Raw genomic sequence first — 111,278 nt, forward strand, 5'->3', positions numbered from 1 at the left:
TCGGCGCCAGGCCTTACCCCGCGAATTTGCAGGTTGGCCCGATTGGTCGTCTCGATCACCCCGTTGGCGTGGGCCGTCGCGGCTTCAGCCACGGCGTGGGCCTGGACAGATGTCAGCCGGCCACAGGGCAACTTGATGCGGCAGATGCCACCATCCTGTGCTGGAACAATGCGCGATAGCCCGGGACAGGCTGACGGGCGAGGGGACGCGCTGGTGCTGGGTAAGACGTGTTTCACAGGGTCACCGAGGTTGGCGTCGCGGTGACCCGGCTGCCCCTACCCGAGGGACAACTGCGGCATCGATACACCCCGCCCGATGCGTGCACTCACGACTGGATTCACTGGCAGGTCTCCTGGCTGGCAGGTCCTCGTCCATTGCGGCCTTCCCGGTTTCCCAGTGGCCTGATCAGGCGGCGTGAAAACTGCTGCGCTCCGTCGAGCGACGTTTTCACACAACCTGATAATGCATGGACTCGCTGCTTACAGTTGCGGGGGCAGCCACGGTTCAGCCGTGTTCCCTCTTAGGCTGGAGCGCATCAAGTTCCGCTCCAGCAACCAATGAAGGGGGTATTATGCCCGCTTTGGCCAGGCGTATGAAAAGGCTCCTTGTCCAGACTGTCTGAAAACTGTTGCGCTCGGTTATGCCGTTTTGAAACCAGCCTCAAAATGCTCACTTACCACTCGTAAACTGCGTTTTTTGGCTGTTTTACTCGCTTCGCTCGCCCTGCGGGTCAGCCTTTGGCTGTTGCTCCGCTTCGCTGCGTTGCGCCTCGCCTAACCTTCGCCCGCGACGTTTTCGCACAGTCTGTGTCGGAAGCTGAACGGTGCTGGCGCTATCCATTACAGGAGCCCTACATGCAGCCCTGGCTGACAGTGATCGGAATCGGCGAAGACGGTTATGCCGGTCTCGGCAAGGCCGCGCGCCGTGCCTTGCTTGCCGCCGCAGAGGTGATCGGCGGGCCGCGCCAGCTCGATCTGCTGCCGCACTGCATCAGGGCCCTGCGCACGCCTTGGCCCTGCCCCTTCTCCCTGGGGCCGGCGCTGGCAAAACGCGGCACGCCGGTCTGCGTCCTCGCCAGCGGCGACCCCATGCTCTTCGGCGTGGGCGCCAGCCTGGCGCGTCAGCTGCCGGTCGATGAACTGCGCGTGCTGCCGGCGCCTTCTTCCTATTCTCTTGCGGCGGCGCGTCTGGGTTGGCCGCTGCAGGATGTCAGTCTCCTCTCTGTCGTTGCCCGGCCCCTGGCCGCGTTGCATGCGCAGATCCACCCTGGCGCCCGCCTGCTGGTGCTGAGCAATGACGGCAGCAGCCCGGCAGCCATTGCCGCGTTGCTTGTGGAGCGGGGCTTCGGCCCTAGCCGGCTGACGGTGCTGGAACACCTCGGCGGTGAGCGCGAGCGGCGCATCGGCGGCATCGCTGCGGAGTGGTCATTGGTCGAGGCCGCCGCGCTGAACCTGGTGGCGGTGGAGTGCGTGGCCGGCGATAACGCCCGCCGCCTTGCGCTCACCACGGGTCTCGCGGACGACGCTTACCGCCATGACGGCCAGCTCACCAAGCGCGACGTGCGCGCCGTTACCCTGGCGCGGCTGGCACCGCAGCCAGGTGAGCTGCTCTGGGACGTGGGAGCCGGCTGCGGCTCCATCGGCATCGAGTGGATGCGCGCCCATCCCAGTTGCCGCGCCATCGCCATCGAGGCGAACGAGACGCGCCAAGCGCATATCCAGCACAACCGCGACGCCCTCGGCGTTCCGGGCCTGCAATTGGTGGCCGGCGAGGCACCGGCTGCTCTGGACGGCCTGCCCGCGCCGGACGCCATCTTCATCGGCGGCGGCGTCACCGAGCCCGGCATGCTCGACACTTGTTGGGCGCAGCTCAAACCGGGTGGTCGCCTGGTGGCTAATGCCGTGACCCTGCAGAGTGAGGCGGCTCTGGTAGCTTTCCGCGAACGCCATGGCGGCGCGCTGACCCGCATCGCCATCGCCCAGGCCCAGCCGCTCGGCGGCTTCGATACCTGGCGTTCGGCGTTGCCGATTACGCTGCTGGAAATCACCAAACCATGATGCATCGGCCAAGCGGCATCTCTCATGCGTGACGAAACTGCTGAAAAACCCGCGCCACTGCGCAGCGGCTACACCACCGGCAGTTGCGCCACCGCCACCAGCCTGGCCGCGGCGCGTTTGCTGCTGGCCGGGGCGGCCATGGATGCGGTGGAAATCTGCCTGCCCAAGGGCCAGCAGGTGTTGATGCGCCTGGAGTTCTGCCGACTGAGCGAAGACGGCGCGGAAGCCGGAACGCTGAAGGATGCCGGCGATGACCCGGACGTGACCCATGGTGCGCTGATCTATTCCCAGGTCCGCCTCGTTGCCAAGCCTGGTGTGCACTTCCGCGCAGGCCCCGGCGTCGGCACCGTCACCAAACCGGGGCTGGTCCTGGCCGTTGGCGAGCCGGCAATCAACCCGGTGCCCCGGCAAATGATGACCGCGCACTTGACCCGGCTCGCCGCCGAACAGGGCTATGTGGGCGGCTTCGAGGTCACTGTCTGCGTGCAAGGCGGCGAGGCGCTGGCGCTGAAGACCATGAACCCGCGCCTGGGCATTCTCGGTGGTATTTCCATCCTTGGTACTACCGGTATCGTCCGACCGTTTTCCTGCTCGGCCTACATCGCCTCTATCCACCAGGGCATTGACGTTGCCCGCGCCAACGGCTTCACCCACTTGGCGGCCTGCACCGGCAACGCCAGCGAAGATGCCATGCGCCAGCGCTATCACATGGATGACACCGCCCTGATCGAGATGGGCGACTTCGTCGGCGCCGTACTCAAGCATTTGCGCAAGGCGCCGGTGGACAAGCTCAGCCTGTGCGGTGGCTTCGGCAAGATCAGCAAACTCGCTGCTGGCCACCTCGACCTGCACAGCCGCAGTTCCAGCATCGACCTGTCGCAACTGGCCGCCTGGGCCGGCGAGCTCGGCGCTTCGGCCGAGCTGCAACGGTCCATGCGCGAGGCCAACACCAGCCAGCAGGCACAAGCGCTGGCCAGCAAGGCAGGGATCCGCCTGGGCGATGCAGTGTGTGCCCATGCGCTGGCCTTCGCCCGCTCGATCGTGCCGGTGCAGGTGGCGCTGGAAGTCTTCGCCATCGACCGCCAGGGCAACATCGTCGGTGAGGCCGTGGAGACTCGATGAAGCGAATCCTCCTGTTGGGCGGTGTCAGCGAAGCGCTGGCCATCGCGCGCCGCCTTGGCCCTGATCACGTCTACAGCCTGGCCGGCCTTGGCAAGGTGCCGGACGACCTCGCCTGCCAGGTTCGTGTCGGCGGTTACGGCGGTGCCGAGGGACTGGCTCGCTACATGGCCGATGAGGGCATTGGCCTCCTGATCGACGCTACCCATCCTTACGCCGCGCAGATCAGCCGCAACGCCGCGCAAGCCGCGCGCTTGGCGGGTGTTCCTTGCTGGGCGCTGCGCCGTCCTGGCTGGCAGGCTGGCCCTGACGATGATTGGCGAGAAGTAACCGACTGGCCGGGGCTGATCGAGGCGCTGAGAGACTTCCGCCGGCCGCTCTTCACCCTTGGCCGCGAACCCCTGGAGCACCTGCATGAAGTTCCCGCACACCAGCATTGGACGGTGCGCTGCCTGCAAAGCCTGCCCGGGGCCGAACGCGCCGAGGTGATCGGCGCGCGCGGGCCCTTCAGTCTGGAAGGGGAGCGCGAACTATTCGCGCGGCTGGGCAGTGATGTGCTGATCAGCAAGAACAGTGGCAGCCAATCCACCGAGCCCAAACTGCAGGTGGCTCGTGAGCGGGGGTTGCCTGTGCTGATCCTCAAGCGTCCCGAGCTGCCCCCCGTTGATCGTGAATTTGATTCGACCGAAGCCCTCTGGCAGGGCCTCGCGACTTACCTGGAAATCCCATGACCCCAGCTGCATATGCCCGCGTGCTCTTCGCCGGGCCGGACCTCACCGAGGGCTCCTTCGCCGAACTTTTCCGCTGCCAACTCGTTGCACTTCGCGGTGAGGTGGCGCTGGCCGATATCATCGACACGTCCGCTGGCTATGCGTCGCTGTGGGATCGCGCTGCCGAGAGCGAGCGGCCGCTGCTGGTGATCGACCTCGACCCGCAATCCTCCGCGCAACACCTGGACTGGCTGCGCAGCGAGCTGGGCAAGCAGACGCAGCCGGACCAGCTGTTCGCCGCCAGCCTGCTGGGGCAGTTCGACGCCGACCCGGCCGCGGCTGCCTGCGCCCTGGCCGAGCGTGGCGAGTTGCACCTCGCCTGCGTCGGCGTGCCGGAGTTGCCGGAGCACCACGCCTGGTCCTGCATCCCGCCGCACCGTCAGCGCTTGCTGCTGTGCAACGGCCCACGCTGCACCCGTCGCGGCGCCCTGCCGCTGTGGAAAAGTCTGCGTGAGCAGCTCAAGGTCGCCGGCAAGCTGGAATGCGCGGGAGGTGTCCACATCACCCGCACCCAATGCCAGTTCCCGTGCGACGATGGCCCGACAGTGAGCCTCTATCCGGAAGGGGAGTGGTACCGGATTCGTAACCAGGAGGAGGTGGTGCGGCTGGTGCAGGAACGGATTGTGGAAGGGCGGGATGTGCCGGAGTTGTTGATGCGGTCTTAGGGCGTCGGAGTTAGAACCAGGGCTCCCTCACCCCCAGCCTCGTCAGTTTTGCAGGTGGGGTATCGCGTTACTCAACTCAACCTACAGGTAGGCAATCGGTCGATACTCCGCCCCCAACTCCTCTGCCAGGCGCTTCGCCCGGCCCAACCTGACCGGTCCGCCCTCGATATCGACCAACACGGTTGGGCAGGTCAGCGGCTCTAGCCTCGCCCAATCCTTCAAGCGCCCATCCGTGAGAATCAGCAGGCGCTGCTGTTCCATCGGCTTCAGCCGCTGCCGACTCTCCAGCCAGTAGCTCGCTTGCTGCAAGGCTTCGATGAGTGGCGTCCCACCGCCTGCGCCAAGCTCGCCGAGCCAATGGTGCAGGGCCGGCGAGGCTTTCTGCCCTTGCCAGAGCCAATGGGGCTGGCAGCCGGTGGCGCGGAGCACGGCGAGGCGGGCGCGTTGGCGGTAGGCGGATTCGAACACCCCGGCCAGCAGCCCCTTGGCCTGAGCCAATGCACCGTGGCGCCGGGTGGAGGAGGAGGCGTCGACGATCACCAGCCAGAGTTCATTCGGGCGCTGGCTGCGTGGGCGGCGCACGAGGTCGGCCACCTTGCGCGGGCGGCCGCGCAGCAGGGTCGGGAGCCATTGAATAGCGCCTTCGTGACCAGCGCGCAGGGTTCCGCTGCGGCCCGCGCCGAGTGCGCCGGGTCTGGGTTGGGCATCCGCGCCAGTGACCGTGCGCGGGCGGATGCTCAGGGCTTTTTTGGCCACCTCGGCAACTCGCGCGTGGCACCCATCGGCACTGCTTGTGCAGGCAGTTCACCCCATTGGCCTTCGCCAGAATCGGGTTGCGTCTCAGCAGGGCCGGAGGGTGGCGATTGCGGCGGTTGCGCCGCCTTCGGTGGCGGCGTGTGCATACGACGGTGGGCGAGGGCGAAGTGTTCGACGGCGTCGATGTCTTGCGGCTCAATGTGTCCGGCACCGCGCCAGGCGGCATGGGCACGGGCAGCGCGTAGCCAGACCAGATCGGCGCGCAGGCCATCGACTCCTGCGGCGAAGCAGCGACGGGCGATCTCGTCCAGGGCGACATCATCCAACGGAATGTTCAGCAGAAGCTGGCGGGCATCTCGGCAGCGCTGGGCCAGGGCATGTTGTTCGTTGCTCCAGCGGGCAATGAATGCCTGTGGATCGGCATCGAAGGCCAGGCGGCGGCGGACGATCTCGGCGCGTTCGGCCGGCTGCGGCTGGCCGCTGAGGCTGACCTTGAGGCCGAAGCGGTCCAGCAGTTGCGGGCGCAGCTCGCCTTCTTCGGGGTTCATGGTGCCGATCAGCACGAAGCGCGCCGGGTGGCGGTGGGAGAGGCCGTCGCGCTCAATCAGGTTGACGCCGCTTGCGGCCACATCCAGCAGCAGGTCCACCAGATGGTCGGGCAGTAGGTTGACCTCGTCGACGTAGAGCACGCCGCCGTGGGCCTTGGCCAGCACGCCGGGGGAAAACTGCGCGCGGCCTTCGCCGAGCGCGGCGTCCAGGTCCAGGGTGCCGACGATGCGCTCTTCGCTGGCGCCCAGCGGCAGGGTGACGAAGATCCCCTCCGGCAGCAGTTCGGCGATACCGCGCGCCAGGGTCGACTTGGCCATGCCGCGTGGCCCCTCGATCAGCACGCCGCCAAGGCCTGCGTCGATGGCCGCGAGATACAGCGCCAGTTTCAGCTCATCGGCGCCGACTACGGCGGCGAGGGGGAAATGAAGGTCGGTCATGGCGGCTTCCTGAAAACGCGTACCGGGCATGGTAGCGAAAGCCCGAACTCCCCGATAGAAATCAGTGATTGAACAGCAGCGAGCGATGCAGTAAGTTGGCCAGCATTCGCTTCGGAGATCGTCATGCCGCACCTCGCTTCCATCCCGTCCACCGCTTGCCAGGCCTCGGCCCCGGCGCGCGTGCGGGTGGCCGCTGCGGCCAGCTATTTCCATGGGTATTGGTTTAGCCACGGGCTGACCTGATACCCAATCAGGCGGCCCACCTCAAAGGGTCGCCTACCGAAGCACCACGAAACCCCCGGTCGGCAACCCGACCGGGGGTTTTGTTTTTTCCAGAGCCCACAAGGCCAAGCAAACGTCACACAGGATCGCACCATGATCAGCTATCGCACCTACCCGACCTATTACCGCAACTCCGACTGGCGATTTAGCCGCTTTGCCAATGCCGCCATCCATTTGAGTCGAACACCCAGTTAGCGCGCCGCGCGCGGAGCAAGCCGCGCCGGCCGAGGAAGCCAGTCATGAATTCGTCCGTATCCGTTCTGCCCATTACTGTACAGCCGCTCCACGCCATTGCGCTGGAAGCTTCCGTTCCGTCATCGCGCAGCACCCAACCGCTGCCCACCCCCGCCGAACTGCGCCAGCGCCTGCCGCTGGACATCGCCATTGCCCAGCAGATCCAGGCCCAGCGCCAGGCCGTCCGCGCCGTGCTGGATGGCGAGGACCCGCGCCTGCTCGTGGTGGTCGGGCCTTGCTCCATCCACGACGCCGATTCTGCCCTCGACTACGCTCAGCGCCTGGCGGTGCTGGCGCCACAGGTGAGCGACCAGCTCCTGCTGGTGATGCGTGCCTACGTCGAGAAACCGCGTACCACAGTGGGCTGGAAAGGCCTGGTCTACGACCCGCACCTGGATGGCAGTGGTGACATGGCCGAGGGGCTGGCGCTGAGCCGTCGGTTGATGCTGGAAATCGCCGAGCTGGGCCTGCCGTTGGCTACCGAGTTGCTGCAACCGCTGGTGGCCGGTTACTTCGATGACCTGCTGAGCTGGGCGGCCATTGGTGCGCGCACCAGCGAGTCGCAGATCCATCGCGAACTGGTGAGCGGGCTGGACCTGCCCGTGGGCTTCAAGAACGGCACCGACGGCAGCCTCGGCATCGCCACCGACGCCATGCGCTCGGCGGCTCATCCGCACCAGCACTTCGGCATCGATGGCCATGGCCGGCCGGCGCTGGTGCAAACGGCTGGCAATGCGGATACCCACCTGGTGCTACGCGGCGGCCACCAAGGACCGAACCATGATGCGGCCAGCGTGCAGTCGGCCCGTGCTGGTCTGGAGAAACTCGGCATCGCCGCGCGCATCCTGGTCGACTGCAGTCACGCCAATAGCAGCAAGGATCCCTTGCGCCAGCCAGCCGTGCTGGAAGATGTGATCAGCCAGCGCCTTTCCGGGCAGGAGGCGCTGCGCGGCGTGATGCTGGAGAGCCACCTGTTCGACGGTGCGCAAGCGTTGTCCTGCGACCTGCGCTACGGCGTGTCGATCACCGACGGCTGCCTGGGTTGGGAGGGGACCGAGCGTATCCTGCGGGACGCGGCGGAGCGGCTGCGGCAGGGCTGAGCTGCGGCTGTTGGGTATCGCTGCACTCAACCCGCATATGACAGGTTTGGCGCACTCATTCTCCTGCCTGTGGGACATTGGCGGGGCGGATGGCATAGCCAGGCGAGGCTGGTCCGGAATTGGCGATTTGCGCTACATGGCATTCAGTGGCAGCAGCCGGCTGACTCCAGATCCTTGAGGATCGGGCAATCCGGGCGGTGGTCGCCCTGGCAGGAATCGACCAGCTCTTGCAGGGTGTCCCGCAGGCTGGCCAGTTCGGCGATCTTGCGGTTGAGTTCATCGATATGATCGCGCGCCAGGGCCTTCACATCGGCGCTGGCGCGCTGGCGGTCTTGCCAGAGTTGCAGCAGCTTGCCGGCCTCCTCCAGTGAAAAGCCCAGGTCGCGGGAGCGCTTGATGAAGGCCAGGGTGTGCAGGTCCTGGCTGCTGTACTGGCGATATCCGCTGTCGGTACGACCCGCAGCGGGCAGCAGGCCGATACTCTCGTAGTAGCGGATCATCTTGGCGGTCAGCCCGCTTTTCTTCGCTGCTTGGCCGATGTTCATTTGCTGTCCCTCGGGGGCGCGCTCGTTGGGGTCATTACTTTGGCTTCCAGGTTTTCAGCAGCAGCGCGTTGCTCACCACGCTGACGCTGGACAGGGCCATGGCGGCGCCCGCCACCACCGGACTGAGCAGTCCGACGGCTGCCAGCGGGATGCCGACCAGGTTGTAGATGAACGCCCAGAACAGGTTCTGGCGGATCTTCGCATAGGTGCGTCGGGAGATATCCAGGGCCGCGGGTACCAGGCGTGGGTCGCCGCGCATCAAGGTGATGCCGGCGGCGTGCATGGCGACATCCGTGCCGCCGCCCATGGCGATGCCAACATCGGCGGCGGCCAGGGCCGGGGCGTCGTTGATGCCGTCGCCGACCATGGCCACCGTCATGCCTCGTGCCTTGAGCGCGGCCACCGTGGCAGCCTTGTCCGCCGGCAGCACTTCGGCGTGGACCGAGTCGATCCCCAGGGCCTCGGCCACCACCCGGGCGCTGCCACGGTTGTCGCCGGTGATCAGGTGGCTCTGGATATGCCGCGCGCGCAGGGCTTCCAGTGCTTCGGCAGCGCCCTCCTTGAGTGTGTCGCCGAAGGCGAACAGGCCGATGACGTGCGGCTGTGGGCCGAGGTCCAGCAGCCAGGACAGGGTACGGCCTTCGCCTTCCCAGGCGTCGGCCTTGGCGGTCAGCACCCCGGCGTCCAGGCCTTTGTCCTGCAGCAGGCGGAGGTTGCCCAGGGCCAGCAGACGGCCATCCACGCGCCCCTGGATTCCACGCCCGGCCAGTGCCATGCTCTCGTCCACTGCAGGCACCGCCAGTTGGCGTTCGGCGCAGGCGTCCAGCACCGCCTTGGCCAGCGGGTGCTCACTGCCGCGCTGCAGGGCTCCGGCCAGTTTCAGCAGTTCTGCTTCATTGCCGTTCTCGGCCGAGAGGTGGGCGATTCGCGGAGTCCCGGAGGTAAGGGTGCCCGTCTTGTCGAAGGCCACCACATTAACGCCGTGGGCCACTTCCAGTGCTTCGGCGTCCTTGATCAGGATGCCGTAACGGGCGGCGACGCCGGTGCCGGCCATGATCGCTGTCGGCGTGGCAAGGCCCAAGGCGCAAGGGCAGGCGATGACCAATACGGCCACCGCATTGATCAGTGCGATTTCCAGGGGCGCTCCCGCCAGTAGCCAGCCGGTGAGCGTGACCAGAGCGATCAGCAGTACCGCGGGTACGAAGACCTCGCTGACCTTGTCCACCAGTTTCTGGATCGGTGCCTTGGCGGCCTGTGCGTCTTCCACCAGGCGGATGATCCGCGCCAGCACGGTCTCCCCACCGAGAGCGGTGGTGCGGACCAGCAGGCGGCCTTCGCCGTTGATGGCCCCGGCGGTTACCTTGTCACCCGGCTGCTTCGCCACGGGCAGGCTTTCGCCGCTGATCAGCGCCTCGTCGGCATGGCTTTGGCCTTCGATCACTTCACCGTCGGCCGGGAAGCGCTCGCCGGGTTTGACTACCAGCACATCGTCGAGGCGCAACGCAACGATGGCGACGTCTTCCTCCTGGCCGTTGCTCAATCGGGTGGCGCGCTCCGGGCGAAGGGCTTCGAGGGCGCGGATAGCAGAACTGGTCTGGCGTTTGGCGCGGCTCTCCAGGTATTTGCCGAGCAGGACCAGGGCGATGACCACGGCGGAGGCCTCGAAATACAGGTGTGGCATGCCGCCTGCTGGTGTGGCCCACCATTGGTAGACACTCAGCCCATAGCCAGCGCTGGTGCCGATGGCTACCAGCAGGTCCATGTTGCCCGCACCAGCCCTGACCGCTTTCCAGGCTGCACGGTAGAACCGCGCGCCGAGGACGAACTGCACCGGCGTGGCGAGGGCGAACTGCACCCAAGCCGGCAACATCCAGTGGATGCCCAGCCATTCCAGCGCCATGGGCACCACCAACGGCAGGGCCAGTGCGATCGCCAGTAACACGGCCCAGCGTTCGCGATGTAGTCGGGTTTCGGCATCGTCGACGGGCGGGTGGCCTGCATCGATTAGCCTCGCCTGGTAGCCGGCCACAGCCACGGCCCGGATCAGCGCATTGCTATCGGGCTGGCCGAAGAGTTGCAGGTGGGCTCGTTCGCTGGCGAGGTTGACGGTGACATCGGCGACGCCGGGCACCTTGCGCAGGGCCCGCTCGACGCGGCCGGCGCAGCTCGCGCAGGTCATGCCCGTGATGGCCAGTTCCAGACGCTGGCTCGGCACTTCGTAACCGGCTGCTTCGACGGCTGCAATCAGTGCCGGGAGACTGTCACCCGAGGCTTCGACGCGGGCGTGTTCGGTGGTCAGGTTGACTGTTGCGGCCTGCACGCCGGGTACCTTGCCGAGCGCGCGCTCGACGCGGCCGACGCAACTGGCGCAGGTCATTCCACTGATGGGCAGGTCGATGGTGGTAAGGCTGGACATGGGACGATCCTCCTTGGATTAAGGATAGGATCAACCTTGACATGAGGTTAAGGTCAAGGGGCTTCTGCGTTCGCCGGTTGCGCGGCTGGGCTTTGCGGAGCCCAACCTACGTTTCTGCCGTTCCCGCAGGAGCGAGCTTGCTCGCGAACTTGGCCCCGCCTTCGCCAGCAAGAACTCGGCGTCCCCCTGGCTCCTACAAGGAAACACCACCGGCGATGGGCTGGGGAGCGGGAGAGCGGTGTCACTGCCGCGCCGTTGTCGGCACCAGATACAAGCCTTCCGTGCTTTGTACCAGTCGGAACTTGCGCACTTCACCGGCCACCAAGGTGACGGACTGCTGGCGCAACTGTTCGATGCCTGGTTTGCAAGGACCGGGCCCCAGCAGGCTCAGGCGGATGGAGAGCGGGCCCGGCGGCAGGTTGAAGGAGACCGCCTGGCCTTGCACCAGGCGTGCAGCCAGCTGGTCCTGGAGGTAGAGACCCACGTCACAGGCGGTGGCCAACTCGACCCGCTCGCGGGAGATGATCAACACGCCATAGTCGACCTGGGACCGCGCACCAGCCGCTTGCATGCCGGTGAGCAAGGCGAGGGCGAGCAGCAGGTTGGAACGAAAGCCAGGCATGGTGCGCTCTCCGGCAAGGCACTGTTCCTGCAGTGTAGGAGCATTTCGGTCGGTCTTGACCTTGCCATCATGGCAAGGGTGAGACTGTCAGCGTTATCCACAAACGGAGTTCGATCATGCAGGTATTCAAGGTTCAGGGAATGTCGTGCGGCCATTGTGTGCGCGCCATCACTCAGGCGGTCCAGGCTCTGGACAAGGCCGCCGAAGTCCAGGTCGATCTGGCAGCAGGCGAGGTGCGGGTCGCCAGCCGGCTGGCCGAGGAACAGGTCGTGGCGGCCATTCGCGAGGAGGGGTATCAGGTCGAGACGGCCTGAGTCCACTCGTCTGGCTGCCACTTCAGGCAGGGCGTGGGCCAACGGTGGAAGTTGCTGCGCACATCCATCATGGCCCGTGTCACTCCCAGTCACGCACCAGCCCGGCGAACAACGCATCGACCATGGGTTCGGCATCGCGCAGCGGATCGAACAGGCCGGGGTCGCGTGTCCAGTCGATGAATAGGCCGATCACCAAGGCATGCACGGCGCGCGAGGCCTGCAGCGGGGTCAGTCCGGCTCGCAGGCGCTCCAGGCAGCCAGGGCGAGCGAAGAGTTGCTCACCCAGTTGAATGAACTGATTGACGAAGTCCCGGTGGCGTTCCTCCGCTTCGCGCAGTTCTGCGGTGAATTCGCAACGGTGCAGCAGGATGTTCATCACGCGCTGGCGCTGCGGATCGCGCGCCAGGCTGACGACACCTTCCACGCAGAGGTCGCGCAGGGCTCGCAAGGGGTCCTGGTTGCCGCAGCCACTCAGGCGTTCGGTCATTTCTTCCGGAGGCAGTCGCACCTGGTTGAGCATTTCGTGGAACAGATGGGCCTTGTTCTGGAAATGCCAATAAACCGCGCCACGGGTCACCCCGGCAGCACGAGCAATCTGTTCCAGCGACGTATGGGCGACACCGTGCTCGAGGAACAACAGTTCGGCGGCAGAGAGGATGGCGCTGCGGGTTTTCTCGGCTTCTTCTTTTGTTCTGCGCATAGCAGTTGGGCTAATACTGTCTAGGCTTCTTATTTGGGGAACAGAGTGTACCGATTATTGCGCGGAAAACCCTGTTTACAAACAAAGGTGCACGTAAATGCATCGCTAGATCGCTTGCCCAACCGGCGTCGTATGGAGACACCTTATGCCGTTTGCCCGTTTATTCCCCATCAGCCTCACTCTCCTGATGGCTTTGGCAGGGGGGGCCAAAGCCGCAGATGCTCCATCGGGCGCCCCACCCGTACCGGAAGTGGTGGTGGAGATCGCCAAGGCTGGGTCCCTGCCGCTGGTACTCGAGTATTCAGGACGTACGGCGGGTTATCGCGAAGTGGAAGTTCGGGCCCAGGTGAGTGGCATCCTGCAGCAACGTACCTATCAGGAAGGTAGTCGCGTCAAGCAGGGGCAGGTGCTGTTTCGCATCGACCCGCGCACCTATGAGGCTGCGCTGGCCCGGGCCAAGGGTGCGCTGGCCCAGGAGCAGGCCCGCTACCGGCAGACCGAGCGCGACCTCAAACGTACCCGCGAACTGCAGAAGAAGGGCTATGCCAGTGAAAGCGAGCTGGACAATGCCATTTCCAATTTCGAACAGAGCAAGGCCAACGTAGAGGCCGCCCAGGCCGAGGTCAAGGCGCGGCAGATCGATGTCGACTACACCACCGTCGAAGCGCCCATCTCCGGTATGACCAGCAAGGAAACCCGCTCCGAAGGCAGCCTGGTGGTGGCCGGAGACCCCAACTCCAGCCTGCTGACCCAGCTGACCCAACTCGATCCCATCTACGTCAACTTCGCCTACCCGGACACCGAAGCCGAGCGCCTTCGTGAGGGGGTCAAGAGTGGCAAGCTGGAACTCCCGCCGGATGGCTTGTTGAGCGCCGATGTCGAGTTCGGCGATGGTTCGACCTATCCGCTGTCGGGGCGGGTGGACTTCACCGACAGTTTCGTCAACACCGGCACCGGAACCGTCAGTGCCCGCGCAGTCATCCCCAATCCGGAACAGAAGCTGTTACCCGGTATGTTCGTCCGCGTCCTGGTGAAGGGATTCAATCGCAGGGAAGTCGTCACGGTTCCGGAGCGGGCCCTGGCCCAGGGGCCACGCGGCACCTTTGTCTACGTGGTGGATACCGAAGGCGTGGCACGGGTCAGGCAGGTGAAGACCGGTGACACCCGTGATGGCCGCTGGGTCATCGAATCGGGGGTGAGCGACGGTGAGCGCGTGATCGTCGAAGGCTTGCCCAAGGTGCGTCCGGACTCGCCAGTGAAGGCCATCGAGGCCGGCACCGTCGCCGATCAGTCCACGAAGAAATCCTGAAGGAGCGCCGCCGTGATCTCGCGCTTCTTCATCGACAGGCCGGTGTTTGCCGCCGTTATCTCCATCATCGTCGTGCTGGCCGGCCTCGCTGCCATGCGCGCGTTGCCCATTGCCCAGTACCCGGAAATCCTGCCGCCGCAGGTTTCGGTGAGCGCGTCATACCCCGGCGCCAGTTCCCAGGTCATCGCGGAAACCGTCGCCGCTCCGCTGGAGCAGGAAATCAACGGTGTCGAAGGCATGATCTACCAGCTGTCGAACTCCGATAGCAGCGGTGCCATGAGCCTGACGGTTTACTTCCAGGTCGGTACCGATCCGGACCAGGCCACCATCAACGTCAACAACAAGGTTCAGGCCGCCCTGGCCAAGCTGCCGGAGGAAGTGCGGCGGCAGGGGGTGAAGGTGGAGAAGAAATCCTCCGACATCCTCCAGGTTGTTACCCTGTTCTCGCCGGATAATTCCCGCGACCCGATCTTTATCAGCAACTATGCGCTGATCAACGTGATCGACGAACTCAAGCGCATTCCCGGCGTCGGTGATGCCAGCCAGTTCGGCTCCAAGGACTATTCCATGCGCATCTGGCTGCGGCCGGACAAGCTGGCGCAGTACAACCTCACCCCGACCGATGTGGTCAACGCGATTCGCGAGCAGAACTCGCAGTTCGCCGCGGGCAACTTCGGGCAGCAGCCGCTGAACCAACCCCAGGACTTCACCTACACGGTGACGACCCAGGGCCGCTTCACCGATCCGAAAGAATTCGAGCAAGTCATCCTCCGATCCGACGCCACCGGCGCCAGCCTGTTGCTCAAAGACGTGGCGCGGGTCGAGCTGGGGGCCCAGTCCTACTCGCTGATGACTTCCCTCAACGGCCAGCAGAACGCCGCCTTCGGCATCTACCTGCAACCCGGTGCCAACGCCCTGGACACTGCGGAAGCCGTCAAGGCGACCATGGAACGACTGTCCAAACGCTTCCCCGGCGGCATCGCCTACAAGATCCCCTACGACACCACCAAATTCGTGGAGGTCTCGATCGAGGAGGTGATCCACACGTTCTTCGAAGCCCTGGTGCTGGTGGTGCTGGTGGTCTTCATTTTCCTGCAGAACTGGCGCGCCACGCTGATTCCAGTGCTCGCGATTCCGGTTTCGCTGATCGGTACTTTCGCCGGCATGTACGCTCTTGGCTTCTCGATCAACCTGCTGACCTTGTTCGGCATGGTGCTGGCGATCGGTATCGTGGTGGACGATGCCATCGTGGTGATCGAGAACGTCGAGCGGGTCATGGCGACCAAGAAGATCGGTCCGCGGGAGGCCGCCATCGAGGCTATGGAGGAGGTGACCGGTCCGATCATCGCCATCGTCCTGGTGCTCTGCGCGGTGTTCATCCCGGTGGGCTTCCTCGGCGGTCTGGCGGGGCAGATGTACAAACAGTTCGCCATCACCATCGCAGTGTCGGTGGTGATCTCCGGCATCGTCGCGTTGACGCTGTCGCCAGCGCTCTGCGCCTTGATGCTCAAGCCCGGCCATGGGCAGCCAATTGCGCCATTCCGCTGGTTCAACAGCTTGTTCGATCGTATGACGGAAGGGTACGGCGCAGGCGTGCAGTTCTTCCTCAAGCGCTCGCTGCTCGGGCTGGCGCTGTTCGGTGGAATGATCGTCCTGCTGGTCATTCTCTTCGGCCGGGTACCCGGCTCCCTGGTACCCGATGAGGACCAGGGCTATGTCCTCAACGCGTACTTCCTTCCACCTGCGGCCTCGCTGACCCGCACCGAGCAGGTCACCAGTGCCGTCACCGAGCAGTTGATGGAGCACCCGGCGGTGCAGGATGTGGTGACCTTCGCCGGCTTCGACATCCTCACCTTCGGCACGCGCAGCAATGCCGGCGTGTCCTTCATTCCGCTCAAGGACTGGAGCGAACGCACTACCCCGGAACTGGACGCGCGCAACCTGACACGCACCTTCATGGCCATGGGGGCCGGTCAGAAGGACGCTTTGGTGATGACCTTCAACCCGCCGCCGATCTCCGGCATGAGCACCACCGGCGGCTTCGAGGCCTACATCCAGGATCGCAGCGGTGGCACCACCATGCAGCTGCAGGAAGTGGTGCAGAAGTTCCTGGCGGCGGCGGCCAAGCGGCCGGAACTGGCGGGGGTCAACAGCACCTTCAACGCCAACGTGCCGCAGTACTACATCGACCTGGACCGCACCAAGGCGCGGGCCTTGGGCGTGGCGATCAACGATGTGTTCACCGCCATGCAGGCCACCTTCGGCAGCTACTACGTCAACGACTTCAACCTCTATGGCCGCACCTGGCAGGTCAGCCTGCAGTCGGAGTCGGAGTTCCGTCGCAAGCCGGAGGATCTGAGCCAGGTCTATGTGCGCTCGGCCAGCGATGATCTGGTCCCGCTGTCGTCCCTGGTTCGGGTGGAGCGCATCCTCGGGCCTGACTCCTATGCGCGGTTCAACGTCTACCCGGCCGCCAAGGTGCTGGGTGGCCCGGCGCCGGGCTACAGCTCCGGGCAGGCGCTGGCGGCCATGCAGGAGGTGGCCGATGAGGTGCTGGGTGAGGACTACAGCCTTGGATGGATCGGGTCGGCCTTCCAGGAACTGGGCACCCAGGGCTCCGGCAGTATCGCTTTCGTCTTTGGCCTGATCATGGTGTTCCTCATCCTCGCCGCCCAGTACGAGCGCTGGACGTTGCCGTTGGCGGTTGTGACTGCCGTACCTTTCGCGGTATTCGGCGCCATCCTTGCGGTGTGGTTGCGGGGCATCCAGAACGACGTGTACTTCCAGGTCGGTCTGGTGACCCTGATTGGTCTGGGGGCGAAGAATGCAATCCTCATCGTCGAATTCGCCGTGCTTTGCCGCGAGCAAGGCATGGGCCCGGCACAGGCAGCGTTGGAGGCCGCCAAGCTGCGCTTCCGTCCCATCGTCATGACCTCGCTGGCCTTCATTCTTGGCTGCGTACCGCTGGCGATCAGCTCTGGCGCGGGTTCGGCGAGCCGGCACTCCATTGGTACCGGGGTGATCGGGGGCATGCTGGCGGCGACCGTGCTGGCGACCTTCATGATTCCGATGTTCTTCATGCTCGTGGAGAAAGCATCGGACTGGATGGCGCAGAAGAAGGCGCCCAAGGCCGAGCAGGTGCATGAGGGCTAGCTAACGGTTGGCATGCGTGTCGTGGGTGCAAATTCATTGACAAAGGGGCGCGCAGCGCCCCGGGTGGGGGCGATGGCCGGGCCTGCCGGACCGGTTAGCGAATGAATTCACCCCCCACAGAAAAATGTTCTCGGCACAATGCCACTCCCAACCCCTGCTACTATCTGGCGCCTTCTCCGCAATGGATGGCGCCGGCCCTGACCATGACTTTCCGGATTCTGCTGATCCTAGGTGCATTGAGCGCCTTCGGCCCCATGGCCATCGATTTCTACCTGCCCAGTTTCCCGGCCTTGGCCGAGGCATTCGCCACCGATGTCGAACATGTCCAGCTGAGCCTGGCCTCCTACTTTATCGGCTTGGCCATCGGGCAACTGATCTACGGCCCGCTGGCGGATCGCTTCGGCCGACGCAAGCCGTTGTTGGTCGGCGTGGCGATATTCATCCTCGCGTCCATCGCCTGTGCCCTGGCACCGAGCCTGGAGTGGCTGATCGGTGCCCGCTTCGCCCAGGCCCTGGGCGGCTGTGCCGGGATGGTGGTGTCGCGGGCGGTGGTTCGTGACCTGTGCGACCCGATTTCGTCGGCCAAGGTGTTCTCGCAACTGATGCTGGTGATGGGCCTGGCGCCGATCCTGGCACCGCTGGGGGGAGGCCTCCTGCTCGACCTGTTCGGCTGGTCCTCGATCTTTTATGGGCTGACGCTGTTCAGCGCGCTGGTGCTGCTCGGCATAGCCTTCTGGTTGCCGGAAACCCTCGCCTCGGAAAGCCCGCGTGCGCCATTACGAGGCGCGGCAGGCCAGTACCTGCGCTTGTTGAAGGATGGCCAGTTCATTGCGTTCGGTCTCACCGGCGGCCTGGCAATTGCCGGGATGTTCGCCTACATCGCCGGCTCGCCCTTTGTGTTCATCCAGCTCTACGGCGTGCCGCCGGAAAATTACGGTTGGTTGTTCGGTGCCAACGCGGCGGGCTTCATCCTTGCCGCGCAGGTCAACGCGTACCTCATGCGCTGGCGTGGTCCGGCGTTCTGGATGCGTCGGATCGTGTGGTTCTACCTGGTCTGCGCGCTGGCGCTGGTGCTGGTGGCTTATCAGCGCACTGATGCGCTCTGGCCGTTGTTACTACCGCTGTTCGGTTGCATGGCCAGCCTCGGCTGCATCCTGCCCAATGCTTCGGCATGCGCCATGGCCGGCCAGGGCCAGAACGCAGGCAGCGCTTCGGCATTGATGGGCAGCTTGCAGTTCAGTGTGGCGGCGGGGGCCGCCACACTGGTTGGCGTGCTGCATGACGGCACGGCGATGCCGATGGCGATGGTCATCGGTCTATGCGGGATAGCGGCGGTTGGCTGCTCGGTATTGACCTGGCACCTGGGCCGAAACAGCCCTGTGCTTTAACCGGCAGCGCGTTGGGGCCAACTGGGAAGGACGTGGGGGGCTTTCAAACGGGCCTCCAGGACACTGACGAACTGGCGCGCTTCCGCCTCGTTGCGGAAGCTGACTGCATGCTGGTCGAGGCATACCTGCCAGGCAGTTCCTTGGGGGGTAGAGGTTGGACGAACGAGTATTTTCACCTCAGACATCTCCCAAAAATGTACGGGGGAGATCAGAGTGTAGACCTGGCCTGATGGCAGAAAATGATCCAGGTCAACCTCCCGACTGATGGTCGAAGGCAAGGTCTCGGCGCTGTCGTGCTGGTCGTCGGCGACGAGCGTTGGCGACGCGCCATACCGGCTCGCCTAAGCTTCAGCCCAGGTCGAGGGAAATGAGAACTTCTAACATTTCGCCGCGCCCTGCCAATACCGACTCGAGGGCACCATCATGCGCGCACTTCCGCTGCTCCTCCTGACCATTGCCTGCCCAATGGCGCTTGGCGGCCCACTGTGTACCAACGCCGACAAGGCCCAGTGGCAGGACCAGGCCAAGTTCCAGGAAAACCTCAAGGCCCAGGGTTACGAGATCAAGAAATTCAAGGTCACGGACGGCAACTGCTACGAGATCTACGGCCTGGACAAGGACAAGCGCAAGGTCGAGATCTATTTCGATCCCGTTAGCGGCGACGCGATGCAAGAGGAAGAGGAAGAGGAAGAGGAACAGTACTGATAGGCGCTTCCCGGCAATTGCCTGCGCTGCCGTCGCCAGGGTGAGCTGACGCCGCTGAGCCTTATCTGCATCCGGCCTGCCCCTGGCACGGGTTCGGACGGCGTCGCTGTGCGGTGTGCGCCTGCCCGATGAGCCTTGGCTGTAATGACTTGCAACGTGCCCATGCGGCGATGCCCGGTGACAGGCTCGGTGGCTTCACTTAAGCTGCGCATCCCTTTGAGTGAATGAGAAGTTCTAACATTCGCTCTCGCTGACTCAATAACAATTCGAGGTGTCACCCATGCGCAAACTTCTGCTCCTTTCTCTGGTTCTGGCCAGCCCGCTCGCTGTTGCCGGCCCCGAGTGCACCACCACTGACAAGGCCCAATGGCAGGACCAGGCCAAGTTCCAGGAGAACCTGAAGGCTCAGGGTTACGACATCAAGAAGTTCAAGGTCACCGGCGGCAACTGCTACGAGATCTATGGCTGGGACAAGGACAAGCGCAAGGTCGAGGTCTACTTCGACCCGGTCAGCGGCAAAGTGATCAAGGAAGAGATTGAGGACTGATACTTGTCGAGCGAAACCCTGCGCCTATGGGACCCGTTGGTGCGCATCTGCCACTGGATCCTGGTAGCCGCCTTCATCGGGGATTACTTCCTCAACGAAGCCGGCGACGGCTGGCACCGCTGGCTCGGCTATGCCGCACTGGCGGCGGTGCTGGTACGGCTGGTGTGGGGTTTCGTCGGCCCTCGCTCCGCGCGTTGGGTGGACTTCTGGCCGACTCCGACGCGCCTCGCCAGGCACTTGCGGGTGCTGGTCAGGGGCGGTCATATGCATCACCTCGGTCACTCGCCCCTGGGCGGTCTGGTGATGATTCTGATGCTGTTGTTGATGACCGGCCTCGGCATCAGCGGCTTCCTGATGGAAGAGATCGACTACTTCTGGGGTGAGGACCTGCCCCGGGATATCCATGTATTCATGGCTGACAGCGTGTTCGCGTTGGCCTGCCTGCATGTCTTCGCCGCCATCGTGGAAAGTTTTCGCCTGCGCGAGAACCTGCCCTGGTCGATGGTCACCGGCCAACGCCGACGCCCTGCCGAACTGGACGAGTGAGCTGAGGTTGGGCCCCGGCCAGGTCGGTCCGGGTTGTCGCAAGGTCGCAACCAGTGCATATCGGCTCCCCCTCCCTGACCATACTCGGGCTGACCTCAACAGCCGACTACGGAAGGGACTCCCATGCATGCCCCGGGCTATAGCGCCGCCGAGCGCCTCGAACGTCTACCTCTCAGCGGTTACCACCGACTGATCTTCATCATCATCGCGTTGGCGTTCTTCTTCGACTCGATGGACCTGGCGATGATGACCTTCCTGCTGGGCTCCATCAAAGCCGAGTTCGGTCTCAGCAGTGCCCAGGCGGGACTGCTGGCCAGTGCCAGCTTCTTCGGCATGGTGCTCGGCGCCTCCTCCTCGGGGATGCTCGCCGACCGCTTCGGACGCAAGCCGGTGTTCCAATGGAGCATCGTGCTCTGGGGGGTAGCCAGCTACCTGTGTTCCACCGCTCAGGATGTCGAGACCCTGACCCTGTATCGCGTCCTGCTCGGGATCGGCATGGGCATGGAGTTCCCCATCGCCCAGTCGCTGCTCTCGGAAATGATTCCGGCAAAGCGCCGTGGCCGCTACATCGCCCTGATGGACGGCTTCTGGCCGCTGGGCTTCGTCGCCGCTGGGCTGCTTTCCTACTTGCTGCTGGAGCGCATCGGTTGGCGTGACATCTTCCTGGTGCTGGCCTTCCCGGCGGTCTTCGTGCTCATGATCCGCTTCTTCATTCCCGAGTCGCCGCGCTGGCTGGAGCAGGTCGGCAAGCTCAAGGCAGCGGACGAGGTGCTGCGCGGCATCGAGAAACGCGTGATGGCGTCCCTGGGCACCTCGGAGCTGCCCGAGCCCGTGCGCATGCCGCGCCAGGCGGCTCGCGAACCGAGCCTGTTCACCGCGTTCGGCGAACTCTGGTCGCCACGTTTCCGCCAGCGCACCTTGATGATCTGGAGCGTCTGGTTCTTCGCGCTGCTGGGCTTCTACGGCCTGACCTCCTGGCTCAGCGCCCTGCTGCAGCAATCGGGCTTCGCCGTGACCCAGTCGGTGTACTACACCGTGCTGATCTCCTTGGGCGGCATCCCCGGATTCCTCGTGGCCGCCTGGCTGGTCGAGTGCTGGGGACGCAAGCCGACCTGCATCATGACTTTGCTCGGCGGCGGTATCATGGCGTTCTGCTACGGGCAGAGCGCCGTGTTCGGCGGCAACCTGGCGCTGCTGATCGGCACCGGGCTGCTGATGCAGTTCTTCCTGTTCGGCATGTGGGCGGTGCTCTACACCTACACGCCGGAGCTTTACCCCACCTCAGCCCGCGCTACCGGCTCAGGGTTCGCCTCGGCCATCGGTCGGGTCGGCTCACTGCTCGGCCCGACACTGACCGGTCTGATCTTCCCGCTCACCGGCCAGGGCGGCGTCTTCGCCCTGGGGGCGCTGTGCTTTGGCGTTGCCGCATTGGTCGTCTGGGCGTTCGGGATGGAAACCCGTGGGCGGACGTTGGAGGAGCTTTCGGGGGCCTAGGGCTAGGCATGGTGGGGACTGGTTCGGTCCCCCCTTGGATGCACTAGGGGCGGGTTGCGCCGCTTGGCGAATGAATTCGCCCTGGCGGACGTCGGGCAGCGGACAGGGTGGGGCGCGTCTTGAATCGAAGGCTATTCCTGACACGCGGGTCAAGTTAGAATGCGCGCCGTCGTGGCGACCCCGCCGCAACATGGGTTCCCTCACCCCATCGGCAAAAAGGATGCGAACCAGCATGCCCGTTGTGATCCCTGCGGTCTGGTGCCCGGCGCTGGCCGGCCTGATCGTTTTCCATATCCTCATCATCATTGCCAGCAACTACCTGGTGCAGCTACCCATGACCCTGTTCGGCTGGCAGACCACCTGGGGCGCATTCAGCTTTCCGTTCATCTTCCTGGCCACCGACCTGACCGTGCGCCTGCTCGGCAAGCAGGCGGCGCGGCAGGTCATCGCGCGAGTCATGCTGCCGGCGCTGGCGGCCTCCTACGTGGTGTCGGTGCTGTTCCAGGAGGCGGCGTTCCGCGGCCTGGATTCGTTGCTGGAGTTCAACACCTTTGTCGCACGTATCTCGCTGGCGAGTTTCCTGGCTTACGCGCTCGGCCAGGTGCTGGACATCCAGGTCTTTGACCGTCTGCGGCATATGCGTCAGTGGTGGATCGCCCCGGTGGCCTCGACCATTGCCGGCAACCTGCTGGACACCTTCACCTTCTTCTCCGTTGCTTTCTGGCACAGCGACAACGCTTTCATGGCCGAGAACTGGATGGAGATCGCCACCGTGGACTACGGCGTGAAACTTGTCGTGAGCCTGGTGCTGTTCGTACCACTGTATGGGGTGCTGCTGGGCGGCATCCTGCGGGCGATGACGCCGAAGGCGGCGCAATCGGCCTAAGGGCGTTGTGGGGGCGAATTCTTCCGCAGGCCGTTGGCCTGCCTTGCCGACTCACTCGGGGCCGCAGCGCGACCCTTTGCGAATGAATTCGCACCCACAGGTTTCTGCCCTGGGGCTCCCTACTTCACCAAGCGCGCATCCAGGCTGTTCTGTGCCAGACGCCTGGCCTGTTCCTGGGTCATGCCCAGATGCTCGTGCAGGGCGGCGAAATTTTCGGTGACGTAGCCGCCGAAGTAGGCCGGATCGTCCGAGTTCACCGTCACCTTCACGCCGCGCTCCAGCATCTCGAGGATGTTGTGGTGGCGCATGTGGTCGAACACACAGAGCTTGATGTTGGACAGTGGGCACACGGTGAGTGGGATCTGCTCGTCGATGATGCGTTGCATCAGACGCTCGTCCTCGACAGCACGCACTCCGTGGTCGATGCGTTCGATCTTGAGCAGATCCAAGGCTTCCCAGATGTATTCCGGAGGGCCTTCCTCGCCCGCATGGGCGACGGCGAGAAAGCCTTCGGCGCGGGCGCGGTCGAAGACGCGCTGGAACTTGCTCGGCGGATGACCTTTTTCCGAACTGTCGAGGCCGACGGCAATGAAGGCATCGCGGAAGGGCAGGGCCTGGTCGAGGGTCTTCTGCGCTTCCTCCTCGGAGAGGTGGCGCAGGAAACTCAGGATCAGCCCCGAGCTGATGCCCAACTGCTCGCGGCCATCTTCCAGTGCCTGGCAAATGCCGGTGAGCACCACCTCGAAGGGAATGCCCCGGTCGGTGTGGGTCTGCGGGTCGAAGAAAGGCTCGGTGTGGATGACATTCTGCGCCTTGCAGCGTTCCAGGTAAGCCCAGGTCAGGTCGTAGAAATCCTGCTCGGTGCGCAGCACGCCGGCGCCCTGGTAATAAAGGTCGAGGAACTCCTGCAGGTTGTTGAAGGCGTACGCCTTGCGCAGTGTTTCCACGTCGGCCCAGGGCAGGGCCACCTTGTTGCGTTCGGCCAGGGCAAAGAGCAACTCGGGCTCCAGGGAGCCTTCCAGGTGCAGGTGCAGTTCGGCCTTGGGTAGGGCATTCAGCCATTCATACATGGTGGTTTCTCGTAGTCAGGCACGGTTGGAGGAAAGTTTAACCGCCCGGACAGGAACTCGCCGCTCTTGATCCTGGCGGTCGCATTCCGCCTCGCCGTCACCGCGCGGGTCGTTGGTGGATGCGCTCATTGCTGGTGCGGCGTGAATCCTTGAGGGGTGGAGCGCTGGCGATTATTTGACCAGTCTTCCGCAGGCACCGTCAGTCTTGGCCTCGAGCGTCTTTCCCCAAGCTTATCCACAGTTTTTTCCCCGTGATTCGGGGGCAAATGAAGGCCCGTCATGCGCGCTTGCGAGACCACTGCCCGGGCATGGTGCAGGGCTGAATAGGCCGAAAAATCAGCTGCTTATCTTTGGTGCAGGGTTAAATCCAGTGCCGCTGAACAAAAAGTGAACAATGGCTGATAAGCCACGACAGTGGAGGGCTCCAGCAAGGAGTCCACGAGTTATCCACAAGCCGTTCAACAGATTTTGTGAGTCACCCGGCGACATCGAAGCTGCTGTTGGATCATTCCTGGGAGGAGTATCAGAGCCGCTTGAGCTCCAAACGTCCCCGGCTGATGTCTCGCAGCAGCCTTTCCAGCCCCGCGGTCTGGCCCTCAGGCAGGGCCAGCACCAGTTCGGCGCCATCGGCGTCGAAGCTTTCGCTTTCCAGCAGTGCCTCGAATTCGCCGAGGCGGGCCTTCAGTACTGGCAGTTCGGCGAAGCCCGGATGGCAGCTGACGCGGCTACGCGCCACCAGCTCAGTGCGCTGCCCAGCTTGCAGGCACTTGGCGGCGCTGCCGCCGTAGGCGCGAGCCAGGCCGCCGGTGCCGAGTTGGATGCCGCCGTACCAGCGGATCACCAGCACCGCCACCTGGTCGCAATCCTGCCCCTCGATGGCCGCGAGTATCGGGCGGCCAGCCGTACCGCCGGGCTCGCCGTCGTCGCTGAATCGGTATTGGTTGCCGACCTTCCAGGCCCAGCAATTGTGCGAGGCGCTCGCCTCGGACAGGCGCGCAATGAACGCCTGCGCCTCGGCCGCGCTGGTGACCGGCGCAGCATGGGCGATGAAGCGGCTCTTCTTGATCTCCTCGCGGTATTCGCAAGGTATGGACAAGGTGAATGGCATCAGGCGGTCGGCGGAGTCAGACCGCAACCTTTGAGGATGATGTGGATAAGATTCTGCGTGGCCGACTCGAAGTCATCCTTGGTCAGGCGCTTGCGCCCGGTGACGCGGCAGATTTGCGCGCCGAAATCGGCGTAGTGCTGCGTGCTGCCCCAGAGCAGGAAGATCAGGTGTACCGGATCGACCGGGTCCAGCTTGCCGGCGGCGATCCAGGCCTCGAACACTGCGGCGCGGCCACGGAACCAGTCGCGGTAATCCTGGTTGAAGTGCTGTTCCAGGCAACTACCGCCGCTGATCACCTCCATTGCGAAGATCTTCGAGGCCAGCGGATAGCGGCGCGAGAACTCCATCTTGGCGCGAATGTAGCGGGCCAGTGCTTCGGCCGGATCATCCTCGGCGGTAAGGGTGTTGAAGGTGCTGTCCCACAGATCGAGGATGTTGCTCAGCACCGCGATGTACAGGCCAAGCTTGTTACTGAAGTAGTAATGCAGGTTGGCCTTTGGCAGCCCGGCCCGGACTGCGATGGTATTCATGCTGGTGCCCTTGAAGCCGTGCCGGGCGAACTCTTCTTCAGCGGCGGCCAGAATCAGCTCTTCGTTCTTCTGGCGGATGCGGCCGACGGGTTTGGCGGATGGGGTCGGGCTGTGGGCGGGCACCAGTGAGGTCATCAGGCCTTCCAGATTGTGTGGGAATGGGCGAGTGCACTGATAGCGCAGTGCCCGCGCCGATACAAGCTATTACGCAAGAAAAACCGATGTGGCGGTCAGCTTTTTTGTACTGAAGGCCCTTGGTGAAAATTGGCGGTACCCATATCCCCAATAGGTTCATGCAAGGCCGAACCGGCGGTCCGGTTTGCGAATTCATTGGCTCTGTCGGCGTTAGCTGTTGCTAGCCATCAAAGGTCGGGCTGAGAGCCCTGTAGGAGCGAGGGGGGACGCCGAGTTCTTGCTCGCGAAATGAGCCCGTTCGCCTGCCAGTGACAACACTTAACTGGGACAGAGCCAATGAATTTGCCCCCACAGGTCCGGGTTGCTCCTCTGTGGGTGAGAATTCATTCGCAAAGCAGGCCAACGGCCTGCCCGTTGTACTCAACTGGTCGCCGCCAGCGCCTCCAGGAAACTCTCCAGTACCAGGTGCGGTCGCCGTCCCTTGCGCGTCACCGAGGCAAGGGACAGGTCATAGAAGCGGGCCGTCGGCTTCAGCGCCCGCAGGCGGCCCTGTTGCACCCAGAAGGTGGCGTAGTGGTCCGGCAGATAGCCGATATAGCGCCCGGTGAGGATGAGGAAGGCCATACCCTCGCGGTCCGAGGCGCTGGCGCTGCAATTGAGTACCTGGTACTGCGCCTGGATGTCCGCCGGTAGCCGGAAGGTGGGGGCGATGGCTTCCTGCTCGTTGAGCCGTGCATCGCTGAGCTGCGCGTCGTCGGCGTAGAACAGCGGGTGGCCGACCGCGCAGTAGAGCAGCGAACGCTCGTCGTACAGCGGCTGATATTCCAGGCCGGAAAGGGCGACCGTCTGCGGCACCACGCCGACGTGCAGGCGACCGTCGAGCACGCCTTGTTCCACCTCGCTCGGCGGCGTCATGCGGATATTGATCCGCACGTCTGGCCCAAGGGCCTTCAAACGCGACAAGGCGTGGGTGATGCGCATGTGCGGCAGCGTCACCAGGTTGTCGGTGAGGCCGATGTTCAGCTCGCCACGCAGGTGCTGGTGCAGGCCGTTGACCTCGGTCCGAAAGCTCTCCAGCGCCGCCAGCAGCTGCATTGACGACTGATAAACCTCGCGACCTTCCTCCGTCAGCGCGAAGCCGGCTCGTCCGCGCTGGCACAGGCGCAGACCGAGGCGCTGTTCCAGGTCACTCATCTGCTGGCTGATGGCGGAACGGCCGATACCAAGCACGCTCTCGGCGGCGGAAAAGCCGCCGCATTCCACGACGCTGCGGAAGATGCGCAACAGGCGGATATCGAAGTCGCTGACCTGCGCCAGCGGTTCGGGGCGGCGGCTGCTCATGGTTTACTAACCTCTAACCTAAAGATTTGAAAAGTTGGATTTTCGTGACTTTATTCTCGTGGCAATGTCGGCAGCAAGTAGCGCGTAGTTCCCGTTTACATCCCCTTGCCCCGGACGGGCGAGGGCAGAACAAGACAGAGGCCACTCCATGAACATGCCGCAGACCGCATCTCTCTCTCTGGCCAGCCAACTGAAGCTGGACGCCCACTGGATGCCCTTCTCCGCCAACCGTAACTTCCATCGCGATCCGCGCTTCATCGTCGGCGCCGAAGGCAGCTGGCTGATCGATGAGCAGGGGCGTCGTGTCTATGACAGCCTCTCCGGCCTGTGGACTTGCGGCGCCGGCCACTCGCGCAAGGAAATCCAGGAAGCCGTGGCCAAGCAGCTCGGCACCCTCGACTACTCCCCGGGTTTCCAGTACGGCCATCCGCTGTCCTTCCAGTTGGCCGAGAAGATCGCCAACCTCACGCCGGGTGAACTGAACCACGTGTTCTTTACCGGTTCCGGCTCCGAGTGCGCCGACACCGCGATCAAGATGGCCCGTGCCTACTGGCGCCTGAAAGGCCAGCCGGCCAAGACCAAGCTGATCGGCCGCGCCCGGGGCTACCACGGTGTGAACGTCGCCGGCACCGCGCTGGGCGGCATCGGCGGCAACCGCAAGATGTTCGGCCAGCTGATGGACGTCGACCACCTGCCGCACACCCTGCAACCGGGCCTGGCGTTCACCAAAGGCGCGGCCGAGACGGGCGGCGTCGAGCTGGCCAACGAACTGCTCAAGCTGATCGAGCTGCACGACGCGTCGAACATCGCCGCGGTGATCGTCGAGCCGATGTCCGGCTCTGCCGGCGTCATCGTGCCGCCGGCAGGCTACCTGCAGCGCCTGCGCGAGATCTGCGACCAGCACAATATCCTGCTGATCTTCGACGAAGTGATCACCGCCTTCGGCCGCATGGGCAAGATGACTGGCGCCGAATACTTCGGCGTGACCCCGGACCTGATGAACGTCGCCAAGCAGATCACCAACGGCGCCATCCCCATGGGCGCGGTGATCGCCAGCCGCGAGATCTACCAGACCTTCATGAACCAGGCGACGCCGGAATACGCCGTCGAGTTCACCCACGGCTACACCTACTCCGCCCACCCGGTGGCCTGCGCCGCTGGCCTCGCCGCCCTGGAGCTGCTGGAGAAGGAAAACCTGGTGCAGCAATCCGCCGAGCTCGCCCCGCACTTCGAGAAGGCCATCCATGGCCTGAAAGGCGCCAAGCACGTCATCGACATCCGCAACTGCGGCCTGGCCGGCGCCCTGCAACTGGCCCCGCGCGACGGCGATGCCATTGTGCGTCCGTTCGAGGCCGGCATGGCGCTGTGGAAGGCTGGCTTCTACGTGCGCTTCGGTGGCGACACCCTGCAGTTCGGGCCGACCTTCAACGCCAAGCCGGAAGAGCTGGACCGCGTGTTCGACGCCGTCGGCCAGGCTCTGCAGGGCATTGCCTGATGAGCCAGCGTCCCCAGGCCGTGCCCACCGTGCAGGTGGACAACGACGAAGTGATCGTCACCGAGTGGCGTTTCGCTCCCGGTTCCGAAACCGGCCGGCATTGCCACGGTTACGACTACGTGGTGGTGCCGATGACCAACGGCACCTTGCTGCTGGAAACTCCTGAGGGCGACAAACACGCCCCTCTGGTGGTCGGGCAGAGCTACTTCCGCAAGGCCGGTGTGGAACACAACGTGATCAACGCCAGCGACCACGAAGTGGTCTTCGTGGAAACCGAAATCAAGTAATGCACGGTCTGCGCCCTCTCCCTCCGGGAGAGGGCTGGGGTGAGGGAAGCAACCTCCCCGCGGACTCACCGAACAAAGCCCTACAAGAGAAACGACCATGAGCAGCATCCCGCACCTGATCAACGGCGAACGCATTGCCGAGCAAGGCCGCAGCACTGACGTGTTCAACCCGTCCACCGGCGAAGCCGTACACAAGGTTGGCCTGGCCAGCCGCGCGACCGTGCAGCAGGCCATCGATGCCGCCAAGGCTGCCTTTCCTGCCTGGCGCAATACCCCTCCGGCCAAGCGCGCCCAGGTGCTGTTCCGCTTCAAGCAACTGCTGGAACAGAACGAGGCGGTGATCGCCAAGCTGATCAGCGAAGAGCATGGCAAGACCCTGGAAGACGCCGCAGGTGAACTCAAGCGCGGCATCGAGAACGTCGAATACGCCTGCGCTGCCCCGGAAATCCTCAAGGGCGAGTACAGCCGCAACGTCGGTCCGAACATCGACGCCTGGAGCGACTTCCAACCGCTGGGTGTGGTCGCCGGCATCACTCCGTTCAACTTCCCGGCCATGGTGCCGCTGTGGATGTACCCGCTGGCTATTGCCTGTGGAAACACCTTCATCCTCAAGCCTTCCGAGCGCGACCCGAGCTCCACCCTGCTGATCGCCGAACTGTTCCACCAGGCTGGCCTGCCCAAGGGCGTGCTGAACGTGGTCAACGGCGACAAGGAAGCCGTGGACGCGCTGATCGAAGCGCCGGAAGTCAAAGCCATCAGCTTCGTTGGCTCGACTCCGATCGCCGAGTACATCTATAGCGAAGGCGCCAAGCGCGGCAAGCGCGTGCAGGCCCTGGGCGGCGCAAAGAACCACGCCGTGTTGATGCCCGACGCCGACCTCGACAATGCCGTCAGCGCGCTGATGGGCGCGGCCTACGGTTCCTGCGGCGAGCGCTGCATGGCCATCTCCGTGGCCGTGTGTGTGGGTGACCAGATTGCCGACGCGTTGGTCGAGAAGATCGTCCCGCAGATCAAGGCGCTGAAAATCGGCGCCGGCACCTCTTGCGGCCTGGACATGGGCCCGCTGGTCACCGGAGCGCACCTGGACAAGGTCACCGGTTACGTGGAAGACGGCGTCAAGGCCGGCGCCCAATTGGTGGTCGACGGTCGCGGCATCCAGGTCGAAGGCAATGAAAACGGCTTCTTCCTTGGCGGCTGCCTGTTCGACCGCGTGACCCCGGACATGCGCATCTACCAGGAAGAAATCTTCGGCCCGGTGCTCTGCATCGTCCGCGTCAACAGCCTCGAAGACGCCATGCAGCTGATCAATGACCACGAATACGGCAACGGCACCTGCATCTTCACTCGCGATGGTGAAGCCGCCCGCCTGTTCTGCGACGAGATCGAAGTCGGCATGGTGGGCGTCAACGTACCGCTGCCGGTTCCGGTGGCCTACCACAGCTTCGGCGGCTGGAAGCGCTCCCTGTTCGGCGACCTGCATGCCTACGGCCCGGACGGCGTGCGCTTCTACACCCGTCGCAAGGCCATCACCCAGCGCTGGCCGCAGCGCGCCACACACGAGGCAGCGCAATTCGCGTTCCCGAGCAATGGTTGATCGGGATTGAGTGGTGAAGAAAAGGCCAGTCGAGAGACTGGCCTTTTTGCTTGAGGAGTGATGACGAGCAGCCCGTAGGATGGGTTGAGCGCAGCGATACCCATCAGCTATCACCGCTCCCCCACGTCCCCCTGAAGCTCGCCAATATGTTCGGTGAGCAGGCGGCTGTCACGGCCAGCGAGATTCAGGGTGAAGAACCAGGTTGCGCCTGGGGTCTGGTCGCGACGGTAATTGGTCATTGATTGGCTTCCTTGTCATGGGGAGTGATGGGTATCGCTGCGCTCAACCACATCCTACGAGTCGACATGGCATGGGACCTGCCCCCACGGCATCCACCGCTCGCCTTGCCACTCCAGCAGCATCAGGCCCTGGCATTGCCAGCTGAGTATGACGCGGTGGGGCAACTCGCTATCCGGAGCGTGCTGGTCGCGCAGAGTGGGGATCACTTCGCGGGTCGGCCATTCATCGAGCTGGTGGTATTCGGGATGGCCGAAGCGGATCAGGGCCTTGTAGAGGCCGGCTTCGTTGATGACGTGGATGACTTCTTCATTGCCGTCGGTGTAGCGAACAGGAACACGCCGGGTCTCAAAGGGCTTCAGGAGGCGGTGCAGGGTTTGCGGGTGGTGCAGGCTGAGCTGGCGGGTGAAGTCGTAGGCGGCTAACCAGGGTTGGTTGTCGCTCATCACGCCGCGTAGGTTGCGGCTGAGCTAAGCGAAGCCCAACGTTTCGGGCGAGGCGCCGCTGTTGGGCTTCGCTGCGCTTGCGGAACGCAGCCCGGCCCAACCTACCGGTTCAAGCGGCAGGTATCGAAAGCGTCACGGGCCTGGAAGGCGGTGTAGGTCATCTGTGCGGCGAGCAAGCCGGCGAGGCCGAAGGTACGGGTCAGGCCAAAGTGGCTGAATCCCGCGGGAATGGGCGTTGATCGGGCGATGGCGTCTGCCAGGACTTCCCCGGCCACGGTGGTCGGCGCCATGCCGTGGCCGCCGAATCCGATAGCGTGCCAGATGCCGGCTTCGTTCTGGCCGATCTGTGCCATCTGGTGGCGGCCGTAGCTCATCAGGCCGCCCCAGGCGTACTGGACCTCGACATCTTCCAGCTGTGGATAAACCGATATCAGGTCCTGTTTCAGCAGGGCGGCGATGGCGTCCGGTCGACGGTCCAGGATGGAGATGCGGCCACCCCAGAGGATCCGGGAATCGGCGAGCGGCCGGTAGTAATCGAAGGCGAAGCGGGTGTCGTAGATCGCCGAGCGGCAGTCGATGGCGTCCTTGAGCCGTTCGCCCAGCGGCTCGGTAGCCATGACGTAGGTGGCGATGGGCAGCACCGCGCGCTCGATGGGGCGGTACACGCCACGCGCATAGCCGCCGCCGGAGAAGACTACATGCTCGGCATGCACCTCGCCGCCCTCGGTGTGTACCACGTAGCGGCCGGCGCGCCGCTCGATGGCCAGCGCCGCTGAACCTTCGAAGATACGCACGCCGAGCCGGGCTGCCGTGCGGGCGACGCCACAGACGTACTTGAGTGGATGGAAGTGGAAGGCGTTGCGTTCCAGCAGACCGCCGAAGTAGCGGTCGGTTTTTAGTTGCTCCCTGAGCTGGCCGGCCGGGATGGGTTCCCAGTGGACACCGTAGGCCGCCTTCATCAGCTGGCGGGGTTCCTCCAGGCGGGCCGGGTCGTTGAACCAGTTGGCGAGGATCACGCCTTCGTCCACCAGATCGCAGTCGATGTTGTATTGCCGGACACGGTGGCGAATCAGATCCACGGCGTCGATGGTCAAGCGGTAGAGGCGCCGCGCTTCCTCGGCGCCCAGGGTGGCGAGCAGGTCAGCGTTGCCCAGGCTGTAGCCACCGAAGACGAAACCACCGTTGCGCCCCGAGGCGCCATGGCCGACGCTGTGCGACTCCAGCACCACCACGTCGGTGATACCGCGTTCGGCCAGGCCCAGGGCAGTCGAGAGGCCAGCCAGCCCGCCGCCAAGGATGCAGACGCTCGTGTCGATCCGGCCGGACTGGGCGGGGAAGGTCGGTTTGTCGACCGTGGCTTCGTAGAAGGTCTGGGAAAATGGGCTTTGCATCAGTCGCTCCTGTCCGTGAGGGTTTGCCCCTGCGCCTGTCGGTTAGTTGAACGACTGTTTAGCGTCATGGGTGGGGGAGGGCAACCGAATATTCCTCCGCATGTCATTCCGTGAGGGAATGTTTTGCGAACTGGCAGCAGTTCGTAGGGCAAAAGAAAAAGGCCAGTCGCGAGACTGGCCTTTTGCTTGTTGGGTATCGCGTGGCTCAACCCAGTTCGATGCAGTCGAACTGAACCGCTGGCGATACGTCGGCGTCGTAGTCGATGTCCTTGCGCTCGAAGCCGAACAGCTTCAGGAACTCGTGCTTGTAGCCGGCGTAGTCGGTGAGCTGGAACAGGCTTTCGGTGGTCACCTGCGGCCACAGCGCCTTGCACTCGCCTTGGACGTCGTCGCGCAGTTCCCAGTCGTCCAGACGCAGGCGATGCTCACCGTCGGTCTCGGCTGCCTGGCCGTCCTCGCGATAGAGACGCTCGCGGAACAGACGGTTGAGTTGTTCGATGGTGCCCTCGTGCAGACCCTTGTCCTTCATCACCTTGTAGACCAGCGCGATGTACAGCGGCATTGCGGGGATCGCGGCGCTCGCCTGGGTCACTACGGACTTCAGCACTGCCACATTGGCGCCGCCGTTGCGTTTCTGCAGGCGCGCATCAAGGCGCAGGGCAGTGGCGTCGAGGTCGGCCTTGGCCTTGCCCAGCGCGCCGTGCCAGTAGATCGGCCAGGTGATTTCGGTGCCGATGTAGCTGAACGCTACGCTGCGAGCGCCCGGCGCCAGCGCGTCGGCACGCTCCAGGGCATCGATCCACAGTTCCCAGTCCTGGCCACCCATCACGGTGACGGTGTCTTCGATTTCCTGCTCGTTGGCCGGCTCGATCGAGGCCTGGATGATGGTGTCCTTGTTGGTGTCGATCGCGGTGGAGGTGTAGGTCTCACCGATCGGCTTCAGTGCCGAACGCTTCAGTTCGCCTGAGCCGGGCAGCTTGCGCACCGGCGAAGCCAGCGAGTAGACCACCAGGTCAACCTGGCCACCCATCTCGTTCTTGATCAGTTCAATGGTCTTTGCGCGGGCTTCGTCGGAGAAGGCGTCGCCATTGATGGAGCGGCTGTAGAGGCCTTCCGCCTTGGCGAACTTGTCGAACGCTGCAGCGTTGTACCAGCCGGCGGTGCCGGGTTTGCTCTCGGTGCTGGGCTTCTCGAAGAACACGCCCAGGGTGTCGGCACCGTAACCGAATGCGGCGGTAATCCGCGCCGCCAGGCCGTAGCCGCTGGAAGCGCCAATCACCAGGACCTTCTTCGGCCCGTCAGTGCGCACACCACGCGCGCGAGTCGCTTCGATCTGATCGCGTACGTTGAGCTCGCAGCCCAGCGGATGCGTGGTGGTACAGATGAAACCGCGTACTTTGGGATGGATGATCAACTTGTATACCTCACCAGGGAATGCGCCTGCCGTATCCGAATGCCTCTCTGGAGGCTGGTCATTCAAATGCCGACAAGCGTTGTCGCGAAATGGGTGCCCGATATTAGCGCAAGGAGTCGGGTTTATGGTTCGTTGCGGCCAGCGATTGGCGACGCACCGTGAAATGGACGCAGGTCGACGCCGATCAGACACGTCTTGATGGATATCACATCGATGTTTCCCACGCGGGTGATGGGCCGGGTGGCTCCAGATCGGCTATTTGCCGGACTTGCGATTGCGCACGTACAGCGACTCGCCGCCGCTGGCGCTGCTGCCCCTGACCTGGATCTCGAAACGTTTGTTCTGTCCCTTGACCAGGTCGCTGAGCTTCTTGAACCCATAAAGGCGGGCATCGAAGGCCGGGCGTAGCTTGCTGATGTTCTGGCCAAGGGCGCCGAGCTGGATCCAGCCGTCTTCGTCGGAGACGTCGTCAATCAGCTTGGCGATGAAGTCCACCGGCACCTTCTGCGGCTTGGGTTTCGCTTCTTCCCTGGGCTGTTCGCTAGGGGGTTCCCCCGCTACGACGGGCTGTGGTTTGTCACTGCTGCTGACCTGGGCTTCGGCGCGGAGGATTTCAGTGTAGATGAACTTGTCGCAGGCAACGACGAAGGGCTTGGGCGTTTTCTCTTCGCCGAAGCCGTAGACGCTGAGCCCTTCTTCACGCAGGCGTGCGGCGAGTCGTGTGAAGTCGCTGTCGCTGGAGACCAGGCAGAAACCGTCGAAGCGTCGTGTGTAGAGCAGGTCCATGGCGTCGATGATCAGGGCGCTGTCGGTGGCGTTCTTGCCCTTGGTGTAGGCGAACTGCTGGATAGGCTGGATGGAGTGGTCGAGCAGGACCTTCTTCCAGCTCCCAAGTTGGGGCCCGGTCCAGTCGCCGTAGATGCGTTTGACGCTGGCAACGCCGTACTTGGCGATTTCCTCGAACAGGCCTTCGATGATGGCGGCCGGTGCGTTGTCGGCATCGATCAACACCGCGAGGTGCTTCTGCTGACGCGTGGACTGCGGTTTGATGGCCATGGTTCGTCCTTGCTGGGGGAGGGCTGAACATACTGCGGTTGGGCGCCGGAGCGCCATGGGGCGGATGTACGTTCGGTCGACCGGCAGTGAAGGTGAAGCAGATTGAACCTTTGAAGCCCAGCGGCTCTGGGCACCTTGTTTCTAGTCTCGTGGAGCCAACCTGGGGCAAGGCGTTGGTGAGGGGGAGCGGGGGAGGAACTTCGAGCGGAGCCCCCCTCTCCCTGAAAGAGAGAGGGAGCCAAGCGGCGTCAGACCTTGCGGACGAACTCCGACTTCAGCTTCATGGCGCCGATGCCGTCGATCTTGCAGTCGATGTCGTGGTCGCCGTCGACCAGGCGGATGTTCTTGACCTTGGTGCCGACCTTGACCACCAGCGAGGAGCCTTTGACCTTGAGGTCCTTGATGACGGTGATGGTGTCGCCGTCCTGGAGGACATTACCAACGGAGTCCTTGATCACCTTCTCGTCGCTGGCGGTTTCGGCGGAGGCGTCAGCGGGCCATTCGTAGGCGCACTCCGGGCAGATCAGCTGGGCGCCGTCTTGGTAAGTGTATTCGGAGTTGCATTTGGGGCAGGGCGGCAGAGTGCTCACGGAAACCTCGATATCAGGCGTGGAAAAACCGCATATTGTATAGGGGATCTTGTCGAATTGGGGCGTTCTTCCTGTAGACAGGGGCATGTTGTGCAGGGACTCAGGGTGTGTCCCGGGGCTCGGGAATGCTGATCACGCCCGCGTTGGTAAAGCGACGGGTGCCCCAGAGTCCGCCGCCCAGTTTGCCACGCAACCTGTAGGGCACATGCTGCACCGGGCCATTTTCGGTGATCCCCCAGGCTTGCCGCAGTAGGGAAAAGGCGGAAATGGTCACCGGGACTTCGATCAGGCTCTCACCGAACCCATTCACAACACCGCCCCGGCTGCTGACGCCGCTGGCGAGTGGTAGGCCGTTGACGTCCAGTTCCAGTGCTACGCCGTTGTAGTTGATGGCCGCTTCATTAGGGTTCTGTATCCGCAGCTTGAGATTGAAGCGCATTTCCAGTCCCGCGCCGGGTAGCGGCTGCATGCCTGCCAGATCGACGCGCTACGGATCTCGTTGGCCAAGGCTGCCACAGCCAGCAAGCAGAAGGGCCAGAAAGGTGCCAGCGATCGGCCTGGAGAGTCTGGGATAGCGCATGCAGGCTGCCCCTTCGGGAATCTGCCTTGAGTAAAGAACAGGCTGGCGGCTGCGTCTTTGGGTGCCCACAAATTCTGTGGAGCGCACTGTGGATATCTTTTGGATACTTCGTCAGGGCGCCCGTACTTGCTGTGCCAGCGGCGGTTGCTCGGTCATTGATCGCCCGGGGTGCAACTCGTGCATGGGCGAGGCATTGTCGCCGGTGATTCGGGATACCCACGGATTCTGTGGAGCAAGTTGTGGATAAGTTCTGAATGCTTATCTGCAAGGCCCAAGTTTAAAGGCTTTGAAGCGGTTGCTTGGTTTTTGTACAGGTGGGTTGTGGTCAAGGATCTGTGGGTTGCACCGGGAAGGTCTCTGGCCTGCGTTTGCGAAAGAATTCGCTCACACACACGGGACTTTGGCGCGAGCTGGAACAAGCGGAGATGCACACAGAATCTGTGGGGCTCTCTGTGGATATCTTCGGGATAAACGTCTGGGTTGCCCATGATGGCTGGGCTGGAAGCAGTTGCTTGGTTCTTGAGCGGTTCAGTCGTATTCGGCTGCTTCGTGGTCGCCAAGCAGGCGGCGTTGACGGGGTGAGCAGGCAGCCAGGACTGTGGGGTTGAAGTGCCAGTCCAGGTAAGGGGAGAACTTCTGCGCCACCATGCGGCGTCCGTAATGCACCTGCAGCAGGTAGCGGGTGCGGTCGGGGGTGCGGTTGCGGCTGCCGGCATGCCAGAGCTCGCTTCGGAAGATGAGCACATCTCCGGCCTTGCACAGCACTGGCCGGGCAGCCTGCCCGTGCCAGCGGGTTTCGCCGGGCGCGGGTCTGCGGCCGGCGCGGTGGCTGCCGGGAATCACCAGCGTGGGGCAGAGGTCGGCGTCGATGTCGTCGAGGTAGAGGTGTGCGGTGCAGATCTGCATCGGCAGCTGGAATCCCGGGTCGGCCAGCAGCGCCTCGGGCAGTTCCATCACCAGGTAGTCCAGATGCAGGTCAGCACCGATGAAGCCTGGATGGCTGCGCCAGGCGGTCTGGCCAACGACGTGGCAGTCCAGCCCGAGCGCGGCTTCGGCCAGTTCGATGACACCCGGCAGGTCGAGGTAGGGCAGCCAGGATGGGGCACGGTTGAACACGCACTTGAAATGGTCGTCGAGCAGGCCGATGTAGTCCCAGTGGATGGGCTGGAGCTGGTCGATGGCAAGACGCAGGGCCTTGACCTGCTGGGTGTCCAGAATGCCGGGGAGGAGGGTGAAGCCCTGGGTGTGGAGGGCCTTGAGGTGTTGGGCGATATCCATGGTGAGGTCTTCCCGGTCGGGGATGACTTCAGAGTGGCACTGGTTTGCGGGCGGAGCCAGTCGGCGTTGCCCTCTCCCCATGGTGGAGAGGGCGGCAGCGCCTCACGCCTTTAACAACCCCTCCAGCCTAACCCGCAGCGGCTCGATGTCTTCCTCGACCAACCCGATCCGGAAGTCGTCAAGCAGCGTTTCGATGATCTGCTCGGCGCTCTCCAGCGTGCGGCTGTCCACTCGGCCATCGACATAGCGACGGTTGAAGGTGCCATTGGCCAAAGTGAGGCGGCTGTCGCCTTCGGTGCGGGCGATCATCAGCATCTGGCGGAAGATGCTGTCGGGATGGGTGGAGGTGTACCAGTTGCGGGCGATGTAATCGACCCAAGGGCTGGGCGTCAGGTTGAATCGGTAGACCGCCACCCAACCCTGTTCCGGCCGGTGGTTTTCCAGTTGCAGCTCGCCGCTGGCGTCATCCTGCGAGCGCAGCCGGAATGGGAAATCCGGCAGCTCGGTGCCATCCAGCGGCATGGCGCGGAAGGGCGTGGCGGAGCCGAAACCGACGTCGACGAGAAATGGGCCCTCGTCCAGCTGCACGCGCAGCGCCAGGTGAGACTGCATGGTTTGCGGGGCGTCCAGCGGCAGGCCCCAGCGTACGCGGGCGATGAGCAGTTCGACGGGATAGCCAAGACCGAGTAGCAGGCGGGCGAACAGCGAGTTGAGCTCGAAGCAGTAGCCGCCGCGTTGTCGCTCGACGACTTTGGCGAATACCGCATTGGCCTCGATGGCGATGGGCCGGTCGAGCAGGACATCGACATTCTCGAAGGCCACGCGCTGCTGGTGGGCGGCAATCAGCCGGTCGAGGGTCGCCAGGTCGGCTCGCTGTGGCGCAGGTACGTCCAGGTAGCGCAGGTAGGTTTCCATCTGCTGTGGGTTCAGCGCGTGCATGGGGAGTCAGCTCCGTGACAGTAGAGCGAGGATGCTAGCAGAACGGGTTCGATTAGCCGCTACCTCCTGCAGCGGTGTTTTTCTTAAGCAACGGTCATTGTAAAAAATAAAAAACTATCGAGTCGCAGGATGGTGGCGATATCTGCTCTATGTAGGGGCTTCCAGTCGATTTGTGGATTTTGCTCACCAGGCATTCTGTCGATTTTTATGCTCACCAGCATCGTAATTGTTTGACATATTTTACGTCTTTGGCAGACTGCGCGACCGTGGCAAGTGCCCGAGGTCCTGTAATCCAGGACTCGCCACGCCAATAACAAAAACTTCGTCCGTCGTGGTGCCCTGTGCGAGCCCCCTTCCTCGGCAGGTTTCCAGACCCCGACTGTCGTGCCTCTGGAACAAGAACAAATGCTGATCTGGTTTGTCGCGGTTTACCTGCTGATCACGGTGGGTGTCGGTTTCTACGCATCCACTCGAGTCAAAAACTCCAAGGACTTCGCGGCCGGTGGCCGGAGCATGTCCTTCCCCCTGGTTGCGGCGATGGTGTTCGCCACCTGGTTCGGTTCGGAAGCCGTGCTGGGTATCCCCGCGACTTTCATCGAGGAAGGCTTCGCCGGGATTGTCGAAGACCCCTTTGGCTCCTTCGGTTGCCTGATGCTGGTGGGCCTGATCTTCGCCCGTCCGCTCTACCGCATGAACCTGCTGACCATCGGTGACTTCTTCCGCAAGCGCTTCGGCCCGAACGTGGAAATGATCACCAGTCTGGTCATCATCGGCTCTTACCTGGGCTGGGTAGCAGCACAGCTCACTGCGCTTGGCGTGGTGTTCAACGTGCTGTCGGACGGCTCCATCACCACTACCCAAGGCATGCTGATCGGCACAGCCATCGTGCTGCTCTACACCCTGTTCGGCGGTATGTGGTCCGTGGCCCTGACCGACTTCATGCAGATGATCATCATCGTTGTCGGACTGGTCTACCTGACCTGGCTGGTCGGTGACATGGCGGGCGGTCCCGAGCCGGTGATCACGCATGCGGCATCGGAGGGCAAGTTCGCCTTCATGCACAGCTTCGAGCCGAAGGACATCGTGGCCTTCATCGCAGCGGCTGTGACCATGATGTTCGGCTCCATTCCGCAGCAGGACGTGTATGCCCGGGTGATGTCGGCCAAGACCGAGAACATCGCTGCGCGTGCATCCATGACCGGCGCGGTGTTCTACCTCTCCTTCTGCATGTTGCCAATCTTCCTGACCTACGCCGCCTCGATGATCGACCCGGCCATGGTGCAGAAGTGGCTGGCGGAGGATTCGCAGATGATCCTGCCGCACCTGATCATGGAGCGTACGCCGCTGTTCGCGCAGATCATGTTCTTCGGCGCGCTGCTGTCGGCGATCATGTCCACCGCTTCCGGTACCTTGCTGGCGCCTTCGGTGACCTTCACCGAGAACGTGCTCAAACGCTTCATCCCGGACATGAACGATCGCCAGTTCCTGCTGGCCATGCGTCTCAGCGTACTCGCCATGACCGTGGCGACCTCGGTGTTTGCGCTGTACTCCGACGCGAGCATCTACGAGATGGTCGGCAACGCCTACAAGGTGACCCTGGTTGCCGCTGTAGTGCCGCTGTTCGCCGGTCTGTTCTGGAAGCGCGCGACCACCCAGGGTGCCTTGGTGGCCATCGCCTTCGGTCTGCTGTCCTGGATCTACCTGGAAGCGACCTACCAGGAAACCGACTTCTGGCCGCCGCAGCTGGCAGGGTTGATGCTCAGCGCGCTGGGCATGCTGATCGGCTCGCTGCTGCCGCAGTTCGTAGGCACCCGCCGCGAGTCGCTGGAAGCAGCTCCGGCCAACGCCTGATTGCCGGCTTGATGAAAAGGCCCCGCCTCGTGCGTAATGCTGGTCACTTAGGCATTGGCGGCAGCGCATATGAGGAGGGGCGTGATCGGCCTTCGGAGCAGTCTGCCACCTCAAGCCCGATTTCATGAAGGCCCTGTAGGAGCGAGCTCTGCTCGCGAAGGAGGCGGGTTTGCGAGCAGAGCTCGCTCCTACGAGAGATACTTGCCCAACAGAAACAACTTCGTGATGGTGTAAAACCAAAAACGCCGCCCTCCTGCTGAAGGAAAAGCGGCGTTTTTTCTTATGTGAACAGCATTACCCGCCTCGTGCGGGGCTTTTTTGTGGACGCAATCAGCGTTCCTTTACCCTGCCTCCTCTCTATTACGGGCGAGGGGACGGGGACGCGGGGCACTCCGGATGAATCTGCCCCCCGCAAGAAGCCAAGCCTCAGGCATTCCATTCCAATTGCAGTTCTTCCTGCCAGGCCACCCGGACGAAGTGGCTGCCAACGATTTCCTGTAGGCGGTCGAGGCCCTCTTGCGTCTGGCTTTCCACGCTGAGGGTCAGACCGTCGCCTTCGGCGCGGAGCAGGCCAAGGCCAAGGTCGAATTCGATGCGGCCTCGTTGCTCGTCGAACTCCACCGTGACCCGGTGGGCGAAGTGCTTGCACAGGCGGCTGATGTAGCGCGCGGGGGTGGGGGTGGCGACGTAAGCGGATGCGGTAAGGGTCATGCTGACTCCTGGGCTCAATAGCTGACGGTAAAGCGTTGGCGGAGGTGCTGCGGTTGTTCCAGTTCGTCGACGATGGCCACCGCGAGGTCGGCCACCGAAATGCTTGCCGGGTGATCGCCACTCATCAGCAACTGGTCGCCGCCAATACGGAACTTGCCGGTGCGCTCGCCGGGCTGGAGCAAGGCCGGCGGGGAGAGAAAGGTCCAGTCCAGTGCGGTTTCTTCACGGATCAGGTTGAGGGCCTGGCGCGCGCCTTCGGCGCCTTCCTTGTATTCGGCGGGAAACTCCGGCGTGTCGATCAGTTGCAGGCCGGGCGCGACGTAGAGGCTGCCGGCTCCGCCAATCACCAGCAGGCGCTTGACGTCGGCCTGTTTTACACCGTCGAAGATCGCCCGGGTGCCCTGGATAAAGCGCTCACGGATGTCCGGGGTACCCCAGCCCGGGTTGAATGCGTGGACCACGGCATCGTGGTCGGTCACGGCCTGGGCAATGGATGCGACGTCATAGGCATCGGCTTTCTGCGGCGTCAGGTTGACGTGCTGCAGCAGCTTCTCCGGGTGGCGGACGATGGCGGTTACCTGGTGGCCACGTTGCAGGGTTTCGTTGAGAACGGCTGCGCCGACAAAGCCGCTGGCGCCGATCAGGGCGATTTTCATGGGGCATCTCTTGGGTAGGTTTTGAGGTGATGCATAATCGCTGCTGGATAATGGTTCGAAAAAGTGCCTGAAGGTGGTTTGACAATTAAGCGGAGCTTACGAATGGAGCAGCTCAAACGCATGGCGGTGTTCGCCACTGTGGTCGATAAGGGAAGCATGGTGGCCGCCGCCGAGGCCCTGGGCATGACTGCCTCGGCGGTGAGCCAGCAGATTCGCAAGCTGGAGCAGGAGACCCAGGTCAGCCTGTTGCACCGCACCACCCGCAAGCTGACCCTGACCGAGGCCGGCGCGGTGTTCTACCGCAGTTGCGCCCAGGTGCTGGAGCTGGCCCAGCAGGCCGAGCAGCGCCTGGCGGAATTGCGCGATGCCCCGGTGGGGGAGTTGCGCATCGCCGCGCCGGTGGGGTTTTCCGGCAAGCCGCTGACCGATGCGCTGGCGCCCTTGCTGGATGCGCACCCGGGGCTGAGCCTGCAATTGTTCTTCCACGACGAGCAAGTCGACCTGATCGAGCGGCGCATCGATCTGGCCATCCGCGTTGGTCGCCAGGAAGATTCCAGCCTGGTGGCGCGGCACCTCGGCGACTGGCCCACGGTACTCTGCTGTGCGCCGGCCTACCTTGCGCGCAAGGGGCCAATCCAGCGGCCCGAGCAGTTGCTGGTGCTGGACTGGATCACCCTCAACGGTGAGCGCCAGCTGCGTCAGTTGGTCCTCCAGGGGCCGGGCGGCGAGGAGCAGCGCCTGCGGATCGAAAGCCGGGTGGGTTGCAACAATATTATGTCGGTACGCAGTTTCACCCAGGCGGGGATGGGTGTGTCGCTGCAGCCGGAGCCTGAAATCCGCGAGGAACTGGCCAGCGGTCGGCTGTTGGCGCTGCTGCCGGAGTGGCAGCCGGCGGATATCGGCATCTATATCGTTACGCCGCGAAGAGACGCACAACCGGCCAAGGTGCGCTACGCCATCGAAGCCCTTCGTCACACGCTGCTGCGACGTGGATAGGCGAGCGGCCTCGCATGCCGTATAACGTCGCTCAACAATGCCCTGATCGCCCGAGGTTGCCTGTAGCACACGCATGAAGACGCCAAAACGCATTGAGCCATTGGTGGAAGATGGCCTGATCGACGAAGTCGTGAGACCGCTGATGAGCGGCAAGGAGGCTTCGGTGTACGTGGTGCGCTGCGGCGATGAGCTGCGCTGCGCCAAGGTCTACAAGGAAGCCAACAAGCGCGGCTTCCGCCAGGCCGCCGAGTACCAGGAAGGCCGCAAGGTCCGCAACAGCCGCGATGCCCGGGCCATGGCCAAGGGCTCCAAGTACGGTCGCCGCGAGCGCGAGGATGCCTGGCAGAACGCCGAAGTGGCGGCGCTCTTCCGCCTGGCCAACGCCGGGGTCAGGGTGCCTAAGCCCTACGACTACCTGGACGGCGTGCTGCTCATGGAACTGGTCTCCGATGGCGAGGGCGACGCCGCGCCGCGACTCAATGACGTCGATCTGACGCCTGAGGACGCACGCGAATTCCACGCCTTCATGATCGGCGAGATCGTCAAGATGCTCTGTGCCGGCCTGGTCCATGGCGACCTGTCCGAATTCAACGTGCTACTCGACCCCTACGGCCCGGTGATCATCGACCTGCCGCAGGCGGTGGATGCCGCCGGCAACAACCACGCCTTCCGCATGCTGGAGCGGGATGTCGGCAACATGGCTGAGTATTTCGGCCAGTTCGCTCCCGAGCTCAAGTTCACCCGCTACGCCAAGGAAATGTGGGCCCTCTATGAGGAAGGGAAGCTGACCCCGGAGACACCGCTCACCGGGCAGTTCGTCGAACCGGAAGCCGCCGCCGACATTGATTCGGTGATGCGCGAGATCAAGGCCGCCCTGGCCGATGAGGCACGGCGCAAGGCCGCCCTGGCGGAGCAGGATGCGCCCGCCGACCGAGACGAGCCGCCGCCGCCACCCTGGATGAACCACTGAGACAACGTTGCGAGCCCTTGGGGCCTCCCGGCTTGACCAGTCTGGTTCTGCGCACGATCCTTATCCGCTGTATTGATGTGGAGATGTGACATGCAAGGGCAAGCTGAAGTCGTCGAGTACCTCAAGGACCTTCTACGCGGAGAACTGGCCGCCCGCGACCAGTACTTCCTGCACTCGCGGATGTACCAGGACTGGGGCTTCACCAAGCTCTACGAGCGTATCAATCACGAGATGGAGGAGGAGACTCAGCACGCCGATGCCCTGCTGCAGCGCATCCTGTTCCTGGAAAGCTCGCCGGATATGCGCCCCAAGACCATCCATCCAGGCCAGACCGTGCCGGACATGCTGCGCGCTGACCTCAAGCTGGAGTACGACGTGCGTGCCGCGTTGAGCAAGGGCATTACCCTGTGTGAGAAGCACAAGGACTACGTCAGCCGCGACATTCTCACTGCCCAGTTAAAGGACACCGAGGAAGACCACGCGTACTGGCTTGAGCAGCAGCTCGGCCTGATCGACCGCATCGGCCTGCAGAATTACCTGCAATCGCAGGCGTCCTGATCTCACCGCTGTACCTTGGTTCGTAGGATGGGGCGGGCGGCGTTCCGTGAGTATCGGGATACCCATCGATCGCCGCACCAATGTTGGCTATCGCTGCGCTTCACCCATCCTACGCTAGAGGCCTCGGCAGCAGGTCACTGCTCCTCGATATCCAGCATCAGGTTCTCGATCGCTTCCCGGTATTCCCCCGGGTTTTCCCACAGCCCGCGTTGTTGCGCTTCTACCAATCGCTCGGCAATGTCGCGCAGTGCTTCGGGGTTGTGCTGCTGGATGAAGGACCGCGTGTCGGCGTCCAGCAGGTAGGCATCGGCCAACAATTTGTACTGGTGGTCGTCGACCAGTTCGCTGGTGGCGTCGAAGGCAAACAGGTAGTCGACGGTGGCCGCCAGTTCGAACGCGCCCTTGTAACCGTGACGCTTCATGCCGGCGATCCACTTGGGATTGGCGGCCCGTGAGCGCACCACACGACTCAGCTCCTCTTTGAGGCTGCGGATTCGCGGCAGGTCCGGCTGGCTGTGGTCGCCGTGGTAGCTGGCGACCTTCGCACCGCGCAGGGTTTCGGCTGCTGCGAGCATGCCGCCCTGGAACTGGTAGTAATCGTTGGAATCGAGGATGTCGTGCTCGCGGTTGTCCTGGTTGTGCAGCACCGCCTGCAAGCGCTCCAGGCGCTGGGCGAAGCGCTCGCGCGCCGGTGTGCCGGCATCCTGGGCGCCATAGGCGTAGCCACCCCAGTTGAGGTAGACCTCGGCCAGCTCGGCACGGTCCTGCCATTGGCGTTCTTCGATGGCCCCCTGCACGCCCGCGCCGTAGGCACCGGGCTGGGCGCCAAAGATGCGCCAACCGGCTTGCAGGCGAGCGTCTTCGGCATTCAGACCGTCCGCTGCGAGGCGCACGCTTTCCTGCTTCACGCGGGCGGCCAGGGGGTTCAAGTCTTCGGGCTCGTCCAGGCCGGCCACCGCCTGCACGGCGGCATCGAACAGACGGATGAGGTTGGCGAAGGCATCGCGGAAGAAGCCGGACACGCGCAGGGTGACGTCCACCCGCGGGCGGTCGAGTAAGGACAGCGGCAGGATCTCGAAGTCCTCCACGCGCTGGCTGCCGGCCTGCCACACTGGGCGTACGCCCATCAGGGCCAGGGCCTGGGCGATGTCGTCGCCGCCGGTGCGCATGGTGGCGGTGCCCCAGACCGAGAGGCCGAGCTGGCGCAGATGGTCGCCGTGGTCCTGCAGGTGGCGTTCCAGCAACAGGCTCGCGGACTGGAAGCCCAGGCGCCAGGCAGTGGGCGTGGGCAGGTTGCGCACGTCCACGGTGAAGAAGTTGCGCCCGGTGGGCAGCACGTCCAGGCGTCCACGGCTGGGCGCGCCGCTGGGGCCGGGCGGGACGAAGCGGCCTTCCAGCGCCGCCAGCACGCCGCCGATCTCGCCGCTGCCGCAGGCATCCAGCGTGGGCGCGATGACCGTGTGCAGGTTGTGGATGACTGCATCACTGGCGGGGCCGACGGATTCGAAATCCGCTGTCTCGATCATCCGTAGCGCAAGCAGTTCCAGGCGTTCACGGGTGTCGCCATTGCTCCGCCAGGGCTCGTTGCTCACGGCTTCCAGAACGCCGGGGCGCGGGCCTTCCCAGTCTTCGGCCCAGTTGCAGTCCAGCGGGTCACGGCCCAGTTGCAGGTCAGCGGCCAAGGCGCGCAGCAGGCTGGCGTTGGCGCCTCGGCCATCGCCACGGGGGACGCGTACCAGTGAGAGCAGTGTGTCGTCACGCAGGCGCCCACTGGGGGCTTCGCCGAACACGTGCAGGCCGTCGCGAATCTGCGATTCCTTGAGGTCGCAGAGGTAGGCATCGAGTTGTGGCAGCCAGCTTTCCGGATCGTCGCTGAGGCTGAGGTTCAGCTCGCGGTCCAGGGCAGTGGCTTTCACCAGTTCGAGGATTTCCCCGCGCAGCTGCACGGCACGGCGCGGGTCGAGCAGGGAGGCATCGTAGTACTCGTCGGCCAGGCGTTCGAGGTCACGCAGCGGGCCGTAGTTTTCGGCGCGGGTCAGCGGTGGCATCAGGTGGTCGATGATCACCGCCTGGGCGCGGCGCTTGGCCTGGGCGCCCTCGCCGGGATCGTTGACGATGAAGGGATAGATGTTGGGCAGTGGGCCCATCACCGCATCTGGCCAGCATTCTTCCGAAAGGCCGACGCCCTTGCCCGGCAGCCATTCCAGGTTGCCGTGCTTGCCGACATGGATCAGGGCATCGGCGGCGAAGACTTCGCGCAGCCAGAAGTAGAAGGCAAGGTAGCCGTGGGGCGGTACCAGGGCAGCATCATGGTAGATGGCCGCCGGGTCCAGCTGGTAGCCGCGCGCCGGCTGGATGCCGACGAAAGCGAGGCCGAAGCGCAGGCCGGCGACCATCATCCGACCATTGCGGAACATCGGGTCCTGCTGCGGTTCGCCCCAGCGTTCGCGCACCGCGCGCTGGTTGGCCTCGGGCAGGCGGGCGAAGCAGGCGAGGTAGTCGGGGAGTGCCAGGCTCTGGGCGCAAGGGCGCAGATCGAGGCTGTCGAGGTCGTTGCTGACGCCGCCGAGCAGCTTGTGGATAAGTGCTGTGCCGCTGTCCGGCAGGCCTGCCACGGGATAACCCTCGGTTTCCAGCGCACGGAGGATGTTCAGGGCGGCCGCTGGTGTGTCCAGACCCACGCCGTTGCCGATGCGGCCATCGCGAGTGGGGTAATTGGCCAGGATGAGGGCGACGCGTTTGTCGGCATTGGCCTTGCGTGCCAGCAAGCACCAGCGCCGCGCTAGTTCGGCGACGAAATCCATGCGCTCCGGTTGCGGCAGGTAGCAGACCACGTCGCTCTGGCTGCGCTCGCTGCGCCAGGCCAGGCCCTTGAAGCTGATGGGGCGTGTGATGATCCGTCCATCCAACTCCGGCAGGGCGATGTGCATGGCAAGGTCTCGGGGACCGAGGCCTTGCGGGTTGTCGCGCCAGAGCGGTTCGTTATCCAGCGAGCAAATGGCCTGCAGCACGGGGATATCGCGCCTGAATGGGCGCCGTCTGGGCGCGTCAGGGTTGGACTGGGCGAAGCCGGTGGTGTTGATGATCAGCTCGGCCTGCGCTTCGTCCAGCCAATTTTCCACAGTTTCCAGGCACGCTGCTTCCTTGAGGCTGGCGACGGCGATGGGCAGTGGATTCAGGCCCAGGGCGGCCAGGCGTTCGCAGAAAGCGTCGATAAAGGCGGTGTTCGCCGCTTGCAGGTGGGTGCGGTAGAAGAGCAGGGCGGCGACGGGCTGATCGGGGCGCCAGCCCGCCTGCCAGTGCGTCAGTTCGGCCTGCGGCTGGCGCGGGTGGTAGATCGCTACGCGGGGCAGGGCACGGGGCTCGCTCCAGGGATGGTCGCGCCCCAGCCATTGGCTGGCGATAAAGCCGAAGAGTTGCCGGGCATTGTCCAGGCCACCCTGGCGCAGGTACTGCCAGAGGCGATCCGCGTCCTCGACCGGCACGTTGCACAGGCTGGCCAGCTCTGGGTCGGGGCGGTCATCGCCGGGAACCAGGATGAGCTTTGCGCCACGCTCGGCCAGGGTCACCAGCTGTTCAATGCCGTAGCGCCAGTAACCGACGCCGCCATGCACCGAGATCAGGATCACCTTGGCGTGCTGCAGCACCTCATCGACGTAGAGGTCGACCGAGGCGTGGTTCTGCAGCTGCATTGGGTTGGCCAGGCGCAGGCTTGGATAGTCCGCCGGCAGTTCGCGGGCGGCCTCGGCCAGCAGCGCCAGATGCGAGTCGCCGCTGCAGAGGATCACCAGTTCGGCGGGCGTCTGCGCCAGATGGGCGATACCGTCGTCGGGGACGAAGCCGCCGGGCTGGGTGCGCAGGAGGTGCATGGCGGGACTCCAGATGGTGTAGGAGCGAGCGTGCTCGCGAAGGGTTTGCCGCGATTCGCGAGCACGCTCGCTCTTACGATCCGATCAGCTCGGTAGGAGGGGTTGGGCGCAGTGATCAGGCGAGTGCGGTTCTCAATTCATTGGCAATCACCGCCTGGTCAAGCTCCTGTCCAATCACCACAAGCCTTGTGCCACGGGCTTCGCCATTCAGCCACTGGCGATCGAAGTGCTTGTCGAAGCGCTTGCCGACGCCCTGGATCAGCAGGCGCATGGGTTTGCCGGGGATGGCGGCGAAACCCTTGATGCGCAGGATGTCGTGGCGCTCCACGAGTTGGCTGAGGGCGTCGAGCAGGGGCCGTTCCTCGACCTCCGGGAGGTCGACGTGGAAGGAGTCGAACTCGTCATGGTCGTGGTCTTCGTGCCCTTCGTGGTCGTGGTGGGTGGGGCGGCTGTCGATGTGCAGTTCGGCCTCTGCATTCAGGCCCAGCAGCACGGAGAGCGGCAGCTTGCCGCTGCTGGCTTCAACGATCTTCACCGCTGGCGGCAGCTCTTCGGCGACTTCGGCGCGTACGGCAGCCAGGACTTCGGCTTCCAGCAGGTCGGCCTTGTTGAGGATTACCAGGTCAGCGCTGGCGAGCTGGTCTTCGAACAGTTCGTGCAGGGGCGACTCGTGGTCGAGGTTCGGATCCTGCTTGCGCTGTTCATCCACTTGCTCGGGGTGTGCGGCGAAGGTGCCGGCGGCGACGGCGGGGCTGTCGACCACGGTGATTACCGCATCCACGGTGCAGGCGTTGCGGATTTCCGGCCACTGGAAGGCCTGTACCAGTGGCTTGGGCAGCGCCAGGCCCGAGGTTTCGATAAGAATCTGGTCGAGGTCGCCACGGCGTGCGACCAGTTCGCGCATCACTGGGAAGAACTCTTCCTGCACGGTGCAGCACAGGCAACCGTTAGCCAGTTCGAAGACGCGGCCCACGGCCTCTTCCTCGCTGCAGCCGATGGAGCACTGTTTGAGGATCTCACCATCGATGCCCAGTTCGCCGAACTCGTTGACGATGACTGCGATGCGGCGGCCTTCGGCATTGTCGAGCATGTGGCGGAGCAGGGTGGTCTTACCGGCACCGAGGAAGCCGGTGACGATGGTGACGGGGAGTTTGGCCAGGGTTTTCATGCGCGGCAGCCCTTTGCTGGGAATCGATCGGATCGGCGGGCGTGCAGGACGAAGGCGCGGGTGGTCCCGGCCTGAATTCGCCACCGGATCACCCCGCCCGGTTGTCAGAAAGCGTTGCGAGGCAGGTCTCCTGGCTCACAGCCTGGCGCGGTGCGCCGTCTTTCCGCCTTCCCGCCCAAGGGCAGTGGCTGTGGATAAGACTTCAGCTGTTCACAGTTGCGGGGGCAGCCGTGGCCTTGACCACGTTCCCTCTTAGCTCCGACGCATGGTCGGAGAACCTCGAAAGGGCAGAAGGCTACGCAGCACGCCAACGGCGGTCAATCACGGGAGTTGACGCCTTGTCGGACTCATGGTGTCCTAGCACGGTTTTTTCAGGTGCCCTGCGTCGTCGCGCGCGGGGTGAAACGGGAAGCCGGTGCGTCCATCTCGGACCAGTCCGGCGCTGCCCCCGCAACGGTAGGCGAACGTAGGGATCGGTAGGCCACTGTGTCGTTGAGACATGGGAAGGCGATCCCGCTCTGCAACATGCAGGCGTCGCAAGCCCGGAGACCGGCCTGGAAGCTCAGAGTTTGGCAAACCCGCGGTGGGCGGGCGCAAGCCGGAAGCGTGGACGCGCTTGTGTCCGCGTCCCTCGCGCATGCACCCTTCTGCCAATATCAGTCGTCATTGCAGAGGGAACTTCCATGTCCAGCAGCGCCTTGTCTCAATCCGCAGTCGCCTCGTCTTCACTGACCAAGCGCCTGGTCCTGGCCATCAGCGCCGGGCTGATTGGTCTCTCGCTCGTCTACTTCGCCGGCTTCTCTCATCTCGAGGCTGTACACAACGCTGCTCACGACACCCGCCACAGTGCCGGCTTCCCCTGCCACTGAGGAGGTTTCGATGATCAAGCGTATTGCCCAGACCGCAGGTTTTGCCGGTCTGATCGCCGCCGTGCTGCTGACCCTATTGCAGAGCTTGTGGGTCACCCCGTTGATTCTCCAGGCGGAAACCTACGAGACGGCCGAGCCCGCCGCCCAAGTGGAGCACGCCCACGAGCATGAGGCTTCCGGCGCCGTCGCCGCACATAGCCATGAGCACGATGCCGAAGCTTGGGCGCCGGAAGATGGCTGGCAGCGCGCGCTGTCTACCGGAGGTAGCAATCTGGTGGTCGCGGTCGGCTTTGCTCTGATCCTCGCCGGACTGTTCAGCCTGCGCGGCCCGAGCCGCGCGTGGCAGGGCTTGCTCTGGGGGCTGGGCGGTTTCGCCACCTTCACGCTGGCGCCTTCCATTGGATTGCCGCCCGAACTGCCGGGAACTGCCGCCGCCGATCTGGCTCAGCGCCAGGTCTGGTGGATCGGCACCGCCGCCTCCACTGCCGTCGGGCTGGCGCTGATCGCCTTTGGCCGCCACTGGATCCTGCGCGTCGCAGGTCTGGCGCTGCTGCTGATTCCTCATGTAGTGGGTGCGCCTCAGCCCGAAGTGCACTCCAGCCTGGCGCCGCAAGCCCTGACCCATGAGTTCATCGCAGCCTCGCTGATTACTAACGCGCTGTTCTGGGTTGCCCTTGGTTGGGCGGCTGCCTGGCTCTACCAGCGGCACGCTCAAGCGTGAGCCTGCGCAAGTCCAACCCCTCAGGCGGTGTTACCGCCTGCGGGGTTTTGTTTTTTTTCAGGGGGCGGCCATGAGGTTGGTGGCGGGCCTTGGCTGTCGGCGCGGCTGCTCGGCCGAAGAGCTTCGGGGTCTGTTGATGCAGTGCCTTGCCGAAGCCGACCGGCCGCTCAGCACGCTGGTTGCGTTGGCCAGCAGCGAGCACAAGGCCGGTGAACCGGGTTTGCATGACTTGGCCCAGCAACTGGGGTTGCCCCTTCATTGCCTGCCGAGCGCGCGCTTGGCGGCCTACGATGGACAACTCCAGCAAGCTTCGGACCTGGTCCTGCGTACCACCGGCAGCGCTGGTGTCGCCGAAGCTGCAGCCTTGGCCCAGGCATTTGCCTTGTCCGACGGATCAGCCGAACTGCTTATCGAGAAACGCTGCAGCGCCAGCGCGACCTGCGCCCTGGCCTGCATTGATGATGAGGCGCAGCAGCCATGACGGTCTATTTCATCGGCGCCGGTCCCGGTGATCCGGAACTCATCACGGTCAAGGGGCAGCGGCTGATCCGCACCTGCCCGGTGATTCTCTACGCCGGCTCGCTGGTGCCAGAGGCCGTACTGGAAGGACATAACGCCGAGCGGGTGGTGAACACGGCCGAACTGCACTTGGAGGAGATCGTAGCGCTCCTGGCTGAGGCCCATCGCAAGGGGCAGGATGTGGCGCGGGTGCATTCCGGCGACCCTTCTCTATATGGCGCCATCGGCGAGCAGATCCGCCATTTGCGCGAACTGGGGATTTCCTACGAAGTAGTGCCGGGGGTGACAGCCACCGCTGCCTGCGCCGCGCTGCTCGGTTGTGAGCTGACCCTGCCGGACATCTCGCAAACCCTGATCCTCACCCGCTACGCCAGCAAGACGCGAATGCCCGAAGGTGAAGCACTGGGCGACCTGGCCCGCCACCGCGCGACCATGGCCATCCACCTTGGGGTCAACCAGTTGGCGAACATCGTCGACGAATTGCTCCCGCATTACGGCTCCGCCTGCCCGATAGCGGTGATTCATCGTGCCAGCTGGCCGGACCAGGATCAGGTAACCGGCACCCTGGCCGATATCCTGCCGAAGGTCGTAGCCAAAGGATTCCGCCGGACCGCGCTGATTCTGGTCGGACGGGTGCTGGGCGCCGAGGGCTTTGCCGACTCCTCGCTCTATTGCGCTGGCCATGGCCACTTGTTCCGCCCACCGGGAGGAGCTGAGCCGCCACGCGGCTAGTGACGTCTGGCCACTAAACACGCAGAATGCGAATTTTATGCGGCGGGTTCCCACCCCACGCGATCCTTCTAACCGGCCTTGAGCGACCTGATTTCCCTATGCGAATGCGCTTGATGCTGTTGGGTGGCGGCAATGCACTTGGACAGGCGCTGATTCGCCTCGGCGCCGAAGAAGACATTGGCTTTCTCGCGCCGCGTCCGCCCGAACAGGGCTGGGACGCCGCCAGCCTGACCCAGCTGCTCGACGACACACGGCCCGACGCCGTGATCAACCTTGCCTACTACTTCGACTGGTTCCAGGCCGAAGCGGTCGATGCCGCCCGGTTGGCTGCCCAGGAACGTGGCGTCGAGCGACTTGCCGAGCTTTGTCAGCACCACGGCATCATCCTGCTGCAACCGTCGAGCTACAGGGTGTTCGACGGTTCGCGGGCCACCGCCTACAGCGAGAAGGACGAAACCGTGCCGCGCAGTCAGCGTGGCCAGGCACTCTGGCGCATGGAGCAGAGCGTGCGTGCGGTATGCCCCAAACATGTGCTGCTGCGTTTCGGATGGCTGCTGGATGACAGTCGGGAAGGTTCGGTTGGCCGCTTCCTCCAGCGTGCTGAAAAGGACGGCGAGATATCCCTGGCGGATGACCGTCGCGGCAACCCGACACCGGCAGATGATGCTGCTCGCGTTCTACTTGCCGTGCTCAAGCAGCTCGATTGCCAGGCGCCGCTCTGGGGCACCTACCACTACGGCGGCCATGAGGCCACCACGCCGCTGGCCCTGGGCCAGGCCTTGCTCAGTGAGGCGCGCAGCCTGCATCCGCTGAACGTGCAGGACATCCTGCCCCAGGCCCACGCGGCCCGTCCCGATGCGGCAGACGAGCCGCAGAATGCGGTGCTGGCCTGCAAGAAGATTCTCCATACCTTCGGCATCAAGCCGCGTGCCTGGCGCGCGGCCCTGCCGACTCTTCTGGATCGTTACTACCGTCATGGCTGACTCCCCCATCCTGATTACTGGTGGTGCCGGTTTCATTGGATCGCACCTGACCGACGCACTGCTTGCCAAAGGCCACAGCGTCCGAGTTCTGGATAACCTGTCCACGGGCCGTCGCAGCAACCTGCCGCTGGAAAACCCCCGGCTTGAACTGATCGAAGGCGATGTCGCCGATGCGGCCCTGCTGGCACGTCTCATGGCCGGCTGCAAAGCGGTCGCGCATCTGGCGGCGGTGGCTTCGGTTCAGGCTTCGGTTGACGATCCGGTGGCGACCCACCAGAGCAACTTCGTCGGCACCCTGAACGTGTGCGAAGCCATGCGCCTGCAAGGCGTGAAGCGCGTACTGTTCGCTTCCAGCGCAGCGGTTTACGGACAGAACGGCGAGGGCCAGGCGATTGATGAGGAAACCCCCAAGGCGCCCCTGACGCCCTACGCTGCCGACAAATTGGCCAGTGAGCATTACCTGGACTTCTACCGTCGGCAGCATGGGTTGGAGCCGGCGGTTTTCCGTTTTTTCAATATTTTTGGGCCGCGCCAGGACCCGTCCTCGCCTTATTCGGGTGTGATCAGCATCTTCACCGAGCGCGCTCTGGCCGGTTTGCCGATCACGGTGTTCGGCGATGGCGAGCAGACTCGCGATTTCGTCTATATCGGCGATCTGGTGCAAGTGCTGGTGCAGGCACTGGAGCAGCCTGCTGTCGAAGCCGGTGCAGTGAACGTCGGCCTCAACCAGGCCACCAGCCTCAAGCAGTTGCTGGCGGCCATCGAGGGAGTGCTGGGCGGGTTGCCTGCGATCACCTATGCCGCACCGCGCGCCGGGGATATTCGTCACTCGCGAGCTTGCAATGCCCGTTTGTTGCAGCGCTTCGACTTCCCGCAAGCGACGCCGCTGGGCGTGGGTGTTGCTCGCCTGCTGGGCCGCTGAGCCGGTATCAGGGACTTATCTTGTAGGGGCGAGTTCATTCGCCAAGGGCTGCGCGGCAGCCCCTACAAGTCCAAAGGGCAGACCTTTGCTCTGCTTGGCAAATGATTTCTTCCCTACAGTGTTTTTCCTCGCATTCGTGCCCACAAAAAAGGCGCCGGAAGGCGCCTTTGAACGGGGATATCCCCAGGGAATGCTCGGTTAGAAGCGATAGCCGACACCGACCATGTAGACCCACGGGTCCACGTCCACGTCCACTTTCACTTTGCCAACACCGGCCAGGTTGGTGGTGGCCTCGGTGTCGATGTCGAGGTACCACACCGCAGCGTTGAGCAGCACGTTCTCAGTCAGCATATAGTCCATGCCCGCCTCGAAGCCAAGGCCCCAGGAGTCATCCAGCTCCAGATTGCTGAAGCCCTGGCCTTTGCGCTGGCTGGTCAGGTCTTCATCGAAGAACATGGTGTAGTTCAGGCCTGCACCGACGTAGGGCTGGAATGCAGAGCTGGACTCCATTGGGTAGTACTGCAGGGTCAGGGTCGGCGGCAGATGCTTGATGTCGGCCAGCTTGCCGTCCAGTGCGCCAAGACCCTTGACGCCTACTTCATGCTTGAACGGAGTGGCGGCCAGCAGGCCGATGCCGACGTGGTCGGTGAACATGTAGGTGCCGGTCAGACCCAGCTGGGTGTCGCTGTCCAGAGTTGCCTTGGTGCCCGCGACCTTGGTACCGGCGATGGACAGGTCGGAGCTGTCCTCACGGGGATCGACGGTGGCTGCGCCTGCACGGACGATCACGTCGCCGGCCTTGTGGGCTTGGGCAAGAGGGGACGCGATGGCGAGAGCGAGCAGAGACGCGGTCAGAAGGTGCTTGTGCATGGATGGCTCCAGTCAGTCCTGAATTTTGGTTGGCTAGGCGCAGTTTCTTTGACAGCAGGTATCCGTGTTTTGACCCAGAGCAATGCTGGGCGGGATGCCCGGCCTAGAGCGGCGGATTGTCGCAGGGGCCCGCTGCAACTCAGTTGGTCGGCGTTTCGTACGGGTAAATCTTGCTGGCTTCCATCTGGTAGCCGGCTTCGGCCAGTTCGCTGCTGATGGGCTTGACCTGCAGCGGACCTTCAATCCAGAACGGCTGGTACAGCGCATCCATCCGTACGCCCAGTTCACTGGTCACATGGACGATCTGGTTCGATGGTGGCGGCGGTACGTGGATGCAGGCGCCGAAGTAGGGCACCAGCAGGAACTCGGTGACACGGCCCTCCTCAGTCACATCGAGCGGAACGATGTAGCCGGGTAGTTTCACTTCCTGGCTATCCAGCGCCTCGACCACAGGGGCCGCCGGCGATTGCTGGGTTGCGGCAGGGCCGGACTCCGCTGCCAGGGCGTCGGAGAGTTGCGACAGGTCGTGGATGGCGGCTGGCGGCGGAGGTGGCGGGGCGTCCGCCGGGATCATCTCGGACCAGGTCAGCTCACGCACCTCACTAGCCCAGAGTGGCGTGGTGACGATCAAGAGGAGGGCCAGCAGGTTGCGCTTCATCAGATTCTCACAGGCGGATGGATAGGCCGTCGGCCAGCGACTGCCGATAGGCTTGCCAGGCTGGCACTGCACCCATCAACAGGGCGGCCGCCAGAATAGCGCCGAGCAGCGCCCACTCATAGAGACTCGGGAACGCCAGCGGCAGGTAGAGGCCGTAACTGGCCTGCACATAGCCCTGGCTGATGCCGATACCGAGGTACAACAGGGCAACGCCGAGCGCCGCTCCTGCCAGGGCAAGGGTGACGGCTTCCAGGACCAGCAGGCTGCCGATGTGCCAGGGGCGGGCGCCCACCGAACGGAGGATGGCCATCTCCCGGCGGCGCTCATTGAGGCTCGTCAGGATGGCGGTGAGCATGCCGATCAACCCGGTCAGCACGACAAACAGAGAAACCACGAAAAGTGCTTTCTCCGCCGTGCCCATCAGGCTCCAGAGCTCCTGCAGGGCAACGCCGGGGAGGGTCGCCAGCAACGGTTCGCCGCGAAACTCGTTGATCTGCCGCTGCAAGGCGAAGGTGGCGATCTTGCTGTTGAGCCCGAGCAGGAAGGCGGTGATTGCCTTGGGCTGCAGGTCCATCGCCCGAGCCTGTTCGGCACTGACCTTGCCTTGGCCGCGTGCCGGCACGCCGTTCTGCCAGTCGACGTGCAGCGCTTCCATGCCGGCGAGGGAGATGTGCAGCGTGCGGTCCACTGGGGTGCCGGTGCGCCCGAGTATGCCGACCACGGTGAACGGCTTGTCGTCATGCTGCGTCAGGCTGACAGTGCTGACGCCGTGAGCTAGGACGATCTTGTCGCCAAGCTTGTGATGCAGGGCTTCGGCCACTTCGGCGCCCAGCACCACCTCGAACATATCGGCGAAGGGCTTGCCCCGGGCCAACTGCAGCGGTTGGCCGTGGCCGTAGCGGTAGTGCTGGAAGTAGGCAGGGCTGGTGCCCATCACCCGGTAGCCGCGGTGGGAGTCGCCGAGGGAAATGGGGATGGCCCACTTCACGCGGCGGTCCTGGGCAATGGCTTCGAAGCTGTCCCAGCGGATGTTGTTGGTGGCGTTGCCGATGCGGAATACGGAATACAGGAGCAGGTTCACCGAACCGGAGCGGGCGCCGACGATCAGGTCGGTGCCACTGATGGTGCTGGCGAAACTGGCGCGAGCTTCGGTGCGGACACGCTCCACGGCCAGCAGCAGGCAGACCGATAGTGCGATGGCAAAGACTGTCAGCAGGGCAGTGAAGCGGCGGTTGGCCAGGCTGGCCAGGGCCAGGCGCAGCAGATACATCTCAAACCTCCAGAGGGCGCGCGGCGTGATTCAGGTCGGCCAGCGACAGGCTACGGTCAAACAGGGACGCCAGGCTCTGGTCATGGCTGACGAACAGCAAGCTGGCGCCGGCTTCACGGCACTCGGCGAAGAGCAGTCGCAGGAAAGCTTCGCGGGCATCGGCATCGAGCGCCGAGGTAGGTTCGTCGGCGATCACCAGTTCCGGTTGGCCGATCAGTGCGCGGGCAGCGGCGACCCGCTGCTGCTGGCCGATGGAGAGGGCATCAGCTCGACGTCCCAGCAGATCTTCCTTGAGACCGAGGTGGCGTAGCAGTGTTGCGGCGGCCTGGTCGACACTGCCGTGGCGCTGGCGCGCGCGTTCGGTGCGCAAGCGGGAGAAGTGGCAGGGCAGCTCGACGTTCTCGCGCACCGAGAGAAACGGCAGCAGGTTGAATTGCTGGAAGATGTAACCGGTGTGGCCGACTCGAAAACGATCACGGGCGCTGGGGGAGAGCTGAGTCAACTCCTGGCCGAGCAGTCGGATGCTACCGCGATTGGGGTTCTGCACGCCGCCCAGCAGGCCGAGCAGTGTGGTTTTGCCACTGCCGCTGGGCCCCTTGAGGAACAGGCTTTCGCCTCGTTGCAGACGGAACTCGGGGATATCCAACAGTTCCGGGTGGCCGGGCCAGGCAAAGCCCAGCCCCTGGAGTTCGATCAGTGTCTGGCTCATGGATGGCCAGCCGGGTTGCTCCGGCTGGTTCTACGTTGGGTTAGAAACTGAGAGTGGTGTTGTCGCGGGTGAGTTCGGCACCTTGTTGCCCCCGCGGACCGATCAGTTGTACCTGAATTTTCTCGGTTGCAGGGAAGCGCTTGAAGAGTTGCGTGAGGTCCAGTTGCTGCAGGGCGTCGGGAGCCTGACAGGTCATCTGGTAATGGGCGTGAACGTTGCTGTGCTCACGTTCGTGACCCTTGGCATGGTCTTCATGGGGCTCACCGTCATGGTGTGGCTCGTCGCCGAACAGTGGGCTCTCCAATTCCTGGGAGGCAACCGCGCAGATTGCCGCGTTAGGAATGCCGAAGAGAACCAGTGGCTGCACCAGTTCATCATGGGCAGCGGCGGCCTTGGCCTTGTCCGATGCGCTTCGGGCCGCGTGCTCGAAACCGACCAGGTTCATCGCCGGGCTGTCCAGCTCCAGTTCCAGGGTGTTTCCGTCCAGGGCAGCATTCAAGCGCGCGATGCCATGCTCGTGAGTTTCAAGGCTGCCGTGCGCTTCTTGTTCGTGACCGTGGTCATGTCCGTAGGGCTGAGCGTGGGCGGTGGTCAGGGGTAGCAAGGCAAATGGCAGGGCGAGGAACAGGTGACGCATAGCGCTCTCCGGGAAATTTAGCGTTACGTTATAACAATTTTTGCTTGCTTGGCCAACCTGCTTGGCGCCCGATGACCGGCGTGGGAGCATTACTGACAGTCTTTTGAAGGAGTCGGACATGCTGCGTATTCGCGGGCATATCGGGGAATGGCCGGTCGATCTTACGGTGGAGATGGATGCCGAGGACTGGGACCGGCTGACCAGCCGCCTGACGGCCGAGGCGGTCGCCGTACCGCCGGGTGCGGTAGCCAGGCCGACTGAGCGTGGCGATGCGTTATGGGAGACCGCACAGCAGCTGTTGCGTGACGCCGGGCAGATGGAGGGGCCGCGGTTGTTGGCTGAGCTGGAAGCCCTGGCTGGTGGTGCGGCAGCGGGCAAGCGCCTGTTGGTGCGGCTGCGTCACAGTGAGCAGGTGCTTGTAGAGGTCGGCGAGGATGCGCCGCTATACATCTGGCGCGGTTGATAGCCAATTGGTAGCCCGGACTTCAGTCCGGGCTACGAGGGAGGGCGGAACAGTTGCTCAATAGATCGCCTGATACAGCTTGCGGCGGTAAGTGGTAACCAGTGGGTGGTCATTGCCCAGCAGGTCGAATACCTGGAGCAGGGTCTTGTGCGGCAGGCCGTCGGCATAGCTGCGGTTGCGGACGAATAGCTTGAGCAGACCATCCAGCGCCGGCTCGTATTGCTGGCGGGAGAGCTGCTGGATCGACAACTGATAGAGCGCCTCGTCGTCACCCGCGTCCTGGGCCAGGCGAGACTTCAGGCTGGCCACTTCCGGCAGATCGGCCGCCTGGCGCAGGAAGGTCAGTTGGGCGCGGGCACCGGCCAGGGCCTGTTTGTGTTCGTCGCTCTTCACTGCATTCAGCACGGCTTCCGCTTCACCCAGTTCGCCACGCTCGGCGAGGCAGCGTCCATAAAGGATCAGCGCGGCAGCGTTGGTGTTGTCTTCGGTCAGCAGTTGCTTGAGCAGGTTTTCGGCTTCGCCGATGCGACCCTCGGCAAACAGAGCCTGGGCGCTGTCCAGCAGGTTGCCTTGGGGCGTGGCCGGCTGCTGCACGTGGGGTTCAAGCATCGTGCGGATAGCCGATTCGGGCTGCGCGCCAGCGAAACCGTCGACCGGCTGACCGTCCTTGAACAGCACCACGGTGGGCAAGCTGCGGATCCCGAAGCGCATCACGATGTCCTGCTCGATATCGCAGTTGACCTTGGCCAGCAACAGCTCGCCTTGATAGGACTCGGTGATTTGTGCCAGCAGCGGCATCAGGGCTTTGCAGGGGGCGCACCAGTCAGCCCAGAAATCCACCAGTACGGGTTTCTGGAAGGAGCTCTGGATCACCGCCTGGTCGAAGTCGGCGCCGGTGGTATCGAAGATGTAAGGGCTGTCGCTCATCTGAAGTCTCGAAAGCGCAAGAGATGTGCGAACTATAAAGGTGGCAGCGGCTGGACGGATACAGCGGAATGGCTCTCTACCATGGCCGGGGCGGTTTCTTGTGGGGGCGAATTCATTCGCGAACCGGGTCGAAGACCCGGCCGTGGACGTCCAGAGGGGGCCGCTGCGCGACCCATTGCGAAGGAATTCGCACCCAAAGGCATCTGCAGCTCGCCACTGAACAGTCAGCGAATGGCGTGATACAGGCTCACGTTGCGAAATTCCGCGGGCTCGGCCAGGTCCGGCCAGGTGCAGGCGTCCAGCACCGCCAGGCGGGTGTACAGCGGGTGCTGGAAGTCGCGCACGCGCGAGTCGGCCACCAGGGCTTGGCGGCCGCGGGTGAGGAAGTGGTCGAGCAGTGGCAGGTTGGCGCGGTCGTAGAGCACATCGGCGACGATGATCAGGTCGAAGCGATCCTGCTCCCGGAAGAAGTCCGCCGAATAGCTGAGCGTCACGCCGTTCAGCTCGGCGTTGGCACGGCAGGCCTCCAGGGCCAGAGGGTCCAGGTCGCAGGCTACGACTTCAGCGGCGCCGGCCTTGGCGGCGGCGATGGCGGCAACCCCCGAGCCGGTACCAAAGTCGAGTACGCGCTTGCCGACGACCCAGTCGGGCTTTTCCGCCAGCCAGCGTGCCAGGGCTAGGCCGCTGGCCCAGCAGAAGCACCAGTAGGGCGGTTCCTCGAGTATGCGGCGGGTTTCCTCGGGGCTGAAGGCGCGATCCATGTTGTCAGCGTCGATCAGCCAGAGTTTGAGGTCGGTGCCTGGGAGGGTTTCCGCACTGAGGCGGGCGTCGCCGAGCAACTGACTGAGCGCCTGCTGCAAGTGTTGCGGGGCAATCATGGGGCCGGTACCAGTTGCAGTGTGCCGAGGGCGCGGCTTTCGGGCTGGGTGATGAGCAACGGGTTGAGCCTCTGGATCAGGCGGCCGGACTGGCTGACACGGGCGCGTAACTCTACCCGCTCGCCCCTTGGGAAGGTCTCGGGGTTGAACAGCAGGCGAAAGGGCAGGGGATCGCCGTTGCCATTCAGTAGTTGGCTGCCGAGCAGGCGTAGCGGGCGGTCACGGCCATCGACTTGCAACAGCGCGAGCTCCACTTCGCTGCCGGCTGGCGGCTGTTGCAGGACGCCGCTGAGCTCGCGCAAGTGGGCGGGTGTCGCGGCCTCGACCTTGGGGGATGGGGCCACAGGCTTGGCTGGTGCCGGCGGCTCGCTGGAACAGGCGGCCAACAGGCCGGCGAGGAGCAGGGGAATGTAGGGGCGCATGCTGGGTTCCTGAGCTGTGCGAGTCTGCCCATGGGCAACGTCCAGCGTTGGCAACCGCTGCGTCCTGCGCGCATGCGCAAGAACCTGAACAGACTCTGTGCGCGGGCCTTATAGCGCAAAGCCGGCGGCTTGTCTTGCCCTCGGGATGCGCTACCATGGTCCACCTTTTGCCAATGCCTGCTGCCACGCCATGCACTGTCCCTTCTGCGGCGCCCACGACACCAAAGTCATCGATTCACGGCTGGTTGCCGAGGGCGACCAGGTGCGCCGTCGGCGCGAGTGCCTGGCTTGCGAGGAGCGCTTTACCACCTTCGAGACCGCCGAACTGGTCATGCCCCGGCTGATCAAGCAGGACGGCAGCCGCCAGCCTTTCGACGAGGACAAGCTGCGTGCCGGCATGCAGCGTGCGCTCGAAAAGCGGCCAGTCAGCGTCGAACGCCTCGAAGCTGCCATTGCCCATATCAAGCACAAGCTGCGCGCCACCGGTGAGCGCGAAGTGAAGTCGAGGGTCCTGGGTGAACTGGTGATGGCCGAGCTGCAAAAGCTCGACGAGGTCGCCTACATTCGCTTCGCCTCGGTTTACCGCCGCTTCCAGGACCTCAACGAATTCCGCGAGGAAATCGAACGCCTGGCCCGCGAGCCATCGAAAGACTAATGGACAGCAACGACCAGGCCTACATGGCCCGCGCCCTCGAGTTGGCGCGCAAAGGCATCTATTCCACCCATCCCAACCCCCGCGTAGGTTGTGTCATCGTGCGCGGCGGGCAGATCGTGGGCGAAGGCTGGCATGTCCGTGCCGGGGAACCCCATGCCGAAGTGCATGCCCTGCGCCAGGCTGGCAACCTTGCTCGCGGTGCCACCGCCTACGTCACCTTGGAGCCTTGCAGTCACCACGGTCGCACGCCACCCTGCGCCGATGCGCTGGTGACTGCTGGTGTCGCCCGGGTGGTGGCTGCCATGCAGGACCCCAACCCGCAGGTGGCTGGCCGTGGCCTCAAGCGCCTGGCGGATGCGGGCATCGATGTGCAGAGCGGCGTGCTCGAGGCCGATGCACGGGCGCTCAACGTTGGCTTCATCAAGCGCATGGAGCAGGGCCTGCCCTTTGTGCGGGTCAAGCTGGCAATGAGCCTGGACGGTCGCACGGCCATGGCCAGCGGCGAGAGCCAGTGGATCACCGGCCCCGAAGCACGCGCTGCGGTACAGCGCCTGCGGGCTCGCTCCAGTGTGGTGCTGACGGGTGCCGATACGGTTCTGGCCGATGGCGCGCGCCTTACCGTGCGTCCGGACGAGCTGGGGCTGAATGCCGAGCTCACTGCCCTGGCGCTCAGTCGTCCGCCACTGCGGGTGCTGGTCGATGGCCGCCTGCGGGTGCCACTCGATGCTCCGTTCTTTCAGGCAGGTCCTGCGTTGGTGGCCACCTGTGCCGCAGTTGAGTCAGGTGAGCCTTTCAAGGCGGCGGGTCATGAGCTGTTGTGCGTCCCGGGTATGGATGGCCAGGTCGATCTGCGCCAACTGTTGCGGGAGCTGGCCGCGCGTGGAGCCAGCGAGGTATTGGTCGAAGCCGGACCGCGCCTGGCAGGGGCGTTCGCCAGTGCCGGGCTGGTGGATGAGTACCAGCTGTTCGTCGCCGCCAAGTTCCTCGGCTCCAGCGCGCGCCCGTTGCTGGACTGGCCGCTGGCGCGAATGGCCGAGGCCCCAGAACTGAAAATCCTCGAGATGCGTGCGGTCGGCGACGACTGGCGCGTCATCGCCGTGCCTCGCCGCGACAGCTGAACACTGGCCTGGGCGCATCGCGCGATGGGGCGATGCAACTTCCCCGTGACTGTGATAAAACGCCTGCCAGTCATGTTCAATGCATGGCTGAAACGTTCTCAGGGCGGGGTGCAAGTCCCCACCGGCGGTAATTGCGCGCAAGGCGCAGAGCCCGCGAGCGCTTGCTTGCAAGAGCCTTCTCACGATTAGGCGAGCTAGAGCGAGACAAGGTGCAACGACCAACGGGAGTAACAGCCATAGGCTGGCCCGAAGGGGGAGCGCCAGCGAATCAAACAACCGAGGAAGCGGAGTTTACGACTGTAAATGAGCATTCCGAGGCTGTTTTTAACGCCGTATCGCCGACGCGCAGCAAATCGTGGGCTGGCTCCCAGGCAGGGTCAGCAGACCTGGTGAGATCCCAGGGCCGACGGTAACAGTCCGGATGAAGAGAGAACGGGATTGCCTGCATAGGCTCAGGTACCTTCGTGCCTGCGTATATCCCATTCGATCCGAAAGCCCTGTTTTTCACGAAACAGGAGTTCCATCGATGTCACAAGCAACAGTCCAATCCCTACCGACGCCGGCGGCCTGCCTGAGCGCGGGCGAGGGGAGGGCGCCTATAATGCGTCTTCTGCCGGCCCGCGCCGGCCTGGTTCTAGCCCTGGAGGCCCCATGTTCACCGGCATAATCGAAGCCATTGGCACCATTCGCGCGCTGACCCCGAAGGGCGGTGACGTCCGCGTCCTGGTGGAAACCGGCAAGCTGGACCTGGGCGACGTCAAGCTGGGCGACAGCATCGCGGTCAATGGCGTCTGCCTGACCGCCGTCGAGCTGCCGGGCAACGGCTTCTGGGCCGATGTCAGCCGCGAGACCCTGGCCCGTTCGGCATTCGACGACCTCAAGCCAGGCAGCCGAGTCAACCTGGAAAAGGCCCTGACTCCCTCGAGCCGCCTTGGCGGCCATCTGGTCAGCGGCCATGTCGACGGCGTCGGCGAAGTCGTGGCGCGGGAAGACAACGCCCGTGCCGTTCAATTCAGGATCCGCGCACCGCGTGAACTGGCGAAATACATTGCCCTGAAAGGGTCGATCACCGTCGACGGCACGAGCCTGACGGTGAACGCGGTGAATGGTGCCGAGTTCGAGCTGACCATCGTCCCGCACACCCTGGGCGAGACCATCATGGCCGACTACCGGCCCGGGCGCCGGGTCAACCTCGAGGTGGACCTGCTGGCCCGCTACCTGGAACGCCTGCTGCTGGGCGACAAGGCTGCGGAGCCCCAGGCGTCCGGCCTGACTGAAAGCTTCCTGGCCGAACACGGCTACCTCAAACACTGAATTCATAAGGAGGGCCCATGGCTCTCAACACGATTGATGAACTGATCGAAGACATCCGCCAGGGCAAGATGGTCATCCTCATGGATGACGAGGATCGCGAGAACGAAGGCGACCTGATCATGGCCTCCGAGTGCGTGCAAGCCGAGCACATCAACTTCATGGCCAGGTTCGCTCGCGGCCTGATCTGCATGCCGATGACCCGCGAACGCTGCGAGCTGCTCAAGCTGCCGCTGATGGCACCGCGCAACGGTTCCGGCTTCGGCACAAAGTTCACCGTCTCCATCGAAGCGGCCGAGGGCGTGACTACCGGCATTTCCGCCGCTGACCGCGCCCGCACCGTGCAGGTAGCCGCCGCCAAGAGCGCCAAGGCCGAGGACATCGTCAGCCCCGGTCACATCTTCCCGCTGATGGCCCAGCCGGGCGGCGTGCTGGCCCGTGCCGGCCACACCGAAGCGGCCTGCGACCTGGCTCGTATGGCGGGCTTCGAGCCCAGCGGTGTGATCTGCGAAATCATGAATGACGACGGCACCATGTCCCGTCGCCCCGAGCTGGAGGCCTTCGCCGCCGAGCACGGGATCAAGATCGGCACCATCGCCGACCTCATCCATTACCGCCTGATCCATGAGCGCACCATCGAGCGCATCGCCGAGCAACCGTTGGACAGCGAAGTGGGCCACTTCAACCTGGTGACCTACCGCGACTCCGTCGAAGGCGACATCCACATGGCCCTGACTCTGGGTACCATCAGCCCCGATGAGCCGACCCTGGTGCGGGTGCACAACATGGACCCGCTGCGCGACCTGTTCATGGTCAACCAGGCTGGTCGCTGGAGCCTGCGGGCCGCCATGTCCGCCGTGGCCAAGGCCGGCAGCGGCGTGGTGCTGTTGCTGGGCAATCCGCTGACCGGTCCGCAGCTGCTGGCCCACCTGGAGCGTCAGCTCGGTGCGGATGCCAAGGTCACCAACCCGACGACCTATAGCACCGTGGGTGCCGGTTCGCAGATTCTGCGTGACCTCGGGGTGCGCAAGATGCGCCTGATGAGTTCGCCGATGAAGTTCAATGCGATATCCGGTTTCGACCTGGAAGTTGTAGAATACTTGCCCGCTGAATGACCCGCAGGGCCCCGGCCAAAGAATGGTCGGGGCCCTCGCTCTTTAATTGACGAGAACTCGCCCATGTCCCTGAAGACCATCGAAGGTACCTTCATCGCCCCCAAAGGCCGCTATGCCCTGGTGGTCGGCCGTTTCAACAGCTTCGTCGTCGAAAGCCTGGTGAGTGGCGCCGTAGACGCCCTGGTTCGCCACGGTGTTCGTGAAGACGACATCACCCTGATTCGCGCTCCAGGCGCCTTTGAAATCCCGCTGGTAGCCCAGAAGGTCGCCCAGCAAGGCGAGTACTCCGCCATCATCGCCCTCGGCGCGGTCATTCGTGGCGGCACCCCGCACTTCGAATACGTAGCCGGTGAATGCACCAAGGGCCTGGCCCAGGTTTCCATGGAGTTCGGCGTTCCGGTCGCCTTCGGCGTCCTCACCGTCGACTCCATCGAGCAGGCCATCGAGCGTTCCGGCACCAAAGCAGGCAACAAGGGCGCTGAAGCTGCCCTGTCCGCCCTGGAGATGGTCAGCCTGCTGGCTGCCCTGGAGGCCAAGTGAGCAACGCAGACGGTTCGGCGCCCAAGGCACCGAAAGGCAAGATCGCAGCCCGTCGCCAGGCCCGCAGCCTGGCGATGCAAGCGCTGTACTCGTGGCATATCGCCGGCCAGGCACTCAACGAGATCGAGGCGCAGTTCCGCGTCGACAACGATTTCAGCACCGTCGACGGCGCCTACTTCCACGAGATCCTGCACGGCGTGCCCCGCCTGAAGACTGAGATCGACGCAGCCTTCCTGCCCTGCCTGGATCGCGCCCTCGAGGAAGTTGATCCGGTCGAACTGGCGATCCTGCGCCTGTCCACCTACGAGCTGATGAACCGTGTCGATGTGCCTTATCGCGTGGTCATCAACGAAGGTATCGAACTGGCCAAGGTGTTCGGCGCTACCGACGGGCACAAATTCGTCAACGGCGTGCTGGACAAGCTGGCTCCGCGCCTTCGTGCAGCGGAAGTCCGTGGCGGCAAGCGCTGATCGCAGCCTGGCCTGTGGGTGAGTTCGAGCTGATCCGTCGCTTCTTCGCCTCTGCCGCCTGTGCGGCCGGAGGCGAAGGCATTGCCCTGGGCATCGGCGATGATTGTGCCTTGTTGCACCTGCCGGCCGGCGAACAGCTTGCAGTGTCTACCGACACCCTGGTGTCCGGGGTGCATTTCCCCCAGGACGCCGACCCCTATCGCCTCGGCCAGCGCGCCCTGGCAGTTTCCGCCAGTGACCTGGCCGCCATGGGCGCCACGCCCCTGGCCTTCACCCTGGCGCTCACCCTGCCCGATGCCCGGGTCGACTGGCTCGAGGAATTTGCCCTCGGCTTGTCCAGCATGGCCCGCGACTGCCACCTGAGCCTGGTTGGCGGCGACACCACCCGTGGCCCGCTGAGCCTGACCCTCACCGTCTTCGGCCGCGTGCCGGCCGGTCGCGCCCTGACCCGCGCCGGGGCACGCCCAGGTGACCTGCTTTGCGTCGGTGGCAGCCTGGGTGATGGTGCCGGCGCCTTGCCGCTGGTGCTGGGGGAGCGCGAGGACAGCAGCCCCGAGGCGCATTACCTGCTGCAGCGCTACTGGGCCCCGCAGCCCCAACTGGCCCTGGGCCAAGCCTTGCGCGGGCGAGCGACTGCCGCGCTGGATATCTCCGATGGCCTGTTGGCTGACTGTGGCCATATCGCCGCGGCGTCTTCTGTGGCGCTGTGGGTAGAGGCCGCGCGCCTGCCTCTGTCGCCAGCCCTTCAACAACTGTTCCCAAGGGATTTCGCGCTCAACTGTGCGTTGGCCGGTGGTGATGATTACCGCCTGGCCTTTACCCTTCCCGCGAACGAACTGCCTGCCGTCCAGGCCGCCTGGCCGGATGTCCGCGTGGTTGGCCGGGTCGAGGCCGGGCAGGGCGTCCATCTGCTGGACGCGGCCGGGAACGAATCACGGCCACCAGCGCTGGGTTATCAACATTTCGGGAGTCAAGGTGACTGATCGCGAATCGGCCTCTACACAGCCGATCCCCCATTCGGTATGGAGCAACCCCTGGCATTTCATCGCCTTCGGTTTCGGTTCCGGCACATTGCCCAAGGCGCCCGGCACCTGGGGCTCGATGGTGGCGCTGCCGTTCATCCCGTTGTGGCAGATGCTGCCCGACTGGGGCTACTGGCTGATGCTCGGGGTGACCATGCTGTTTGGCTTCTGGCTCTGCGGCAAGGTGGCCGATGACCTGCGCGTGCATGACCATGAAGGCATCGTCTGGGACGAGATGGTCGGCATGTGGATCACCCTCTGGCTGGTGCCGGAAGGCTGGCACTGGCTCCTGCTAGGCTTTGTAGTGTTCCGGGTGATGGATATCGTCAAGCCCTGGCCGATCCACTGGATCGACCGTCACGTCCATGGCGGCGTGGGGATCATGCTCGATGACGTGCTGGCCGGCGTGTTCGCCTGGTTGGCAATGCAGCTGATTATCTGGGGCCTGGCCTAAGGCTCCAGGGAGCATTCGTCGGGAGGGGGCCTGCGGGAGGGCGGGTGATGCGCCATTGGATACTGGGTGTTCTGATCGCCTGCCTCGTCCTGCCCGTGGCGCGGGCACAAGACCTACCGTCAAGTGAAATTCGCCTGGCCAGTGAAGTCTGGCCGCAACATACCAAGGCTGACGGCACTGGTCGCCAGTGGCGAGTTGCGTCCACTGTTCAAACGCTGGAAGCAGCCTTACCCCTTCGACAAGGACCTGGAGACGCCCCATGCCGCGCAGTGAGTCATACCTGGCAGCCCTCATCCTGCTGACCGTTGCGAACTTCGCCGGAGCGGCCCAGGTGCAGGTCGTCGGGCTTTTTCCCGGCGCCGCGGTGATCAACGTCGACGGCCAGCGCAAGCTGGTGAAGGTCGGGCAGACTGGCCCGGGCGGCGTCCAGGTGATCAGCGCCGACAGCAAGGGCGCGGTGCTGCGGGTCGACGGTGTCGAGCGCGCTTATGGGCTGTCCCGGGAATACAACGAGATGGGCAGCACCGGCTCACCGCAGAAGACGCAGCTGAGTGTCGCTCGCGGTAACGATGGCCACTTCCAGGTGGCGGGTTCGATCGATGGCCACCCGGTGCAATTTTTGATCGATACCGGCGCGACCAGTGTGGCGATGAACGAGAACCAGGCACGTCGCCTGGGCATCGATTACCGGGTGACCGGGCTGCCGATGAAGGCCAGTACCGCAGCAGGTACCGTCAACGCCTGGCGCGTGAAGTTCGACCGCGTCAAGGTCGGGGCCATCGAGGTGCTTGGCGTCGAAGGCGCAGTCATCGAGGGCGGGGCCCCGGTCGACGTGCTGCTGGGCATGAGCTTTCTCAACCGTGTCCGTTGGCGCGAAGAACAAGGTGTGCTGATGCTGGAGTCCAAATTCTAGGGGCCCGCCGTGGCCGTGATCGACCAATTCGATACTTATCCCCAACCATTCAATCTGACTCGCCGGATAGTGCTGCTGCTACAATGCCGGCCTTGCGAATCTCCAGGAGTTTCTCGGTGTCTGTCGTCTTTGTCGCCGCCTCCCAGCTGCCCACACCTTTCGGCGTGTTCACCATGCATGGCTTCCTCGATGAGGCCAATGGCAAGGAACACGTAGCCCTGACCCTTGGCGAGGTGGCCGACGGTGCGCCCGTGCTGGGCCGCCTGCACTCCGAATGCCTGACCGGCGATGCGCTCTTCAGCCTGCGCTGTGATTGCGGGTTCCAGCTGGAGGCAGCCCTGCGTGCCATCGCCAATGAAGGCCGCGGCGTGCTCCTCTACCTGCGTCAGGAAGGGCGCGGTATCGGCCTGCTGAACAAGATCCGCGCCTATGAGCTGCAGGATGGTGGGGCGGATACCGTGGAAGCGAACGAGCGCCTGGGGTTCGGCGCTGACCAGCGTGACTACGCCATGTGCCAGCCGATGCTCGAGCACCTGGGCATTACCGCCGTGAAGCTGATGACCAACAACCCGCGCAAGGTCAAGGCGCTGGAAAGCTACGGCCTCAATGTGGCCGAGCGAGTCCCGCTGCAGACCGGCCTCAATCCGCATAATCGCAAGTACCTGGCCACCAAGGCCGGCAAGCTTGGGCACATGCTCGGCAACCTGCATCAGGCGGAAGCCGAGTCTTGAGCCGGCCCGAGGTTCGCCGCCGGTTGTCCGCGGCCTGGTGGTGCCAGCTGGGCCTGACCCTGTCGCCGCTGTTCCTGGTCAGCCTGTTGTTCGGCGATCGTGAACCTCTGCTGCCCGTGCTGCAGATGCCGATGTTCATAGCCGGGCTGGCCTCGATGTTCCTCAGTCTGCGGTTGTTCAGCGGCTACAAGCGCGCCTTGGTGGCGACTGAGGCCGCACTGGACGGACCTGAAGAACCGGCAGCCTGGGAAGCCCTGGCCAACAGCCGGCGCCGCGCTTTCCTGGCCGCGGGACTGCCGGCCTGGATCGCCGCCCTGGGCGTATTCGTCGGCCTCAATGGCGTCGCCCTGTTCCTCCTTGCCTTGAGCAGCGTCGTGTTGCTCTACCTCTATCGAATTCCCCGCCAACTCGCCTGATGCGCCGGCTTACCGCTCTCCTGCTGCTCTGCCTGGCGTTGCCCGCTGCGGCCCAGTTGCGGGTGGTGAGCCTGGCGCCGTCGCTGAGCGAGGTGATGCTCGAACTCGAGGCGGGCGACATGCTGGTCGGCGTGCTCGATGCCGGAGAACGACCGGCCGCCCTGGCTGGCCTGCCCTCGGTTGGACGCTATGGCCAGCTGCAGGCAGAAAGCCTGCTGAGCCTGAAGCCCGATCTGGTGCTGCTCTGGCCCGATAGCGTTGGTGCCGCCGGCCGCGAGCAGTTGCGCAAGCTCGACGTCCCGCAGTTGGTCGTGGCTCCGCGCGACCTCGTGCAACTGGCCGGAGCCTTCGCCGAGATCGGCGCACGTATCGGTCGGCCGGAAAAGGGGCGCCAGTTGGCAGAGCGGTTCGCAGCGGGGCTCGCCGAGTTGCGCCAGCGTTACCGCCGCGCGGTGCCGCTTCCGGTTTTCTATCAAGTGTGGGATCAGCCGCTCTATACGTTGGGCGGCCAGCAGATCATCAGTGATGCGTTGCGCGTCTGCGGGGCTGAGAATGTCTTTGCCGAGCTAGCCCTGCCGGCACCGCAGGTCAGTGTCGAAGCCGTGCTGCAGCGCAATCCTCAGGTCATCCTGGTCAGCGAGCCCGCCCAGGTCAAGGCCTGGGAGGCCTGGCCGCAGTTGGCGGCGGTGCGCAACAAACAAGTCTGGCCCGTGCCCGATCGCGGCCTGGAGCGGCCGAGTTTCCAGATGCTGGGGGCGATGGAGGCGCTGTGCCAGCTACTGGCGCGCGCCCCGTAGGAGCGAGCAAGCTCGCTCCTACGGGGTCATTGGTCCAGCAAGGCCATCCGCGTGCGGATCGATGCTTCGATACCCGCGGCATCCAGACCGCATTCGGCGAGCATTTCCGCCGGCTTGGCGTGTTCGACGTAGTAGTCCGGCAGGCCAAGGTGGAGGATCGGCTTGACCAGATTTTCGCGGGCGAGGAACTCGCTCACGGCGGCGCCGGCGCCACCCATCACGCTGTTCTCTTCAATCGTCACCAGCAACTCGTGGCTCCCAGCCAGCTCGCGCACCATGGCTTCGTCCAGAGGTTTGACGAAACGCATGTCGACCACGGTGGCGTCGAGGCCTTCGGCCACCTTCAGCGCCTCGGCCAGTTGCACGCCGAACACCAGCAGGGCGGCTTTCTGGCCGCGGCGACGGACCACGCCCTTGCCGATTTCCACTGGCGCCAGGATCGGATCGATCAGCGCGTTCGGGCCACTGCCACGCGGGTAGCGGACGGCGGCGGGGCCTTCGAACTGGTAGCCGGTGGTCAGCAGCAGGCGCAGCTCGTTCTCGTCGCTGGGCGTCATCACCAGGATCCCGGGGATGCAGCGCAGGTAGGAGAGGTCAAAGCTGCCGGCATGGGTTGGGCCGTCCTCGCCGACGAGGCCGGCGCGGTCGATGGCGAACAAAACGTCGAGGTTCTGCACCGCGACATCATGGATCAGTTGGTCGTAACCGCGCTGCAGGAACGTGGAGTAGATCGCCACCACCGGCTTGGCGCCATCGCAGGCCATGCCGGCCGCCAGGGTCACGGCGTGCTGTTCGGCAATGGCGACGTCGAAGTAGCGGTCAGGGAAGCGCTGACTGAAGGCGACCAGGTCAGAGCCTTCCTTCATCGCCGGGGTGATGCCCACCAGACGAGGGTCCTGCCCGGCCATGTCGCACAGCCATTGGCCAAAGACGTTGGAGTATCGGGGACCGGAGGCTTTCTTCGGTGCGGTCGGAGCGTTGATCGGCTCCAGCTTGGTGATCGCGTGGTAGCCGATCGGGTCGGCTTCGGCCGGGGCGAAGCCCTTGCCCTTCTTGGTCACCACGTGGAGGAACTGCGGACCCTTGAGGTCACGCATGTTGCGCAGCGTGGAGACCAGGGTGGGCAGGTCGTGGCCGTCGATGGGGCCGATATAGTTCCAGCCCAGTTCCTCGAACAGGGTGCCGGGGACCAGCATGCCCTTGGCGTATTCCTCGGTGCGACGGGCGATTTCCCAGGCGCCGGGCAGGCGCGACAGCACCTTCTTGCTGCCTTCACGCATGCTCGCGTAGGTGCGACTGGAGAGGATCTTGGCCAGGTAGTTGGACAGGCCGCCGACGTTGTGCGAGATCGACATGTCGTTGTCGTTGAGGATCACGAGCATGTCGGCCTGAACGTCCGAAGCATGGTTGAGCGCCTCGAAGGCCATGCCGGCGGTCAGCGCACCGTCGCCGATGACGGCAATGGACTTGCGGCTGGAGCCTTGCATGCGCGCGGCGATGGCCATCCCCAGGGCGGCGCTGATGGAGGTGCTGGAGTGGCCGACGCCGAAGGTGTCGTACTCGCTCTCCACGCGGCGCGGGAAGGCGGCGATGCCGTCCTTCTGGCGCAGGGTACCCATCTGCTCGCGGCGCCCGGTGAGAATTTTGTGCGGGTAGGCCTGATGGCCCACGTCCCAGACCAGCCGGTCGTCGGGTGTGTCATAGACGTAATGCAGGGCGATGGTCAGCTCGACCACGCCCAGCCCGGCACCGAAATGCCCGCCGGTCTGGCCGACGGTATAGAGCAGGTACTGGCGCAGTTCGTCGGCCAGGGTTTCCAGCTCTGCCTCGCCAAGCCGGCGCAGTTGATCCGGCGTCGCCGCGCGGTCAAGCAGGGGCGTTACGGGGCGTTCGCGGGGAATCTCATGGAACGTCGTGGGCATCAGGCGAATCGTTATAGGAAAAAAAGATGCGGAAGTTTACCTGATGCACCCGGAACTGCCCAAACACCGTGTCAGCCTGTTCGCGCCGTAAGGGGTAATCGCCTACGCCGGATACTGTCGCGCGAGGAAGTCCAGCAGACGCTCATTGACCTGCGCAGGGCATTCGTTCTGGATCCAGTGGCCGCAATCGGGCAGCCGATGCTGCTCGAGGCGTGGCACCAGGTCAGCCATGCGCTTGAGCGTGTAGGCCTCCAGCCGGGCCACCGGGTCCAGGTCGCCAACCAGAAACAGCGCGGGCTGCTCGATCTGTCGACCGGCGAGGTGTTCCGTCTGCTGCCAGTTGCGGGTGAAGTTGCGGTACCAGTTGAGTGGTCCACGAAAACCGTGCTCGGCCAGAGCGCGGTGATAGATGGCGAACTCCTCGGCATCGCACCAGCCCGGCAGCGCTGGCGATTCGCTCAGGCCGTCCAGCAGGCGGGCGTCGGCGGGCTTGTCGCGCAGCATGGCGTCGCCCAGGTCGCTGAGCAGCAGGCGCAGGCTGCGGTCGAGGTCGGCGTCGAGCTCGGTTTCTGCCACGCCAGGTTCCTGGAAATAGAGGATGTAGTTGAAGCGGCCGGCATTCGCTTCACGCATGATTTCGATGGCGGGTCGTTTGGGGCGGCCGCCGAAGGGGACCGACATGGCGCCCATGGCCTTGATGCGTTGCGGCTCCAGCAGAGCCAGGTGCCAGGCGACCGGCGCCCCCCAGTCGTGACCGACCACACAGGCCTGGGCCTGGCCGAGGCTGTCCATGGCGGCCTGGATGTCCGCGCAGAGGGTCAGCAGGGCGTAGTCCTCGATCGCTTCCGGGGCGCTGCTCTGGCCATAGCCACGCATTTCTGGCACCAGGACGCGGTAGCCGGCCGCCGCCAGCGGTTCGATTTGCTGGTGCCAGGAGTACCAGCATTCGGGGAAACCGTGCAGCAGCCAGACTGGCTGCCCTTCGGTCGGGCCGGCCATATAGAGGCTGAGCGTCATGCCGTTGACGGCCAGCAGGCGGTGTTCGAGTGGGTGCATTGAAGGGCTCCGGGTTACCAGGTATCGACGAAGGGACGCTTCCTGCCGTCGCGCGGCGTGGACCGGGCGGCAGCATTGAGCCCGCGCAGCAACCAGGCGCGGGTTTCTGCCGGATCGATCACGGCGTCTATCTCCAGGAAGCTGGCCATGTTGATCGCCTTGCCGTTCTGGTAGGCCTTGGCGACCATCTTGTCGAACAGCTTCTGCCGCTCGGCGGAGTCTTCAACGGCCGCCAGTTCCTTGGCAAAGCCCAGGCGCACCGCGCCTTCCAGGCCCATGGCGCCGAACTCGCCACTGGGCCAGGCAATGGTGAACAGCGGCGAATGAAAGCTTCCCGCCGCCATGGCCTGGGCACCGAGGCCATAGCCCTTGCGCAGCACCACGGTAAAGAATGGCGCGCTGAGGCTGGCGGCGGCGACGAACATGCGCGACACATGGCGCACCGTGGCCTGCTTCTCGGATTCCGGGCCGACCATGAAGCCGGGGGTGTCGCACAGCGAAACCATGGGGATGTCGAAGGCATCGCACAGCTGCATGAAGCGCGCGGCCTTGTCGCCGGCCTGGGCGTCGATCGCGCCGCCGAGGTGGGTGGGGTTATTGGCGAGCAGGCCGAAGGGCTTGCCTTCGATGCGGATGAGTGCGGTGATCAGCCCCGGTGCGAAGGCGCGGCGAAGCTCCAGCACCGAATCCCGGTCGGCGAGGGTGTCGACCAGGGAGCGGATGTCGTAGACGCGCAGACGGTTTGCCGGGATGGCGTGGCGCAGCTGGCGCTGGTCGGCGCAGGCCCAGTCCTTGAGTGGCCCCTGGAAGTACGAGAGGTACTGCCGGGCCACGCGCACCGCTTCGGCCTCATCCTCCACCAGCACGTCGATCACCCCGTTGGGGCCCTGGATCGAGGTCGGGCCGACCTCTTCGGCCTTGAAGTTGCCGAGGCCGCCACCTTCGATCATGGCCGGGCCAGCCATGCCGATGCTGGCGTTGCGGGTAGCAATGATCACGTCGCAGCAACCCAGCAGTGCGGCGTTGCCGGCGAAGCAGCGGCCGGACACCACGCCGAGCAGCGGCACCAGGCCGGATAGCCGGGCCATGCCGACGAAGGTGTGGCAGTCCAGTCCGGCCACGCCGACGAAATCGGTATCGCCCGGTCGGCCACCGCCCCCTTCGGCGAACAGCACCAGCGGCAGGCGCCACTGCTCGGCGAGGCTGAGCATGCGGTCGGTTTTCTTGTGGTTCATCACCCCCTGGGTGCCGGCGAAGACGGTGTAGTCGTAGGCAATCGCCATGCAGCTCGCCGCCTCGGGACCGAACAGGTCGGCATTGACCGTACCCAGCCCGGCCACCAGGCCATCGGCCGGGCTTTGCTGGATCAGATCCTCCAGCGAGCGGCGGCGGCGCTGGGCGGCCAGGGCCAAGGCACCGTATTCGATGAAGCTGTCTGCATCGAGCAGGTCGTCAAGATTTTCGCGAGTGGTGCGCTGGCCGGTCTTGCGGCGCCTGGCCACAGCGTCCGGTCGGCGTTCGTCGTGGGTGATGGCCTGGCGCTCCAGCACTTCGGCCAGATCAGCACGGATGTGGTCGAGGTCGCGGCTTTCTTCGGTCGCGACGCTGGGGCCGTCCACCAAGGCGGGTTCGAGGAACAGCAGCGGTGCTCCCTCGAACAGGCTGGCACCTGGCGCGGCGGCCAGCGCGCGGACGATGCCGCTCTGGCCGGCTTTGACCACGAATTCCATCTTCATCGCCTCCAGCACGGCCACGTCCTGACCGGCGGCAACGCTGTCGCCGACCTGTACGTCGAGGCTGACCAGCACGCCCTGGCTCGGTGCGATCAGCGGCACGCAGCCGGGCGGTGCGTCGACCTGCTCCCGGCGGCTATCCACGGCGGTTCCACCGCTGAAGAACAGATGCGGATGGGCGGCCGGCTGCGCGGCCAGCAGTTCGCTGATGTGGCGTTCGATGAAGCGCGTGTCGAGGCGCTCGCTCGCCAGCTCGGGCCGGCGAAGCAGGTTCTGCAGGAAGTGGATGTTGCTGGCGACGCCTTCCAGGCGGAATTCGCAGAGTGCGCGGTAGGCGCGGCGCAGGGTTGTGGATAAGTCGTCACCCTGGACGATCGCCTTGGCCAGCAGCGAGTCGTAGCAGGGGCTGGTGGCATAGCCGGCGTAGCCGTAGCCATCGACGCGGATGCCTGGGCCGCTCGGCGGCTCATAGGCGCTGAGCACCCCGCCCGCCGGACGGGCGCTGCCGTCAGCCTGCATGCTTTCCAGATTGATCCGCAATTGCACGGCGAAGCCGCGCGGGGCCGCGGGGTCCAGCAGGCCGAGCTCGGCGAGGCTGGCGCCCGCGGCGAGGCGCAGCTGTGTCTGCACCAGATCGACGCCGGTTATGGCCTCGGTGATGGTGTGTTCCACCTGGACGCGTGGGTTGGCCTCCATGAACACGAAATCGTCACGTGCCGTATCGACGAGGAACTCGAAGGTGCCGATCCCGCGATACCCGGAGGCGCGGGCCAGGTTCAGGGCGGCGTCGAGGATGCGCTGGCGCAGTTCCGCATCGAGCAGCGGCGCGGGAGCGATCTCGATGACTTTCTGGTGGCGTCGCTGCAGGCTGCAATCACGCTCCCAGAGATGGCTGACCTGCTGGCCATCGCCGATGACCTGCACCTCGATGTGCCGGGCGTTTTCGATCAGGCGCTCGATGTAGAGGTCGCTGTTGCCGAAGGCAGTGCGGGCCTCGGACTGGCAACGCTGATAGGCCTGCTCCAGTTCGCCGGCCTCGCGTACTGCGCGCATGCCACGCCCGCCGCCGCCGGCCAGGGCCTTGAGCATGATCGGGCCGTTTTCCAAGTGGGCGCGAGCCTCTTCCAGACTGGTGGCGCGGTTGCTGCCGGCGGCCAAGGGCACGTCGTATCGAGCGGCCAGTTCGCGTGCGCGGGCCTTGTCGCCGAACAGTTCCAGCACCTCCGGCGAGGGGCCGACGAATAGGATGCCGGCCTGCTCGCAGTGCCGCGCGAACTCTGCATTCTCGCTGAGGAAACCATAGCCGGGGTGCACCGCATCGCAGCCATGGGCGCGGGCGATCTCCACCAGCTGCATCTTGTCCAAATAGGCCGAAGCACCGCTTCCGGCGAGCGGCACAGCAAAGTCGGCCTTGCGCACATGCAGTGAGGCCGCGTCGTCTTCGGCGAACACCGCCACGCTGCGGATGCCCAATTCGGCGGCGGCGCGGGCGATGCGGATGGCGATTTCGCCTCGGTTGGCAATCAACAGCGTACGGATGACAAGGCTCACGGCGGGCATTCCGGTGTGTTGGGATGGGGTCCATCTTAGGCAGCGGTCGGTGCTGGCGGCAGCCAACCGCAGCTCGACGAATACCCGGACCACATGGCGGCTGATGGACCTTGCCATCCGGTGATTCGAATTGTCCGAATCCGCCCTTGCTGGGTTGCCCCTGCGTGCAGTATCAGTGGCGGCCTTCGCCCTAGACGCTCAAGGACCGTCCATGAACGAGCTGTTGCACAACCTGGACTGGGTGCTGCCGCTGCGCAGCGATTGGCTGACCCCAACCATGCGCTTCTTCACCCTGCTGGGGTACGAGAAGTTCATCCTCTTCTTCCTGCCGCTGGGTTACTGGGCCTGGAACCGCACAGTGTTCCTGCGCCTGCTGGTGCTGGTGGCGATCACCGCGCTGGCCAATGCCTGGCTCAAGGACTTCTGGCAGGACCCGCGACCGGACGTCGCCCTGCGCATGGACCATGACGTGGGCGAGAGTTTCGGCCTGCCCAGCGGCCATGCGCAGATTGCCGTGGTGCTCTGGTGCTGGCTGGCCTACGAGGTACGTCGTGGCTGGTTCTGGTTGCTCAGCGCCGTGGTGGTGGCCGGGATCATCTTCAGTCGCCTGTACCTGGGCGCTCATGACATCGAGGACGTATTGGGCGGTGCGGCGCTCGGCATTACGACCCTCGGGGCTTTCGGCGCGCTGCATACCTGGAAGGGCTGGCGCGAAGCCCCAGCCTGGGTGCATCTGGCGCTGATCGTCGCGGTGGCAGCGCTCGCCTACGTCACCTGGTATGGCCTGCCACCGTCCTACGTGCCGCTGCTGGCGGGGCTGATGGTCGGTGTGCTCTACGGCTACCGCCATGTCCACTTTTCGGTGGAGGTAGCGGCCTGGCGTCGTTTGCTGGCGGCCGTTCTCGGTGCGCTGGCGTTCCTCGGCCTGCAATGGGCGCTCAAGCAGATCGGCGTGGCGCTTTCCTTCGAAGGCCAGGCTTGGCAGGGACTGCGTGGCCTGTTGATGGGGCTGTTCGTCGCCGCGCTGATGCCCTGGCTGCTGGTGCGGCTGGGCTTGCTGCGGGCTCAGTTGCAGGTGGCTTGAGGCGCTGTGCTGAAATCGGCATCGCCCGGGGGGAATGGGGTCAAGCGGATCTTGTCGTGAACCGCCACTGTGGCCGATGGCTACAGAGGAGAGACGCCAATGATCCAGATGACCCTCGACCAGGTACGCGAACTGGTGGAAACCATCCTGCGCCGGCATGGCTTCAGCGAGCCCCATGTGCTGGCCGTGGCCGGCACTATCCTGGCCGGTGAGCGCGATGGCTGCACCAGCCACGGGGTGTACCGGCTACCCGGCTGCGTCGCGACGCTGAAGGCAGGCAAGGTATCGCCCACAGCCGAGCCGGAGGTATTCGATTGCGCACCCTCGGTGGTGCGCGTAGATGCCCACGGAGCCTTTGCACAATGCGCTTACCTGGCCGGTCTGCCGCTGCTGGTGGAGAAGGCACGGCGCACCGGCATCGCGATCCTGGCAATCAACCGCTGCGTGCACTTCTCGGCACTCTGGCCAGAGGTGGAGCCGCTCACCGAGCAGGGCCTGGTGGCCCTGGCCTTCACACCCAGCCATGCCTGGGTGGCACCGGCGGGCGGCATCAGGCCGTTGTTTGGCACCAACCCCATCGCCTTCGGCTGGCCGCGGCCTGACAAGCCGCCATTCCTCTTCGACTTTGCCACCAGTGCCGCTGCCCGTGGGGAGATCGACCTGCATCGCCGCGCCGGCAAACCGATTCCGCTGGGTTGGGGCATCGACCAGGACGGTCAGCCCACCACCGACCCGCTCACCGCGCTCAACGGCGCCATGCTCACTTTCGGCGGGCACAAGGGCTCGGCTCTGGCTGCCATGGTCGAGTTGATCGCCGGGCCCATGATCGGTGACCTGACCAGTGCCGAATCATTGGCCTTCGACGAGGGCACCCGCTCGTCTCCCTATGGCGGCGAGCTGATCATCGCCATCGACCCGCGGCGCATCCTCGGTGCCGAAGCCGATCAGCATTTGCAGCGGGCAGAGGCGGTGTTCGAAGGCATGCTCGGGCAGGGCGCGCGGCTGCCATCGCAGCGGCGCTATGAGGCGCGGGCGCGCAGTGCAGTGGAGGGGGTGAGGATTCCCGAGGCGATGTATGCGGAGATTCAGGCGCTGCTGGCCTGACGACGTTGTTGGTGCCGCCGCACAAAGGCGGGCAGCGCCTTTGTGTGGCGGCGACTGTTGTCGCTCAGAAACGCCAGGTCATGCTGCCACTCAGGGCCTGAATCCAGGCGTCTTCGAACTCTCCGGAGACACGCTTCGGGTCGTTCGGCGGAAAAGCCTTTTCCTGGGTAATCGGCATGTCGCCCATCCACACCATCTCATAGCTCAGGTTGAAGGAGGTCTGCTTGTCCAGGGCATAAGTCACCCCGGTGCCCAGACGCCAGTTTTCGCTCATCGGTACCGTCAGGGTGCGGTTGTGGTCACTGACCGGCGAGCTGTCGTAGGCCGCGCCGAAGTTCAACAGCAATAGCGGGGTGGCCTGGTATTGGGTGCCTAGGGACAGGTGCCAGGTGTCGCGGTAGTTCGCATCCAGGGTGGTTTCGCGAGGATCGCCGGTATCCAGTTGCACACCGATTTCGCCGAAGGTCGACCAATCCTGCCAACCGACGCTGGCCAAGAGCGCCCAATCAGGATTCAGGGCATGGTAGAGGCTGACAGTCAGGGTCTGCGGAACCTGCATGTCGAGCTGGGTATTGGCGCCGAGTACACCACGATTGGCGAGCACGGTGGCAACGCCGCGGTCCAGGCCTTCAGGGTTAAGGCTGTCCTCGAAGTCGAGGTCGATTTCGCTGGTGTAGGTCACCCCGATGCGAGTACCCGGCTGCGGCTCATAGATTACCCCCAGGTTGACGCCGTAGCCCCAGTCATTGTCGCTGTATTCGAGCGAGCCATCGGGACGGTCGAGAATGTCAAAGGGGTTGTTGTCCACCGCCAGCATGCTGTCGATCATGCCGTACATGGCGCGCAGGCCGAGGCCGAACGACCAGTGATCATCGAGTCGATAGGCGAGGCTGGGCAATAACGTCATGCCGATCAGTTCGCCATCCTGCAGAAAATATCGGCCGGACCAGTCGTCGTCGTAGTCGATGTTGAGCCCGAAGTCGCCGTAGGTGGCGAAGCCGACGTACCAATGCTCGTCCAGTTGGTGGCTGACGAACAGGCTGCCGCCTGGGGCCCACTCCATGGCGTTGCCGCTGTCCCCGCCCGGGATGTTGCTGCCGGCATCCTGTGAAAACTCCAGGTTGCCGTGCAGCATCTGGGCGCCCGCTGTGATCTGTGTACCCGGCAGGTATATGAGGCCGGCGACATTGCTTGCCAGGGTGCTGGGACCTTGGGCGCGGGCGGCAGCGCCAGCATTGGCCAGGCCAACGTTGTCGGTGCCGATTTCATAAAGCATCAGGCCACCGGCCATGGCCGGCGATTGCAGCAGCAGGGCAAGGCTGCCGAGGGCACTGCGGATGGGCCACTTCGACGGGCTGGACATGGCGTTCTTCCTTGCAGGGTTCGGAGTAGAGCTGCCAGTACACCGCGGGTCGGGTGATGTGCCCGGCCCGCGAAGTTTGCCTAGTGCACCTGGACCGTGACCTTGTCGATTTGTCCGGTGAAGGCGGAACCACGTTCGGAGCCGATGGTCTCGACTACCGGTGTGCCCAGGTCGACCCCGATATCCGCCGTCTCATCCGCAGAGAACATGATCGGTTGCGTATGCTCGATTCGCCCCTCGGCCACCTTCTCATCGTTGATATAAAGGGTGCCCATCCCGCCTTTGCCCATTCCGCCACCGTCATAGGCGAAGTCGAAACGGATGACGGCCTTGCCAGAGGGCAGAGGTTTGCTGGCAGCAAGCGAATAGCGCTGCATGCCGAGGAAGTTGTAGTCATAGGCGGGCACGCCGTGCTTGACGTACAGCGACCAGCCACCGAAGCGCCCGCCCTGGGCGATGAGCGTGCCATTGACATTGTCTTGCGGTACGTCGACCTCGGCGATGATGGTCTTGGATTTGTTCTTCACATCGATGAAGACGTTCTCCATCATCCCCGTCATGCCTTCGCCCAGCACCAGCGAGGTTCGCCCTTCCATCAGGTCTGGCCGACCCACCGCCGAGGCGATGCCGCGCTCCAGCGACCGGTCGTCGATCGGCAGCACATGGTGCACCTCGGCTTCCTTGAGAAACACCGCTTGCAGTTCCTTGAGCTTGGCGGGTTGCTGGGCGGCCAGGTCCTTGGTCAGGCTGAAGTCGTTTTTCACGTCGTACAGTTCCCACGTATCGCTTTCCAGCGGGCCGCGCGGAGTTCTTTCCCAGGGCGCTCGGTGGATGGTGCGGGCGAACCAGCCATCGTGGTAGATGGCGCGGTTGCCGTTGATTTCGAAGTATTGCGTGGTGTGCCGTTCCTTCGCCTTGGAGTCATCGAAGCTGTACATCAGGCTGGTGCCTTCCATGGGAATCTGGGGGGTGCCATTGACCGACTTGGGTTCAGGTAATCCAGCCGCCTCGAGGATGGTCGGCGCCACGTCGATAACATGGCTGAATGGGGTGCGAATCTCGTTCTTCGCCTTGATGCCTTTCGGCCAGTGCACCACCATGCCGTTGCGCGTCCCGCCGAAGTCCGAGGCGACCTGTTTCATCCAGCCGAACGGGGCGTCCAGTGCCACTGCCCAGCCCGCCGCCATGTGGGGGTAGGTTTCGGGGCTGCCCCACTTGTCGATGACCTTCAGGAGGTCGGGCACCTCCTCGTGTACACCATTGAAGTAGGTGTATTCGTTGAACATGCCGTTTTCGCCACCCTCGCCGCTGGTGCCGTTGTCGCCGGCGATGTAGAAGACCAGCGTGTTATCGGCCTGGCCGGTCGCCTCGACAGCTTCCAGCATGCGGCCGATCTCGTGGTCGGTGAAGTCGAGGTAGGCGGCGAACACTTCGACCTGGTGGGCGAACAGACGCTGCTCGTCAGCGGAGAGCTTCTCCCAGTCCTTTATGGCGGCCGGTTTCGGCGCGAGCTGGGTACCCGGCGGAGCGATACCCATCTTGATCTGGCGGGCCAGCGTTTCCTCGCGCAGCTTGTCCCAGCCCATGTCGAACTTGCCCTTCCACTTGGCAATCCACTCCTTGGGAACATGGTGTGGGGCATGGGTGGCGCCCGGTGCGAAGTAGACAAAGAACGGCTTATCCGGCGTCAGGGCCTTCTGGTATTTGATCCAGGACACCGCCTTGTCCGTCATGTCCGTCATGAAGTGATAGCTGGGGTCATCCGGGAGCTCGACCTGTGTCACGCCGTCATAGAGATACGGCGCCCACTGGTTGGTTTCTCCACCGATGAAGCCATAGAACTTGTCAAAGCCCTGGTGCGTTGGCCAGCGGTCGAAGGGACCGGAAACGCTGGCTTCCCAGACGGCCGTCTCATGCCACTTGCCGAATGCAGCGGTGCTGTAGCCGTTCAGACGCAGCATTTCTGCAACCGGTGCCGTGGCATTCGGGATCTGTCCGGTGTTGCCCGGAAAGCCTGTTGCCATCTCGGTGATGAACCCCATGTTCACCGTGTGGTGGTTGCGGCCTGACTTCAGCGCCGCACGCGTTGGTGAGCAAAGCGCTGTGGTGTGGAAGTTGTTGTAGCGCAACCCGTTCTGCGCCAGGCGATCCAGCGTTGGGGTCGGTATCGGCCCGCCGAAGGTGCTGGTGGCGCCGAAGCCCAGATCGTCGACGAGGACGATGATTACGTTAGGTGCGCCTGCCGGCGCCTTGACCTGGACCTGCGGCGGGGCCTTGGCCTTGCGTACGTCCAGTTCGGTGTACAGCGGTCGTTTGGGTTCGGGGATGGGCAGGGTGGTACGGTCGAGCTTGTCATTGTCGGTCTGGGCAACAACCAAGGATGCAAAGAGCGCTGGGAGCAGGCCCAACAGTGCCACCGCCTGGCGAAGTTCCATTGCGATCACTCCTGTGGATAGCAGTAGGGTTGAACATGCGTACTTCGGACCCGGTACTGCCGATCCCCGCTCATCGGTTGAATCTAGACGAGATTTCTGCTGTTCACGCGATCGGACTTGATCTGGATCAAGTGCCAGTGATTTCCCTCGCAGGCGTCTGATGGTCTCCTGAGCGCCTGCAAGCCGCTCAACGCCTCGCCTGTTGGGCAAACGAGGGATCGCCAGGATTCAGCTGGCCAAGCTGCTCGACCAGTTCACGGGCTTGCTGCGACTGTCCCGCCTGCAGCAGGTAGTCGATCAGTGCCAGGCGCAGGCGGCGTTGCTCAGGGTGCGCTTCGACTTGCTGGTGCAGCAGGGCGATGGCTTCGGCAGGCTGGCCGGTGTCATGCAGTGCAATGGCCAGCACGTAGAGGTAGTCATGGTTGTCTGGCTGAAGCTGATGGGCCTTGCGCAGCGCTTCAAGCGCTTGTGTGTGCTGACCTTGGCGAACCAGGGTGAGGCCCAGGGCATGCGGGTAGCTCGCCTCTTTGGGGTAGCGTGCGCTGTTGTCCCGCAGCATCTGGAGTGCCTCGGTGCTCGCCCCTTGCTGTTCTCGCCACTGAGCAAGCAGCACGGTGGCCGGATGGAAGTGCGGGTCACGTTGCACAGCGGCACGTAATGTGGGCTCGACCTGTGCCGTGCGATTGCTCAGTTGATAAAGCATGGCCAGGTTGACGAGGGCCTCGGCCCGGTCACGCTGGCTCTCCTGGGCCTGCTCATACTCGGCAATCGCTGCAGGCCAACTGGCGAGGCCCTGGTGGAACTCGACGGGCAGCTGCACCAGTTGCCAGGCGGCTGCCAAACGTACTGCGCGCGTCGGGTCGCGCAACAGCACGGCCAGGGCCTGGGCTTGCAGTTGAGGACTGGCCAGGTCGGGAAGCACCTCGAGCGAGGCAATCCGCACCGCTGGTGCAGGGTGTTGCAGCAAGCGCAAGACTGCTTGCTGTGCCAGTGGCGAGGGGTAGGCGGGGAGCTCGGCTAGCAGCGTGGCCTTGCGGATGGCCGGCAAATCGGGTCGGGCCAGTTGCGTCAGAAGCGCCTCGCCGGCACCCGGCAGACCCTTGCGTGCCTTGTGCAGGGCCAGGGCATAGCCACCATCACGTGCACTGGCCTGGGGATACCAGGCCTTGAACTGTTCGACTACTTGCTCGGGTGCCTTGTCGCGGTGGCATCCCAGGCAGGCGTCCGTGTGCTGGAGTTCGAGCGCTTGCGCCGGGTTGGGCACGCTGAAACTGTGGTCATGGCGGAAGTCGTTGACCATGTAGAACTTGCCGGGCATGTGACAGCTGGTGCATTGCGCGCCGGTTGAACCTTGTGGGTGACCGTGATGTTCGGGCGAGTCGTAATCGGCGGCCTTGAGCCCGCCAACCTGGATTTCGGCGCGGATGACCGTGCCGCCAGGGTGATGGCACTGGCTGCAGACGCCGTTACCGCTGATACGCAATTGGCCGCTGTGGGGGTTGTGGCAATCCGAGCAGCGAACGCCGGCGGCATGCATGCGGCTCTGCACGAAGGAGCCGTACTCGAAGACTTCTTCCTTGATCTTGCCGTCGATTTCGTTGAGCACGGGGGACAGCGTGCTGGGGCGGTAGTCGTCGAGCAGCGTGTGCTTGTGCTGGTAACCATCATCCAGGGCGGCACGACGGCTGTGGCAGCGTGCGCAGGTTTGGACTTCACGCTGGTTACCAGCCTCCCTCAGGCTGACCTCGAAACCGTATCCGGCCGTGTTGGCAGGGGGCTCCTGCCGTGCCCATTGCAGGTGGTTGGAAGCGGGGCCGTGACAGGCCTGGCAACCGACTCCGAGGGCCTGCCAATGACTGTCAAACACCTGCTTGGCAGGATCGAAGCGACGCTGGTAGCCCGTGGTATGGCATTCGATGCACATGAAATTGGCATTCTGCTGCGCTCCGCTCCAGTGAAGCGGGTCGTGGTAGTCGATGCCTTGCTCCGGATACAGGTGGAACCAGGCTTTCTTCTCGACATCCCAGGCCGCGGGAAGGGCTTGCAGCCGGCCACCGGGGAGTTCGACCAGATACTGCTGCAGCGGCTCGAAGCCGAAGGTGTAGGCAACCTTGAAGTCAGCAGTCTTGCCGTCGGCCCCCGTGGTGTTTACCCAAAACTCGTCGCCCTTCTGCAGGAAGCTAATGCTGTCCACCTCGTTGCGCAGCGGCGGGGCGGTGAAGTCGCCTTGCACGGTCTGCGAAGAGGCGACCTGCATTGCCAGCCGATGGTGCGATTTTTGCCAGTCCTGAAACTGTGCGGTGTGGCAGCCCTGGCAACTGTTCTCTGCGACCCAGTGTGCGGGGGCAGGGGCGGCGGAGGGGGCGCGTATCACTGGCTGCGTCCACCACCAGGCCGCTGCCGCAACGCCCGCCAGAAGCAGCAGGCTGATGCTCAGCCATAGATTTTGCAGATTTCGGGACGGCGTCGGGGGCGTAGGACCTGGAGGTTGGCGCTTGGGCATTGAGGGGCCGCTCCTGGGGGCGAGCTACTGCTGCCACGTCCGACGATTCGAAAACAGTAGGAACCGCATGTCCGCCCTTTCGACCCGGACATGCGGTTGGTTGGCTCAGGGGTAGAGGCGAATGTCCTTTGCCATGTCGTTCACGATCGCCTTCAGGTCATCCAGGGTGACCTGCTGCTCGTCGTTGTCGAGCGTCTTGCCGAAGCCCTTGCGGACCACGCGGGCCATCGACATGCCGGTCGAGGCATCGATGAATTCGCCCTCCAGGTACAGCTCGGTATTCTGGTCACGGTGCCCGGTCGCTGTCATGGCTCCGGCGACGACCAGCGCAATCGGGATCACTTCATACGGCTTGAGGCCTTCGGTAGCGGTAGACACACCGGTAATGGCGCCCTTGAAGATCAGCGTGCCCGGCCCGCGGGTGGTGGTTAGTGGCAGCCGGCTCGCCAGCGCCTGGCTAATTTGCTCGTTGGTATATTGAAGGAGCGATGTCAGTGTTTCATTGCTGATCTGCTCGGTCGGCTTGGGCGGTGGGTAGAAATTGATCGGCTGGTAGATCAGGCCAGAGTAATTGCTCGGGTTGAAGTTCGGTGCCGTCCAGCGCAGCACGGTAGTGCCTGAACTTGTCTTGACCTCTTTCAGATCGTCGTAACTCGAAAGGAAGCCAGAATACTGCTCCTGGCTGGTTGTATGCGAAGTGCAGCCATTCAGGATCAAGGCTGCCGCCAGGGTTCCTCCCATTAGCCACTTGTTTGCGCGCATGCGGTAGTTCTCCGGGGAAAGGTGGTGAAACGATAGATCACTTACCCACTCCTGGCGTGGTGGCAGAAGCTATTTTTACTCGCCCAAAGTTTGCCTTGAATTGATGACCGGCATTGTCTTTTGCCGGTCGATGTCGCGTGCACCTGATTCCGGGTGTCGAAACGACGCGATGGTGTCGTTCCGCGGGAAAGCATGACGAAAGCAAAAAAAGCCCCGGCCTGAGCCAGGGCGAATCGGGATTGCCTGGGGCTTGCCGACACCACTCAGCCCAAGGCGTCCCGCGTGGTCACACCGTCCACCAGGCGGGCGATGCCCAGCGGATTGGCGTTCTTCAGGGCATCCGGCAGCAGCGCGTCCGGCAGGTTCTGGTAGCACACCGGGCGCAGGAAGCGGGCGATGGCCAGGCTGCCCACCGAGGTGCCACGGGCATCCGAGGTCGCCGGGTACGGGCCGCCGTGAACCATCGCATCGCAGACTTCCACCCCGGTCGGATAGCCGTTGAGCAGCAGGCGCCCGGCCTTCTGCTCCAGCAGCGGCAGCAGCGTGGCGGCCATCTCCAGGTCCCCCGACTCGGCGATCACGGTGGCGGTCAGCTGGCCGTGCAGGCCGCCGAGGGCTTGCTGCACTTGCACCAGATCGGCCACTTCCACCAGCACCGTGACCGGACCGAAGACTTCTTCCTGGAGCAGCTCATCGCCTTCCAGCAATAGCCCGACATCGGCCTGGAACAGCTGCGGCTGCGCCTGGTTACCCAGCTGCGGCTGGCCGGCCAGGTGGCGGATGCCAGGGTGGGCGTGCAGGCGGGTGAGACCGGCGATGTAGCTCTGCAGGGTGCCGGCGTTGAGCATGGTCTGCGCCGGCTGGTCGGCCATGCGCGCGGCGAACCGCTGGATAAAGGCGCTGAAGGCCGGCGAACGGAGACCAATGACCAGGCCGGGGTTGGTGCAGAACTGCCCGCAGCCGAGCACCACCGAGGCGGCCAGTTCCCCCGCTATCTGTTCGCCCCGCGCAGCGAGCGCCTCGGGCAGCAATATCACCGGGTTGATGCTGCTCATCTCGGCGAATACCGGGATCGGCTGCGGCCGCGCGGCGGCCATGTCGCAAAGGGCGCGGCCGCCTTTCAGCGAGCCGGTGAAGCCCACTGCCTGGATCGCCGGATGCTTGACCAGCCACTCACCGACGCCACCGCCGTAGAGCATGTTGAACACGCCGGCGGGCATGCCGGTCTGCTCCGCCGCGCGGAGGATGGCGTCGGCCACCCATTGCGAGGTGGCCATGTGACCGCTGTGGGCCTTGAACACCACCGGGCAGCCGGCGGCCAGTGCCGCAGCGGTGTCGCCGCCGGCGGTGGAGAAGGCCAGCGGGAAGTTGCTGGCACCGAACACGGCCACCGGGCCAAGGCCGAGTTGGCACTGACGCAGATCCGGGCGTGGCAGCGGCTGGCGCTGCGGCAGTGCGCGGTCGATGCGCGCGCCATGGAAGTCGCCGCGGCGCAGCACCTGGGCGAACAACCGCAGCTGGCCGCTGGTGCGGCCGCGCTCGCCCTGGATGCGCGCTGCCGGCAGTGCGGTTTCGCGGCAGACGGTGGCGATGAACGACTCGCCCAGGGCATCCAGTTCGGCGGCAATAGCGTCGAGGAACTCGGCACGGCGCAGCGCCGACAGCTGCCGGTAAGCCGGATAGGCCGCTTCGGCGGCGCGCGCGGCGGCGTCCACCTCGGCGGCGGTGGCCTGGTGGAAGGCGCCGGGCAGCGCCTCACCCGTCGTCGCGTCGAGGCTGTGCAGCCGCACCTCACCCTCGCCGCTGCGGGTGCCGCCGATGTAGTTGAAGCCGGATTGCGATGTCATGGTCATTCGTATCTCGGAGATGGCCCGTAGATCCTATGTTTTAGTGCAAGCCCGGATTCAATCCGGGCCGCAAGTCAGAGCGGCTTTTGTGTGGGGGCGAATTCATTCGCGAAGCAGGCCGAGGGTCTGCCCTGGAGGCTCCTGAGGGGCTGCTGCGCAGCCCTTTGCGAATGAATTCGCACCCACCAGGGAATCTGCCGCGTAATCACAGCGAGTGGCTTAGAGGCCGACGTCAGGCAGTTGCGGGCGGTTTGCCATGGCCTTGGCCATGATCGCCTCGACGTGGCGGCGGTCCTCGCCTTGCAGCGCCAGGCGCGGTGGGCGGGTGAGGGCGCTGCCGCGACCGGCGATCTCTTCGCAGAGCTTGATGCACTGGACCAGGTCGGGGCGGGCGTCGAGGTGCAGGATCGGCATCAGCCATTCGTAGATCGGCATGGCTTCGGCAAAGCGGCCGGCCTTGGCCAGGCGGAAGATGGTTTCGCCTTCCTTGGGGAACACGTTGGACATGCCGGAGATCCAGCCCTGGGCGCCGACGGCGATGCTCTCCAGCACCACGTCGTCGAGGCCGGCGAAGAGGATGAAGCGATCACCCACCTCGTTGCGCACGTCGATGAAGCGGCGGGTGTCGCCGGAGGAGTCCTTGAAGCAGACCACGTTCTCGCAGTCGGCCAGGGAGATCAGGATCTGCGGAGTGACGTCGTTCTTATAAATGGGCGGGTTGTTGTAGACCATCACCGGCAGGTCGGTGCTCTTGGCCACGGTGCGGAAGTGTTCGGCGGTTTCATGGGGCTTGGAGGAGTAGACCAGCGCCGGCATCACCATGATGCCGTCTACGCCGACCCGCTCCACTGCCTGGGCTACCTTGCAGGCGCCGGCGCTGGTGAATTCGGCGATCCCGCAGATTACCGGCACGCGGCCGCCTGAAGCGTCCTTGGCGACTTCGGTGACCGCCATCTTCTCTTCGATGGTCAGCGAGGTGTTCTCGCCGACGCTGCCGCACACTACCAGGCCGGACACGCCGTCGCGCACCAGGTTGGAAATGACCTTGTGGGTTTCCTCCAGGTTCACGGAGAAATCGCTGTTGAATTGGGTGGTGACCGCGGGGAACACACCGCTCCAGTTGACGCTCTTGCTCATGGGGTAACTCCATCTTGGGGCTTTGAGTGGGCGAAGCCTGCCCGCCAATCCGGCACTGTGGGACTGGCTGCTTGGGCGCACTGGATTCGCTCGGGTTATCGGGATTGCGGAGGCATCAGCTCATGGCGCTACCCTCCGGCTCCTTTGGCCAGGTATCGGACAGCCGATAGCCGCCTGGCCAGGGATCGCTGGGGTCGAGCAGATGCTGGTGGGTGCCGGTGATCCACGCGCGGCCGCTGATGCTGGGGATGATCGCCGGGTGCCCGGCGACCTCCGTCAGCGCCTCGATCCGGCAATGGAACTGCGAGCCGATGATGGACCGGCCAACGAAGGCTTCGCCCAGCTCCAGCTGGCCCTTGGCGTGCAGCACGGCCATGCGCGCGGAGCAGCCGGTGCCGCAGGGCGAGCGGTCGATCTTGCCAGGGCGGATCACCACGGCGTTGGCCGCGCCTGCGGTGCCTCTTTCTCGGCTGACGGGGGCAGCGATCTGGCAGAAGGAGATGTGGTCCCAGTCCGGGTTAAGCGGGTGGACGAAACCCAGTTGCTCATTGGCTGCGCGGGTGATTCTCAGGCCTGCTGCAGCCAGGTCTGCAGCTTCGTCGGCCGTCAGGGCAAAGCCCAGCCGCTGGGCGTCGGCGATAACGAAACTGTCGCCGCCGTAAGCGGTGTCCACCTGCAGCGAGCCGAGTCCTTCCACTTCGATCCAGGCGTCCAGCTTGTCGGCGAATGAAGGCACGTTGCGCACGGTGACGCGTTCGGCCTTGCCATCGCGGCAATCGGCGGTGACTTCGATGAGCCCACCCGGCGCCTCCAGCACCAGATGAGTTTGCGGTTCGGTCATCGGCAGGATGCCGCTGTCCAGCAGCACGGTGGAGACGCACAGCGAGTTGGAGCCGGACATGGGCGGCGTGTCCGCCGGCTCCATGATGATCCAGGCCATCTGCGCCCGTGGGTCCTTGGCTGGCACCAGCAGGTTGACGTGGCGGAACACGCCGCCGCGCGGCTCGTTGAGGACGAAGTTACGCAGGGTTTCGTCGCGGGCGATCCAGCGCGACTGTTCCCAGAGGGTGGTGCCGGGTGGTGGTGCGACACCGCCGACGATCACGTCGCCGACTTCGCCTTCGGCATGGCAGCTGACGACGTGGATGAGCTTGCTTGAGCGCATGGGTGGCTCCTGTTTGGTGGGTGCGCGGGTGAAGAACCTCCCTCACCCCCGGCCCCTCTCCCGAGGGGAGAGGGCCGGGGTGAGGGCGATAGTTCACAGCACCGATTTCAGAAATTCGGCGGTTTCCGGGCGTTGTGGTTGGCCGATGACCTGGTCCGGTGAGCCGATCTCGTGGATGTGGCCATTGCGGAAGAAGGCCACGCGATCCGATACGTCGCGGGCGAAGCGGATCTCGTGGGTGACCAGCACCATGGTCATGCCCTCGCTGGCGAGCATGCGCATGGTGTCCAGCACCTCGCCTACCAGCTGCGGGTCCAGCGCCGAGGTGGCCTCATCGAACAGCATGTAATCCGGCGACATGGCCAGTGCGCGGGCAATCGCCATGCGCTGCTGCTGGCCGCCGGAGAGTTTGTTGGGGAACACCTTGAGCTTGTCGCCGAGGCCCACATGGGTGAGCTGGCGCACGGCGATTTCCTCGGCTTCCTGGCGGCTTTTGCCGAGCACCTTGCGCGGCGCCAGCATCACGTTCTCCAGCACGGTCAGGTGGGGGAAGGCGTTCCACTGCTGGAAGACGATGCCGATCTTCTGCCGCAGTTTGTTCAGGTCGGTGCCGGCGGCGTGGACCTCGGTACCGTCGACGCGGATCTGCCCGCCCTGGATCGGCTCCAGGCCGTTGATGCACATCAGCAGGGTCGACTTCCCGGAACCGGAGCCACCGATGATCGAAACCACCTCGCCCTTGTTCACGGTCAGGCTGACGCCCTTGACCACATCGAGCGAGCCGAAGGATTTGTGCACGTTGTCGATCTCAATCATTTTCCTGCCACCTTTTTTCCAGCTGGGCGCCCAGGCGGGCGATCACCAGGCTCATGACGAAGTAGATGAGGCCGGCGATGCCGAGCACGAACAGGGGCTCCTGCAGCCGGGTGACGATGGTTTGCGAGGCGCGCAGCAGCTCTACGATGCCGATCCAGAGCACCAGCGAGGTGTCCTTCATGACCGCCAGGGTCAGGTTGATCCAGCCGGGGAAGGCGACCCGCGTGGCCATGGGCAGGACGATGTGCAGCAGGTCCTGGGAGTGGCTCATGCCCAGCGAGCGAGCGGCGCGGCGGGTGGCCTGCGGTACCGCCAGCACGCCGCCGCGGACAATCTCCGCGCAGTAGGCGGTGGCGTAGGTGCCAAGCACCACGCAGGCCACGGTGAAGGCCGTCCAGTCCAGCTCGATGATGGTCTTGAAGGCATTGAGCAGGACGAACTGGATCAGCAGCGGCACGCTGCGGAACACGTCCAGGACCCAGGCCAGTGGCAGGCTGGCGCGTGGCATCAAAGCGCGCAGCAGGCCACAGATCACGCCCAGCACGGTGCCGATGAGCATGGCCCAGGCGGTCAGCGTGAGGGTGGTCCAGGCGCCCTGGAGGAGGAACTGCATGTCGTTCCAGGTGAAGCTCGATGTGTACATGCCGGACTCCTCAGTAGCGGAACAGGCGCCAGGCCATCAGCCGCGCCCCGAGGACGATCAGCTTGGCAAGGGCGAAGTAGAGGACGGCGGCCAGGGCGAAGTACTCGAACGTGCGGAAGGTCTTCACGTTCAGCGCCTGGACCACCCCGGTGAGGTCGTTGGTCAGGCCTACCACCACACCCAGCGAAGTCATCAGCAGGGCCCAGACCATCTGATTGGTCAGTGGGTAGAACACCACGCGCAACAGCTGCGGGATCACGATCAGCCGGTAGGCCTGGAAGGCGCTCATGCCCAGCGAACGGGCCGCCCGCAGTTGTGTGTGGGGCACGGCATTGAGCCCGCCGCGGAAGGTCTCGGCCAGGTAGCCGGCGTTGTTGAAGGTGATCCCCGCCAGCAGGGCGACCCAGGAGCCCATGTGCAGGCCGAAAGCGCCTAATCCGAAGTACAGGATGTAGACCTGGAACAGCGCCGGGGTATTGCGTGCAATGGAGACCCAGCCCAAGGCGATTGCCTTGGCCGGGCGGCTGCCCGATTGCTGGCCGAGGGCGAGGCCTATGGCGATGGCGGTGCCGAGCAGCATCGACAGCACGGCGATCTCCAGGGTCACCACGGCACCGTCGAGCATGTCCGGCAGGGCCATGAAGGCGGACCGCCAATGGAAGGTGTAATCGAACATCCGAAACTCCTCTGCGCGGCCGGGCCGAAGGCGTACCCCCGGCGCCGGCCCCTCGGGTTTAGCGATACACCCCGTTGGCGGTCAGTTCCGGCGCATCGCCGCCGACCCACTGGGTGAAGAGTTCCTGGTAGCGGCCAGAGCGCACCTGATGGTTGACGAACAGGTTGAGGTAGTTGAGCAGGCCGAACTCGTTGCGCTTGGCACCCAGGGAGACGTAGTCGATGTCGTAGGGCGCAGTGCCGGCAATGGTCAGGCCCTTGTACTTGCCGGACTTGATCAGCGACGAGGCGACAGTGGAGGTGACGGTGGTGGCGTCGATCTGCCCCTGGCTCAGGGCTAGCACGGCGTCAGCCAGCGACTGGTAGGCGTGGAAGGCGCCCTTGGCATCGCCCCACTGCTTGACGTCCTTCTCCAGGGCGATGGCCTCGTAGGTTCCGGCGGGGCCACCCACGGAGCGGCCCTTGAGGTCGTCGTAGCCCTTGATGCCGGCGTTGTCACGGGTCAGCACGACCATTTGAAAGGCGAAGTAGGGGATCGTCAGGCCGACCGTCTTGGCGCGCTCCAGGGTGTCGGAAGTGGAGGCGACGATCACGTCGGCACGGCCGGAGACCAGCGCGGGAATGCGGTCGGGGAAAGGCGTTTCGACCACTTCGGCCTCAACCCCAAGGGTCTTCGCCAGGTCCTTGCAGTAGTCGACGTCGAAGCCTGCCGGGGCGTTCTGCTCGTCACGGAAACCCATCGGTGGAAAATCGAGGGTGACCGCGCAGCGCAGCTTTCCAGATTCGATGATGTCGTCGAGTTTGTCGGCCTGGGCGTTGTACGCCAGGGTCGAGCCAAGTACAGCGCTGAGGGTCAGGGCAAGGGCTTTATTGTTCTTCATCGTGGGCCTCGTGAGTGATGGGCGAAGGTGCTTCCGATTGCTGGCCAGGGGGTCGTTTTCTCCTGGCTGGGGTTTTGCGACTGAGCTCCTGGTGTGGATTCGATGGCTCAAGATTCGCGCCGGAAGGGCCTGTGCGGCTTGATGTATTTCATTCGGGCCCATGACGAAATCGGCACAGCGGCGTTTGCGGCAAGCGAGCGCGAGCGCGCACGGCGCGCAGGGCGACCGTGCGAAGGGAAGTTGGTGGGGAGGAGGGGCTAGCCGCGTTAGCGGCAGCTGTCGCGATACTGGCTGGGGGACAGGCCGGTGAGGGCCTTGAACTGGCGGCTGAAGGCGCTGTGGTCGGTGTAGCCGCAGTTCAGCGCGATGTCGGTGATCGGCATATCGCTGGCCAGCAATTGCGAGGCCGCACCCAGGCGTGCCTTGTGGATCATCTGCCGCGGGGTGAGCTGGAAGATGCGCTTGCAGTGGCGCTCCAGCTGCGCCACGGAGAGCCCGGCGATGACGGTCAGCTCGCCGAGGCTGATGGGCTGCGCATAGTGCTCGCGGATATGGGCATCCACCGCAGCCAGCTTCTGATACGCGGGGTGACTGGATTGCGGCGCCTGCAGGTCATAGGAAATACCCGCCATGCCGATCACCTGCTGGAACTGGTCGCGCAGCGCCAGCTTGTGGGTCAGACACCAACCGGGTTGACGGCCGGGGTAAAGGTGTAGCTCCAGTTGGTCGCTGAGGGGCTCGCCACCTCCCAGCACGCGGCGGTCCTGCTCGGTGTAATGCGGGCCGAAGCGCGTGGGGAAAACATCTTCGGCCGTGCGCCCGAGCAGGGCGTCCTTGCTCTTCAGGCCACAGCGCCGGGCCAGCGTCTGGTTGACCAGCACATAACGTGCCTGCGGGTCCTTGATGAAGAACACCACATCGGGCATGGCGTCCAGCAGCGGCGCGATCTGCTCCAGGCTGTCGAGCAGCGTGGGCAGGTCGCGGGTGCGGGGCAGGTGTTCGAGTTTCATGGCGCAACGTGCCTCTATTGGTGGCTCCATCCTACAGGTCGGTTCGTAGGGTGGATGGCGCTATTTACATCCACCTCCAAGCGTCCGCCAAGTCGCGAGGGTGGGTCGGTAAAGCGTTCCCCACCCTACAGGTCAGGTTTCTTCCTGTTCCAGCAAGAGCAGTGTTTCGATCCTCGTCGGCGCCAGCGGTGGGCGGGGTGCGGGTGGCGTCCAGCCAAACAGGAACTGGCTGGCGGTGCCGCACACGCGGCCCTGGCAGGCGCCCATGCCGCAGCGGCTGTGCAGCTTGGCGTCGGTCCAGTCGCGCCGGTTGGCCAGGTCGGCGTAGGGCACGTCTTCGCAACGGCACACCAGCGTATCCGCCTGCGCCAGGTTCTTGAGTTTTGGGTCGAGCTCGAAGCTTTGCGCCAGGGCGTCGGCAAACGCCTGCCAGCGGCGGCGCCTGGGCCAGAGTGCGCGGGCTTTATCCCGTCTGCCTACTGCCGCGTGGCCGGCGATGGCGCCTTCGACCATGGCCAGTTCGCTGCCGCCAAAGCCGGTGCATTCACCTGCGGCGTAGTGGTCGTCCAGGCTGCACGCCTGCCAGTCGTTCACGGCGATGGCCTGCTTCTCGATGCGACAACCCAGGGCCTGGCCAAGCTGGATGTTGGGGATCAGGCCGAAACCGCAGGCGAGGCGATCGCAGGGGACTTCCACTATCCCACTGCCCTGTTGCAGGCGCACCGCTTCCAGGCGGTCGCTGCCCAAGGCAGCAAGCACATGGCTGGATGCGCGGTAGCGGGCATCGAACAGGCCGATCGCCTGCGCGACTTTGCCTGGCCAGCGCGGCAGGCGAGCGGCGAAGCCAGCCAGGGCCGACAGCGGCGCCTGTTCGGCGACGCGTAGCACATTGGCGCCAGCGGCGCGGGCCGTGGCTGCGCTGGCCAACAGCAAGGGGCCGCTGCCGGCTACCACGATGCGCTCACCAGCCACCGGCAGACCACCCTTGATCAGTGCTTGCAGGCCACCGGCACCGGTGACGCCGGGCAACGTCCAGCCGGGGAAGGGCAGCAGCAGTTCGCGGGCGCCGGTGCAGAGGATGAGTTTGTCGTAGCCCATCAACCCGCCGCGCTCGGCGTCTTCGAGCAGAAGCCGTCTGGGCCCGGCAACGGCGACCACGCGCGTACCGCTGAGTACCTGGATGTTGCGCTCCTCCGCGAGGGCCCGACGCAAGCGCCTGGCCTTTTCGGACAAGCGCGCCTGCGGCCCATCGCGCCAGATTTGTCCGCCAGGCACCGGGTTGTCGTCAAGCACGGCAATGCTTGCGCCGCTGGGGGCGGCAGCCAGGGCTGCGGCCATGCCAGCGGGGCCAGCACCGATGATGAGGACGTCTACCTTCATGCTTGAGTCTCCACCTGCATGCCTTCGCGGCACAGGGTCTGGCAGGCAAGGCGGCGTTGGCCGTCGATGGTCACTCGGCATTCCTGGCAGATGCCCATGCCGCAAAGGGGTGCACGGCGCTGGCCGCTCACCGAAGTGCGGCTGGTGCCGTCGCCACCCCGCGCGAGGGCTGCGGCTACTGTGGTGCCGGTCGCCACCTGCAGGCTGCGGCCGTTCAAACAGAGTTCGATCATCCTTCTGCTCCAACGGCGTGGGCGGTGGTGAAGCGCCCCGGACGATAAGCGGCGCCGGACAGCGGCAGACTTTCGCCGAACAACTCGGCAGCCAGTAGCCGTGCGGTTCCCGGTGCGGTGGTCACGCCAAGGCCCTCGTGGCCGACGGCGAGCCACAGGCCCGGTTGTTCGGGGTGCTGGCCGATGATGGGCAGGCCATCTGGCGTGGTGGCGCGAAAGCCGGTCCAGCAGCGGATCGCGTTGAGGTCGCCGAGCCCGGGGAGGTATTGCCGGGCCCTGGCCAGCATGCGCGCGAGCACGGGGCCTTCGACGTGCGGATCGAGCGTGTCGAACTGGCGCGACGACCCCAGCAGGATCTGCCCTGTAGGGCGCGGCTGTGCGTTGAAGGCCACCGAGGTACCGGTGCTGGCGTGGGCACTGCTGGCATAACCCAACTCGACCAGTTGGTGATGAATCTGGCCGGGGTAGCGGTCGGTGATCAGCAGGTGACCCTTCTTCGGCTCGATCGGCAGTTCCGGACAAAGCTCCGGCGCCTGGATGCCGTTGGCCAGGATCACCGCACCAGCGTCGAGGCGGCGACCGTCTTCGAGCTGGACATGGGTGCCACTGACGGCAGTGACCCGCGCGTGCTCAAGGGTGATGGCGCTGCCACCTTGGTGCAGCAGCCACCGCGCGGCATTGGGCGCGTAGAGAATGCCGTCGCCGCTCACGCACAGGGCACCCTTGAGGCTGGGTGCCAGGTGTGGCTCCAGAGCCTGGAGCTGACGCGCACCCATCAGCTCGCAGGCGATGCCGTGCTTGCCGAGCGTGTCAGCCTTGCGTGCCGCTTCGTGCAACTCCTCTTCGTTGGCAGCGAGCCACAGGGTGCCGCAGTTACGGTACGCGCAGGCGTCGTCCAGCTGATCTGCCCATTGCCGCCAGAGATCCAGTGAATAACGGCTGAGGGCCAGTTCTGCCGGATTGTCATCCAGGGTTACCAGGTGACCCATCCCGGCTCCGGTGGCGCCAGCCTGACCGCTGTCCAGCACCCGCACGCTCAGGCCGCGCTTGGAAAGCTCATGGGCACAGGCGCTGCCGATGATGCCGGCGCCGATGACAATGACGTCAGCTGTCACAGGCGGATGCCCCAGGCGAACGGATCGTGTTCCTCCAGCAGCAAGGTGGCCTCCGCGCTGATATGGGCACGGCCGCGAATGGTGGGGATGATGCGGTCTTCGTGGCCATCGTCCTGCCACTCGAAGCGGCCCTCGAACTGGCTGCCGATCACGCTGGCCTGGCGCCAGGCCTCGCCCGCATGCAGCTTGCCGTCGGCGGCCAGACAGGCCAGCTTGGCGCTGGTGCCGGTGCCGCAGGGCGAACGGTCGTAGGCTTTGCCGGGGCAGAGCACGAAGTTGCGGCTATCGGCCTCGTGATCTTCCGTGAACAGCTCGATATGGTCGATCTCGCCGCCGTCCTCGCCCCGTATGCCCTGGGCCTCCAGGGCCTGGCGCACGGCCCAGGTATAAGTGGTGAGGGCGTCGAGGTTGTCGCCAGCGACACGTTGGTCGTGATTGGCGATCAGGAAGAACCAGTTGCCGCCCCAGGCGATGTCGCCGGCGACCTGGCCGATGCCTGGAACCTCCAGGCTGACGTCCTTGCGGTAACGGTAGGCCGGTACGTTGCGCACGCTGACCGAGCGGTCCTCGTGCAAGGTCGCTTCGACGGTTCCGACCGGGGTTTCGATGCGGTGCACGCCCGGTTGGATGCGTCCCAGATGTGCCAGCGAAGCGACCAGACCGATGGTGCCGTGGCCGCACATGCCGAGGTAGCCGGTGTTGTTGAAAAAGATGACTCCAGCACAGGCCTGCGGGTCTTGCGGCTCGCAGAGCAGGGCGCCGACCAGCACGTCGCTGCCGCGGGGTTCGAGTACGATGGCGGCGCGCCAGTCGTCGAACTTCTCGGCGAGGACTCGTCGGCGTTCGGCCATGCTGCCTTGGCCCAGGCTCGGGAAACCCTCGATCACCAGGCGGGTTGGTTCGCCGCCGGTGTGCGAATCGATGACGCGGATGCTCTTCATGGAGGCCTGCCCCTGCTGTGGAAATTTCCCAGCAAGGGTGGCGCTGCGGGTGTCAGTGCGGCTTGAGCGATTTCATGCGGGGCTGTGACGAAATCGGCATAGCCCCGAATAGATGCAATCAGTTGCGGCGTTCGACGATGTAGCGGGCCAGTGCGCGCAGCGGGTCGGCGGCATCACCGAAGGCCTGCAGCGACGCCAGTGCCTGGTCGTGCAGCTCCAGGGCGTATGCCTTGGCATTGTCGAGGCCGAGCAGGGCGGGGTAGGTAGGTTTGTCGTGGGCCTGGTCCTTGCCCTGGGTTTTGCCCAGGGTGGCGGTATCGCTTTCCACGTCGAGAATGTCGTCCTGCACCTGGAAGGCGAGGCCGATGGCCTGGGCATAGGTGTGCAGGGTTTTCAGGGACGCCTCGTCGGCCTTGCCGCTGGCCAGGGCGCCGAGGCGCACGCTGGCTTCGATCAATGCCCCGGTCTTGTGCCGATGCATGGTCTCCAGCGCTTGCTGGTCCAGCTTCATGCCGACGGAGCCAAGGTCTATGGCCTGGCCGCCGACCATGCCGGCGGGGCCGGCGGCGTGGGTCAGGCTGGTGAGCATGGCAAGGCGGGTTTGCGCATCGTGGGGATTGCGGGCCGGGTCGGCCAGCACTTCGAATGCCAGCGCTTGCAGGCCGTCGCCAGCGAGAATGGCGCAGGCTTCATCGAAGGCGATGTGTGTGGTCGGCTGGCCGCGACGCATGTCGTCGTCATCCATGGCCGGCAGGTCGTCATGGACCAGCGAATAGGCGTGGATCAGCTCCACTGCGCAGGCCGCTCCGTCCGCTTTCTCGATGTCACCGCCGAGGGCTTCGCACGCGGCATAGACCAACAGCGGGCGCACGCGTTTGCCGCCGTTGACCACGCTGTAGCGCATGGCCTGGTAGAGGCGTTGCAACTCGCTGCGCGGAGCATCGAACAGGGTGTCGAGTGCAGTATCCACTCGCTGCTGGCAGCGAGCCTGATAGGTACCGATCATGGCTGCTCGTCCGCGTCGAACGGGGCCTCTTCCAGCTGACCGTCGCGCTCCAGCAGGATTTGTACCTTTTGCTCGGCCTGGTTCAACGCGGCCTGGCATTCGCGGGTCAGGCGGATGCCTTGCTCGAAGGCACTGAGGGAATCCTCCAGCGACAGCTCGCCGCTCTCCAGGCGCTCGACCAGGGTCTGAAGGTCAGCGAGGGACTGTTCGAAATCGGGGGTGGCTTTTTTGCGGGCCATAACTGCTGTCTCGCGGGGACGAATCGGGCGCGACACTAGCAGAGCCGCACCCTGCGGGCAAATGAAGGGGGCGGATGGTGGTCAGTGGTGGGGCCTGTTGTGGGCGCGAAGTCATTCGCACCCACAGGAGCGGTGCGGATCAGCCGGTATAAAAGTAGTACAGCGTCATGCCCGTGCCGACCGCGATGACCAACATCCTTAGCCAGTGGCTGGGCAAGCGGCGGGCCAGCGCGCCGCCGGCGTAACCGCCGCAGCTGGCTGCGCCGAGCAACACGGCGAGTTCGGCCCAACTGACCCGACCGGCGATCACGAAGGTCACCACCGCCACGCTGTAGATGCAGCTCGACAGCAGGTTCTTCAGGGCGTTGGCGCGCAGCAGCGGGTGCCCTTCGATGGAGAAGGCCGCCAGTTGCAGGATGCCCATGCCGGCGCCGAAGTAGCCGCCATAAACGGCCACCAGGCCGTGGGCGAGGTTCCCCAGCGGGCCGTGAGGCGGCAGGGCGCCAGCTGCACGCTGGCGGTTGATCAGCTTGCTCAGCCAGGGGCTGGCAGCGAACAGCAGTGTGGCGGCCAACAGCAGCCAGGGAATCAGCTTGCGGAAAGTTTCGTCACCACCTGCCAGCAGCAACAGCCCACCACCCAGGCCTCCCAGCAGGGAAAGCACCACCAGCGGCACCACATAGCGGCCGAGCGGACGCAGTTGCTCCCGCGCCGCCCAGCTCGCCGCCAGGCTGGCCGGCCAGAGGGCAACGGCATTGGTTGCATTGGCGGTCACCGGTGGCAGGCCGCTGGCCAGTAGCGCGGGGAAGGAGAAGAAGGTGCCGCCCCCGGCAAGGGCGTTCATGCCGCCGGCAGCGAAGCCGGCAAGTAGCAGGAGCAGGAAGTCGGTAAGCGTCATGGTTGGAGCGTGCAAAAGCCGGAAGCTTACGCGCGGGGTCGCATCAGGGCAAAGCCGGTGGCGGTCATCGCGAATGACCGAGCGCCCCTGCGGCCGACCAAAGAGCCAAATCGCTGACCAGCGGGAAGGCACCGCATCACGTGGGCCCTATGCTTTCAAATACTCGTATGGGGCGGGGAAGTTCCAGCGCATGGAAGCTCTTGGTACGTGCCTTCCCAAGGTGTGATCGGGCAAGGCAGCAGGGTTGTGTCATCAGTGCTTCAGCTTTAGCGTCAGGCCGTGGCAGGGTTAGTACTCGTCCGCGGCCTTTTTCATTGCGGAGTCTGGCCCGGCGCTGACGAGAGTCATCGTCAACCTGCTCGGGTCTGCCGGAACGCCAAGTGCTCAGGTCTGCGCCTTACTGATCGTCTCGCTGGATCGCGAACCCATTTCTATTCTCGCTGACGATGCGGAAATGCCGGCTTTCCCCTGCGGCCAGCGGCAGCGCCAGCTCGCGGCGCAAACGGCCCTTGCTGCAGAGCGTGTCGTCCTGCTCGTCGACGCCGATGCCGACGATGCGATTGCCGGCCGGTACCTGGAAGCTGGCCTCCTCGCCAATGCCAATGCGTGCCGCCACTTGGCGGTCGATCAGCACGGCAATGTAGCAACCGGCGCCGAGGCCACCCATGTCGCGGTTCACCACGATCTGCCCGCCACCCTCGACTGGCTGCTGGTAGGCGAGCAAACGGTCGCTGGGTACCTGGGTAACCTGGTTGGGATCGGCGCGGAACGATGAACAGCCGGCCAAGGCCAGCAGAGGTAGAACGGCACAGATCATTCGCATTGGAGCCCTCCTTGGGCAGATCATCGCGGGTGCTGGTTCAACTCTAGTGGATCGGAAAGGATTTGCCGTGCCGTCTCCATCTGCCTGATCAGCCGGCTGCGGGCTTCGCGTTGGTATCGATGGCCATTCGCGTTACCGCCAAGTAGATGATTAATAAGGCCATTCATCCGCGAAAATATTTCCGGAAAAATAAACCTGTACATTCAGGAAGGACCGCGTATAGTCCGTCCCCACTGCGCTGCAATTGACACTTCGATACCTGGTTTGATGCTCTGATTGACGTCCTTCATCTCCTAGATTCGTTTTAGATTTTCGCAATTCAGTATCTTCCTGAATTTCTCAGGAACTCGTTAAATATTCTGGAGATGTAAAGATGTCCAATCGTCAAAGCGGTACCGTTAAGTGGTTCAACGATGAGAAAGGTTTCGGCTTCATTACCCCGACTGAGGGTGCCGACCTCTTCGTTCACTACCGTTCGATCGAAAGCACTGGCTTCAAGAGCCTGAGCGAAGGTCAGCAAGTTACTTTCGAAGTAGTGCGTGGCCAGAAAGGCCTGCAAGCTGACAAAGTTCAAGTCGTCTAAGACGCTTGAATAAGAAAAGCCCCGTTTAACGGGGCTTTTTTGTTTTTGGGGTGTTCATTTTTTAACGCTACAAAGCTCAATCTATTCGGGTGTCGATTCAGAAGCCCGCCCCTCCTTTGTGTCCGTGGTGTTCTGCATTCGAGCACCCTGTCCGGTCTACCCGGCGGCACTCATCATTTCTCAAGAGAGTTCCGTATGCTGGGTTATCAGGTCAAATACCAGACCGTTTCGGTCGGTGATATGGACTTTCAGATACGTTCGCTGCTGGATCACCAGCAGTATCACGATCCAGACCACGAGGCAGAAGACCGGGGCATTTTGCCGGAAAGCTGGCCACTGTTTGGCCAGGTCTGGCCTTCCAGCCTCGTGCTGGCCGAGGCGATGCGGACGATGGACCTGCAGGGCAAGCGTATCCTCGAAGTGGGTGCCGGCCTGGCGCTGGCGAGCCTGGTGGTGCATCGACGCGGCGGCAATATTACCGCCAGCGATTACCACCCGCTTATCCCGACATTCCTGGATGAGAACCTGCGCCTGAACGACCTGGGACCGCTCAAGTACCAGTCCGCCGATTGGGCGGAGATGAGTTCCGATCTGGGGCAGTTCGACATGATCATTGGCAGCGACCTCATCTACGAGCGCGACCAACCGTCAGCGCTTGCCGATTTCATCGATCGGCATTCGGCGGAAGTTGTCGACGTGCTCATCGTTGACCCCAATCGGAGCAACAAGTCGAAGTTCTGTCGGGAGATGAGGGAGTTGGAGTACGAGCAGCACATCAGCAGCGCGAACTGCCTGCTCGGAAGTGGTGAGGCTTACAAAGGGTCATTCCTGCACTTCCAGCGCGACGATGCCCTGCTCTAACAGGATGTCGAGCTGAATACTGGCGTATCGAACTCGTCGATCCGAACCAGTTTGCTCAGCGCGTCTTCCGCGGCGGCACAGGCCTCCGACAAGCGAGGAAAGTGCGAGCCCTCGTAAACGAGGTGGAAGGCAGCCTCCGCCTCCGGAACATCCTGTTTGATGGCCACGAATGCCAAGGCATGGTCCCCATTCATGCAGGCTTCACTCCAGGCCACGTGCTTCGGGAAGGTGCGACTTTTCATGAACACCTCTGATCCAGGTTGAACTCATAGTCGTGCCACTGCCCACTATCCGCTCCTTTCTTCGCTAGTGGCGCGAATCTGACCAAAGGTGGCCCGTCGAAACGGCCATAGGGCCGTGGCTCAGGCTGGCTACAGGGGAAACACGATCCCCGTGCGTGAGGCCGCATTGCGGATATGTTCCTGCATGGCTTTCTGCGCTGGGCCGGTGGAGTGACGGGCAAGGTGGCGAAGGATCTTGCGGTGCTCCTGCCAGGTTTCCATGGCCCGCTCCGGGCGAATGAAGGGGAGTTTCTGGCTTTCCAGGAAGATGTCCTGGCTGGCGGTGATGATGTGAAGCATCGCGCGGTTGCCGCCGGCGTCCAGCAGGCGCCTATGGAACTCGAAATCAAGCTGGGTTGCGGCTTCGAAGTTGCCCGCGAGCAGTTCAAGACGCATCGCCTCGACGTTTTCCTCCAACTGGTCGATGTCTTCAGCCGTGAGACTGATGGCGGCCTGGCCAGCGCAAAAGCCTTCAAGTACATAGCGCAGCTGAAAGGTGTCGGCGGCAGATACCTGTTCCGCATAGGGCCAGGAGAAGCTCCGTGTCGCACCTCCGTTGACCGCCGAACCTGCCTGTACGAACACACCCTTGCCCGGCTGCACGCTGATCTGCCCCAGCGCACTGAGCGATGACAGTGCCTCACGCAACGAGGCGCGGCTGACGCCCAGTTGTTCGGCGAGGTCGCGCTGGGAGGGCAGGGCGTCGCCGGCCTGGTAGCCACCTTCGCGGATCAGTTTCTGGATGGCCTGCAAGGCATATTCGGGTACGGCGCGGGGGGAGGTATCGAGCATGCTGTTCAGACCGGTAGGTTCAGCGAGTTGCCCTTTGTAAGGCTTTACGGGGTGGCCCGGCAAGTGCCGCCCCCTTGTGGCGCAAGGGCTGGCGGGTTGCACGAAATGGAAGCGAATCCGAATCTGACAGAGCGGACAAGTTCATTGACTGTTCAGACCAGTAAGACCTTGTCAGTGCTGGCCTAATCGATTCAGTTGGCCCTTCAATGCGGGATATGGCATGGGCTGTGCACCGGGCGTCGGCAGGAATATCGACCTGCCACGTACCCGAGGTAAGCACCATGCGCAACTTCCGCAACCTGTTCCTGGCCACATTTCTCTGCACGGGCGTGCTGACCCAACCGGCGGCCCAGGCTGACGCCCTGAGCGACATCAGCGAACGCGGCGTATTGAAAGTGGCGGTGCCACAAGACTTCCCGCCCTTCGGTTCGGTGGGGCCGGACCTCAAACCGCGTGGGTTGGATATCGATACCGCCCAACTGCTGGCCGACAAGCTCGAAGTGAAGCTGGCGCTGACGCCGGTGAACAGCACCAACCGCATTCCCTTCCTCACCACGGGCAAGGTGGACCTGGTGATCTCCAGTTTGGGCAAGAACCCCGAGCGTGAGCAGGTCATCGATTTCTCACGCCCCTACGCACCCTTCTACCTGGCGGTGTTCGGCCCAGCGGAGGCGGCCATTGGCTCGGTCGAGGCGCTGGATGACAAGACCATCAGCGTCACCCGTGGCTCGATCGAGGACATGGAGCTCAGTGCCGTCGCACCCAAGGGCGCCACGATCAAGCGCTTCGAGGACAACAATTCCACCATCGCCGCCTACCTCTCCGGCCAGGTTGACCTGATTGCCAGCGGCAGCGTGGTAATGGCGGTGATCGCCGACAAGAACCCGACGAAAGTGCCGGTGGTGAAGCTGAAACTCAAGGATTCTCCGGTCTACATCGGCCTGGCGAAGCACGAGCCGGCATTGCTGGAAAAGGTCAACGCGATCATCAACGAAGCCAAGGCGGATGGCAGCCTGAATCGCAATGCCGAGAAGTGGCTGAAGCAGCCGCTGCCTGCCGACCTCTGACCGCTGTTCGATCGGAGTTTCCTAGATGGCTTATCAATTCGACTTCGCACCGGTGCTGGGGCAGGGTGGGATGCTGCTCGAAGGGGCGTTGTTCACCCTCGAGCTGACTGCAATCGGCACCTTGCTGGGCTTGGGCATCGGCATCGTCGGTGCGGCCGTTCGCGCCTGGCGCCTGCGGCCCTTCGACTGGTTGTTCGGCATATACGTGGAGCTGATCCGCAACACACCCTTCATCGTGCAGCTGTTCTTCATCTTCTTCGGCCTGCCATCGCTGGGTGTCCGCCTGACCGAGTGGCAAGCGGCGGTGCTGGCGATGGTGATCAACCTCGGTGCCTATTCAACCGAGATCATCCGCGCCGGTATCCTGGCGATTCCCAAGGGACAGCTGGAGGCGGCCGCGGCGTTGGCAATGAGTCGCTTCGAGGCCTTCCGTCATGTGGTGATCCAGCCCGCGCTGGGCAAGGTCTGGCCGGCGCTGTCGAGCCAGATCGTCATCGTCATGCTGGGTTCGGCGGTGTGCTCGCAGATCGCCACCGAGGAGTTGTCGTTCGCCGCCAACTTCATCCAGTCCCGTAACTTCCGGGCGTTCGAGACCTATCTGCTGACGACCCTGCTCTACCTGGCAATGGCCGTCCTGCTACGCCAATTGCTGGGCTGGGTCGGCCAGCGGTTGATCGGGGGGAGGCGCTGATGGACTTCAGCTTCTGGGATATCACCCGCAACCTGCTCATCGGCCTGCAATGGACGTTGCTGCTATCGCTGGTGGCCTTCATTTGTGGCGGCATCGCCGGGTTGCTGGTGATGCTCGCGCGGATCTCCGACAACCTGACGCTGCGCGTCCTCGCTCGCGGTTACATCGAGTTGTTCCAGGGCACGCCGCTGTTGATGCAGCTGTTCATGGTGTTCTTCGGCATCGCCCTATTCGGGGTGGACGTCTCCGCCTGGCTCGCCGCAGCGACGGCGCTGACCTTGTTCACCAGCGCGTTCCTGGCGGAGATCTGGCGCGGCTGCGTCGAGTCGATCCCGCGTGGCCAGTGGGAGGCCTCGGCGAGCCTGGCCTTGGGGCGCCTGGAGCAACTGCGCCACGTGGTCCTGCCACAGGCGCTGCGCATCGCCATTGCGCCCACCGTGGGCTTCTCGGTGCAGGTGGTGAAAGGCACGGCGGTGACTTCGATCATCGGCTTCACCGAATTGACCAAGACCGGCGGCATGCTGGCCAACGCCACCTTCGAGCCCTTCATGATCTACGGCCTGGTGTCCCTGGGCTACTTCATCCTCTGCTATCCGCTCTCGCTGAGCGCACGCCATCTGGAAAGGAGGCTGCATGCCCCTGCTTAGAATCTCTGCACTGCACAAGCACTACGGCGACAACCATGTGCTCAAGGGCGTCGACCTCAGCATCGACGAAGGTGAAGTGGTCGCCATCATCGGTCGCAGCGGCTCGGGGAAGAGCACCTTGCTACGCACCCTCAATGGCCTGGAGTCGATCAACGACGGCGTGATCGAGGTGGACGGTGAATACCTCGACGCCGAACGCGCCGACTTGCGTTCGTTGCGACAAAAGGTCGGCATGGTGTTCCAGCAGTTCAACCTGTTCCCGCACCTGACCGTGGGCGAGAACGTGATGCTCGCCCCGCAGGTGGTGAAGAAGGTCTCCAAGACCGAGGCTCGTGCCCTGGCCGAGCAGATGCTGGCGCGTGTGGGGCTGGCCGAGAAGATCGATGCCTACCCCGAACGCCTGTCGGGAGGCCAGCAGCAGCGCGTGGCTATCGCCCGTGCGCTGGCCATGTCGCCCAAGGTACTGCTGTGCGACGAGATCACGTCCGCGCTGGACCCGGAGCTGGTCAACGAAGTGCTTGGCGTAGTGCGTCAGCTGGCCCGCGAAGGCATGACCCTGATCATGGTCACCCACGAAATGCGCTTCGCCCGCGAGGTGGGTGACAAGCTGGTATTCATGCACCAGGGGCGGGTGCATGAGGCGGGGCATCCGAAAGCATTGTTCAGCCAACCTCAGACGCCTGAGCTGGCGAACTTCATCGGGATGGTCGGGCAGTAGCTACGTAATACCCGGCAGGACGGAAATGCTGTTCACTTAGGCATTGGCGGCAGCGCATATGGGGAGGGGCGTGACTGGCCTTCGGAGCAGTCTGCCACCTCAAGCCCGATTTAATGAAGGTTCTTTGCGGAATCGGGGGGAAGAGCGAGTTGACAGTCGGGGAAGTGGGTAAATTGGCAATCGCCAAACATCCCAACCCCCACCCCCTGCTGTCGCCGTGCACCCTATTGATCTTGCCCCTTTCTGGCCAGGCTACGAGGTCGTCGCCTGTCGCCAATCCACTCACGACACCCTGTTGACCCACGAGCAGCAGCACATCCGCCAGGTGCGGGATCGTGACCTGCAGGATCAGCGCGTCCTGCTGCAACTGCCGGTGCGTCGCGTCGACTGCCGGTACTGCGGACGCGTATCCGAGCGGATCGACTGTCTGGCGCCGGCTTCCCGCCTTCCCCGGAAAGCAGCCTGCAACACCTCCTTGGCGGACTTGTCGGGCGGAGTGACACATCGAAGGCGCGCGAAACCTTGTAGGAGCCAGCTTGCTGGCGAATGGCGCATGTTCGCCAGCAAGCTGGCTCCTACAGAGAGAGTACCGGCTATCCGGCTGTCAACTCGCCTCTCCCCCAGATTCCGCGATGAACCTTAATGAAGGCCCTGGAGGAGCGAGCTCTGCTTGCGAAGGAGGCGGGTTCGCGAGCAGAGCTCGCTCCTACGAGAGATACCTGCCCAACAGAAACAACTTCGTGATGATGTAAAACCAAAAACGCCGCCCTCCTGCTGAAGGGAAAGCGGCGTTTTTTCTTAAGTGAACAGCATGACGGCAGGACGGGGCAGTTCCTTGGTCCTAAAAAGGCGCATGGCACGATGGGTTTCGCGAACAGTACGCGCGCGCGAACCCTGATCCTGATCCTGGCCCAGCGGGAAGAGTTCGTTGTTGGCGAGCGACGAAATTTAACCAGGTCCCAGTTTGGCGACGAGTACGGCAACCCCTGAGGCGTGGGCTGCCATACCCGACTAAGCGGTTACGAGTTTTTCGGCGGGTAGTTGCCGCGACCGCATCCCGCCGCGCGCCTCAGTGCACCGCGCGCTGGCCGGCGAGCAGGTGCCGTTCGCGTTCCAGGGCAGTGGCCAGGCCGGCCTGGCCGTCGCGCCTGGCCGCGACCAGCAGCGTCTGGTCGAGCAGGTCGCGCTGCGCGTGGCTGCCGCCGAAACCGTGTGCCTGATTGCGGATCGCCCGCAGCAGCTCTACGCAGCGGGCGTAGCGGCCGTCATGGTAGGCCAGCAACGCCTCGATGGCCGGCGCGCCGATCTCGCGGGTCATTCGCGTATTGTCGTCGTCGCGCTGTAGCGCGCACGCCTGTGCCCGCTGCACCCGTTCCAGCAGATCGCTGCGCCCGGCACTGGCGAAGGCCATGCAGGCGTGCAGGTCGTTGAAGGCGTAGTGGCCGTCGTCGGCCAGCAGCGCCCAGCGCTCGGCCAGGTTCTGCCAGCGCTCGCCCGGGTCGACGCCGCGCAGCTGCAGGCGCCAGAGCAGGGCGCTGGCGTCCACCAGCTCGAGGGCGATCTGCGAGCCGCTGGCGTCGATCGAGTTGTCGAACAGCTCGAGCACGCTGGCGCTATCGCCCAGCTCCAGGTGGTACAGCGCCAGGTGCCACCAGTTGTGTACGGCGAGCATGTTGTCCTGCTGCCAGGCGGGGTTGCCGCGCATCCAGGCGATGCCCTCCTCGCGCCGGCCCTGCATCTCCAGCACGTGCGCCACCGCGTGCTGGGCCCAGGCGTCCGCCGGCTCGCGGGATATGGCCTGGCGGCCGAGGCGCTCGGCCAGGCGGTAGTCGCCGCATTCCTCCAAGCCGAAGGCGTACATGCCTAGCAGCGCGTGGTAGCCCGGCACGTCCGCTGACCAAGCCGGCAGCACCCGGGCGATGCGGTCGCGCAACATGCGTGCGTCGCCGGTGAAGAAGTCCAGCTGGTGGCCGACCTGCAGCGCCAGCAGGTCGTGGGGGTACTCGACGCTGAGGTCTTCCAGGCTACGCCCGGCCAGCAGCCAGTGGCCGTCCACCCACTGCCCCACGGCCTGCAGGTGGCGCGCCTCGCGGTCGTTGTGCGGCAGGGCGCGGGCGCGCTCCAGGGCGGCGCGGGCCTCGGGCACGGCGCCGCCTTCGCTGCTCATGAGGTATAGCCAGGCGCGCAGCACGTGGCCCATGACCAGTTCGGGGGAGGCCGCCAGCGCCGCATCGGCGCTGGCCAGCGGATCGTTGCGCAAGCAGCGCAGTTGCGTCAGACCGCGCTCGAGCAGTGCCAGGGCCTCGGCGTTGCAGCCGGTCAGTTGGTGTCCGTGTGCATCTTTCATTGTTCTATGCTCCAAGGGTCGGGTTCGCTGGCCACGGCCAGTGCGTTCATCTTCGGCCTGCCGCGCGAACCGCACCAAGGTCATCCAGGTCAGAAAATGGGCATTTCCGCCATGTCCCGCCCCGATTCCACAAACCGCGACCGTCCCCTGAGCGTCGGCCTGCTCGCCCTGCCGGATACCACCGCCTCGACGCTGTTCGGCCTGTTCGACCTGCTGCAGGGCACCCGCCGCGACTGGCAGATGCTGCTCAACCAGACCGAGGTCGCCTCGCCGTTCCGGCCGCTGATCCTCAGTCGCGACGGTCTGCCGCTGCGAGCCGCCAACGAAGTGCTGATCCAGCCGCATGCCGGCTTGGCCGACGCGGCCCCGGTCGATGTGGTGATCGTCAGCGACCTGGCGGTCAGCCCCTGGCAGCCGCTGGGCGAGCGTTATGACATCGAGGTGCAGTGGCTGCGCGAGCGCCATGCTGCCGGCGCGACTCTGGCCTCGGCCTGCTCCGGCGCGCTGCTGCTGGCGCGCACCGGGCTGCTGGACGGCTACGAGGGCACCTCGCACTGGGGCTACTGCGAGAGCCTGCAGCGCGAACACCCGCGTGTCCGCTGGCAGCCGGGCAAGGCCCTGGTGACCTCCGGCGAGGGCCAGCGCCTGGTGATGGCCGGCAGCGGCACCAGCTGGCACGCCCTGGCGCTGTACCTGATCGCCCGTTTCGTCGGCGCCGAGGAGGCGATGCAGATGGCGCGGATCAACCTGCTGGACTGGGACTCCACCAGCCCGCTGGCCTACGCGGCGATGATGCGCACCGGGCAGCAGGCTGATCCGGTGATCGCGCGCTGCCAGGAGTGGGCCGCGCTGCACTACGAGAGCGAGGCGCCGGTGGCGGCCATGGTGCAGATGAGCGGGCTGGCCGAGCGCACCTTCCTGCGTCGATTCTCCCAGGCCACCAGCATGTCGCCGCTGGATTACGTGCACACCCTGCGCCTGGAGGATGCCAAGCAGATGCTCGAGGCGGGCGAACTGCCGGTCGAGGCCATTGCCCTGGAGGTGGGCTACCAGGACGCCGGTTTCTTCGGCCGCCTGTTTCGGCGCAAGGTCGGCCTGACCCCGGCGCAGTACCGGCGCCGCTTCGGCGTGCTGGCGCGGCGCCTGAGTGGGGTGGCTAGCGAGGACTGAGCGGTTGGCTCGCCCGCCAACCGCTCGTTGCCCGGGGCCTGCCCGGCTTGCGCTTGCGCTGCTACGGCGTCTTCGCGCAAGTGGCCGGGCGGCTGATGGTCAGGCGCAGTCGCTGCGCGGGTAGGTGATCACGTTGTGCGTCTCCGACAGCACCTGGGCGATGTCGAGGGTTTCCTGGGCGCTGAGGCCGAGCTTCTTCGAGCCCACCTCCTGCAGGGTGCCCAGATCGAACGGCAGCGTCGCCGCCTCGCGAATACTCTTGGTCTTCAGCTCGACCAGTAGGCGCTGCCGGCGCGTCGCATGGCCTCGGCGGCGTCCTGCGCCAGCTCCGGCTGCAGCCGGCGGCTTTGCTCGTCGCGGCGTCATCCGGTGCGCGCCACTGCGCGGTGAAGGGCGTTCCGCCTTGCCCCATCTGCCCGCGACTGAGTGACGAGCCTCATTCAAGGTGCCACCACAATTTCGGGGTCTTTGGTAATAAAAAAGCCGGCTTGTGGCCGGCTTATTGTGCTTATATCTATATGATTAGTAAGGAATATTTATTGCTTTTAAGATGCGTACCCTCATTTGTCCCCACACTTTTCGTGCGCGTGACCGTTTAATGAGGAGGAATTCGTCTGGTTTGGCCGGGGCGGCGACTGTGGCAATGCGATGCTGCAGTTGCCGCGCGGTGACACACATATTCCTGTCCATGGCGAATGCCCCTTACCGGTGATCCCAGCGCGTTCCCCGCGCCTGCGGGGATGAACCGCCTTTCCCATCAGCGGTGGGAAAGTCGAAAAAGGGTTCCCCGCGCCTGCGGGGATGAACCAGACTTCTGGACCGGGAAGCTGCCGCCGCGCCCGTGTTCCCCGCCCCTGCGGGGATGAACCGGTCTTCAGGTCGCCGGTGTCGCCCTTGGTGATGTGTTCCCCGCGCCCACGGGGATGAACCGACGATGTACATCTCGCCGCGGTGCGCCGGAGCGTGCTCCCCACGCCAGCGGGGACGAACCGTGGGGCGAGGCCGACCGCGTGCTCCACATCGCGTGTTCCCCGCTCCTGTGGGGATGAACCGGAGGAAGTCTATCAGCGTGGAGTCCGCACTCTCCTTGAGCGAAGCCCCTACTTGCTGGCTAGGCTTCCCAAGAACTTACTCAAGGACGCAGTGGCAAGCCATGATGCTCCAACAAGACCTATTCGAGTCCGAGGCTGCCCGCTCACTGCTGGATCAGCTGCTCGACGATGCACGCCTCTATCACAGCAGTACCGGCTACCGGGAACTGCTCGACTTCGTTGTGAAGCTCAGGAACTTCGCGCCTTTCAACGCCATGCTGCTGCATATCCAGAAGCCTGGGCTGAGCTATGCCGCATCGGCATTCGACTGGCGCGAGCGCTTCAACCGGCGTCCAAAGCGGGATGCGCGCCCCTTGCTCATCCTGTGGCCATTCGGGCCGGTGGCTTTTGTCTATGACGTGCAGGATACAGAGGGCGATGACTTGCCTAAGGACGTCAGCTTCTTCCAGGCCAGTGGGGAGATCACCGAGGAGCGCATGAAGCGCTTCCTGGTGCTGATGGAGCGCAAGCGCATCAAGTATCAATTCTTCGATGGAGGAGAGCACAGTGCCGGTTCCATCGAGGTGACGCAAAAGCCACCAACCAAAGCGGACAAGAAGAAAAAGGCCGGGAAACCCAGCGAGTACCTAATGCGAATCAATCAGAATCACGCGCCCAACGTGCAGTTCAGCACTCTGGCCCACGAACTAGGCCACCTCTTCCTTGGCCACCTCGGGCCTGACGAGCGCCTCAGCATTCCCGAACGCCCGAAGATGACCAAT

Annotated in this window: 109 protein-coding genes, 3 pseudogenes and 3 riboswitches (2 of these 115 cut by a window edge); of the genes and pseudogenes, 52 read left to right on the top strand and 60 right to left on the bottom strand. The window is 64.3% G+C overall.

The window, feature by feature from the left end; all coding sequences use genetic code 11:
• Window positions 1-236, bottom strand: partial view of a precorrin-3B synthase gene (cobG, locus tag J7302_RS17750; protein WP_215377644.1) — the start only. Its footprint begins 1,114 nt before the window's first position; 236 of the gene's 1,350 nt are visible here — the first part of the coding sequence; it begins with the start codon at window positions 234-236; its stop codon lies off the left edge, out of view.
• An 89-nt stretch (window positions 237-325) separates the two neighbouring features.
• A riboswitch (cobalamin riboswitch) is annotated at window positions 326-574 on the bottom strand.
• Between the two features lie 280 nt (window positions 575-854).
• On the opposite strand from cobG, the gene cbiE reads away from it, so the two are divergent.
• The 4 genes from cbiE to J7302_RS17770 are packed head-to-tail and all read left to right on the top strand — an operon-like array spanning window position 855 to window position 4,611.
• Window positions 855-2,057: a precorrin-6y C5,15-methyltransferase (decarboxylating) subunit CbiE gene (gene cbiE, locus J7302_RS17755; RefSeq protein WP_215377646.1), complete on the top strand. Its 1,203-nt coding sequence runs from the start codon at window positions 855-857 to the stop codon at window positions 2,055-2,057.
• A gap of 24 nt (window positions 2,058-2,081) precedes the next feature.
• Window positions 2,082-3,179, top strand: coding sequence for a cobalt-precorrin-5B (C(1))-methyltransferase (locus J7302_RS17760; protein WP_215377648.1), 1,098 nt, complete (start codon window positions 2,082-2,084; stop codon window positions 3,177-3,179).
• Complete coding sequence (locus tag J7302_RS17765) at window positions 3,176-3,907, top strand: cobalt-precorrin-6A reductase (RefSeq protein WP_215377651.1); 732 nt, start codon at window positions 3,176-3,178, stop codon at window positions 3,905-3,907. The genes J7302_RS17760 and J7302_RS17765 overlap by 4 nt, the downstream gene beginning before the upstream one ends.
• Window positions 3,904-4,611 carry a (2Fe-2S) ferredoxin domain-containing protein gene (locus J7302_RS17770; protein WP_215377653.1) on the top strand — a complete coding sequence of 236 codons (708 nt, stop codon included), beginning with the start codon at window positions 3,904-3,906 and terminating at the stop codon, window positions 4,609-4,611. The genes J7302_RS17765 and J7302_RS17770 overlap by 4 nt, the downstream gene beginning before the upstream one ends.
• Before the next feature lie 81 nt (window positions 4,612-4,692).
• Here the strand turns inward: J7302_RS17770 and J7302_RS17775 are convergent, their stop codons facing one another.
• On the bottom strand, window positions 4,693-5,367 hold the full coding sequence (locus J7302_RS17775; protein ID WP_349814460.1) for a vWA domain-containing protein: 675 nt from the start codon (window positions 5,365-5,367) through the stop codon (window positions 4,693-4,695).
• Window positions 5,349-6,353, bottom strand: coding sequence for an ATP-binding protein (locus J7302_RS17780; protein WP_215377655.1), 1,005 nt, complete (start codon window positions 6,351-6,353; stop codon window positions 5,349-5,351). Before J7302_RS17780 ends, J7302_RS17775 begins: the two co-directional genes overlap by 19 nt.
• A gap of 521 nt (window positions 6,354-6,874) precedes the next feature.
• Here J7302_RS17780 and J7302_RS17785 point away from each other — a divergent pair.
• Entirely contained in the window at window positions 6,875-7,969 is a 1,095-nt protein-coding gene (locus J7302_RS17785) for a 3-deoxy-7-phosphoheptulonate synthase (RefSeq protein WP_215377657.1), read from the top strand.
• A gap of 143 nt (window positions 7,970-8,112) precedes the next feature.
• Here J7302_RS17785 and cueR read toward each other — a convergent pair whose 3' ends face one another.
• The 3 genes from cueR to J7302_RS17800 form a co-directional block, all read right to left on the bottom strand.
• The gene (gene cueR / locus J7302_RS17790; RefSeq protein WP_215377659.1) at window positions 8,113-8,514 is read right to left on the bottom strand and encodes a Cu(I)-responsive transcriptional regulator; all 402 of its coding nucleotides are present in this window, start codon (window positions 8,512-8,514) and stop codon (window positions 8,113-8,115) included.
• Between the two features lie 34 nt (window positions 8,515-8,548).
• Window positions 8,549-10,930 carry a heavy metal translocating P-type ATPase gene (locus J7302_RS17795; RefSeq protein ID WP_215377661.1) on the bottom strand — a complete coding sequence of 794 codons (2,382 nt, stop codon included), beginning with the start codon at window positions 10,928-10,930 and terminating at the stop codon, window positions 8,549-8,551.
• Between the two features lie 241 nt (window positions 10,931-11,171).
• Window positions 11,172-11,552, bottom strand: a complete 381-nt coding sequence (locus J7302_RS17800) for a hypothetical protein (protein WP_349814461.1) — start codon at window positions 11,550-11,552, stop codon at window positions 11,172-11,174.
• Between the two features lie 116 nt (window positions 11,553-11,668).
• On the opposite strand from J7302_RS17800, the gene J7302_RS17805 reads away from it, so the two are divergent.
• Window positions 11,669-11,866 (top strand): heavy-metal-associated domain-containing protein, encoded by a 198-nt coding sequence (locus tag J7302_RS17805; protein WP_215377663.1) that lies wholly within the window; start codon window positions 11,669-11,671, stop codon window positions 11,864-11,866.
• 79 nt (window positions 11,867-11,945) lie between these two features.
• On the opposite strand, the gene J7302_RS17810 is transcribed toward J7302_RS17805, so the two are convergent.
• A complete protein-coding gene (locus J7302_RS17810) occupies window positions 11,946-12,566 on the bottom strand; it encodes a TetR family transcriptional regulator (RefSeq protein WP_215377665.1) in 621 nt (206 codons plus the stop codon).
• A gap of 145 nt (window positions 12,567-12,711) precedes the next feature.
• Here J7302_RS17810 and J7302_RS17815 point away from each other — a divergent pair, with 145 nt between their 5' ends.
• The 3 genes from J7302_RS17815 to J7302_RS17825 all read left to right on the top strand — a co-directional run bounded on the left by J7302_RS17815 (window position 12,712) and on the right by J7302_RS17825 (window position 18,416).
• Entirely contained in the window at window positions 12,712-13,875 is a 1,164-nt protein-coding gene (locus tag J7302_RS17815) for an efflux RND transporter periplasmic adaptor subunit (RefSeq protein ID WP_215377667.1), read from the top strand.
• Between the two features lie 12 nt (window positions 13,876-13,887).
• Window positions 13,888-17,028: an efflux RND transporter permease subunit gene (locus tag J7302_RS17820; RefSeq protein ID WP_215377669.1), complete on the top strand. Its 3,141-nt coding sequence runs from the start codon at window positions 13,888-13,890 to the stop codon at window positions 17,026-17,028.
• A 203-nt stretch (window positions 17,029-17,231) separates the two neighbouring features.
• Window positions 17,232-18,416 carry a multidrug effflux MFS transporter gene (locus J7302_RS17825; RefSeq protein ID WP_215377672.1) on the top strand — a complete coding sequence of 395 codons (1,185 nt, stop codon included), beginning with the start codon at window positions 17,232-17,234 and terminating at the stop codon, window positions 18,414-18,416.
• Here the strand turns inward: J7302_RS17825 and J7302_RS26595 are convergent.
• The gene (locus J7302_RS26595) at window positions 18,413-18,592 is read right to left on the bottom strand and encodes a hypothetical protein (protein WP_349814462.1); all 180 of its coding nucleotides are present in this window, start codon (window positions 18,590-18,592) and stop codon (window positions 18,413-18,415) included. The two genes, J7302_RS17825 and J7302_RS26595, sit on opposite strands and share 4 nt — an antisense overlap.
• Window positions 18,593-18,839: 247 nt before the next feature.
• On the opposite strand from J7302_RS26595, the gene J7302_RS17830 reads away from it, so the two are divergent.
• The 5 genes from J7302_RS17830 to J7302_RS17850 all read left to right on the top strand — a co-directional run bounded on the left by J7302_RS17830 (window position 18,840) and on the right by J7302_RS17850 (window position 22,594).
• On the top strand, window positions 18,840-19,121 hold the full coding sequence (locus J7302_RS17830) for a PepSY domain-containing protein (RefSeq protein ID WP_215377674.1): 282 nt from the start codon (window positions 18,840-18,842) through the stop codon (window positions 19,119-19,121).
• 280 nt (window positions 19,122-19,401) lie between these two features.
• Complete coding sequence (locus tag J7302_RS17835; protein ID WP_215377676.1) at window positions 19,402-19,668, top strand: PepSY domain-containing protein; 267 nt, start codon at window positions 19,402-19,404, stop codon at window positions 19,666-19,668.
• Window positions 19,669-19,671: 3 nt separating this feature from the next.
• Complete coding sequence (locus tag J7302_RS17840) at window positions 19,672-20,214, top strand: cytochrome b/b6 domain-containing protein (RefSeq protein WP_215377679.1); 543 nt, start codon at window positions 19,672-19,674, stop codon at window positions 20,212-20,214.
• A gap of 123 nt (window positions 20,215-20,337) precedes the next feature.
• Window positions 20,338-21,708 carry an MFS transporter gene (locus J7302_RS17845; RefSeq protein ID WP_215377681.1) on the top strand — a complete coding sequence of 457 codons (1,371 nt, stop codon included), beginning with the start codon at window positions 20,338-20,340 and terminating at the stop codon, window positions 21,706-21,708.
• A 232-nt stretch (window positions 21,709-21,940) separates the two neighbouring features.
• Complete coding sequence (locus tag J7302_RS17850; protein ID WP_215377683.1) at window positions 21,941-22,594, top strand: 7-cyano-7-deazaguanine/7-aminomethyl-7-deazaguanine transporter; 654 nt, start codon at window positions 21,941-21,943, stop codon at window positions 22,592-22,594.
• 119 nt (window positions 22,595-22,713) lie between these two features.
• Here J7302_RS17850 and J7302_RS17855 read toward each other — a convergent pair whose 3' ends face one another.
• The 4 genes from J7302_RS17855 to J7302_RS17870 all read right to left on the bottom strand — a co-directional run bounded on the left by J7302_RS17855 (window position 22,714) and on the right by J7302_RS17870 (window position 26,778).
• Window positions 22,714-23,664, bottom strand: a complete 951-nt coding sequence (locus tag J7302_RS17855; protein WP_215377685.1) for an adenosine deaminase — start codon at window positions 23,662-23,664, stop codon at window positions 22,714-22,716.
• A gap of 523 nt (window positions 23,665-24,187) precedes the next feature.
• On the bottom strand, window positions 24,188-24,772 hold the full coding sequence (locus J7302_RS17860) for an IMPACT family protein (RefSeq protein ID WP_215377687.1): 585 nt from the start codon (window positions 24,770-24,772) through the stop codon (window positions 24,188-24,190).
• The gene (locus tag J7302_RS17865) at window positions 24,772-25,437 is read right to left on the bottom strand and encodes a TetR/AcrR family transcriptional regulator (protein ID WP_215377689.1); all 666 of its coding nucleotides are present in this window, start codon (window positions 25,435-25,437) and stop codon (window positions 24,772-24,774) included. The genes J7302_RS17860 and J7302_RS17865 overlap by 1 nt, the downstream gene beginning before the upstream one ends.
• A 420-nt stretch (window positions 25,438-25,857) precedes the next feature.
• Window positions 25,858-26,778 (bottom strand): LysR family transcriptional regulator, encoded by a 921-nt coding sequence (locus J7302_RS17870; RefSeq protein ID WP_215377691.1) that lies wholly within the window; start codon window positions 26,776-26,778, stop codon window positions 25,858-25,860.
• A gap of 148 nt (window positions 26,779-26,926) precedes the next feature.
• On the opposite strand from J7302_RS17870, the gene J7302_RS17875 reads away from it, so the two are divergent.
• The 3 genes from J7302_RS17875 to J7302_RS17885 all read left to right on the top strand — a co-directional run bounded on the left by J7302_RS17875 (window position 26,927) and on the right by J7302_RS17885 (window position 30,154).
• Complete coding sequence (locus tag J7302_RS17875) at window positions 26,927-28,273, top strand: aspartate aminotransferase family protein (RefSeq protein WP_215377693.1); 1,347 nt, start codon at window positions 26,927-26,929, stop codon at window positions 28,271-28,273.
• Window positions 28,273-28,560 (top strand): cupin domain-containing protein, encoded by a 288-nt coding sequence (locus J7302_RS17880; protein ID WP_215377695.1) that lies wholly within the window; start codon window positions 28,273-28,275, stop codon window positions 28,558-28,560. The genes J7302_RS17875 and J7302_RS17880 overlap by 1 nt, the downstream gene beginning before the upstream one ends.
• Before the next feature lie 97 nt (window positions 28,561-28,657).
• Window positions 28,658-30,154 (top strand): CoA-acylating methylmalonate-semialdehyde dehydrogenase, encoded by a 1,497-nt coding sequence (locus J7302_RS17885; RefSeq protein ID WP_215377697.1) that lies wholly within the window; start codon window positions 28,658-28,660, stop codon window positions 30,152-30,154.
• A 110-nt stretch (window positions 30,155-30,264) separates the two neighbouring features.
• On the opposite strand, the gene J7302_RS26865 is transcribed toward J7302_RS17885, so the two are convergent.
• The 9 genes and pseudogenes from J7302_RS26865 to J7302_RS17930 all read right to left on the bottom strand — a co-directional run bounded on the left by J7302_RS26865 (window position 30,265) and on the right by J7302_RS17930 (window position 38,085).
• Window positions 30,265-30,393, bottom strand: coding sequence for a hypothetical protein (locus J7302_RS26865; RefSeq protein ID WP_285899557.1), 129 nt, complete (start codon window positions 30,391-30,393; stop codon window positions 30,265-30,267).
• Between the two features lie 54 nt (window positions 30,394-30,447).
• Window positions 30,448-30,837 (bottom strand): BRO family protein, encoded by a 390-nt coding sequence (locus J7302_RS17895; protein WP_215377699.1) that lies wholly within the window; start codon window positions 30,835-30,837, stop codon window positions 30,448-30,450.
• 101 nt (window positions 30,838-30,938) lie between these two features.
• Complete coding sequence (locus J7302_RS17900) at window positions 30,939-32,228, bottom strand: NAD(P)/FAD-dependent oxidoreductase (protein WP_215377702.1); 1,290 nt, start codon at window positions 32,226-32,228, stop codon at window positions 30,939-30,941.
• 205 nt (window positions 32,229-32,433) lie between these two features.
• Window positions 32,434-33,642, bottom strand: a complete 1,209-nt coding sequence (gene fabV / locus J7302_RS17905) for an enoyl-ACP reductase FabV (protein ID WP_215377704.1) — start codon at window positions 33,640-33,642, stop codon at window positions 32,434-32,436.
• Window positions 33,643-33,897: 255 nt separating this feature from the next.
• Entirely contained in the window at window positions 33,898-34,698 is an 801-nt protein-coding gene (locus J7302_RS17910) for an NYN domain-containing protein (protein WP_215377707.1), read from the bottom strand.
• Window positions 34,699-34,946: 248 nt separating this feature from the next.
• Window positions 34,947-35,288 (bottom strand): zinc ribbon domain-containing protein YjdM, encoded by a 342-nt coding sequence (locus J7302_RS17915; RefSeq protein ID WP_215377709.1) that lies wholly within the window; start codon window positions 35,286-35,288, stop codon window positions 34,947-34,949.
• A gap of 100 nt (window positions 35,289-35,388) precedes the next feature.
• Window positions 35,389-35,868, bottom strand: a pseudogene (locus J7302_RS17920) (LEA type 2 family protein).
• 528 nt (window positions 35,869-36,396) lie between these two features.
• Window positions 36,397-37,146 carry a phytanoyl-CoA dioxygenase family protein gene (locus J7302_RS17925; RefSeq protein WP_215377712.1) on the bottom strand — a complete coding sequence of 250 codons (750 nt, stop codon included), beginning with the start codon at window positions 37,144-37,146 and terminating at the stop codon, window positions 36,397-36,399.
• 102 nt (window positions 37,147-37,248) lie between these two features.
• Window positions 37,249-38,085 carry an arylamine N-acetyltransferase family protein gene (locus J7302_RS17930; protein ID WP_215377714.1) on the bottom strand — a complete coding sequence of 279 codons (837 nt, stop codon included), beginning with the start codon at window positions 38,083-38,085 and terminating at the stop codon, window positions 37,249-37,251.
• Between the two features lie 405 nt (window positions 38,086-38,490).
• On the opposite strand from J7302_RS17930, the gene J7302_RS17935 reads away from it, so the two are divergent.
• Complete coding sequence (locus J7302_RS17935; RefSeq protein WP_215377717.1) at window positions 38,491-39,936, top strand: sodium:solute symporter family protein; 1,446 nt, start codon at window positions 38,491-38,493, stop codon at window positions 39,934-39,936.
• 426 nt (window positions 39,937-40,362) lie between these two features.
• On the opposite strand, the gene J7302_RS17940 is transcribed toward J7302_RS17935, so the two are convergent.
• Complete coding sequence (locus J7302_RS17940) at window positions 40,363-40,647, bottom strand: DUF2218 domain-containing protein (protein WP_215377719.1); 285 nt, start codon at window positions 40,645-40,647, stop codon at window positions 40,363-40,365.
• Window positions 40,648-40,661: 14 nt separating this feature from the next.
• Window positions 40,662-41,303 (bottom strand): NAD(P)-dependent oxidoreductase, encoded by a 642-nt coding sequence (locus J7302_RS17945; RefSeq protein WP_215377722.1) that lies wholly within the window; start codon window positions 41,301-41,303, stop codon window positions 40,662-40,664.
• Between the two features lie 102 nt (window positions 41,304-41,405).
• Between J7302_RS17945 and J7302_RS17950 the strand changes: the two genes are divergently transcribed.
• The 3 genes from J7302_RS17950 to bfr all read left to right on the top strand — a co-directional run bounded on the left by J7302_RS17950 (window position 41,406) and on the right by bfr (window position 43,827).
• The gene (locus J7302_RS17950; RefSeq protein WP_215377724.1) at window positions 41,406-42,299 is read left to right on the top strand and encodes a LysR family transcriptional regulator; all 894 of its coding nucleotides are present in this window, start codon (window positions 41,406-41,408) and stop codon (window positions 42,297-42,299) included.
• Window positions 42,300-42,372: 73 nt separating this feature from the next.
• Entirely contained in the window at window positions 42,373-43,269 is an 897-nt protein-coding gene (locus tag J7302_RS17955) for a PA4780 family RIO1-like protein kinase (RefSeq protein ID WP_215377726.1), read from the top strand.
• 90 nt (window positions 43,270-43,359) lie between these two features.
• Window positions 43,360-43,827: a bacterioferritin gene (gene bfr / locus J7302_RS17960; protein WP_215377728.1), complete on the top strand. Its 468-nt coding sequence runs from the start codon at window positions 43,360-43,362 to the stop codon at window positions 43,825-43,827.
• Window positions 43,828-43,961: 134 nt separating this feature from the next.
• Here bfr and cobN read toward each other — a convergent pair whose 3' ends face one another.
• The gene (gene cobN / locus J7302_RS17965; protein ID WP_215377730.1) at window positions 43,962-47,696 is read right to left on the bottom strand and encodes a cobaltochelatase subunit CobN; all 3,735 of its coding nucleotides are present in this window, start codon (window positions 47,694-47,696) and stop codon (window positions 43,962-43,964) included.
• A 115-nt stretch (window positions 47,697-47,811) separates the two neighbouring features.
• Complete coding sequence (gene cobW, locus J7302_RS17970; protein WP_215377732.1) at window positions 47,812-48,864, bottom strand: cobalamin biosynthesis protein CobW; 1,053 nt, start codon at window positions 48,862-48,864, stop codon at window positions 47,812-47,814.
• Window positions 48,865-48,967: 103 nt separating this feature from the next.
• Window positions 48,968-49,161, bottom strand: a riboswitch (cobalamin riboswitch).
• Window positions 49,162-49,220: 59 nt separating this feature from the next.
• Window positions 49,221-49,436: riboswitch (cobalamin riboswitch) on the top strand.
• Between the two features lie 111 nt (window positions 49,437-49,547).
• On the opposite strand from cobW, the gene J7302_RS17975 reads away from it, so the two are divergent.
• The 6 genes from J7302_RS17975 (at window position 49,548) to J7302_RS18000 (ending at window position 53,610) form a co-directional block, all read left to right on the top strand.
• A complete protein-coding gene (locus tag J7302_RS17975) occupies window positions 49,548-49,733 on the top strand; it encodes a CbtB domain-containing protein (RefSeq protein WP_215377734.1) in 186 nt (61 codons plus the stop codon).
• Between the two features lie 10 nt (window positions 49,734-49,743).
• Window positions 49,744-50,454 carry a CbtA family protein gene (locus J7302_RS17980; protein WP_215377736.1) on the top strand — a complete coding sequence of 237 codons (711 nt, stop codon included), beginning with the start codon at window positions 49,744-49,746 and terminating at the stop codon, window positions 50,452-50,454.
• 70 nt (window positions 50,455-50,524) lie between these two features.
• Window positions 50,525-50,935 carry a cobalamin biosynthesis protein gene (locus J7302_RS17985; RefSeq protein ID WP_215377738.1) on the top strand — a complete coding sequence of 137 codons (411 nt, stop codon included), beginning with the start codon at window positions 50,525-50,527 and terminating at the stop codon, window positions 50,933-50,935.
• Window positions 50,932-51,705: a precorrin-4 C(11)-methyltransferase gene (cobM, locus tag J7302_RS17990; RefSeq protein ID WP_215377740.1), complete on the top strand. Its 774-nt coding sequence runs from the start codon at window positions 50,932-50,934 to the stop codon at window positions 51,703-51,705. Before J7302_RS17985 ends, cobM begins: the two co-directional genes overlap by 4 nt.
• Before the next feature lie 98 nt (window positions 51,706-51,803).
• Window positions 51,804-52,688, top strand: coding sequence for a sugar nucleotide-binding protein (locus tag J7302_RS17995; RefSeq protein ID WP_215377742.1), 885 nt, complete (start codon window positions 51,804-51,806; stop codon window positions 52,686-52,688).
• Window positions 52,681-53,610, top strand: coding sequence for an NAD-dependent epimerase/dehydratase family protein (locus J7302_RS18000; RefSeq protein ID WP_215377744.1), 930 nt, complete (start codon window positions 52,681-52,683; stop codon window positions 53,608-53,610). Before J7302_RS17995 ends, J7302_RS18000 begins: the two co-directional genes overlap by 8 nt.
• 198 nt (window positions 53,611-53,808) lie before the next feature.
• On the opposite strand, the gene J7302_RS18005 is transcribed toward J7302_RS18000, so the two are convergent.
• From J7302_RS18005 to J7302_RS18025, 5 genes are all read right to left on the bottom strand, one after another.
• Window positions 53,809-54,480, bottom strand: coding sequence for an OmpW/AlkL family protein (locus J7302_RS18005; protein WP_215377746.1), 672 nt, complete (start codon window positions 54,478-54,480; stop codon window positions 53,809-53,811).
• Between the two features lie 139 nt (window positions 54,481-54,619).
• Window positions 54,620-55,138 carry a DUF3299 domain-containing protein gene (locus tag J7302_RS18010; protein WP_215377748.1) on the bottom strand — a complete coding sequence of 173 codons (519 nt, stop codon included), beginning with the start codon at window positions 55,136-55,138 and terminating at the stop codon, window positions 54,620-54,622.
• A 7-nt stretch (window positions 55,139-55,145) separates the two neighbouring features.
• Window positions 55,146-56,408, bottom strand: coding sequence for an ABC transporter permease (locus J7302_RS18015; protein ID WP_215377750.1), 1,263 nt, complete (start codon window positions 56,406-56,408; stop codon window positions 55,146-55,148).
• 1 nt (window position 56,409) lies between these two features.
• A complete protein-coding gene (locus J7302_RS18020; protein WP_215377753.1) occupies window positions 56,410-57,117 on the bottom strand; it encodes an ABC transporter ATP-binding protein in 708 nt (235 codons plus the stop codon).
• Between the two features lie 40 nt (window positions 57,118-57,157).
• On the bottom strand, window positions 57,158-57,754 hold the full coding sequence (locus J7302_RS18025; RefSeq protein ID WP_215377755.1) for a DUF2796 domain-containing protein: 597 nt from the start codon (window positions 57,752-57,754) through the stop codon (window positions 57,158-57,160).
• A 118-nt stretch (window positions 57,755-57,872) separates the two neighbouring features.
• Here J7302_RS18025 and J7302_RS18030 point away from each other — a divergent pair, with 118 nt between their 5' ends.
• Window positions 57,873-58,217 carry a hypothetical protein gene (locus J7302_RS18030; RefSeq protein ID WP_215377757.1) on the top strand — a complete coding sequence of 115 codons (345 nt, stop codon included), beginning with the start codon at window positions 57,873-57,875 and terminating at the stop codon, window positions 58,215-58,217.
• A 57-nt stretch (window positions 58,218-58,274) separates the two neighbouring features.
• Here J7302_RS18030 and trxA read toward each other — a convergent pair whose 3' ends face one another.
• The 3 genes from trxA to J7302_RS18045 form a co-directional block, all read right to left on the bottom strand.
• Complete coding sequence (gene trxA, locus J7302_RS18035) at window positions 58,275-59,144, bottom strand: thioredoxin (protein ID WP_215377759.1); 870 nt, start codon at window positions 59,142-59,144, stop codon at window positions 58,275-58,277.
• Window positions 59,145-59,368: 224 nt separating this feature from the next.
• Window positions 59,369-60,022: a class I SAM-dependent methyltransferase gene (locus tag J7302_RS18040; RefSeq protein WP_215377762.1), complete on the bottom strand. Its 654-nt coding sequence runs from the start codon at window positions 60,020-60,022 to the stop codon at window positions 59,369-59,371.
• Window positions 60,019-60,444, bottom strand: a complete 426-nt coding sequence (locus tag J7302_RS18045) for a YbaY family lipoprotein (protein ID WP_215377764.1) — start codon at window positions 60,442-60,444, stop codon at window positions 60,019-60,021. Before J7302_RS18045 ends, J7302_RS18040 begins: the two co-directional genes overlap by 4 nt.
• A 190-nt stretch (window positions 60,445-60,634) precedes the next feature.
• Between J7302_RS18045 and nrdR the strand changes: the two genes are divergently transcribed.
• From nrdR to J7302_RS18110, 13 genes are all read left to right on the top strand, one after another.
• Window positions 60,635-61,099 carry a transcriptional regulator NrdR gene (nrdR, locus tag J7302_RS18050; protein ID WP_044872644.1) on the top strand — a complete coding sequence of 155 codons (465 nt, stop codon included), beginning with the start codon at window positions 60,635-60,637 and terminating at the stop codon, window positions 61,097-61,099.
• Window positions 61,099-62,217 (top strand): bifunctional diaminohydroxyphosphoribosylaminopyrimidine deaminase/5-amino-6-(5-phosphoribosylamino)uracil reductase RibD, encoded by a 1,119-nt coding sequence (gene ribD, locus J7302_RS18055; protein ID WP_215377766.1) that lies wholly within the window; start codon window positions 61,099-61,101, stop codon window positions 62,215-62,217. The genes nrdR and ribD overlap by 1 nt, the downstream gene beginning before the upstream one ends.
• Window positions 62,218-62,868: 651 nt before the next feature.
• Entirely contained in the window at window positions 62,869-63,531 is a 663-nt protein-coding gene (locus J7302_RS18060; protein ID WP_215377768.1) for a riboflavin synthase, read from the top strand.
• Between the two features lie 17 nt (window positions 63,532-63,548).
• Entirely contained in the window at window positions 63,549-64,643 is a 1,095-nt protein-coding gene (ribBA, locus tag J7302_RS18065; RefSeq protein ID WP_215377772.1) for a bifunctional 3,4-dihydroxy-2-butanone-4-phosphate synthase/GTP cyclohydrolase II, read from the top strand.
• 63 nt (window positions 64,644-64,706) lie between these two features.
• Window positions 64,707-65,183: a 6,7-dimethyl-8-ribityllumazine synthase gene (gene ribH, locus J7302_RS18070; protein WP_215377774.1), complete on the top strand. Its 477-nt coding sequence runs from the start codon at window positions 64,707-64,709 to the stop codon at window positions 65,181-65,183.
• Entirely contained in the window at window positions 65,180-65,653 is a 474-nt protein-coding gene (gene nusB / locus J7302_RS18075) for a transcription antitermination factor NusB (RefSeq protein ID WP_215377778.1), read from the top strand. The genes ribH and nusB overlap by 4 nt, the downstream gene beginning before the upstream one ends.
• A 14-nt stretch (window positions 65,654-65,667) precedes the next feature.
• Window positions 65,668-66,636 (top strand): thiamine-phosphate kinase, encoded by a 969-nt coding sequence (thiL, locus tag J7302_RS18080; RefSeq protein WP_215377780.1) that lies wholly within the window; start codon window positions 65,668-65,670, stop codon window positions 66,634-66,636.
• Complete coding sequence (locus tag J7302_RS18085; protein WP_215377782.1) at window positions 66,629-67,129, top strand: phosphatidylglycerophosphatase A family protein; 501 nt, start codon at window positions 66,629-66,631, stop codon at window positions 67,127-67,129. Before thiL ends, J7302_RS18085 begins: the two co-directional genes overlap by 8 nt.
• Window positions 67,130-67,252: 123 nt before the next feature.
• Window positions 67,253-67,402, top strand: a complete 150-nt coding sequence (locus tag J7302_RS18090) for a hypothetical protein (protein ID WP_215377784.1) — start codon at window positions 67,253-67,255, stop codon at window positions 67,400-67,402.
• Entirely contained in the window at window positions 67,389-68,042 is a 654-nt protein-coding gene (locus J7302_RS18095; RefSeq protein ID WP_215377786.1) for a retropepsin-like aspartic protease family protein, read from the top strand. Before J7302_RS18090 ends, J7302_RS18095 begins: the two co-directional genes overlap by 14 nt.
• Window positions 68,043-68,158: 116 nt before the next feature.
• Window positions 68,159-68,773 (top strand): GTP cyclohydrolase II, encoded by a 615-nt coding sequence (gene ribA / locus J7302_RS18100; protein ID WP_215377788.1) that lies wholly within the window; start codon window positions 68,159-68,161, stop codon window positions 68,771-68,773.
• Entirely contained in the window at window positions 68,770-69,189 is a 420-nt protein-coding gene (locus J7302_RS18105) for an MFS transporter (RefSeq protein ID WP_215377791.1), read from the top strand. Before ribA ends, J7302_RS18105 begins: the two co-directional genes overlap by 4 nt.
• A complete protein-coding gene (locus J7302_RS18110) occupies window positions 69,189-69,986 on the top strand; it encodes a cobalamin-binding protein (RefSeq protein WP_215377793.1) in 798 nt (265 codons plus the stop codon). Before J7302_RS18105 ends, J7302_RS18110 begins: the two co-directional genes overlap by 1 nt.
• A 26-nt stretch (window positions 69,987-70,012) precedes the next feature.
• Here the strand turns inward: J7302_RS18110 and dxs are convergent, their stop codons facing one another.
• The 3 genes from dxs to J7302_RS18125 form a co-directional block, all read right to left on the bottom strand.
• On the bottom strand, window positions 70,013-71,908 hold the full coding sequence (gene dxs / locus J7302_RS18115) for a 1-deoxy-D-xylulose-5-phosphate synthase (protein ID WP_215377795.1): 1,896 nt from the start codon (window positions 71,906-71,908) through the stop codon (window positions 70,013-70,015).
• Between the two features lie 102 nt (window positions 71,909-72,010).
• Window positions 72,011-72,964 carry an alpha/beta fold hydrolase gene (locus J7302_RS18120; RefSeq protein ID WP_215377798.1) on the bottom strand — a complete coding sequence of 318 codons (954 nt, stop codon included), beginning with the start codon at window positions 72,962-72,964 and terminating at the stop codon, window positions 72,011-72,013.
• A 14-nt stretch (window positions 72,965-72,978) separates the two neighbouring features.
• Window positions 72,979-76,248: an acetyl-CoA carboxylase family protein gene (locus J7302_RS18125; RefSeq protein WP_349814463.1), complete on the bottom strand. Its 3,270-nt coding sequence runs from the start codon at window positions 76,246-76,248 to the stop codon at window positions 72,979-72,981.
• Window positions 76,249-76,459: 211 nt separating this feature from the next.
• Here J7302_RS18125 and J7302_RS18130 point away from each other — a divergent pair, with 211 nt between their 5' ends.
• Entirely contained in the window at window positions 76,460-77,332 is an 873-nt protein-coding gene (locus J7302_RS18130; protein WP_215377800.1) for a phosphatase PAP2 family protein, read from the top strand.
• A 99-nt stretch (window positions 77,333-77,431) separates the two neighbouring features.
• Window positions 77,432-78,436 carry an Ldh family oxidoreductase gene (locus J7302_RS18135; RefSeq protein WP_215377802.1) on the top strand — a complete coding sequence of 335 codons (1,005 nt, stop codon included), beginning with the start codon at window positions 77,432-77,434 and terminating at the stop codon, window positions 78,434-78,436.
• A 64-nt stretch (window positions 78,437-78,500) separates the two neighbouring features.
• On the opposite strand, the gene J7302_RS18140 is transcribed toward J7302_RS18135, so the two are convergent.
• The 20 genes from J7302_RS18140 to J7302_RS18235 form a co-directional block, all read right to left on the bottom strand.
• A complete protein-coding gene (locus J7302_RS18140) occupies window positions 78,501-79,799 on the bottom strand; it encodes an OmpP1/FadL family transporter (RefSeq protein ID WP_285899558.1) in 1,299 nt (432 codons plus the stop codon).
• A gap of 80 nt (window positions 79,800-79,879) precedes the next feature.
• Window positions 79,880-82,234 (bottom strand): arylsulfatase, encoded by a 2,355-nt coding sequence (locus tag J7302_RS18145; RefSeq protein WP_215377804.1) that lies wholly within the window; start codon window positions 82,232-82,234, stop codon window positions 79,880-79,882.
• A gap of 187 nt (window positions 82,235-82,421) precedes the next feature.
• Window positions 82,422-84,491, bottom strand: a complete 2,070-nt coding sequence (locus J7302_RS18150; RefSeq protein ID WP_251702134.1) for a tetratricopeptide repeat protein — start codon at window positions 84,489-84,491, stop codon at window positions 82,422-82,424.
• 351 nt (window positions 84,492-84,842) lie between these two features.
• Complete coding sequence (locus tag J7302_RS18155; protein ID WP_215377808.1) at window positions 84,843-85,499, bottom strand: DUF3313 domain-containing protein; 657 nt, start codon at window positions 85,497-85,499, stop codon at window positions 84,843-84,845.
• A 263-nt stretch (window positions 85,500-85,762) separates the two neighbouring features.
• Window positions 85,763-87,346, bottom strand: a complete 1,584-nt coding sequence (locus tag J7302_RS18160) for an aldehyde dehydrogenase (NADP(+)) (protein ID WP_215377810.1) — start codon at window positions 87,344-87,346, stop codon at window positions 85,763-85,765.
• 219 nt (window positions 87,347-87,565) lie between these two features.
• Window positions 87,566-88,483, bottom strand: coding sequence for a dihydrodipicolinate synthase family protein (locus J7302_RS18165; RefSeq protein ID WP_215377813.1), 918 nt, complete (start codon window positions 88,481-88,483; stop codon window positions 87,566-87,568).
• Between the two features lie 115 nt (window positions 88,484-88,598).
• Window positions 88,599-89,648, bottom strand: a complete 1,050-nt coding sequence (locus J7302_RS18170; RefSeq protein ID WP_215377815.1) for a trans-3-hydroxy-L-proline dehydratase — start codon at window positions 89,646-89,648, stop codon at window positions 88,599-88,601.
• Between the two features lie 93 nt (window positions 89,649-89,741).
• Window positions 89,742-90,464 (bottom strand): amino acid ABC transporter ATP-binding protein, encoded by a 723-nt coding sequence (locus J7302_RS18175; RefSeq protein ID WP_215377818.1) that lies wholly within the window; start codon window positions 90,462-90,464, stop codon window positions 89,742-89,744.
• Window positions 90,457-91,107, bottom strand: coding sequence for an amino acid ABC transporter permease (locus J7302_RS18180; RefSeq protein WP_215377820.1), 651 nt, complete (start codon window positions 91,105-91,107; stop codon window positions 90,457-90,459). Before J7302_RS18180 ends, J7302_RS18175 begins: the two co-directional genes overlap by 8 nt.
• Window positions 91,108-91,117: 10 nt before the next feature.
• Window positions 91,118-91,783 carry an amino acid ABC transporter permease gene (locus J7302_RS18185; RefSeq protein ID WP_215377822.1) on the bottom strand — a complete coding sequence of 222 codons (666 nt, stop codon included), beginning with the start codon at window positions 91,781-91,783 and terminating at the stop codon, window positions 91,118-91,120.
• Window positions 91,784-91,841: 58 nt separating this feature from the next.
• Window positions 91,842-92,663 carry an ABC transporter substrate-binding protein gene (locus tag J7302_RS18190; protein WP_215377824.1) on the bottom strand — a complete coding sequence of 274 codons (822 nt, stop codon included), beginning with the start codon at window positions 92,661-92,663 and terminating at the stop codon, window positions 91,842-91,844.
• A 266-nt stretch (window positions 92,664-92,929) separates the two neighbouring features.
• Window positions 92,930-93,673: an AraC family transcriptional regulator gene (locus tag J7302_RS18195; protein ID WP_215377826.1), complete on the bottom strand. Its 744-nt coding sequence runs from the start codon at window positions 93,671-93,673 to the stop codon at window positions 92,930-92,932.
• A 132-nt stretch (window positions 93,674-93,805) separates the two neighbouring features.
• On the bottom strand, window positions 93,806-95,053 hold the full coding sequence (locus J7302_RS18200; RefSeq protein WP_215377828.1) for an NAD(P)/FAD-dependent oxidoreductase: 1,248 nt from the start codon (window positions 95,051-95,053) through the stop codon (window positions 93,806-93,808).
• Complete coding sequence (locus J7302_RS18205) at window positions 95,050-95,286, bottom strand: (2Fe-2S)-binding protein (protein WP_215377830.1); 237 nt, start codon at window positions 95,284-95,286, stop codon at window positions 95,050-95,052. Before J7302_RS18205 ends, J7302_RS18200 begins: the two co-directional genes overlap by 4 nt.
• Window positions 95,283-96,401, bottom strand: coding sequence for an NAD(P)/FAD-dependent oxidoreductase (locus tag J7302_RS18210; RefSeq protein WP_215377832.1), 1,119 nt, complete (start codon window positions 96,399-96,401; stop codon window positions 95,283-95,285). The genes J7302_RS18205 and J7302_RS18210 overlap by 4 nt, the downstream gene beginning before the upstream one ends.
• Window positions 96,398-97,342 (bottom strand): 4-hydroxyproline epimerase, encoded by a 945-nt coding sequence (locus tag J7302_RS18215; protein WP_215377835.1) that lies wholly within the window; start codon window positions 97,340-97,342, stop codon window positions 96,398-96,400. Before J7302_RS18215 ends, J7302_RS18210 begins: the two co-directional genes overlap by 4 nt.
• A 118-nt stretch (window positions 97,343-97,460) precedes the next feature.
• Window positions 97,461-98,348, bottom strand: coding sequence for a (2E,6E)-farnesyl diphosphate synthase (gene ispA, locus J7302_RS18220; RefSeq protein ID WP_215377837.1), 888 nt, complete (start codon window positions 98,346-98,348; stop codon window positions 97,461-97,463).
• Window positions 98,345-98,587 carry an exodeoxyribonuclease VII small subunit gene (locus J7302_RS18225; protein WP_215377839.1) on the bottom strand — a complete coding sequence of 81 codons (243 nt, stop codon included), beginning with the start codon at window positions 98,585-98,587 and terminating at the stop codon, window positions 98,345-98,347. Before J7302_RS18225 ends, ispA begins: the two co-directional genes overlap by 4 nt.
• A gap of 139 nt (window positions 98,588-98,726) precedes the next feature.
• Entirely contained in the window at window positions 98,727-99,485 is a 759-nt protein-coding gene (locus J7302_RS18230; protein WP_215377841.1) for a sulfite exporter TauE/SafE family protein, read from the bottom strand.
• A gap of 397 nt (window positions 99,486-99,882) precedes the next feature.
• A complete protein-coding gene (locus tag J7302_RS18235; protein ID WP_215377843.1) occupies window positions 99,883-100,308 on the bottom strand; it encodes a 3-isopropylmalate dehydratase in 426 nt (141 codons plus the stop codon).
• A gap of 373 nt (window positions 100,309-100,681) precedes the next feature.
• On the opposite strand from J7302_RS18235, the gene J7302_RS18240 reads away from it, so the two are divergent.
• Both J7302_RS18240 and J7302_RS18245 read left to right on the top strand, forming a co-directional pair.
• Window positions 100,682-100,891: a cold-shock protein gene (locus J7302_RS18240; protein ID WP_215377846.1), complete on the top strand. Its 210-nt coding sequence runs from the start codon at window positions 100,682-100,684 to the stop codon at window positions 100,889-100,891.
• Window positions 100,892-101,086: 195 nt separating this feature from the next.
• Window positions 101,087-101,752: a class I SAM-dependent methyltransferase gene (locus J7302_RS18245; RefSeq protein WP_251702135.1), complete on the top strand. Its 666-nt coding sequence runs from the start codon at window positions 101,087-101,089 to the stop codon at window positions 101,750-101,752.
• Here J7302_RS18245 and J7302_RS18250 read toward each other — a convergent pair.
• Both J7302_RS18250 and J7302_RS18255 read right to left on the bottom strand, forming a co-directional pair.
• On the bottom strand, window positions 101,749-101,994 hold the full coding sequence (locus tag J7302_RS18250) for a hypothetical protein (protein ID WP_215377848.1): 246 nt from the start codon (window positions 101,992-101,994) through the stop codon (window positions 101,749-101,751). The genes J7302_RS18245 and J7302_RS18250 overlap by 4 nt on opposite strands.
• 129 nt (window positions 101,995-102,123) lie before the next feature.
• Window positions 102,124-102,825 (bottom strand): FadR/GntR family transcriptional regulator, encoded by a 702-nt coding sequence (locus J7302_RS18255; RefSeq protein WP_215377851.1) that lies wholly within the window; start codon window positions 102,823-102,825, stop codon window positions 102,124-102,126.
• Between the two features lie 281 nt (window positions 102,826-103,106).
• Between J7302_RS18255 and J7302_RS18260 the strand changes: the two genes are divergently transcribed.
• The 5 genes and pseudogenes from J7302_RS18260 to J7302_RS26600 all read left to right on the top strand — a co-directional run.
• The gene (locus J7302_RS18260; protein ID WP_215377853.1) at window positions 103,107-103,892 is read left to right on the top strand and encodes a transporter substrate-binding domain-containing protein; all 786 of its coding nucleotides are present in this window, start codon (window positions 103,107-103,109) and stop codon (window positions 103,890-103,892) included.
• Between the two features lie 25 nt (window positions 103,893-103,917).
• Complete coding sequence (locus tag J7302_RS18265) at window positions 103,918-104,583, top strand: amino acid ABC transporter permease (RefSeq protein ID WP_215377856.1); 666 nt, start codon at window positions 103,918-103,920, stop codon at window positions 104,581-104,583.
• Entirely contained in the window at window positions 104,580-105,230 is a 651-nt protein-coding gene (locus tag J7302_RS18270; protein ID WP_215377934.1) for an amino acid ABC transporter permease, read from the top strand. The genes J7302_RS18265 and J7302_RS18270 overlap by 4 nt, the downstream gene beginning before the upstream one ends.
• Window positions 105,217-105,948 carry an amino acid ABC transporter ATP-binding protein gene (locus tag J7302_RS18275; RefSeq protein WP_215377858.1) on the top strand — a complete coding sequence of 244 codons (732 nt, stop codon included), beginning with the start codon at window positions 105,217-105,219 and terminating at the stop codon, window positions 105,946-105,948. The genes J7302_RS18270 and J7302_RS18275 overlap by 14 nt, the downstream gene beginning before the upstream one ends.
• A 217-nt stretch (window positions 105,949-106,165) precedes the next feature.
• A pseudogene (locus J7302_RS26600) lies at window positions 106,166-106,414 on the top strand (ISL3 family transposase); the annotation flags it as partial.
• A gap of 603 nt (window positions 106,415-107,017) precedes the next feature.
• Here J7302_RS26600 and J7302_RS18280 read toward each other — a convergent pair.
• Window positions 107,018-108,295 (bottom strand): tetratricopeptide repeat protein, encoded by a 1,278-nt coding sequence (locus J7302_RS18280; protein WP_215377860.1) that lies wholly within the window; start codon window positions 108,293-108,295, stop codon window positions 107,018-107,020.
• A gap of 111 nt (window positions 108,296-108,406) precedes the next feature.
• Between J7302_RS18280 and J7302_RS18285 the strand changes: the two genes are divergently transcribed.
• Window positions 108,407-109,465 carry a GlxA family transcriptional regulator gene (locus J7302_RS18285; RefSeq protein ID WP_215377862.1) on the top strand — a complete coding sequence of 353 codons (1,059 nt, stop codon included), beginning with the start codon at window positions 108,407-108,409 and terminating at the stop codon, window positions 109,463-109,465.
• Window positions 109,466-109,570: 105 nt separating this feature from the next.
• Here the strand turns inward: J7302_RS18285 and J7302_RS18290 are convergent.
• Window positions 109,571-109,856, bottom strand: a pseudogene (locus J7302_RS18290) (DNA topoisomerase); the annotation flags it as partial.
• Between the two features lie 762 nt (window positions 109,857-110,618).
• Here J7302_RS18290 and J7302_RS18295 point away from each other — a divergent pair.
• On the top strand, window positions 110,619-111,278 hold the 5' portion of the coding sequence (locus J7302_RS18295; RefSeq protein WP_215377864.1) for an ImmA/IrrE family metallo-endopeptidase. 213 nt of this gene lie beyond the right edge of the window; 660 of the gene's 873 nt are visible here — the first part of the coding sequence; it begins with the start codon at window positions 110,619-110,621; its stop codon lies beyond the right edge, outside the window.

It is taken from the genome of Metapseudomonas boanensis (assembly GCF_018704125.1).
Classification (GTDB): Bacteria; Pseudomonadota; Gammaproteobacteria; order Pseudomonadales; family Pseudomonadaceae; genus Metapseudomonas; species Metapseudomonas boanensis.

Coding starts and splice junctions, on each gene's coding strand:
- J7302_RS18260 (WP_215377853.1), top strand. CDS start 103,107: ATGCGCAACTTCCGCAACCTGTTCCTGGCCACATTTCTCTGCACGGGC.
- J7302_RS18255 (WP_215377851.1), bottom strand. CDS start 102,825: ATGCTCGATACCTCCCCCCGCGCCGTACCCGAATATGCCTTGCAGGCC.
- J7302_RS18280 (WP_215377860.1), bottom strand. CDS start 108,295: ATGAAAGATGCACACGGACACCAACTGACCGGCTGCAACGCCGAGGCC.
- J7302_RS18005 (WP_215377746.1), bottom strand. CDS start 54,480: ATGCACAAGCACCTTCTGACCGCGTCTCTGCTCGCTCTCGCCATCGCG.
- J7302_RS18095 (WP_215377786.1), top strand. CDS start 67,389: ATGCCGCGCAGTGAGTCATACCTGGCAGCCCTCATCCTGCTGACCGTT.
- J7302_RS18030 (WP_215377757.1), top strand. CDS start 57,873: ATGCTGCGTATTCGCGGGCATATCGGGGAATGGCCGGTCGATCTTACG.
- J7302_RS17805 (WP_215377663.1), top strand. CDS start 11,669: ATGCAGGTATTCAAGGTTCAGGGAATGTCGTGCGGCCATTGTGTGCGC.
- J7302_RS17980 (WP_215377736.1), top strand. CDS start 49,744: ATGATCAAGCGTATTGCCCAGACCGCAGGTTTTGCCGGTCTGATCGCC.
- J7302_RS17975 (WP_215377734.1), top strand. CDS start 49,548: ATGTCCAGCAGCGCCTTGTCTCAATCCGCAGTCGCCTCGTCTTCACTG.
- J7302_RS26865 (WP_285899557.1), bottom strand. CDS start 30,393: ATGACCAATTACCGTCGCGACCAGACCCCAGGCGCAACCTGGTTCTTC.
- J7302_RS18000 (WP_215377744.1), top strand. CDS start 52,681: ATGGCTGACTCCCCCATCCTGATTACTGGTGGTGCCGGTTTCATTGGA.
- J7302_RS17765 (WP_215377651.1), top strand. CDS start 3,176: ATGAAGCGAATCCTCCTGTTGGGCGGTGTCAGCGAAGCGCTGGCCATC.
- J7302_RS18240 (WP_215377846.1), top strand. CDS start 100,682: ATGTCCAATCGTCAAAGCGGTACCGTTAAGTGGTTCAACGATGAGAAA.
- J7302_RS17940 (WP_215377719.1), bottom strand. CDS start 40,647: ATGACCCTTACCGCATCCGCTTACGTCGCCACCCCCACCCCCGCGCGC.
- J7302_RS18190 (WP_215377824.1), bottom strand. CDS start 92,663: ATGAAGAACAATAAAGCCCTTGCCCTGACCCTCAGCGCTGTACTTGGC.
- J7302_RS18200 (WP_215377828.1), bottom strand. CDS start 95,053: ATGAAGGTAGACGTCCTCATCATCGGTGCTGGCCCCGCTGGCATGGCC.
- J7302_RS18250 (WP_215377848.1), bottom strand. CDS start 101,994: ATGAAAAGTCGCACCTTCCCGAAGCACGTGGCCTGGAGTGAAGCCTGC.
- J7302_RS17810 (WP_215377665.1), bottom strand. CDS start 12,566: ATGCGCAGAACAAAAGAAGAAGCCGAGAAAACCCGCAGCGCCATCCTC.
- J7302_RS18130 (WP_215377800.1), top strand. CDS start 76,460: ATGAACGAGCTGTTGCACAACCTGGACTGGGTGCTGCCGCTGCGCAGC.
- J7302_RS17900 (WP_215377702.1), bottom strand. CDS start 32,228: ATGCAAAGCCCATTTTCCCAGACCTTCTACGAAGCCACGGTCGACAAA.
- cbiE (WP_215377646.1), top strand. CDS start 855: ATGCAGCCCTGGCTGACAGTGATCGGAATCGGCGAAGACGGTTATGCC.
- J7302_RS17880 (WP_215377695.1), top strand. CDS start 28,273: ATGAGCCAGCGTCCCCAGGCCGTGCCCACCGTGCAGGTGGACAACGAC.
- J7302_RS18165 (WP_215377813.1), bottom strand. CDS start 88,483: ATGAGCAAGAGCGTCAACTGGAGCGGTGTGTTCCCCGCGGTCACCACC.
- J7302_RS17885 (WP_215377697.1), top strand. CDS start 28,658: ATGAGCAGCATCCCGCACCTGATCAACGGCGAACGCATTGCCGAGCAA.
- J7302_RS17825 (WP_215377672.1), top strand. CDS start 17,232: ATGACTTTCCGGATTCTGCTGATCCTAGGTGCATTGAGCGCCTTCGGC.
- J7302_RS18265 (WP_215377856.1), top strand. CDS start 103,918: ATGGCTTATCAATTCGACTTCGCACCGGTGCTGGGGCAGGGTGGGATG.
- ribBA (WP_215377772.1), top strand. CDS start 63,549: ATGGCTCTCAACACGATTGATGAACTGATCGAAGACATCCGCCAGGGC.
- J7302_RS18040 (WP_215377762.1), bottom strand. CDS start 60,022: ATGATTGCCCCGCAACACTTGCAGCAGGCGCTCAGTCAGTTGCTCGGC.
- J7302_RS18225 (WP_215377839.1), bottom strand. CDS start 98,587: ATGGCCCGCAAAAAAGCCACCCCCGATTTCGAACAGTCCCTCGCTGAC.
- J7302_RS17870 (WP_215377691.1), bottom strand. CDS start 26,778: ATGAGCAGCCGCCGCCCCGAACCGCTGGCGCAGGTCAGCGACTTCGAT.
- J7302_RS18135 (WP_215377802.1), top strand. CDS start 77,432: ATGATCCAGATGACCCTCGACCAGGTACGCGAACTGGTGGAAACCATC.
- J7302_RS17895 (WP_215377699.1), bottom strand. CDS start 30,837: ATGAGCGACAACCAACCCTGGTTAGCCGCCTACGACTTCACCCGCCAG.
- J7302_RS17780 (WP_215377655.1), bottom strand. CDS start 6,353: ATGACCGACCTTCATTTCCCCCTCGCCGCCGTAGTCGGCGCCGATGAG.
- J7302_RS18170 (WP_215377815.1), bottom strand. CDS start 89,648: ATGCGCTCAAGCAAGCTCATCCACGTCGTCAGCTGCCATGCCGAAGGC.
- J7302_RS17845 (WP_215377681.1), top strand. CDS start 20,338: ATGCATGCCCCGGGCTATAGCGCCGCCGAGCGCCTCGAACGTCTACCT.
- ribH (WP_215377774.1), top strand. CDS start 64,707: ATGTCCCTGAAGACCATCGAAGGTACCTTCATCGCCCCCAAAGGCCGC.
- J7302_RS17830 (WP_215377674.1), top strand. CDS start 18,840: ATGCGCGCACTTCCGCTGCTCCTCCTGACCATTGCCTGCCCAATGGCG.
- nrdR (WP_044872644.1), top strand. CDS start 60,635: ATGCACTGTCCCTTCTGCGGCGCCCACGACACCAAAGTCATCGATTCA.
- J7302_RS18020 (WP_215377753.1), bottom strand. CDS start 57,117: ATGAGCCAGACACTGATCGAACTCCAGGGGCTGGGCTTTGCCTGGCCC.
- trxA (WP_215377759.1), bottom strand. CDS start 59,144: ATGAGCGACAGCCCTTACATCTTCGATACCACCGGCGCCGACTTCGAC.
- dxs (WP_215377795.1), bottom strand. CDS start 71,908: ATGCCCACGACGTTCCATGAGATTCCCCGCGAACGCCCCGTAACGCCC.
- J7302_RS18185 (WP_215377822.1), bottom strand. CDS start 91,783: ATGTTCGATTACACCTTCCATTGGCGGTCCGCCTTCATGGCCCTGCCG.
- J7302_RS18120 (WP_215377798.1), bottom strand. CDS start 72,964: ATGCACCCACTCGAACACCGCCTGCTGGCCGTCAACGGCATGACGCTC.
- bfr (WP_215377728.1), top strand. CDS start 43,360: ATGCAAGGGCAAGCTGAAGTCGTCGAGTACCTCAAGGACCTTCTACGC.
- J7302_RS18160 (WP_215377810.1), bottom strand. CDS start 87,346: ATGACATCGCAATCCGGCTTCAACTACATCGGCGGCACCCGCAGCGGC.
- J7302_RS18275 (WP_215377858.1), top strand. CDS start 105,217: ATGCCCCTGCTTAGAATCTCTGCACTGCACAAGCACTACGGCGACAAC.
- J7302_RS17850 (WP_215377683.1), top strand. CDS start 21,941: ATGCCCGTTGTGATCCCTGCGGTCTGGTGCCCGGCGCTGGCCGGCCTG.
- J7302_RS17955 (WP_215377726.1), top strand. CDS start 42,373: ATGAAGACGCCAAAACGCATTGAGCCATTGGTGGAAGATGGCCTGATC.
- J7302_RS18025 (WP_215377755.1), bottom strand. CDS start 57,754: ATGCGTCACCTGTTCCTCGCCCTGCCATTTGCCTTGCTACCCCTGACC.
- J7302_RS18230 (WP_215377841.1), bottom strand. CDS start 99,485: ATGACGCTTACCGACTTCCTGCTCCTGCTACTTGCCGGCTTCGCTGCC.
- J7302_RS18195 (WP_215377826.1), bottom strand. CDS start 93,673: ATGAAACTCGAACACCTGCCCCGCACCCGCGACCTGCCCACGCTGCTC.
- J7302_RS17760 (WP_215377648.1), top strand. CDS start 2,082: ATGCGTGACGAAACTGCTGAAAAACCCGCGCCACTGCGCAGCGGCTAC.
- J7302_RS18140 (WP_285899558.1), bottom strand. CDS start 79,799: ATGTCCAGCCCGTCGAAGTGGCCCATCCGCAGTGCCCTCGGCAGCCTT.
- J7302_RS17935 (WP_215377717.1), top strand. CDS start 38,491: ATGCTGATCTGGTTTGTCGCGGTTTACCTGCTGATCACGGTGGGTGTC.
- J7302_RS18205 (WP_215377830.1), bottom strand. CDS start 95,286: ATGATCGAACTCTGTTTGAACGGCCGCAGCCTGCAGGTGGCGACCGGC.
- J7302_RS18180 (WP_215377820.1), bottom strand. CDS start 91,107: ATGTACACATCGAGCTTCACCTGGAACGACATGCAGTTCCTCCTCCAG.
- J7302_RS17985 (WP_215377738.1), top strand. CDS start 50,525: ATGAGGTTGGTGGCGGGCCTTGGCTGTCGGCGCGGCTGCTCGGCCGAA.
- J7302_RS18010 (WP_215377748.1), bottom strand. CDS start 55,138: ATGAAGCGCAACCTGCTGGCCCTCCTCTTGATCGTCACCACGCCACTC.
- J7302_RS17855 (WP_215377685.1), bottom strand. CDS start 23,664: ATGTATGAATGGCTGAATGCCCTACCCAAGGCCGAACTGCACCTGCAC.
- J7302_RS18060 (WP_215377768.1), top strand. CDS start 62,869: ATGTTCACCGGCATAATCGAAGCCATTGGCACCATTCGCGCGCTGACC.
- J7302_RS17995 (WP_215377742.1), top strand. CDS start 51,804: ATGCGAATGCGCTTGATGCTGTTGGGTGGCGGCAATGCACTTGGACAG.
- cueR (WP_215377659.1), bottom strand. CDS start 8,514: ATGAACATCGGCCAAGCAGCGAAGAAAAGCGGGCTGACCGCCAAGATG.
- ispA (WP_215377837.1), bottom strand. CDS start 98,348: ATGATCGGTACCTATCAGGCTCGCTGCCAGCAGCGAGTGGATACTGCA.
- J7302_RS18215 (WP_215377835.1), bottom strand. CDS start 97,342: ATGAAGAGCATCCGCGTCATCGATTCGCACACCGGCGGCGAACCAACC.
- J7302_RS17925 (WP_215377712.1), bottom strand. CDS start 37,146: ATGGATATCGCCCAACACCTCAAGGCCCTCCACACCCAGGGCTTCACC.
- cobN (WP_215377730.1), bottom strand. CDS start 47,696: ATGCACCTCCTGCGCACCCAGCCCGGCGGCTTCGTCCCCGACGACGGT.
- J7302_RS17865 (WP_215377689.1), bottom strand. CDS start 25,437: ATGACCTCACTGGTGCCCGCCCACAGCCCGACCCCATCCGCCAAACCC.
- J7302_RS17835 (WP_215377676.1), top strand. CDS start 19,402: ATGCGCAAACTTCTGCTCCTTTCTCTGGTTCTGGCCAGCCCGCTCGCT.
- J7302_RS18155 (WP_215377808.1), bottom strand. CDS start 85,499: ATGCGCGCAAACAAGTGGCTAATGGGAGGAACCCTGGCGGCAGCCTTG.
- J7302_RS17800 (WP_349814461.1), bottom strand. CDS start 11,552: ATGCCTGGCTTTCGTTCCAACCTGCTGCTCGCCCTCGCCTTGCTCACC.
- J7302_RS17815 (WP_215377667.1), top strand. CDS start 12,712: ATGCCGTTTGCCCGTTTATTCCCCATCAGCCTCACTCTCCTGATGGCT.
- ribD (WP_215377766.1), top strand. CDS start 61,099: ATGGACAGCAACGACCAGGCCTACATGGCCCGCGCCCTCGAGTTGGCG.
- J7302_RS18150 (WP_251702134.1), bottom strand. CDS start 84,491: ATGCAGGTCGCCTCTTCGCAGACCGTGCAAGGCGACTTCACCGCCCCG.
- J7302_RS18110 (WP_215377793.1), top strand. CDS start 69,189: ATGCGCCGGCTTACCGCTCTCCTGCTGCTCTGCCTGGCGTTGCCCGCT.
- J7302_RS18175 (WP_215377818.1), bottom strand. CDS start 90,464: ATGATTGAGATCGACAACGTGCACAAATCCTTCGGCTCGCTCGATGTG.
- J7302_RS17950 (WP_215377724.1), top strand. CDS start 41,406: ATGGAGCAGCTCAAACGCATGGCGGTGTTCGCCACTGTGGTCGATAAG.
- J7302_RS17795 (WP_215377661.1), bottom strand. CDS start 10,930: ATGTCCAGCCTTACCACCATCGACCTGCCCATCAGTGGAATGACCTGC.
- J7302_RS18235 (WP_215377843.1), bottom strand. CDS start 100,308: ATGCGAATGATCTGTGCCGTTCTACCTCTGCTGGCCTTGGCCGGCTGT.
- J7302_RS18015 (WP_215377750.1), bottom strand. CDS start 56,408: ATGTATCTGCTGCGCCTGGCCCTGGCCAGCCTGGCCAACCGCCGCTTC.
- J7302_RS18285 (WP_215377862.1), top strand. CDS start 108,407: ATGTCCCGCCCCGATTCCACAAACCGCGACCGTCCCCTGAGCGTCGGC.
- J7302_RS17770 (WP_215377653.1), top strand. CDS start 3,904: ATGACCCCAGCTGCATATGCCCGCGTGCTCTTCGCCGGGCCGGACCTC.
- J7302_RS18145 (WP_215377804.1), bottom strand. CDS start 82,234: ATGGAACTTCGCCAGGCGGTGGCACTGTTGGGCCTGCTCCCAGCGCTC.
- J7302_RS17785 (WP_215377657.1), top strand. CDS start 6,875: ATGAATTCGTCCGTATCCGTTCTGCCCATTACTGTACAGCCGCTCCAC.
- J7302_RS18245 (WP_251702135.1), top strand. CDS start 101,087: ATGCTGGGTTATCAGGTCAAATACCAGACCGTTTCGGTCGGTGATATG.
- J7302_RS17910 (WP_215377707.1), bottom strand. CDS start 34,698: ATGGCCATCAAACCGCAGTCCACGCGTCAGCAGAAGCACCTCGCGGTG.
- cobM (WP_215377740.1), top strand. CDS start 50,932: ATGACGGTCTATTTCATCGGCGCCGGTCCCGGTGATCCGGAACTCATC.
- J7302_RS17860 (WP_215377687.1), bottom strand. CDS start 24,772: ATGCCATTCACCTTGTCCATACCTTGCGAATACCGCGAGGAGATCAAG.
- J7302_RS17875 (WP_215377693.1), top strand. CDS start 26,927: ATGAACATGCCGCAGACCGCATCTCTCTCTCTGGCCAGCCAACTGAAG.
- J7302_RS17930 (WP_215377714.1), bottom strand. CDS start 38,085: ATGCACGCGCTGAACCCACAGCAGATGGAAACCTACCTGCGCTACCTG.
- cobW (WP_215377732.1), bottom strand. CDS start 48,864: ATGAAAACCCTGGCCAAACTCCCCGTCACCATCGTCACCGGCTTCCTC.
- J7302_RS17945 (WP_215377722.1), bottom strand. CDS start 41,303: ATGAAAATCGCCCTGATCGGCGCCAGCGGCTTTGTCGGCGCAGCCGTT.
- J7302_RS18045 (WP_215377764.1), bottom strand. CDS start 60,444: ATGCGCCCCTACATTCCCCTGCTCCTCGCCGGCCTGTTGGCCGCCTGT.